This window comes from Rhodovulum sp. DZ06 (assembly GCF_050586345.1).
GTDB lineage: Bacteria > Pseudomonadota > Alphaproteobacteria > Rhodobacterales > Rhodobacteraceae > JBOCEF01.
Genome location: NZ_JBOCEF010000001.1, coordinates 1 through 114,460 on the forward strand (window position 1 = coordinate 1; position 114,460 = coordinate 114,460).

Genomic DNA, 114,460 nt, shown 5'->3' on the forward strand with positions numbered 1-114,460 from the left:
CCGCGGCGCCCGGGAACCCGCCGCGCCCGGCGGCGGCCACCGCCACCGCGCCCCCCCCCCCGGGGGCGGGCGGTCTCGGGGGGCGCAAGGCCCCCGCTCGCCCGCCCGCGCCGCGCCGGGGCGCGGCGGGCGCCAGGCTCCGACCCGCGGCGCGTGGGGGCGCGCCCTCAGCCCGCCTTGCCCCTGCGCGCCCGGAAGGCCGCCGCCTTGGCGCGGTTGCCGCAGACCGCCATCGTGCACCAGCGCCGCTTGTGATTGCGGGTGGTGTCGAGGAACCACAGCGTGCAGCTCGGCCCCTCGCAGTTCTTCACCAGCTTGAAATCCGCGTCGCAGATCAACTCGCCCATCGCCTCGGCGATCGGCAGAAGCAGGTCGTCCGGCCCGCGCCAGCGCCGCATCCGCAGCCAGCTCGGCGCGCCGGGGCGGGCGGCGTCCTCCTCGGCGGGCACGATGGACTGGAACGCGGCGTCGCGGGCCAGGATCTCGTTCAACGGGCCGAGCGCCGCGGCCGCCTCCGCGTCCAGCCCGCGCCCGGCATGGGCGGCGACGAAGCCGCGGAACCAGTCGCGCAGCCCCCGCGCCGCCGCCGCCACGGCGTCGAGCGCGGGACCCGCGGGCAGGCCCTCCGCCTCCTCGCGCGAAAGCAGCCCGGCCGCGACCATCCAGGCCGTCAGATCGGCGCCGGTCTCGATCCACTCGATCTCCTCGCCCCAGGGCGCGGCCACGCTGTTGAGGAAGTCGAGCGCCGGGTGATCCGCGACCAGGAACGGATCGGGGCGGGGCGCGCCGGCGCTGCGGGTGTCGTCGGTCATGGGCGCGTCTCCCGCTCCGGTCGGCGCCGGGGCGCGCCGCCCTGCGGGCATAACCGGAGAAAGGGCTTCGGGCAAGTTACCCCTCACGCCAGCGGCATCTCCTTTCCCAAGTGCGTGATAACCTTTGTAACGATAATTGACTGGTTATTTTCGGCGCCGTAACTCCTGAAACACCGAAACGGCGGTTTTCCCGTCGGCCGCCCGGCCCGACGCCGCCGTTCGCGCACAGGAGAGAGACCCGATGACCGCCCGCCTGAAAATGACCGCCCGCCTGAAATCCGCCGGCGCCGCCGCCGCCCTGGGGCTCGTCGGGGCCCTGTCCGGCCTCGGCGCAGCCCCGGCCCTGGCCGACGATTTCACCGCCTTCGACGACATCGAGTTCGCCGAGGGCGCGCCCGGCATCTCGTTCGGGCTGCTCTGGGGCGACTGGGCGACCGGGCCCTTCGCGATGATCGTGAAGATCGAGGCGGGGGCCGCCGCGCCGCTGCACCACCACACGGCGAACTACAACGCCGTCGCGATCCAGGGGACCTGGGTGCATACCGAGACCGACGGGACCGAGCGCATCGTCACCCCCGGCTCCTACGCCTTCCAGCCGAAGCTGGAGAACCACGGCGACCGCTGCCGCGGCCCGGGCGACTGCCTGATCCTGGTGCAGATGGACGGCCCGAACGCCTTCATCGTGGCCGACTGACGCCAGCGGGGCCGCCTCCGACCCTCCCCCCCAAGGAGAGGGGCGGGCGGCCCCCTTACAGCACCCGGCGCAGCCCCGCCTGCACCCGCGTCAGCTCGGGCAGGTAGGCCTCCAGCAACGTCTCGGCCCGCTCCGCCGTCGCCGCCATCCCGGTATTCAGCGCCGCCACGACCCGCCCGCGCCCGTCCAGCACCGGCACGGCGAGCGAGCGCAGCCCCAGCTCGATCTCCTGGTCGATCAGCGCGTGCCCGTCGCGGCGGGCGGCCGCGATCCGGGCCATCACCTCCTCGGGGTCCGTCACGCTGAACGGGGTGCGCGGCGAGAGGTCCGAGCCCTCCACCGCCGCCCGCGCCTCGGCCTCGGGCAGGGCCGCCAGCAGCACCCGGCCCATCGAGGTGCAATGCGCCGGAAGGCGCGAGCCGGGCATCAGCCCGATCGACATCACCCGCTTCTGCGCTGCGCGGGCCAGGTAGACGATCTCCCCCTCGTCCAGGATCGCCACCGAACAGCTCTGCCCGATCCGTTCGGCCAGCTGGTCGAGCCAGGGCTGCACCACCGCCGGAAGCGGCAGCGCCGCCAGCGCGCCCATGCCGAGGCGCAGCGCCCGCGGGGTCAGGGTGAAGAACTTGCCGTCGAACTCGGCGTAGCCCTCGGCCACGAGGGTCAGCAGGGATCGGCGCGCCGACGCCCGGTCCAGCCCCGCGCGCGCGGCGGCGGCGGAGGCCGACAGCCTCGGATGCTCGGCCCCGAAGGCCGCCAGCACCCGCAATCCCTTGGCCAGCGAGGCCACGTAGTCGCGCGTTTCGGTCGCCATGCGACCATCGCTATCCGCATCGCGAACAAATGTCGACATGCGACCGAAACCGCTTTCCCGCGCCCGCGCCGCCCCCATATTCCTGACCGAAACATCAGGAGGGAGAAACGCATGGACAAGCGCATCGCCACGGCGGCCGAGGCCGTGAGCGCGATCCCCGACGGCGCGACGGTGATGATCGGCGGCTTCGGCGGCTCCGGCTCGCCCATCGAGCTGATCCACGCGCTGATCGACCAGGGCGCGAAGGACCTGACGGTCATCAACAACAATGCCGGGAACGGGCATGTCGGCCTCGCCGCGCTGATCGAACAGGGGCGGGTGCGCAAGCTGATCTGCTCCTTCCCCCGGTCCAAGGACCCGGTGGCGTTCAACGAGGCCTATGCCGCGGGCAAGCTGGAGCTGGAGGTGATCCCCCAGGGCACGCTGTCGGAGCGGATGCGCGCCGCGGGCGCCGGGATCCCGGCCTTCTACACGCCTGCGAGCTACGGCACCGAGCTGGCCGTCGGCAAGCCGGTCGCCGAGTTCGACGGCAAGCACTACGTGCAGGAACGCTGGCTGAAGGCGGATTTCGCGCTGATCAAGGCCGAGGCCGGGGACCCGCACGGCAACCTGACCTACCGGATGGCGGCGCGGAACTTCAACCCGCTGATGGCGGCGGCGGCGGCGTACAGCATCGCGCAGGTCTCGACCGCGGCGCCCCTCGGCGGCATCGACCCCGAGCATGTCGTCACCCCCGGCATCTTCGTCGACGCGCTGGTCCATGTGCCCGATGCGCAGCAGGAAGAGGCCCTGAACCAGGCGGAGGCCGTGTACCCGTGACCCAGCTCGACACGATCCAGCTTTCCAACGCCCGCATCGCCTGGCGCGCGGCGCAGGACATCGCCGACGGCGCCTATGTGAACCTCGGGATCGGCTTTCCCGAGATGATCGCCCGCTACCAGCCCCCGGGCCGCAAGGCGGTGTTCCACACCGAGAACGGCATCCTCGATTTCGGTCCGGCCCCGGCGCCGGGCGAGGAGGACTGGGACCTGATCAACGCCGGCAAGAAGGCGATCACGCTGAACCCGGGCGCGAGCTTCTTCCACCATGCCGACAGCTTCGGGATGGTGCGCGGCGGGCACCTGGACCTGGCGGTCCTCGGGGCCTTCCAGGTGGCGCAGAACGGGGACCTTGCGAACTGGTCCACCGGCAAGGGCGGCATCCCGGCCGTCGGCGGCGCGATGGACCTGGTGCACGGCGCCAGGCGCGTCGCGGTGGTGACCGATCACGTCACGAGGAAGGGCGACCCGAAGCTGGTGGCCGAATGCTCCATGCCGCTGACCGGCGTGGGCTGCGTGACCCGGGTCTACACCTCGCTCGCGGTGGTGGACGTCGAGGGCGGGCGCTTCGTGCTGCGCGAGAAGCTGCCGCAGCTGTCCTTCGACGAGCTGCAGGCCGTCACCGGCGCGACGCTCCATGTCGAGGGCGACGTGGCCGACCTCTCGGTCCCCGAAGAGGTCTGATCCGCCGCCCCGCGACGGGGCGCCGGGGGATGCGCGGGCCGGGCCGTTCCCGGGCCTTGCGCGGCGCCGCCGTCCCGGGCCGAGGGGCGGCGGCGCACATTTTCAGGCCCCCGCGGGCGGCCCCTCCGGGCGGCCCCGCGCGGGGCCCGCGCCGGTCCCCGCGCCGCCCGCGGGGCCGAGCCGCGGCGCCTGCCGCAAGCGGCCAAGGCGATTTCGCCCGCGGCCCTCGCGCCGCCGCCGCGGTTGCGCGCCGGGGCGTTCGGTGGTCTTGCTGCGGGGGGCGCCCCCTTCCGCCCGCCCCCGCCGCCCAGAGGACGTCGCCCCTTGCTCAGCCAGCTTGACCTGATCTTCCTGCTCGCCGCCTTCGTGGTGGGGCTGTCCAAGGGCGGACTCGCCTCGGCCGGGTCGCTGGCGGCGCCGTTCCTCGCGCTCTGGGTCGATCCGCTGCGGGCGGCGGCGCTGCTGCTGCCGATCTTCATCGTCTCGGACATGGCCGCGCTGTGGATGTTCCGGCGCGATTTCTCGCGGCCCAACGTGGCGGTGCTGCTGCCCGCGGCGCTGCTCGGGGTGGTCGTCGCCACGCTGGCGGCGCCCCATGTCTCGGTCGCCTTCACCACGCTGCTGTGCGGCGGGATCGGCATCGCCTCGGTCGCGCAGGCGGCGGTGCGGGCGCTGCGCCGCGGGGGGACGCAGGCGCGGCCCTTCGATGCGCCGCGCGGCGCCTTCTGGGGGGTGCTGGTGGGGATCACCAGCTACATCTCCCATTCCGGCGCCCCGCCGTTCCAGAGCTTCGTGCTCCCCCAGCGGCTGCCGAACCTGCAATTCGCGGGCACGGCGGTGCTGGTCTTCGCCGGGGTGAACCTGTCGAAGCTGCCCGCCTACTGGGCCGCGGGGGTGATGGAGATCCCGTCGCTGCGGCTGCTGGCGATGATGGGCGCGGTGGCCATCGCGGGGACCATGGTCGGCCGCCAGGTCACGAAACGGCTGAGCCCAGAGAGCTACATGCGCATCGTGCAGGCGCTGCTGCTGGTCGTCTCGGTGCAGCTGGTGTGGAAGGGGCTGGCGGAGCTGTAGGGCCCGCCTGCCTTTCGCGGCCCCCCCTCACCTCAGTCCCCGAAGGTCTTGCGGATCCAGTCGGCGATCAGCGCCGGGTAGCGTTCGGGCGCCAGGCGGATCATGCGGTCGAGGGAGCGGGCCTTGCGCGTCACCACGATGCGGGATCGGCCGCGGGCGACGCCGGAGAGGATCTCGGCCGCAGCGACGTCCGGGGGCATGGTCAGCAGTTTCTCGACATAGACCTTGCGGCGGGCCTCGGCGAGGGCCTCCTCCTCTGGGGTGAAGTTGCGGGCGCGGCGGGCTTCCGCGGCCGCGCGGTCGGCGATGCCGGTGCGCACGCCGCCGGGATGGACGACGACGACCTGCACCGGCTTCTTTTCCAGCAGCATCTCCACCCGCACCGCCTCGGTGAAGCCGCGCACGCCGAACTTGGAGGTGCAATAGGCGGACATGTTGGACTGCGCCATCAGCCCGTTGAGGCTGGAGATATTGACCAGCGCGCCGTCGCCGCTGTCGATCAGCAGCGGCAGGAAGGCGCGGGCGCCATGGATCACGCCCCAGAGGTTCACCTGCAGCACCCGGTCGAAATCCGCGGTGGGGCAGTCCAGCACCGGGTAGGCGCCCGAGGCGATTCCGGCGTTGTTGTAGAGCTGGTGGACGGTCCCGAACCGTGCGGCCACGTCCTCGGCCCAGGCGCCCATGGCGGCTTCGTCCGAGACGTCGAGCGTGGCGGCGTGGGCCTCGGCCCCAGCCGCGCGCAGCATCGCGGCGGTGGCCTCGGCGGCGGCGCCGTCGATGTCGCTGACCGCCACCGCCTTGGCCCCGCGCGCGGCCAGCCCCAGCGCCAGGGCCCGGCCGATGCCGTCCCCCGCGCCGGTGACCGCGGCGGTCTTGCCCGCGAAGCGCCCGGCGGCCTTGCCCGCGCGTCCCGTCACCGCGCGTCCCGTCACTGCGCGGCGTGGGCGGGGTCCCGCGCCCCGGCGCGGGCGCGGGCGGCGTTGCGCGCGACCAGCTCGGCCAGCCGCGGCGACAACCCGATGGCGAGGTCGTGCCCCATGCCCTCGATGATCTCCAGCTCCGCCCCCGGGATCGCCGCCGCCGTCGCATGTCCGCCCGAGGGCTGCACCAGCGGGTCCTTGTCGCCGTGGATCACCACCGTGGGGGCGGTGATGGCGCGCAATTCCTCGGTCCGGTCGCCGGATTTCAGGATCGCCATGATCTGCCGCGCGACGCCCTCATGCGGGTTCTCGCCGCCCCGGTCCCAGGCCCCGGCGGCGTATTCCGCGGCGCGGCCTTCATCCACCGCCCAGGTCTTGCCGCCGATGAAGCGCACCATCCCGAGATACCGCTCCACCGCCTCCTCCCGCGTCTTCGCGGGCGGGCGCATCAGCTTGAGCTTGGCGCGGAAGGTCGGCTGCCCCGCCTTCTTCGCCCCGGTGGTCGAGAACACCGAGGCCAGCGACAGCGTGCGCGCCGGATGCCGGGCGGCGAAGGTCTGGGCGATCATCCCGCCCATCGACATGCCCATCACGTGGGCCGCGTCGATCCCGAGATGGTCGAGCAGCGCCGCCGCGTCGGCGGCCATGTCCGAGAGGTCGTAGTGGTGCGGCTTCACCCGCCCCAGCAGCATCTCGAGGTTCCCCGGGGGCGGCGTGTCGATGCGCGAGGACCGGCCCACGTCGCGGTTGTCGAACATGATCACCCGGAAGCCGCGGCCCTTGAGTTCATCCACCAGTTCGGGCGGCCAGCCGGTCAGGTGCATCCCCAGCCCCATGATGGCGAGGAGCGGCGCCCCCTCGCCCTCGGCGCGCCAGCAGATGCGGCGGCCGTCGGGAAGCTCTGCGATCTGTTCGGTCATGCGGCGGTCTCCTGTGCGGCGGGGGCCCGGGCGGCGGCGGCCGTGCGGGCGGGAATGAAACGCAGCGCCGGATCGTCGATCGGGCCGCTGCGGAAGACTTTCTCGTCGGCGAAATAGTTGTGGTTCATCTCCCACGGCGCGGCGGCGCCGCGGCGGGGCAGGGTGTGGAGGGACCGCTGGATATAGCCGGCGCCGAAATCCATCAGCGGGCGGGTCTCGCCGCCTTCGGGCGCGACGGGCATGGCGGCGGCGGCGCCGACCTCCTCCATCCGGGCCAGCAGGCGGGTGAAATGCTCGCACAAGAGGCCGATCTTCAGCGTCCAGCTTGAGTTGGTGTAGCCGATGGCGAAGGCGAAGTTCGGCACGCCGGACAGCATCGAGCCGCGGAACACCAGCCGCGTCGCCGGGTCGACCGCCGCGCCGTCCACCGAGAGCGTCGCGCCGCCGAAGAGCTGCAGCCGCAGCCCGGTGGCGGCGATCACGAGGTCGGCGGGAACCTGCGCCCCGTCCTGCATCTCGATGCCGGTTTCGGTCAGCCGCGCGATGGGGCCGGTGACGATGGACGCCTTCCCCGACCCGATCGCCTTGTAGAAATCCGCGTCCGGCACGGCGCAGAGGCGCTGGTCCCAGGGCCCGTAGGGCGGGTTGAAATGGGCGTCCACGTCGAAGCCCTCGGGGAGCATCTTGGCGTTGATCTTGCGGATCAGCTTGCGCGCCGTTTCCGGGTAGCGCTGGCACAGGGCGTAGACGACGCGCTGGCGCAGGATGTTCTTGCGCCGCGCGAGGCGATGCGCGAGGCCCGCGGGCAGGAGGCGCTTCAGCCGCTCGGCATTCGCGTCGCGCGACGGGATCGGCAGGATGTAGCTCGGCGTCCGCTGCACCTGGGTGACATGCGCCGCGTCGCGGGCCAGCGCCGGGACCAGCGTCACCGCCGTGGCGCCGGAGCCGATGACGGCGATGCGCTTGCCGGTCACGTCCAGCCCCTCGGGCCAGAGCTGCGGGTGGATGATCGGGCCGGGGAAATCCGCCTCGCCCGGGAAATCGGGGCGGTGGGGAGTGTCATAGTCGTAGTAGCCCGTCGCGCCGAACAGCCAGCGGGCGCGGCGGGTTTCCTCGGCGCCCGTCTCCTCGTCGCGGATCGTCGCGGTCCAGAGGGCGGCGTCGCCGTCCCAGTCGGCGCGCAGCAGGCGGCGGCGATAGCGGATGCGGGGGGCGACGCCCTCTTCCTCGGCCGCCTCGCGCAGATAGGCCATGATCTCCGCCGCCCCGGCGATGGCCTTGTCGGACCGCCAAGGCTTGAAGTCGAAGCCGAAGGTGTAGAGGTCGCTGTCCGAGCGGATGCCGGGATAGCGGTGCAGGTCCCAGGTGCCCCCGAGGTCGCCGCGCGCCTCGATGATCTCCCACGACTTGCCCGGCAGCCTGCGGTTCAGCCAGGCGCCGCAGCCGATGCCCGACAGCCCGGCCCCGACGATCAGCACGTCCAGCGGCGCGTCTTCGCCCATGCCTGTTCCTCCCGCCGCGAAGCATGCACCGGGCGGCGGCGGAATGGGAGGCCCCGGGCCGCCCCTTCCCGTTGAATTATTGGTGATTTCGCGTGTCGGTTGCGCCGCCCTTGCGGCAGCGCCCGCCAGGGGCGTCGCCTTGCCGCGGGGGCAGGGCGGCGCCCCGGCCTCAGCCGCGCCAGCGCAGCAGCCGCCGCTCCAGCGCGCCGATTCCCGCGCTGGTCAGAACGCCGAGCAGCGAGAGGATCACCACGCCGGCGAACAGCCGCTCGAGGTCGTAGAGCGACCCGGCCTCGAGGATATAGGCGCCGATGCCGTGCTCGGCGCCCAGCATCTCGGCCGCCACCAGCAGGATGATCGCGATGGCGAGCGAGATGCGCAGCCCCGAGAGGATCCCCGGCATGGCGCCGGGCAGCACGATCTTGCGCACGATCGACAGCCAGGAAAGGCCGAAGCTCTGCGCCATGCGGATCAGCCCGCGGTCCACGTTGTCCACCGCGCCATAGGTGGCGACGACGGTGGGGGTGAAGGTGCCGAAGGCGATGAGCGCGTATTTGGAGCCCTCGTCGATGCCGAACCAGATCACGAACAGCGGCAGCAGCGCGATCTTCGGCACCGGGAACAGCGCCGCCACCACCGGCACGAGGCCGGAGCGGATATAGGAGAAGAGGCCGATCAGCACCCCCACGGACACGCCCAGCGACACCCCCAGCGCCGCGCCGACCGCGAGGCGGGTGAGGGACGGCGCGAGATGGGTCCAGAGCATCCCCGTCTCCCACAGCTCGACGAAGGTGCCCAGCACGTCCGAGGGCTTGGGCAGGGTGAGGGCGGAGATCCAGCCCGCCTGCGTCCCCGCCTCGACCAGCGCGATGAGCAGGACGAAGACCAGCGGCCCGATCCAGCGGCGGCGCACCGGGGCGAAACCGCCGCCGCGGAAGCGGACTTCCGTTTCCGGGGCGGTTCCGGGGGCGGCTTGGGGCGCGGGGGCGGCGCCGGTGCTGATGGGGGCGGCGTCAGACATCCAGAAGCTCCTCGTCCGCGGCGCGGGCCTCGTCGCGCATGATGCCCCAGAGGCGCGCCTGCACGGCGGCCAGCTCCGGGTCGTCGTGGCGGCGCTCGGCCAGGGGGCGGTCGATCTCCACCACCTCGCGCACCTGCCCGGGACGGCGCGACAGGACCACGATGCGATGCCCGAGGCGCACCGCCTCGGCCAGGTTGTGCGTGACGTACACGGCGGTGAAGGGGCGGCGGGTCCAGAGGGCGACGAGGTCGTCCATCAGAAGCTCCCGCGTCTGGGAATCGAGCGCCGAGAGCGGCTCGTCCATCAGCATCACGGCGGGGTTCACGGCGAGCGCGCGGGCGATGGCCACCCGCTGCTTCATCCCGCCCGAGAGCTGCCGGGGCAGGGCGTTCGCGAAATCCGACAGGCGGGTGCGGGCGAGCACGTCGGCGATGATCGCCTCGGCCCGCGCTTTCGGCAGGCGGTGGTCTTCAAGGGCCAGCGACACGTTCCCGTGCACCGTCCGCCAGGGCAGCAGCGCGAAGTCCTGGAAGATGTAGGTGAGCGGGTTGAGGCAGCCCTCGGGCGGCGATCCGGCGGTCAGCACGCGGCCCGCCTCCGGGCGCTCCAGCCCGCCGATCATCCGCAGGAGGGTGGATTTCCCGCAGCCCGACGGGCCGACGAGGCAGAGGATCTGGCCCGCGGGGATCGACAGGCGGATGTCCCGCAGGACCTCCTGGTCGCCATAGCGGTGGCTGACGCCGTCGAGACGGATGTCCATCGGCGGGTCCTTCGTGGTGCGCCTGCGCGCGGCCGCCGAAGCGAAAGCGGGGGCGGCGGCGCGCGGCGATGTGCGCAAGGGGGCGCCTTCGCGCGGATCGGCGCGAAAGCGCGGGAAGGGGGCGGCGGGACGGGCGCGGCGGCCCGCCCCGCCGGGGCCGGGTCAGGCCTCGAAGGTCTCGACGTAAGAGGCGTTCACCAGGTCCTCCATCGTGACCGAGGCGTCCACCAGCTTCTCGGACTGGTACCACTCCAGCTGGTCGCGGATCGAGGCCATGTTCAGCTTCGCGCCCTCGTTGATCCGCATCGAGCCGTTGATGATCGACGGGGCCGCCTTCTCGCGCGGGCGGTCCGTGTAGACGTATTTGTGGACCAGGTCGACCATGGCGTTCATGCCGTCATCGCCCTCGGTCCGGTCCACCATGGCGGCGTTGTAATCCGCCGCGCCCTTCGAGAAGGCGGCGATGAAGTCGCCGGTCATCCCGGCCTCGTTCGCGGCGTTGGCGTCCGAGGTGAAGGTGGTGGTGACCTGGTAATGCGGCAGGTAGTCGGAGACGTTGCCGATGATCTTCACCGCGCCGGCCCCGGCCAGCGGCTTGGCGATGTGCGGCACGATCGACCAGGCGTCGATCTGGTTCGACTTCAGCGCGCCGATGATCGCGCCGACCTTCTGCAGCGGCTTGAATTTCGGCATCGCGCCTTCCGCGGCGCCGATCTTCGAGCCCATGTAGTGGAAGGACGAGCCCGCCTGCGTCACGCCGAAGCTGCGGTCCGCCAGCGCGGCGGCCGAGGTCAGGCCCGCGTCATAGGCCCCGTTGGAGGCGAGGATCTTCTGCCCGTCGATCCCCGGCTCCTCGGACAGGGCGCCGCCGATCACCTTGATCGCGCCCTTCTGCGCGAGCGAGATCAGCCCGCCCGACACCGCGGTCACCGCGTAATCCACGTCGCGCGAGGCGATGGCCACGGCCATCGGCTGGGCGGCCTGGAAGAATTTCAGCTCCACGTCGAGGCCCGCTTCGGCGAAATACCCGCGCTCGAGCGCCACGAAGCTGGCGGAGTGCGAGGTGAAGCGCAGCGCGCCCACGACGACCTTGCGGTTCTTCGCGATGGCCGGGGCGGCGAGGCCGCCGGCGGCGGCGGCGGCCACGCCCGCGCCCATCAGGCCGAGCGCGCGGCGTCTGTCGAATGCAACCATGTGATCCTCCCTGGGATGCAGCGCCCGGCGTCGTTGGCGCGTCGGGCTGTCCGTCGGCGCGCGGGGATCCGGCGGCGCGCGGCGTCCCCCCGCGGGGCGCCACAGCCCCCGGGCGCGCGCGGGGCAGTTGGGGCGCGGGACGGGCCGGGTGTCAAGGGCGCGCGGGCCTGCCGGGCGCCCCGGTTCCGCCGGGCGAAACGAAAGGACGCCGCCCCGGGGCGGCGTCCGAATGCGCCCGGGGGGGGGCGGGGGTGCGGGGCCGGGCGGCGGCGCGGGCGGGGCGGGCCGCCTCAGCCCAGCAGCGCGTCGTCCCAGAGGGAGAGGAGCGACGGGTTCAGCGCCGGATCCGCCGCGGCCGCCAGCGTCGCGGCGTCGAGGGGCGCGTCCCGGGCCGCCTCGCCCGCGTCGCGCAGCGCCTGCAGCGCGGCCGCGTCGCTCTCCTCCGCCCAGGCGTCGGCCCAGGCGTCCGCGGCCAGGCTCCGCTCGAGGGCGGTGCGGTCCGCGTCCTTGACCGGGTCGTCGATCCCGGTCGAGGCGATGGGATCCGCGCTCAGCGCCCCCGACCCGGCGATGGCGAAATAGCTCACCGCCTCGGCGGTATGGGCGATCTCGGCGTCGAAGCTGCGGTCCTCGGCCACGCGCAGCGACACGCCGTCCGCGTCGATGGCGCCGCGGCGCAGCCCCGCCGGGTCCGGCCCCTGCACGCCGTCGATGGCCGCCAGCACCTGCGGCGCCCCGGTGAAGCCGCTCGCGAAGGCGAGGTCCGAGGCGACGTCGGTGAAGTCGAGCCCGGTCACGAACGCCTCGTAGGCCGCGCCGCCCCACAGGCCCGATCCCTGCTCGATGGCCATGTAGCCGATGGTCTCCACCGCGTGGATGCCGTCGTTGAGGGCCTCTTCCTCCTGCATCGCCACCTGGAAGCCGTTCGCGTCGACGGCGCGGGTGCGGGTCTGCACGAAATCGGCCCCGTTGTCGGTCTGCACCTGGCTGATCACCGCGGGCCGCCCCGAGAAACCGGCGTCGAAGCCCACGCTCTCGTAGCCCGCCGAGGTCAGGCGGGCGGTGTCGATCTCGCCGATCTCGAGGCGGGTTCCGTCCTCCAGCTGCCAGCTGCCGGCCTCGAACACCATGTAGCTGACCTGCTCGACCGCGTGCCGGCCGTCGAGATAGTTCGCCTCCTGCACCCGCACGGTGAAGCTTCCGGCGGTGGTGTCGAGGATGCGCACGATGGCCGGGTCGGCGCCGTTCTCGGTCATCGGGGTGACGAACACGACCGGGTTCACGTAGCGGTTCGACAGGGTCACCGTCAGCTCGCCCGTGCCGACGGCGTCGATCAGCCCGTACTCGGCCATCACGTTGCTGTCCGAATAGGTGCCGAAATCGATGCCGTTGACCGCGCCCTCGTCGTCCAGCGTCACCTCCTGGCCCAGCGGGCCGCCGACGGCGTTGGCGATGCGCCAGGCGGTCCCGTCCGCGACGGGGGTGTTGTAGGCGATCTGCACGCCCCCGGTCCCCGAGGCGTTCTCGATCCCCACGGTGGCCGAGGTCGTGCCGTTCATGTCCTCGTACTGGAACACGATGTCGCCGTCGGCCTCGAGGATCGCCTGGAAGGTGACCGTGCCGGTGCCGTTGTAGAGGGCGACGTTCTCGTACTGCACGATGAACCGCTCGTTCGCGGCGTCGTGCCAGTGATAGACCGTGCCGCCCTGCAGCGGGTTGAGGTCGTCCCAGAACGGCGCGATCAGCTCGTTCGGGCCGCCCGCGTCCGGCAGCGCGGTGTTGGAGAAGGTCGAGCCGAGGGTGCCGAAGGTCAGGTAGCCGTTGGAGCTGACCACGACCGAGGTCTGCGCCGCGCCGTAGAAGTCGAAGGCGAAGGGCAGGGACACGGTCACGCCGCTGTCGTCCGAATGGGACAGCGCCGTGCCGACGCCCGCGATGTCGACCCAGTTGTAGACCGCCTCGGAGAAGCCCGCGCCGCCCTCCGACAGCACGGTGTAGCCGCCCGAGGAGGAGGGCGAGGTCTGCACCCAGCCCAGCGGCGTCTCGGCCCGGATCGTCCAGGTCCCGGCCCCGAGGCCCGAGAGCTGGTAGATCCCGTCCTCGTCCGTCACCGTCCAGGGCTCGTCCCCGTCATGCACCCCGTCGCCGTCGAGATCGGCGTAGATCAGCCAGCCGTCGAGGCCCCGCTCGGCCGTGTCGCCGGACCCGTCGCGGTCGAGGTCGTTCCACACCCGCCCGGCGATCACCGGCGGCTGCATCGGCGCGGCCGAGACCACGCCCGACCCGGAGACGGCCAGCAGCGAGGCGAGCTCGGCGATGTGCCCGGTCTCGGCGTCGGCGCTGGTGTCTTCCTCGATCACCACCGAGGCGGAGTTGCGCCCGACGAAGGCGGCGCGCAGCCCGGCCGGGTCGGCGCCCGCGAAGCTGCCCAGCCCGCCGATCAGCAGCGGCGCCGCGGCGAAGGCGTCGTCGAAGAACACCGAGCCGCCGCCCTCCGGCGCGGTGGCCGAGAACGCCTCGAACTGCAGCCCGTCCCAGTCGCCGGCGCCCGGTTCGATGGCGAACCAGCCGACCTGCTCCTCGGCGTGGATGCCGAGATTGTTCGCCTCCTCCTCCTGCATCGACAGCTGGAAGCCGGCGGCGGTGGTCCCGGCGACGCGGGTCTGCACGAAATCGGCGCCGTTGAAGGTCTGGACCTGGCCGACCACGACCGGCGGCGCGTCGAACGGGGTGGCGAGGGCGACGTCCTCGAAGCCCTGCGGGGTCAGCAGGTCGGTCCGGGTCGTCCCGACCTCCAGCAGGCGCCCGTCGGGCAGCCGCCAGGACCCGGCCTCCATCACCGCCCAGGACACCGATTCCCCGGCATGCACGCCGTCGAGGTGGTTCGGCTCCTGCAGGAACACCTCGAAGGCGTCGGCGCCGACGGACAGCAGCCGCGGCGTGACCGGGGAGTCGCCCTTGCGGCTGTTGACCATCAGGAACACCACCGGGTTCTCGAAGCTGTGCGACAGCGCGATGGTCTGCGGGGTGGAGGAGAGCGCGTCGATGCGCCCGAACTCGGCCATCGGGCGCGAGGTGGCGAGGTTGCCGAAATCCACCCCCTCGACCGCCTGGCCGCTGGAGACCTGCACCTCGTGCCAGGTCGGCTGCCCGTCGCCGGGCGTGAAGCGCACGGCCAGCCCGTCGCGGGCGTAGGTCGTGTCATAGGCCAGTTCGATCGCGGTCGCGCCGTCGGGGGATTCGATGCCGATGGTGGGCGAGATGTTCCCGTCGACCATCTTGTACTGGAACACGATGTCGCCATCGCCTTCCAGGATCGCCTGGAAGGTGGCCGAGCCGTCGTTGTAATAGCGCTGGATGTCGTCCCACTGGATGATGACGCGGTCGTTCGCGACGTCGTGCCAGGTGTAGATCCGCGGGTCGCTGCTGTAGGAGACGAAATCGTCCCAGAGCGGCGAGATCAGCGCGCGCAGCGTGTCGGGGGACCCGAGCGGCGCATTCATGTAGTCGGCGAGCGCGAAGGTGTCGGCCGCGGTGTCGAAGCTCATCAACCCGTTGTCGGTGATCCGCACATGGGTCTGCGCCTGGCCGAAGAACTCGAACCCGAAGTCCGCGGGCAGGGCCAGGGTGAACTCGGTGTCGTCGCTCAGCGCGTGGCTGGTCCCGAACCAGGAGACCTCGACCCAGTCATAGACCGGGCCGCCCGCGTCGTCGCTGTCCGACACGGAATAGGCCTCGGTCAGCAGCGGCGCGGTCTGCACGTAGCCCGGGGGGACGTCCTGCGCGACGCGGTACAGGCCGGGTGTGACCTCCTCGAACCGGTAGACGCCGTCGGCGTCGGTCCAGGTCTCGGTCTCCAGCACGTCGTGCACGCCGTTCATGTTGGAATCGAAGAACACCCGCACGCCGTCCAGCGCCGTCTCGCCCGCGTCGCGGATCCCGTCGCCGTCCGCGTCCTCCCACACCACGCCCGAAATGGTCCCGTTCGCGGGCGGCTGCAGCGCCGCGGCGGCGTTGACCCGCCCGCCCGAGACGGACACCCCCGCCAGCGCCGCCACCGGGTCCGAGGTGGCGATCAGCCGCTCGCGGATCTGCGCGGGCGTCAGGGTCGGGTCTTCCTCCAGCATCAGCGCCACGATGCCCGACACGTGCGGCGTCGCCATCGAGGTGCCCGAGAAGGACGAATACCCGCCCCCCGGCACCGAGGAGAGGATGTCCGAGCCGGGCGCGGCCACGTCCACCGTGGTCGCGCCGTAGTTCGAGAAGCTGGACCGCTGGTCGTCATGGTCGGTCGAGGCGACCGAGATCACGTTCGAGGCGGTGTAGTTCGACGGGTAATGCGGCGAGCTGTCGTTGTTGGTCCCGTCATTGCCCGCCGCGGCGACGAACACCAGGCCGGACTGCCCGGCCAGCTCGATCGCGTCGGCCAGCGACTGGTCGTAGCCGCCCCCGCCCCAGGAGTTGTTGGCGACCTGCGCGCCCATCAGGGCGGCGTATTCCACCGCCCGGATCGCGTCCGAGGTGGAGCCCGAGCCGCTGTCGTTGAGGAACTTCAGCGCCATGATCCGCGCGTTGTAGGCGACGCCGACCACGCCCGACCCGTCCGCCTCGGCCGCGATGGTGCCGGCGACATGGGTGCCGTGGGACTGCACGTCCATCGGGTCGCCGTCGTCATAGGCGAAGTCGTATCCGTAGACGTCGTCGACGAAGCCGTTGCCGTCGTCGTCGCGCCCGTTGCCCGCGATCTCGCCGGTGTTCACCCACATGTTCCCGTCGAGATCGGAATGGGTGTAGTCGACCCCGGTGTCGATCACCGCCACCAGCACGCCTGCGCCGGTGCGGCTGTCCCAGGCCTCGGGGGCGTCGATGTCCGCATCCGCCGTGCCGCCGGTCTGGCCGGTGTTGTCGAGGCCCCAGAGCTCGTCGAACCGCGCGTCCGAGGGCACGAGGTCGGCGGCGTGGATGGCGGCGTCCTCGCGGATGTATTCCACCGACTGGACCACCTCGCCATACCACCATTCGTGCTGGAAGGCGGCGAGCGCGTCGGCGGACAGGCCCTCTTCCGCGCGCCAGAACTGGAAGCCGAACTTCTGCGTCCGGCCGGTCAGCTCGATCCCCAGCGCGGCGCGCAGCTCCGAGAGCGCGGCGTCCACCACGTCGGTGCCCATGGCGCCCTCGGCCAGGCGCACGATGAACTCGGTCGGCGCGGAGGTGGCCGCTGAAACGGCGGTCGCGTCGTCGGCGGCGCGGGAATCAAAGGTGAGCATCGGCACTCTCCGGCGCGAAAGGGCGGTCTGAAATCCGGGCCGGTCGGGTCACGGCGACCGGCGGGCGCCCGGCGCGCCATGCGGCGGCGCGGTGAAATTCGGGCGCTATTTCTTAACCAAAATCGGCCTCAAAGGCAATCTCGCGCCCGCGGGATAGCGCGAATTACCGAGGCGCGTTAACCATTTATTAGGAATTGGGGCGCGCGGGCGAAGACGCGCCGGCGCGCTGCCGCAAGCCATGGATGACGTTGCGGCAGGCGCCGGGCGCGGGGCGCCCCGTGCGTCAACGCAGCGTCAGCGGGGGGCGGCCCCCGCGCCTCGGCGCAGGAAGACCCGCGCCTCAGCGCAGGAAAAACTGGCTGAAGATGGGGGCCGAGGCGGCCCCGAGCGCCCGCGCGTCATGGCCGATCCGGGCTTCCTCGATCCGCGGGCGGGCCAGGCCGCGCAGGTCGAGCGCGTCGAGCCGCGCCCGCGTCCGCTCCACCAGCGCCGCGCGCACCGAGGCGGGGAAGGCGCCGTCGATCAGCACCGCCTCGAAATCGATCACCGCGCACATGTTGCGGGCCGCGCGGGCCAGCTCTTCCGCCGTGCGGTCGATCCAGGGGGCGAGCAGCGGGGTGAAGTCCGACCAGTCCTGCGGCTGGGCCCAGAGCGCGCCGGGATCGCGACCCGCCGCCGCCACCGCGGCCTCCAGCAGGTGCAGGGAGGCGGTGTCGATCAGCGGCGCCTCGGGCCCCGCGCCGCCGGTGCGCAGGCTGCCGAAGGCCCCGGCATTGCGCCGCCCGCCCTCGACCACCGCGCCGTTCATCACCACGCCGCCGCCGATGAAGCTGCCGATGAAGACATAGGCGTAATCGTTGAACTCCCGTCCCCGCCCGAAGGCATGTTCCGCGCGGCAGGCGGCGGTGGCGTCGTTCTCGGCGAAGACGGGAAGGTCGCTGAACCGCGCCACCCGCTCGGCCAGCCGCGTCTCGCGCCACACGTCGAATTCGGGCGGGGCGCCGAGCTGCTCGGTCCAGTTCCAGATCTCGGAGGGGGCGCCGATGCCGATGCCGCAGATCCGCTCGCGCTGGCGGGGGGTGAGGTCCGCCGACATCCCGGCCACGCCTTCCTCGAGGAAGCCGAAGATCGCGTCGGGCATCGGGTAGGGATAGGTCAGCTGGCGGCGGGCCAGCAGCCGCCCGTGCAGGTCGATGGCCGCGAGATCCGAGGACCGCCGCCCGATCTTCAGCCCGAAGGCCAGCGCCCCGTCCGGGTCCAGCGCCATCGGGGCCGAGGGCTTGCCCACGCGCCCGCGCTGCGGCGCGCCGCGGGTCAGGAACCCCTCGGCCTCGAGCCGCCGCAGGATGTTGGACACGGTCTGCGGCGACAGGCCCGAGCGCTTCGCCAGCTCGGCCCCCGGCATGGCGCCGCCGCGCTGCAGCAGCGACATCACCAGCCGCTCATTGTGCGCGCGCACGCCGGTCAGGTTCATCCCCGCCGACAACTCCCCAAGCGCCATCACGTCCACCCTCGTTCCTCGGATCGGGGGCATCCTGCCCCGGCTTATTTAATATATCAAATGGATTTATATATTGACCGCGGGGCGGGAATCTGGTTCCCCATAAGGGGCGAGCGGGGCGGAGGACACCCCGCGGCGCCGCGCCGTTTCGTAAACGCCGCGCCACCGATCCGGGAGGACGACACCATGAAGAAACTTCTCGCGCTCAGCGCCGCCGCGCTGGCCTTTTCCGCCGTCTCCGCGTCCGCCGCGGACATCTCGGCCTGCATCATCACCAAGACGGACACCAACCCGTTCTTCGTGAAGATGCGCGAAGGCGCGAACGCCAAGGCGGAAGAGCTGGGGATCACCCTCAACGCCTATGCGGGCAAGGTCGACGGCGATAACGAGACCCAGGTCGCGGCCATCGAGACCTGCATCGCCAACGGCGCCAAGGGCATCCTGCTGACGCCCTCCAACACCTCGGCCATCGTGCCGGTGGTGCAGCAGGCGCGCGAGGCGGGCATCCTGGTCATCGCCCTCGACACCCCGCTCGACCCCATCGACGCCGCCGACATGACCTTCGCCACCGACAACTACCGGGCGGGCGAGCTGATCGGGCAGTGGGCCGCCGCCACCCTCGGCGACGCCGCCAAGGACGCGAAGGTCGCGTTCCTCGACCTCGACGTCTCCCAGCCCACCGTCGGCGTGCTGCGCGACCAGGGCTTCATGTCCGGCTTCGGCATCGACGTGAAGGACCCGAACAAATGGGGCGACGAGGATGACCCGCGCATCGTCGGCCACGACGTGACCCAGGGCAACGAGGAGGGCGGCCGCAAGGCGATGGAGAACCTGCTGGCGCAGGACCCCTTCATCAACGTCGTCTACACGATCAACGAGCCCGCCGCCGCCGGCGCCTACGAGGCGCTCAAATCCATCGGGCGCGAGGGCGACGTGCTGATCGTCTCGGTCGATGGCGGCTGCCCGGGCGTGAAGAACGTCTCCGAGGGCGTGATCGGCGCGACCTCGCAGCAGTACCCGCTGCTGATGGCCTCGAAGGGGATCGAGGCGATCCACGCCTGGGCCACGAAGGGCGAGAAGCCGAGCGCGACCGAGGGCAAGGACTTCTTCGACACCGGCGTGACGCTGGTGACGGACAAGCCCGCCGAGGGCGTTCCCTCGATCGACTCGGCCGAGGGCGCGAAGCTCTGCTGGGGCTGAGCTGAGGCGCGGCGCGCCCGCGCCTGGACGACCGCCGGACGGGGGGCGCCCCCTGTCCTGCCCGCCTCCCCCGCGGGGGAGGCAAGGATCCCCCGGCGCGGCCCCACGGCGCCGGGGCGGTCCGACCCCTCGGGCGGGCGAGGCCCCCGCACGCCCTCCGCGCGCCGCCGCGGGCCTGAAGGCCCGAGCCGCGGCGCGCCCGGCCCGGGACGCGCAGCGACGCGCCGGGTCTGCCCCGGCCGCCGCGGCGCATCCGCGGGGGCCGACCGGCGATCATGCAATCCAGAGGGAGCGCGGCCGTGAGCAACGCAAACGCCGACAGTTACGAAGACGTCGTCAAGACGCGGCGCGAGGAAGGCTTCGCGCAGTTCGAGGACGACCGGAAGGGCCTCTTCGCCCGGTTCCACCACGCCCTGCACGCGACCCCGTCGCTGGTGCCGCTGATCGTGCTGATCGCGGCGCTGGCGGTGTTCGGGATCCTGCTGGGGTCCAAGTTCTTCTCGCCCTTCGCGCTGACGCTGATCCTGCAGCAGGTGCAGATCGTCGGCGTGCTGGCCGCGGCGCAGTCGCTGATCATCCTGACCGCGGGGATCGACCTGTCGGTGGGGGCGGTGGCGGTGCTGACCTCGGTCATCATGGGGCAGTTCACCTTCCGATACGGCATCCCGGCGCCCATCGCGGTGGCCTGCGGCATGGCGGCGGGCGCGGCCATCGGCGCGATGAACGGCTGGCTGGTCAGCCGCGTGAAGCTGCCGCCCTTCATCGTCACCCTCGGGATGTGGCAGATCGTGCTGGCGGCCAACTACCTCTATTCCGCCAACGAGACCCTGCGCGCGCAGGAGATCGAGGCCGAGGCGCCGTTCCTCCAGCTGCTGGGGACCACGATCAAGATGGGCGGGGCGACCTTCACCCTGGGCGTGATCCTGATGCTGGTCCTCGTGCTGGTGCTGGCCTACGCGCTGCGCTCGACCCCCTGGGGGCGGCATGTCTACGCGGTCGGCGACGACCCGGAGGCGGCGCAGCTGGCGGGGGTGAACGTCCACCGGACGCTGATGTCGGTCTATATCCTCGTCGGTCTCATCTGCGCGCTGGCGGGCTGGGTGATGATCGGGCGCTTCGGCTCCGTCTCCCCTTCCGCCACCACGGGCGTGATCGGCAACATCCAGGCGATCACCGCGGTGGTGATCGGGGGGATCTCGCTCTTCGGCGGGCGCGGCTCGATCCTCGGGGCGTTCTTCGGCGCGCTGATCGTGGGGGTGTTCGAGCTTGGGCTGCGGATGTCCGGGGCCGACCCGCAATGGACGTACCTGTTGATCGGCGCGCTGATCATCGGCGCGGTGACCGTGGACCAGTGGATCAGAAAGGCGACGGCATGAAACCCGTTCTTCAAGGCAAGGGCCTCGTGAAGCGCTACGGCAAGGTCACGGCCATCGACAATTCCGATTTCGACCTGATGCCGGGGGAAATCCTGGCGGTGATCGGCGACAACGGCGCGGGCAAGTCCACCCTGATCAAGGCGCTTTCGGGCGCGGTGGTCCCGGATGGCGGCGAGGTGCTGCTCGACGGCGCCCCGGTGCGCTTCGCCAGCCCCAACGACGCGCGCGAGGCGGGGATCGAGACGGTCTACCAGACCCTCGCCATGTCCCCGGCCATGTCCATCGTCGACAACATGTTCATGGGGCGCGAGCTGGTGCGCCAGGACGGGCTGGGCAAGCTGCTGCGCCGCCTCGACCGCCCGCGGATGGAGGCCTTCGCGAAGGAGAAGCTGGCCGAGCTGGGGCTGATGACCATCCAGAACATCAACCAGCCGGTCGAGACCCTCTCGGGCGGCCAGCGCCAGGGCGTCGCCGTGGCCCGCGCCGCCGCCTTCGGGTCGCGCGTGGTGATCCTGGACGAGCCGACCGCCGCGCTGGGCGTGAAGGAAAGCCGCCGGGTGCTGGAGCTGATCCAGGAGGTCCGCGCCCGCGGCATCCCGATCATCCTGATCAGCCACAACATGCCCCACGTGTTCGAGGTGGCGGACCGGATCCATGTCCACCGGCTCGGGCGGCGGCTGTGCGTGCTCGACCCCAGGGCGTGCTCGATGTCCGACGCGGTGGCCTACATGACCGGCGCGGCCGAGCCGCCCGAGGACCAGATCGCCGCCTGAGCGCGGGACATGCAAAAGGCCGGGGCGCAGCCGCCCCGGCCTTTTTCCTGCGCGGCCCGCGGGGGTTATTCCGCCGCCGCGCCCGCGTTCTCCAGCGCCGCGAGGGCGAGGGACACCTGCACGGTCGCATAGCCCGACGCCTCGGACACCGCCATCGCGGCGCCGCGCGCGGCGGCCTCGTCGAACACCGCCGCGCCGAGCGCCTGGCGCACCCCCTCGACCGCCGAGAGGTATTCCGGCGCCATCCCGCCCTCGTCGATCACGCCCGAGAGCGAGCCGTGCAGCGTCGCCGCCGCCTGGTTCAGGCCCACCCGCGCGAACAGCGCCGCCAGCGTCATCCGCCAGGCCGAGACCGACGCGATGTCGGTCGCCTCGCCGAAGCTTTCGATCATCCGCGCGACGCCGCGCAGCGCCTCGGCCGGATCGCCGATCCGCCCCTGAAGCGCCGCCGCGCGCGGGGCGACCAGCGTTTCCATGAACTTGGCGCCCGAGCGGCGCGCCGCCTCCACCGCGTGCTCGTAAGCCGCCAGCGCGGCGGGCGGGTCGACGGGTTCCAGCGCCGCGCCCTTGCCGCCATGGGCGATGGCGATGGCCATCGGCACCCCGGCGGCGTCGACCTTCGCCACCACGTCGTCGGCGATGGCCCGCGCCTCCTCGACCTTGCCGGTGGCGGCGAGGATATAGAGGTGGAAGGCCATGATGAAGCGGTCCACCCGGTCCGCCGGATGCGCCGCGCCGCGGGCCAGCAGCTCCACCGCCCCGTCCACGTCGCCCGCATACATCGACACGAAGGCGAGGTCGCCGTAAGCCCAGACGAAATCGTCGTAGTGCGGGTCGTCCAGCAGCTCCAGCGCCGCCTCGCCGAAGCGCTTGGCGTCGTCGAAGCGCTGGAAGGCCCAGGCCGAGCTCGCCGACCAGGTCAGCAGGATCGCGGTGCGCGGATGGCGCGCGGCCTGCGCGGCCTCCACCACGTCCTCGGCCCAGTTGGCGGCTTCCTCCACCAGCCGGAACCGCGCCATGTCCCCGACCGAGGAGGCGATGCGCGCGGCGATGTCCACCTCGCCCGTCTCCTGCGCCCAGCGGAAGGCGTTGCGCAGGTTGTTGATCTCGGCGTCGAGCCAGGCATGGGCGACATGCTGGTCGGGGCTGCGCCAGAGGGCGAAATTCTCGTCCGCCTGGTCCGAGAAGAAGGCGCCGTGGGCCTTGCGCAGGCGGGTTTCGTCCGAGCCGCGCGACAGCCGCGCGCCCGAGAAGGCGCGGATCGTCTCGAGCATCCCGTAGCGCACCGCCTCGCCGCCGTGCTGCGCCGTCAGCAGCGACTTGCGCACGAGGCTGTCGAGGATGTCGCAGACGTCGAATTCATCCACGTCGCCGCCCGCGCAGACCGCCTCCGCGGCCTCGAGCGTGAAGCCGCCGGCGAAGACCGAGGCGCGGTCGAGCACCTGGCGCTCGGGCTCGGTCAGCAGGTCATAGGACCACTGCACCGCCTCGAGCAGCGTCTGGTGCCGGGCGCGCACGGCGCGCGAGCCGCCGGTCAGCAGCCGGAAGCGTTCGCCGAGCCGGGCGAGGATCTGTTTCGGCGTCATCGAGCGGCAGCGCGCGGCGGCCAGCTCGATGGCCAGCGGCACGCCGTCGAGGGTGCGGCAGATCTCGGTGATCTCGGGGGCGAAGGCCTCGGCGCGGAAGCCGGGGGCGACGGCCCGGGCGCGCTCGACGAACAGCTCCGCCGCCGGGGCGGACTTGCCCGCCGTCTCCAGCGGGGGCAGGGGCCAGATCCGCTCGCCGCCGATGGACAGCGCCTCGCGGCTGGTGGCGATGATCCGCAGCCGCGGGCAGGCGGCCAGCAGCGCGTCGGCCAGCTTCGCCGCCGCCTCGGTCACGTGTTCGCAATTGTCGAGGATCAGCAGCAGCCGCTGGCCGCGCAGCGCCTCCTCGAGGCTTTCGAGGATGCCCTTGCCCGCCGCCTGCGCCACCTGGAACACGCCGGCGACCGCGTGGGCGACCGCGCCGGGGTCGTCGACGGCGGCGAGGTCGGCGAACCACACCCCGTCCGGGTAATCGGGGGCGACGCGGCGGCCGGTCTCGATGGACATGGAGGTCTTGCCCATGCCGCCCATGCCGAACAGGGTCACCATCCGCTCGGCCCGCAGCAGGCTGCTCACCTCGCGCAGGGCCTGGGCGCGGCCCACCAGGTCGGTCGGGCGCACCGGCAGGTTGCCCTTCACCAGCCGCCGCTCGGCCTTGCGCGAGCTTTCGAGGCCCTGGCGCACGCCGGTGCGGCTGACCAGGTGGACATGGATCGGGCGGTCGAAATTCTTGACGTCGAACTCGCCCTGGTCGTCGAAGACCAGCCCGGCGCGGCCCTGGGCGCGGGTCTGCACCTCGGCCGAGACCGCGATCCCGCCCTCGGGGGCGAGGCTTTCGAGCCGGGCGGCGATGTTCACCGCGTCGCCGAACACGGCCCCGTCGGGAGTTTCGAGAACCTCGCCCGCGTGGATCCCCATCCGCATCAGCATCCGCCGGTGCGCGGGCCGGTGCGCGGCGATCTCGGAAAGCTCGGATTGCGCGGCCTGCGCGGCCAGCACGGCGCCGACCGAGGTGTCGAACACCGCGATGGCGGCGTCGCCGGTGACGTCCGCGATGCGCCCGCCATGGGCCACCGCGGCGGAGGTCAGGATGTTGCGCGCCGTTTCCAGGTCGGCAACGGTCTGATCCTTGTCATCGGCCATCAGCCGCGTGTAACCCACCACGTCCGCCGCAAGAATCACGACGTCCATGGCTTTGCGCGACGACGCGCGCACGGGACTGGACTGGACGTCGGGCATGCGGCGTCCCCCTTGATCGACGACTTGTTTTTCTGGGCGCGGACCCGCGGCACGGGAATGCGGGACGGCGCCTCGCCACCGTTATGCCCCATTTTCCCGCCGGACAGAAACGACTTTCACGCTTTTTTCGCCAGATTTCTGACGTGCGCGTCATCGGAGGGTCGCCCCGGGGCGGGGCGCCGCCCCGCGCCGCGGCGGAAAATCGGTTGTTTCCACACTTTTCAGAAAGAATTGGACAACCGGCGCGGGTTTCGCGGAAGCTTGGCCCCAGGCGCGTCGGCCATGGGGGGCGGCGTGCGCCGAACCAGCGGCGGGTGAAACCCGGTCCGCAGAGAACCAGCAGGTGCTCCGTGAAAGAATTTCCCGCAGCAGGCCGTCGCCGCGCCGCTTCGCCGTCGCTGGCCTCGGTCGCCTCCACCTTTCAGCTCGAGTCGCTGGCCGCGCACGAACCCCTCGAGAACGTGCAGAAGGGCCCGCCGCCCTTCCTCTCCGGGATGCCGCCCTGGGACTCGGTTTATGAGCCGACCCAGCCGATCACCCGGCGCCTCGCGAAGATCATCGCGAAATACGGGTACGCCGAGGCGTTCGACAAGGCCATCGCCCGGGTCGGGGGACAGGGGATCCCCGAGCTGAGCCTGGTCCACAGCCTCGACCAGTTCTTCTTCTATCTCGACGCGCTGGTGCAGTGGATCCCCGAGATCCGCCGCTGGGAGCAGGACGGCCAGACCATGCACGAGCGCACGGTCTACCTGCGGATCATCCAGCTCTATTACTACTTCAACCAGCCCGAGCTGGAGGCGCTGCAGAGCCCCATCGCCCCCGGCGGCGACGCGCTGACGCCGATCTCGGAATGGCTGCGCGACTTCGCGGTGGACTGGGGCGCGTTCCTCGACACCCCCGCCTCGGCCGCGAAGCTCGCCAGCTTCCGCTATGCGCCGGAATACACCTGGCAGGACTACGAGAAGCCGCCCGAGGACTACGCGACCTTCAACGCGTTCTTCGCGCGGGAGTTCGACAACATCGACACCCTGCGCCCGGTGGCGGCGCCCGAGGATGACAGGACCATCGTGTTCCCGGCGGAATCCACCTTCGTCGGGCAGTGGGCGGTCTCCACCCCCGTGGGCGATCCGATGCCCGCGGACCCGTCGATCACCGTCAAGCACATCCAGTGGTCGATCAAGGAGCTGCTGGCCGACAGCGAGCACGCCGACTGCTTCCAGGGCGGGCTGTTCTGCCACTCCTTCCTCAACACCTTCGACTATCACCGCCTGCACGCGCCGGTGGCGGGCAAGGTGCTGGAGGCGAAGTTCATCCCCGGGCAGGTCTACCTCCAGGTCGACCTGCAGCAGCAGGACCCGGACGCGCCCGAGAACGGGGGCCTCGCCAACGCCATCATCCCGCAGCGGTACCTCAACGCCGAGGATCCGACCGGCTACCAGTTCGTGCAGTGCCGCGGGCTGCTGGTGCTCGAGACGGAGGCCTTCGGCAAGGTCGCCGTGCTGCCGATGGGCATGGCGCAGGTCTCCTCGGTCGTGTTCACCGGGCCGGGGGGCGTGCCGATCACGCTGACCGAGGACGAGAAGGCCGGCTGCGGTTATCTCGAGCAGGTCGAGAAGCTGAACGCCAAGATCGCCGCGGTCAACGAGGGGCGCTGGATGGAGAAGGGCGAGATGTTCTCGTTCTTCCAGTTCGGCGGTTCGGACTGCGTGATGGTGTTCGAACGCCGCGCCAACGTCTCGGTCACCGCGCAGGTCGGGGTGCATTACCCGATCCGCAGCCGCTACGCCGTCGCCGCCATCTGATCGCGCCGCGGCCCGCCGCTCCCCGGGGGAGGGGGGCGGCGGCGCCCGCGCCGCAGGCCGCCGAGGGGGGCGCCGCCATGACCAAGACCTACGCCATCCATCCCGCGCTCGGGATCGCCCGCATCGGCAATTTCCCGGTCGATCCGACCAACCCGGCCACCTTCTATCTCGGGGCCGAGGCGCCCTACGAGACGCCCAATGAAGGCAAGCCCTACAAGGTCGGCGGCCAGGTGAAGAAGCAGGGCCAGCGCTTCCGCATCTATGAGTACGAGGACGGCGTCGCGGTGCGCGAGGTGGTGCTCGGGGCCGACGTGCAGGGCATCGAGTGGACCGTGCACCTCGCCAATCGCAAATCGGCGCTGAGCACCGATCCGCACGCCCCCGGGGTCAGCCGCCCCGGCGTGCCGCCCATCGACTGGAAGACGGCCGAGACCCGCAACGCCTCGGTGACGGGCGAGGACCGCAACGCGCTGGCCATCGACCCGGGGCCGATCACCGTCTCGGCCGCCCATAACGCCCCGCCGGGCGCCCCGGTGCAGGCGCGGGCGGGGATCGCGTTCCCCGACGCCGGGAACGCCGCCGCCGAGGCCAATATCGGGACCGCCTGGGCCGAGCCGGACACCGGCCGCCTGCTGGTCTTCGGCGGCGACGGCGTCTCGGGCGGCTGGACCGGGGACGCCTTCACCGCCGCGGCCCCGGTCAAGCAATACGCCAATAACGACCTGTGGTACGACGACAGCGCCGACGGCAAGATCACCGCGAAGATCACCTTCGCCGACGGCTCCTGCGTCACGCTCGACCAGCCGGGGCAGTTCGCCTGGGTGCTGTGCCCGCCGCCGAAATACACGCCCGGGATGGGCTACTACACGACGCTCGGCGACGTGTCCGAGGACGTGGCGGGCGCCTGCGCCGGGGACGTGTCCTTCATGGCCCATATCTACCCGGTGCTGCGCTCGGTCTCGGTGCTGCAATGGGTGAACCTCTACGGCGCCAAGGGGCACGGGCCGGGCAAGGCGGACTTCCTGCAGGGCCAGGCCATGCAGCAGATGTCGGATGCGAACCCGGACCCGAACTCCGACGCGTACAAGGCGCGGGACAAGCTGTTCCGGCGGCTGCGCAAGCCCGGCAGCGACGACCGCTCGGCCGCGCTGATGCCGCAGGTGTCGCCCGAGGTGACGGACCACCCGAAATCCTCCACCGGCGTCCCGTTCGACATCGCCCAGGTGACCGCCCTGCAATACGCGCGGTTCGAGAAATGGCGCGACGGCGATTTCGCCGCCGACTATGACCCGCTGCACCCCGATCCGTACAAGCCGCTCTCGGACTACGCCGTGGCGGACCAGCCCCGGGCGCTGGACCTCGGGGCGCTGGACGGGTCCTCCGGCTCGCCCTTCTTCCCGGGGATCGAGAGCTGGGAGATCGCCCGCACCCCGGGCGTCTGGGCCGCGCCGCTGCGCGTCTCGGGCGCGATGAAGCCGGGCGACATGACCATGGGCAACGCGCTGCCCTGGCAGGCGGATTTCTTCGATTGCAACGGGGCCTGGTGGCCGGTGCAGCGCCCGACGCTGGTGATCCGGGACGGGGTGGGGTCCGAGTGGACGCCCCCCGCCTGGGATGACATGGGCGACGCGTGCTACAACGAGATGGCCGAGAACTGGTTCCGCCTCGGCTTCGTGACCAGCGGTGACGGCGGCGCCAGCTATGCCGAGACCGAGCGCGACCCGGGGCTGGGGGCGTGAGCGTCCCGGCGCCGGACAGGGGCGCCGCGCTGGTGATCGGCGCCGGGCCCGCGGGCCTCGCCGCCGCCATCCGGCTGGCGCGGGACGGGCATCGGGTGGTGCTGGCCGACGCCGCGCCGCGCGCCCGCCGCCGCCGCCCGGGCGAGCATCTGCCCCCCGGCGGGCTGCAGGTGGTGGAGGGCGCGGGCCTCGGCGCCGCCCTCGCTGATCCGCGGCACGGGGACAGCCCCGGCGTGCGCTCCGCCTGGGGCGCGGCCGGGGCGCTGGACCGCGATTATGTCTTCGGACTGCCGGGCAAGGGGCTGAACCTTGACCGCGCCGCCTTCGACGCGGCGCTGGAAGACCAGGCGCGCGCGGCGGGGGTGGAGCTCCGCTGGGGCGCGCGGCTCTGCGCGTTGGTGCGCGAAGGCGGCGCCTGGCGCGCGGAACTGGGCGGAGAGAGCCTGCGCGCCGCGCTGGTGGTCGACGCCAGCGGCCGCCGCGCCGCCGCCGCGCGGCTGCTGGGCGCCCGGGTGCTGCGGCGGGACCGGCTGACGGGCCTCGTGGGCCGCATCGCGGGGGCCGAGGGCGCCGGACGCTCCGGGCGCCTGCGGATCGAGGCCGCGCCCGACGGCTGGTGGTACGGCGTGCGCCTTGGCTGCGGCGACGTGCTGGCGGCCTGGATGTGCGACCCGGCCGCGATCCGCGCCCATCCGGGCGGCGCGCTTGGGCTGTGGGGCGCGCGCCTCGCCGCCTCGCCGCTGCTGGCGCCGATGGCGGCGGGCGGGGCCCTGCCGGGGCGCCTCGAGGCCTTCGACGCCTCGGTGCAATGGACGCTCGCGCCCGGTGCGCCCGGCTTCGTCGCCGTGGGCGACGCGGCGGCGGGGTATGACCCGCTGTCCTCCTGGGGGATGGCGAAGGGGATCGCCGACGGCGCCGCGGGGGCCGGGGCGCTGTCCCGCGCCGCCGCCGGGGCGCCGGATGCGCTGCAGGCGCATCACCGGGCGCGGGCGACGGATTTCGCGCAGCACGTGAACACGCGGGGCCAGGTCTATGCCGCCGAGCGGCGCTGGGCCGGGGCCCCGTTCTGGGCGGCGCGCGCCGCCGCCGGGATGCAGACCGAGGGGATGGGATGATGACGATGACGAGCATGCGCGCGCTGGGGGCGGCGCTGATCGCGGCGGGCGCGCTGGCGGCGGGCGCCGCGGCGGGCGCGGAGCCGGGGCAGGCGGCGTCCTGCCCGCCGCCGAAGGTCCCGTCCTCGGGCGCCCCGTCGGACCCGACGAAGGCGCAGCTGGACGCCGCCTGGGCCGCCTATACCGAGAACACCGCCGCGGCGATGGGCGTGTTCCGCAACATCCCCCTCTATGAACGGGTCGGCGACGAATGGCGCCACCGCTCGGGCAAGTACCTGCCGCTGACCGTCGACGGCACGGTCCCCGACAGCTACCACGCGGACATGGACTCGGACCGCCCGATGTTCCTGCCCACCGACTTCACCGGCGTGCACCAGTTCGAAGGCCAGTCGATCCCCTACAGCATCGTCGGCCGGATGCCCGGGTCCAACCCCGAGGTGCAGTGGGTGTTCCTCGCCCGCCATTACAAGGTGAAGTCGCCGAAGGACCCGGTGGACATGGAGGACGGCTTCACCGACCTGCGCGACGTGGCGGTGATCGGCCACCACCCGCGCACCGGGGCGACCTCGTTCTTCCAGTGGTACGGGCCGGACAACCCCGACCCGGGGCCGCGCGTGCATGACGTGCAGACCATCATCGCGCCCTGGTCCGAGGGCGGTCAGAGGTTCTGGCGCGACATGTACTGGATGTCCGGGATCGACTGCGCCCAGTGCCACGCCGCCGACCCGTTCATCCACACGCCCTGGATCACCCAGGGCAAGCTCAACGCGCGCGAGGGGTTCGCGACGCCCGAGGCGCTGGTCCCCTCCAACCCGCTCGGCCCGTTCTTCTACACCCATGCCGAGGTCGACGGGGTCGACCTGTTCGCGACCTGGGACCGGCACCTGGCGCAGATGGACGCGCCGGACAATGTCTGCACCTCCTGCCACCGGGTGACGCAGACGGACCCGCTGGGGCTCTATTCCCACTCCACCCGCGGGGCGGGACTGGCGCATTACCAGCCGCAGCCGAACCAGACCGAGGCCTATGCCGACCTGCCCTGGATGCCGCCTGTGAACCTGTCCTACGGCGATTACTACGCCCAGCAGAGCGCAGACATGGATGCGTACCTGCACAGCTATGGCGACGCGGCGACCGAGGTGATCGCCTTCGCCGGCGCGGGGCTGGAGGATTACGTCCCCGGCGGCCCCGAGGTCTGCGCCGAGGCGCGCGCGGCGGTGGGCGGCGAGGTCCCGCCCGCCACCTCGATCGCCGCCCCGCCCGAGGAGATGCGCCGGGTGATGATCCAGCGCGACGGCGCCGACCAGCCCCCGGCGGCGGGCGCGGTGATCGCGGTGGACGCGCGGATGCGCGCCAACACCGACGCCGCGCTGGCGCAGTGGCGCTTCGTGGCCAATGACGCGGCGGGTCCGTACATGACCGCCGCCCCGGTGATCCTGCGCCCGGTTCCCGACGCGACCGGAGAGATGCAGGTCCGCGTGATCCATGTCGGCGACAAGCGCGGGGCCGCCGACGGCGGCGCGTGGCTGTCGCTCAAGGCCGGGACCGACGCGGTCCATGCCGCGGCGGGCGATTACCTCGGGCTCCTGCTGTTCAACGACGGGGTCGCTGCGGGCGAGGCGCTGGTGCCCTATTCCGACGATTCCGCCTGGGCCGCGCCGAAGGTCACCACGCCCCAGGCCGGGCAGGTCGACGCGATCCTGACCTTCACCCGCGCGCTGACGGCCATGCCGAAGGTGGGCGACGTGCTGATCCTGCCCGACGGCGCGCACCGCACCTATTCCTACGAGTTCCAGGCCGACCTCTACAACCCGATCTGACGGGCCGATCAGACAGCCTCCGCCCCCCCTGAAACCGGCCTCCGCCCCCTCCCTCCTGCAACCGGCCCCCGGGCGCGCGCCCCGCGCCCGGGGGCCATGGCCCGGGACTCGCCCATGACCGCCCCGTCGCGCATCCGCATGCGCCACCTGCGCTGCTTCCTCGCCATCGCCCGCGTCGGCTCCGTCACCGGCGCGGCCGAGGCGCTGGGCACGGTGCAGCCCGCCGTCTCGCGCACCCTGCGCGAGCTGGAGCAGGAGCTGGGCGCCCCCCTCTTCGACCGGGCGGGCGGGCGGATGACGCTGACCGATGCGGGCCGGATGCTGCACGCCCATGCCGGCGCCGGGCTCGGCCTCGTCGACCGGGGGATCGAGGCGCTGCGGGGCCGCAACACGGCCGAGCGGGTCTCGGTCTTCGCGCTGCCGAACGTGGTGCGCGTGGTGATGCCCGGCGCGGTGGCGCGGTTCCGCGCCCTCGCCCCCGACGCGGACCTGCTGATCGAAACCGTGTCCTCGGGGCTGATGGTCGACCGGCTGGCGCAGGGGAAGGTGGATTTCGGCTTCGGGCGGCTCAACCGGGTCGAGCGGATGCAGGGCATGGCCTTCGAGCATCTTTATGACGAGCCGCTGGTCTTCTTCGCCCGCGTCGGCCACCCGCTGGCCGGGCGGCAGGGGGTGACGGCGGCCGAGATCGACGATTACGACACGGTGCTGCCCACGCAGGGGACCATCATCCGCGAAGAGCTCGACCGCTGGCTCGCCGCCCAGGGCCTCGACCGCTTCACCCGCCGGATCGAGACGCTGAGCTTCGAATTCGCCCGCTCCTACCTTCGGACCGGCGACGCGGTGGTCTGCCTGCCGCTGGGCGCATTGCGCGAGGAGCTGGAGCGCGGCGCGCTCGTGCGCCTCTCCACCGATGCGGCCGAGGGGCTGATGGGCGCGGTCGGCCTGACCACCCAGCCGGGCCGTCCCGCGGGCCCGGGGGTCGAGATCCTCAAGCAGGCGATCCGCGACGAGGTCCGCTCCATGGGGCTGGACAAGGGGCGGGCTTCATAGCCGTTTCGTTATGTTTCCGCCGAAATCGGCATTTCCCGACGGGCTTTCCCCGATGTAACCCTTGCACTGGAAAACAGCGGGAGGAGCGCCGCGCACCCCGGATCGCCTTGGGAGAGGCCCGGTTTTGCGGCGATGCAGCATGGCCAAACCGAAGAACGTCCTTTTCATCATGTTCGACCAGCTTCGGTGGGATTACCTGAGCTGCTATGGGCACAAGGCCCTGCACACGCCGCATATCGACCGGCTGGCCGCGATGGGCGTGCGCTTCGACCGCGCCTATATCCAGTCGCCCATCTGCGGCTCCTCCCGCATGTCCACCTATACCGGCCGCTACGTCCATTCCCACGGCGCAAGCTGGAACGGCATTCCCCTGAAGGTCGGCGAGAAGACCATGGGCGACCACCTGCGCGAGGCGGGGATGGAGTGCTGGCTGGTGGGCAAGACCCACATGCGCGCGGATGAAGAGGGGATGGCGCGGCTCGGCCTCGAACCCGACAGCCTGATCGGCGCCCGCGTCTCGGAATGCGGCTTCGACGTGTTCGAGCGCGACGACGGCATGCTGCCCGAGGGGCCGGACGGCTCCTACGACCCGGACGGGGCGAAGGAATACAACAAGTACCTCAAGGCCCGCGGCTACGAGTCGGACAATCCCTGGCACGACTTCGCCAATTCGGGCGTCGACGCCGCGGGCAACGTGCTCTCGGGCTGGTTCCTCAAGAACTCCTCCGAGGCGGCCAACATCCTCGAGAAGGACAGCGAGACGCCGTACCTCACGACCCGCGGGATGGAGTTCATCGAAAGCCGCGGCGACACGCCCTGGCTCTGCCACCTCTCCTATATCAAGCCGCACTGGCCCTATATCGTCCCCGAACCCTATGCGAGCATGTACGGCCCCGGGGACGTCCAGGCCCCCATCGCGTCGCAGGCCGAATACGAGGCCGCGCACCCGGTCCTGAAGGCCTTCATGGACAGCATCGTCGGCAAGGCCTTCAGCCGGCAGGAGGTCCGCGACGCGGTGATCCCGGCCTATATGGGCCTGATCAAGCAGGCCGACGACCAGATGGGCCGGCTGTTCAAATGGCTCGAGGAGACCGGGCGGATGGAGGACACGATGATCGTCGTCACCTCCGACCACGGCGATTTCCTCGGGGATCACTGGATGGGCGAGAAGACCTTCTTCCACGACACCTCCACGAAGATCCCGCTGATCATCTACGACCCCTCGCCCGAGGCCGACGCCACCCGCGGCACGGTCTGCGACGCGCTGGTGGAATGCATCGACCTTGCGCCCACCTTCCTCGACGTGGCGGGCGGGGATGCCGCGGGCCAGCGCCATGTGCTCGAAGGCCATTCGCTGCTGCCGATCCTGCGCGGAGAGGCGACCGAGACCCCGCGCCACTGCGTGATCTGCGAGTATGACTATTCGGCCAGCCCCATCGCCGACCGGCTCGGCATGTCGCCGCGCGACGGGGTGATGTTCATGGTCGCCGACAAGAAGTGGAAGCTGGTCCATTGCGAGGGCGGCTTCCGGCCGATCCTGTTCGACCTTGAGAACGACCCGCAGGAGCTGACGGATCTCGGCGCCTCCGAGGCGCCCGAGCATGTGGCCGCCGTCGAGGCGATGTACGAGAAGCTCTTCGCCTGGGCCCGCCGCCCGTCCCAGCGCACCACGCGGACCGAGGCGCAGCTGGTGGAGATGCGCCAGAAGACCCGCCGCCGCGGCGTCATGATCGGCGTCTATGATGAAAACGACGTGCCGCTGGAGCTGAGCGTGCATTACCGCGGGCGCAAGGCCGCCAACCACAAGGGCCGCGAAGCGGCCGAATGACCCCCCCGCGTCCCGACCGGGAAGGGGCCGCGGACGCGTCATGCGACCAGGGAGGACAGCATGAACCCGATCAAGACCGCCGTCGCCGGCATCCTCGCCGCCGCCTTCGGCCTTTCCGCCGCGAACGCGCAGCAGAACCTGACCGCCGAAACCTCGAGCCCCGGCAACTCGCCCCATGTCGCGGTGCTGCACCTGGCCGAGGTCGCCAGCGAGGCGGGCGTCGCCAACCTGCAGGTGCAGGAAGGCCAGACCCTGACCAAGTCGGTGCTGAACGTGGCCGAGGGGCGCACCGACATCTCGGCCATGCCGCTGATCCTCGGGTTCCTGCTCGACAAGGGCCGCGGGCCCTATGCCAAGCAGGGCGAGAACGGCGCCGCGCTGGCCGCCAACCTGCGCGCCCTCTATCCCTACAACGCCGGGGCCTACGGGCTCTTCGCGCTGGAGAGCGAGGGCATCGACGCCTGGGAGGAGCTGCGCGGCAAGACCGTGTTCAACGGCCCGCCCCGCGGCGCCGCGCTGGTCAACGCCCGCCAGGCGATCCAGCTCGCCGCCGGTCTGAAGGACGGCGAGGATTACAAGGGCCACCAGGTCAACTGGGGCCAGGTCTCGACCCTGCTGGTCGACGGGTCCGTCGACGCCTTCGTCATGCCGATCACCTTCCCGTCCGAGCGGGTGACGATCATGCAGTCGGCGGGCGACGTGGTGATCGTCTCCACCCCCAAGGACATCTTCGAGAGCGAGGGCTACCAGCGCATCTTCAAGGCGCCCGGCAACGTGCCGATCATCGTGAAGTGGGAGGACATGGGCTATGCCGAGGGCGCCGGCGTGCGGCTGGTCTCCGAGGACGCCACCTTCCGCGGCATGGGCACCGCCTTCGCCGACGTGGTGAACAAGGACATGAGCTTCGATCTCGCCAAGGCGCTGACCGCGGCCCATATCGCCACGCTCGACCGCATCAAGGTGAAGGTGCCCTATGGCGGCACGGTGAACTTCGGCGTGCTCGACGCCGACGCCTCGGGCTTCTGCGGGCCGAACCCGGTGAAGTACCACCCCGGCGCCGTCGCCGCCTGGGAAGAGGCCGGCTACGAGGTGCCCGCCTGCGCCAGGCCCGAGTGACGGGCTGAGCCGCGCGCGATCCGGGGCCCCGGCCCCGGGACCCGCGCGGGCGGAAAGGGGCGGCGCGCGTCGCGCCGCCCGGCCCCCCGGGGTCGGGGCCTGCATCGCCGCGCCCCCGGCGGCCGATGCCGCCCCGCCCTCGACCGCCCCGCCTTCGATTGCGTCGCCTTCGCTTCCGCGTGCCCCCGCGTGTCGGCCGCGCCCGCCCCGCCCGCTTCTGCCGGGCGCGGATGACGGGCCCGGCCGCGGCGTCCGCCCCCGGTTCCCCTCGCCGCGGGGCGGACGCCGACCTCCCCTCGCCGTCCCCGCCGTCCCCGCCGTTCCCGCGGGCGCCGTCGTCCCCGCCGCGCCCGCCTCCGCCCTGCGCCCCACCCGTCCCCAACCCGGAGCCGCCGGACCCATGACCGACAGCAGCCCCACCGCCGACGCGCCCCGCCCCGTCCCCGCCGGCCCGGACCGCGCGCGGCGCCTGTCCCTCTGGCTCGGCTTCGCGCTGGTGATCCTGGGGATGCTCAACACCCTCCCGGCGCTGCCCGGCCTCGACGCCGCCGCCGAGGCGCTGCTGGGCGAGGGCGTGGTGATCCGCCGGTTCTCCTACGAATACCTGTTCCCCATCGCCTTCGTGCTGATGATGGGCATCGTCGCGCTCGACCAGTCCTTCGCCCGCACGGCGCGCGAGGCGGGGCGCGCGGCCTGGCCGGGGCGGCTGATGGACGGCGCGCTGATCCTCTCCGCCATCGCCATCTCGCTCGGCTACCTGGTCGAGATCGACAGCGTCTGCCTGGTCGACCAGTTCACCGGCGAGCGCGCGGCGCTGATCGAGAAGGCGATGGCCGAGGAGATCGAGTTCGCCGAGCTTTACGGCCTGCCCGCCCCGACCTCGGTCGACGATCCTTCGTGCATCAACACGCTGGGCCTGTGGATCTTCCCGCTGGTGGCGGTGGCCATCGCCATCTTCCTGCGGGTCAACGTGCGGGTCTGGGGCCTGCCGCTGGTGGCCGTCGCCATCGCCATGGCCGCCTACACGCTGCTGACCGTGCTGGTCTGGTACTTCAATGGCGCCGAGGACATGAACAAGTACCTCGTCACCAAGCTGGGCGGAGAGCCGCGCACGCTGCTCGACGGGCGGCCCAACATGCAGGACATCCTGACCAACAACGCCCAGGGCCTGCTGGGGCGGTTCATGGGCATCCTGCTGAACACCGTGTTCCCCTATATCGTGCTCGGGGCGCTGTTCGGGGTCTCGGCCGGGGGGCGGTCGCTGATCAAGATCGCCTTCCTGTGGACCCGCAACCTGCGCGGCGGGCCGGCCCATGCGGCCGTCGTCTCCTCGGCCATGTTCGGGACCATCTCGGGCGGGCCGGTGGTCAACGTGCTCTCCACCGGGGCGCTGACCATCCCGATGATGCTGCGCCGGGGCTTTTCGAAGAACTTCGCGGGCGGGATCGAGGCGGCGGCGTCGTCCGGCGGGCAGATCATGCCGCCGGTGATGGGCGTCGCGGCCTTCATCCTCGCGGCCATGACGGCGGTCCCGTATCACGAGGTGATCGTGGCCGCCGCGCTGCCCGCCGCCGCCTATTTCGGCTGCCTCTTCATGACCGTCGCCTTCCAGGCCCGCAAGTCGGGGATCGCGGCGGTGGGCGAGGTGACCGAGGACATGCGCCTGACCCGGGCCGACAAGCTCAACCTCGTGATGATCTTCGCGCCGATCGCGCTGATCCTGTTCCTGCTGCTGACCCCGAAAGAGGCGGTCGGCTGCGGGCCCTTCGGCGCGCTGCTGGGGGTGGAGCAGGTGCTCGAGGACGGGCGCTGCCGGGCGGCCGAGCTTCCGTGGCTGCTGCAGGCGGTGCAGAACTCGGCCGGGGACGCGGGCTCGGCGGGCTGGTGGGCGACGGCGCTGCTGACGGTGCTGTTCTTCCTGGACCGGGAGATCCGCCAGGCCCCGAGCCGCATCCTGCGCGCGCTCGCCGATGCGGGCACGCTGGTGAGCCGCCTGTACCTGATGTTCCTCGCCGTCTCGGTGATCGATTTCTGCCTCAACCTCACGGGCCTGTCGAACTATGTCGCCGTCGACATCCTCGGCTGGCTGCGCGATGCGGGGGCCGGGGGCGAAGGCGGGACCGGGCCGCTCTTCATCCTGCTGGCGCTGACGGCGACCATGGTGATGGCGATCCTGCTCGGGATGGGGATGCCGACGGCGCCCGCCTATATAAACGTCGCGCTGCTGATGGGGCCGATGCTGGCGGGGCTGGGGATCGCGACCTTCACGGCCAACATGTTCGTCTTCTACTTCGCGGTGGCGAGCGCGATCACCCCCCCGGTGGCGGTGGCGGCCTTCGCGGCGGCCTCGATCACCCGCGGGGACCCGATGGCGACCGGCTTCGCGGCAGTGCGCGCGGGGGTGGTGATCTTCGTGATCCCCTTCGTCTTCGCCTTCCACCCCGAGCTTCTGCTGATCGAGGCGGCGCAGCTCGCCCCCGGGAACGGGACCGAGCGGTACCTGCCGGGCATGGACGGCACGGTCCATTCCGCGGCGCTGGCCTGGCTGGTCGTGCGGGTGGCCGCCGCGCTCTACCTGCTCGCCAGCGTGCTGGCGCGGTACGAGGCGCGGCCCATCGGCGGGGCGGAATGCGCGCTGCGCATCGCGCTGGCGGTGCTGCTGCTGGTCAAGATCCCCTATGCGCCCGAGGCGGCGCTGGCGGGGGCGGTCGCGCTGGTGCTGCTGCACCGGCGCGGGGCGGCGCGGATGGCGACGGCCTGACGCGCCGGGCCGAACCGCGCCGGAGCGGGCCGACGGGACAGGGGCGGGGCCGCGCGGCTCCGCCCTTTTTGCATTGCGCGCGCGGCCCGCATGGCCTTGGCTGGCCGCCATCGCCGCCTGACCGGAGCCGCCCATGACCCGCGCCCTGATCCTCGACACCCATGCCGACTGGTACGCCGCCCGCCTCGGGGCCGCCTGCCCGGGCGTCTCCGTCGCCGCCGCGACCACGCCCGGCGCGGCGATGGAGGCCGCGCCGGGGGCCGAGATCCTGATCGGCATGGCCGGGCGCCTGTCCCCGGAGCTGATCGCCGCCGCGCCCGGTCTGAAATGGGTGCAGGCGCTGACCACGGGGGTCGATCCGCTCCTGAAACCCGGGGTGCTGCCCGCGGGGGTCGCGCTGACCAACTGCCGCGGCATCCACGGCCCGCAGATGTCCGAGCTGGCGATCCTGATGATGCTGGCCGGGCCGCGCCGCTTCGCGCGGATGCTCGACAACCAGCGCGCCGCGCGGTGGGAGAGCTGGCCGATGCCGCTGCTGGAGGGCAAGACCGTCTGCCTGCTCGGCCTCGGCGCCATCGCCGAACGCCTCGCCGCGGTCTGCGCCGCCTTCGGGATGGAGGTGACCGGCGTCTCGGACGGGCGGCGCGCGGCGCCGGGCGTCGCGCGGATCTTCCCCCGCGCCCGGCTGGCGGAGGCCGCGGCGGGGGCCGATTTCCTCGTGGTCCTGACGCCGTATGAGCCCGCCACCCACCACATCGTCGACGCGGGCGTGCTGGCGGCGATGAAGCCCGGGGCGATGCTCATCAACCTCGCGCGCGGGCTGTGCGTGGACGAGGACGCGCTGCTCGCCGCCTTGCACGAGGGGCGGATCATCGCCGGGCTGGACGTGTTCGGGCAGGAGCCGCTGCCCGAAGACAGCCCGCTCTGGTCCGCGCCGGGCGCGATCCTGACGCCGCATGTCGGCGGGCTGTCGGACATCTACCGCGACCAGGCCGCCCCGTTGGTCGAGGCGAACCTCGCCGCGTACCTGTCGGGCGGGGTCGCGGCGCTGTCGAACCGGATCGCGCGGGACTGAGCGGGGGCGGGGGCCGGGATCCGGGGGCCGGGGGCGCGGCCCCTCAGCCCCAGCCCGCGTCTTCCAGCGCCTGCGCCAGCGTCTCGGCCGGAAGCGGAACCGGGTTCGGCTTCATCGAGGAGGACGCGGCCGAGCGGTCCGCGATGCCCAGCCGCTGCTCCGCCGTCAGCCGCGCCGCGGGGGGCGCCAGCCCGGCGTCCCGCGCCCAGCCCGCCAGCCCGTCGAAACCGACCCCGAGCGCGTCCTGCATCCAGGCCTCGACCTCGGCGAACCGCGTCGCGACGGGGGCGTCCGCGGGCAGGGCGGCGCGGTTGGCCAGCAGGATATGCGGCAGCAGCAGCCCGCAGATGGCGCCATGCGCCTCGCCCGTCTCGCCGCCCATCACCCCCGCCAGCCCGTGCACGGCCCCGAGGCCGGCATTCGCCAGCGCGATCCCCGAGACATGCGCGACCCAGAGGATCTCGTCCCGGGCGCCCGGGTCCTCGCCGCGGGCGAGGGCGGCCATGGCGCGCAGGCCCCGCGGGATCGCCTCGCGGCAGAGCGCGTCTGTGAAGGGATTGGCGTTGCGCGACAGGTAGGGCTCGATCACCTGGGTGACCGCGTCCAGCCCGCTCGCCATCGTCACGCCCCGCGGCGCGCCGTCGGTCAGCGCCGGGTCCAGCACCGCCAGCTCCGCCACCAGCCGCGTGTCGCGAAGCGAGACCTTGCGGCGATGTTCGGGCGAGGCGATGACCGCGTTGCGGGTGGCCTCGGAGCCGGTTCCGGCGGTGGTCGGCAGCGCGATGAAGGGCAGCGGATCGGCGTCGAGGGGCAGGCCCTGTCCGATCACCTCGAGATGCCGCATCGGGTCGGCATGGGGCGCGGGCAGCAGCGCCGCCAGCGCTTTCCCTAGGTCCAGCGCCGCGCCGCCGCCGATCGCCACGACGCGTTCCGCCCCGTGACCGCGCAGGGCGTCCAGCGCCCCGGCCAGCATGTCGGTCGTCGGCTCCCCGGGGCAGGCTGCGGTCGCGACTGTTGCCCCGGCCCCTTCAAGCCCCGCCTTCAGCGCGGCGGCGCGGGACGGGTCCCGGCCATGGACCAGCGCGATGCGGGAGGCGCCGCCGATGATCTCGGGGATCGCGGCGAGCGCCTCTCCGCGCCCGAAACGGACGCGGCGGGGCAGGGTCAGGGCATGGGGCGGCAGGGTCATGAAAGGCTCCTCAGGCCGAGATCGCGGCGGCGACGGCGCGTTTCCAGTCGGCATAGCGGCGGGTGCGCTCGGCCTCGTCCATGCGCGGCTCGAACCGGCGCTCCAGCGCCCAGCCCTTCGCGAACCCGTCCTGGTCCGGGTACACGCCCGCCTGCATCCCCGCAAGCCAGGCGGCCCCCAGCGCCGTCGTCTCGACCACCTCGGGCCGGTCCACCTGGGCGCCGAGCGCGTCCGAGAGGAACTGCATGGTCCAGTCCGACACCGCCATGCCGCCATCGACCCGCAGCACCGGCGCCGCGCCGCGCGCCTGCCAGTCGGCGCGCATCGCCTCCATCAGGTCCCGCGTCTGCCAGCCGACGCTTTCGAGGGCCGCGCGGGCGAACTCCGCCGGGCCGGAATTGCGCGTCAGCCCGAACACCGCGCCCCGGCACTCGGCGTTCCAGTAGGGCGCCCCGAGGCCGGTGAAGGCGGGCACCAGGATCAGCTCCTGCGCGGTGTCCGCCGCCTCGGCCAGCGGCTGGGTTTCCGAGGCTTCGCGGATGATCTTCAGCCCGTCGCGCAGCCACTGCACCACCGCCCCGGCGATGAAGATCGACCCCTCCAGCGCATAGGTCGGCTTGCCGTCCAGCTGATAGGCGATGGTGGTCAGCAGCCGGTTCTTCGACTCCACCGGCTCATCCCCCGTGTTCAGCAGCGCGAAGCACCCGGTGCCATAGGTCGATTTCATCATCCCCGGCTGGAAGCAGGCCTGGCCGACCGTGGCCGCCTGCTGGTCCCCGGCGACGCCGAGAATGGGGATCTCTCCGCCGAACAGCTCGGCCCGCGCATGGCCGAATTCGGCGGCGCAGTCCTTCACCTCGGGCAGCATCTCCATCGGCACGTTGAGCAGCTGGCAGATGGTCCGCGACCAGCGCCCCTTGCGGATGTCATAGAGCATGGTGCGCGCGGCATTGGTCGCGTCGGTCACATGCGCCGCCCCGCCGGTGAGGTTCCAGATCAGCCACGTGTCGACGGTGCCGAACAGCAGCTCGCCCGCCTTCGCGCGGCTCCGGTCCGGGTCCACCTTGTCGAGGATCCACCCGAGCTTGGTGGCCGAGAAATAGGGGTCGAGCAGCAGCCCCGTGCGCTCGGTCACCATCGGCTCGTGCCCCGCCTCGCGCAGCGCGGCGCAGGTCTTCGCCGTGCGCCGGTCCTGCCAGACGATGGCGTTGTGGACGGGTTTGCCGGTCGCCTTCTCCCAGACCAGCGTCGTCTCGCGCTGGTTGGTGATGCCGATGGCGGCGATCTCTCCGGGCCTGGCCCCGGCGCGCTCCAGCGCCTGCCGCCCGGCCCCCGCGACGGTGGCCCAGAGGTCGGCGGGGTCATGCTCGACCCAGCCCGAGGCGGGGTAATGCTGTGCGAACTCCTCCTGCGCGCTGGCGACGGCGCGCATCTGCGCGTCGAAGAGGATCGCGCGGCTCGAGGTGGTGCCCTGGTCGATGGCGAGGACGTAGCTCGTTTCTGGGGTCATGCGCGGCGTCTCCCTGTCTGCCTGCCGGGGCGGGTCTTCGGCCGCTTCCGGTTGCATCGCGTCGCCGGTTTTCGGGCGACGTCATGATAACTTAACACTGCTGCGCGCCTGCGCGCGCTAAGGCGGGCCCCGAACGCATTTCGGACCAGGGGATCCCCGCCATGAACATCAAGACCGTTCTTCTCTCCGGCGCCGCGCTGGGCGCCGTCTTCGCCGCCGCCCCGGCCTCGGCCGCCTGCGTCGCGTCGGGCGCCGACATCGCCTGCACCGGCGGGACCGAGACCAATTCCGTGGTCCCGACCGCGGGCGGCACGGTGACCGTGACCAACAGCGCCGTCATCACCGGCGCGGGCGACGCGATCCTGGGCGACGGGGTCGAGGATGTGGACGTCACCGTCTCCTCCGGCTCGATCGTGCGCGGCGCGACCCGCGGCATCGACGGGGCGAGCGACTGGACCGTCACCAACAGCGGGACCATCGAGGGGCTCGGCTCGGACGCCATCCGCGGCGAGGCGCGGATGACGGTGACCAACGGCGTCGGCGCCACGATCTGGGCCGATGACGACGCGATCCAGTTCGACGGCGGCGTGGTCGACAACGCGGGCGACATCATCGCGCTCGACAAGGGGATCACCACCGACGGGACCGTCGAGGTCTACGTGCGCGACGGCGCCCGCATCCTCTCGGGCAACGAGGCCATCGAGGCGGGCGACAACTCCGTCGTGCGCGTCGAGGGCTCGGGCTATGTCGAGGCCGTCGAGGACGCGATCCAGCTCGGCCGCTTCGCCGACGTGGTGGTGGATGCGGGCGCGCAGGTCGTCTCGACCGATATCGGCGACGGCATGGACCTCGACAGCGGCTCGGTCGTGAACCGCGGGCTGGTCTCGGCGGTGATCGAGGACGGCATCGATTTCGACGCCGATGGCGGCGAGGGCGCGACGATCCGCAACGAGGGCGTCATCCAGGGCTTCACCGGCGTGAACGTGGAGCGCGGGCTGGCGGGCGATCCGGCCAACACCTCGGCGCAGGTCATCGCCAACCTGGGGCTCATCTCCGGGACCTCGGGCATCGCCATCGATCTCGGGGAAGGTGATGACGGGCTGATCCTCGAAGGCGCCGCGGCGCGGATGGAAGGGGACAGCTTCTTCCGCGAGGGCGACGACCGGCTGGTGCTGATGGACGACCTCGCGGCCCCCTTCGCGGACGGCACGCTGTTCGACGGCGGCGCGGGGACGGCGGACACGGTGGCGTTCGACGGCGCCTGGACGCTGGCGGACCTGACCGAGTTCACCACCACGGCGCGCGGCCTGACCACGCTGACGGTGCTGACCGGCACGGCCGATTTCACCATCGCCCTGGCGGGCTGGGAGATCGTCGAGGTCGGCGGCGCGGCCTATGCCTTCGACGAGATCTTCCCCGCCGACGTGCCGCTGCCCGCGGGCGCGCTGCTGCTGCCCATGGGCCTGCTGGCGCTGGCCGGGCTGCGCCGCAAACGCGGCTGAGGCGCCTCTGTCGTCGGGTCTGGGCATCGCGCTGCGGACCTGGGGGCGGAACATGGGGAAATGAAAAAGCCGGGGCCCCGCGCGCGGGGCCCCGGCCGTATCTCAAGCCGGGCGGATCACTGCCAGGACTTGATCAGCTCGTCATAGGAGACGGTCATCGGCGCTTCGTCCGCGTCGATCTTCGCCTTGGGCGAGCCGGGCTGGGACAGCCAGTGCTCGGGGTCCATCTCCTCGTTCAGCTTCGGGCCGATGTCGCCCTGGACGCCGGCGCGCTCAAGCCGCTGCATCACGCGCTCCTGCGCTTCGCAGAGGGCGTCGAGGGCCTCCTGCGCCGACTTGGCGCCCGACATCGCGTCGCCGATGTTCTGCCACCACAGCTGCGCCAGCTTGGGGTAGTCCGGGACGTTGGTGCCGGTCGGCGACCAGGCCACGCGGGCGGGGGAGCGGTAGAACTCCACCAGGCCGCCGAGGTTCTTGGCCCGCTCGGAGAAGTGGTCCGAGTTGATGGTCGACTCGCGGATGAAGGTCAGGCCCACGTCGGCCTTCTTCAGGTCCACGGTCTTCGAGGTGACGAACTGCGCATACAGCCAGGCGGCCTGCGCGCGGTCGACCGGGGTCGACTTCATCAGCGTCCAGGAGCCCACGTCCTGGTAGCCGATCTTGGTGCCTTCTTCCCAGTACTTGCCGTGCGGGGACGGGGCCATGCGCCACTTCGGGGTGCCGTCCTCGTTCATCACCGGCAGGTCCGGCTTCACGGTGTCGGCGGTGAAGGCGGTGTACCAGAACATCTGCTGGGCGACATTGCCCTGGGCCGGGATCGGGCCGGCCTCGGAGAAGGTCATGCCGGCGGCGGCGGGCGGCGAGTATTTCTGCAGCCACTCGATGGCCTTCTCGACCGCGTAGACGGCGGCCGGGCCGTTGGTCGCGCCGCCGCGGGCGACGCAGGAACCGACGGGGCGGGAGTTTTCATCCACGCGGATGCCCCACTCGTCGACCGGCAGGCCGTTCGGCTCGCCCTTCGACCCGACGCCGGCCATCGACAGCCACGCATCGGTGTAGCGCCAGCCGAGCGACGGGTCCTTCTTGCCGTAGTCCATGTTGCCATAGACCTCGCCCTCGACGCCCATGTGGCTCAGGTCGCGGCCGGTGAAGAACTCGGCGATGTCCTCATAGGCGGACCAGTTCACCGGCACGCCCAGGTCATAGCCGTACTTGGCCTTGAAGTCGGCCTTGTTCTTGTCGTCGTTGAACCAGTCGTACCGGAACCAGTAAAGGTTCGCGAACTGCTGGTCGGGCAGCTGGTAGAGCTTGCCGTCCGGCGCGGTGGTGAACTGCGCGCCGATGAAGTCCGGCAGGTCGAGGGTGGGCGAGGTGACGGCGGCGCCTTCGCCGGCCATCCAGTCGGTCAGGTTGCGCACCTGCTGGTAGCGCCAGTGGGTGCCGATCAGGTCCGAGTCGTTGACGAAGGCGTCGTAGATGTTCTCCCCGGACTGCATCTGGGTCTGCAGCTTCTCGACCACGTCGCCCTCGCCGATCAGGTCATGGGTGACCTTGATGCCGGTGATGGCGGAGAAGGCGGGCGCGAGGACCTTGGATTCGTATTCGTGGGTGGTGATCGTCTCGGACACCACCTTGATCTCCATGCCCGCATAGGGCTTGGCGGCGTCGATGTACCACTGCATCTCCGCTTCCTGGTCCGCGCGGGACAGGACGGAGACGTCGCCGATCTCGGCGTCGAGGAACGCCTTGGCGGCGTCCATGTCGGCGAAGGCCGGCGCGGCGACGAGCGCGAGCGCCATCGCGGTGGTGGATCTCAGGGCGAAGCTCATGGTGTACCTCCCGTTATGAGCCTTGGTCTTGGGGCGGCCCGCCGGTCTTGTCTGCGCCGGGGGCCGTCGGCCGGGGCCGCGCGGGGCGGTCCGGGCCGGGTCGAAGGGTGGGCGCCGCGGCCCCGGTGGGGGCGGGGCGGCGGCGCCGGGGGGCGATGCGATCAGCGCGCCCGCCGGGCGTTCAGACCCAGCGGAACACGGCCGCGGCCCAGGCCGCGCAGACGATCAGCGCGCCCCATTGCGGGCCTGCCTCGAAGCCGAGCCAGGCGATGTTGATGAAGGCCGAGCCGAGCAGGGTGATGAACAGCCGGTCCCCCCGCGTCGTCTCGATCTGAAGGATGCCCATGCGGGGCGTCTCGGGGAACTTGATCGCCAGCAGGGTGAAGATCACCAAGAGCGTCGCGATGACCCCGAAGAAGGCCGCCGTCGGCCAGGTCCATGCCATCCATTCCATTGGAATTCCTCCCTCTTTCCCGGATCAGACGCGGCCCAGGGCGAAGCCCTTGGCGATGTAGTTGCGCACGAACCAGATCACGAGCGCGCCCGGCACGATGGTCAGCACCCCCGCCGCGGCCAGCACGCCCCAGTCCATGCCGGAGGCGGAGACGGTGCGGGTCATGGTGGCGGCGATGGGCTTGGCGTCCACGGACGTCAGCGTGCGCGACAGCAGGAGTTCCACCCACGAGAACATGAAGCAGAAGAACGCCGCCACGCCGATGCCGGAGGAGATCAGCGGCATGAAGATCCGCACGAAGAAGCGCCCGAAGCTGTAGCCGTCGATATAGGCGGTCTCGTCGATTTCCTTCGGGACGCCGCGCATGAAGCCCTCGAGGATCCAGACCGCCAGCGGCACGTTGAACAGGCAGTGCGCCAGCGCCACGGCGATATGGGTGTCGAACAGCCCGACCGAGGAATAGAGCTGGAAGAAGGGCAGCGCGAACACCGCCGGCGGCGCCATCCGGTTGGTCAGCAGCCAGAAGAACAGGTGCTTGTCCCCGAGGAAGGTGTAGCGCGAGAAGGCGTAGGCCGCGGGCAGCGCCACGGCGATCGAGATCACCGTGTTCATCGCCACGTAGATCATCGAGTTGACGTAACCCATGTACCAGCTCGGATCCGTCAGGATCGTCGCGTAATTGGCCAGCGTCGGCTCCATGGGCACCAGGCTGAACCCGCCCAGGATCTCGGCGTTGGTCTTCAGGCTCATGTTCAGCAGCCAGTAGATCGGCAGCAGCAGGAACACGAGGTAGAGGGTCATCACGACCGCGGAGGTCTTGATGCGCGGGCCGGCTTTCGCCTTCGCCATGGGCGCGTCTGCGACGGCGGTCATTTGCCCTGCTCCTTTTTCTCGAGGTTCGTCATCACGGTGTAGAACACCCAGCTCACCAGCAGGATCACGAGGAAATACATCAGCGAGAACGCCGCCGCGGGGCCGAGGTCGAACTGTCCCAGCGCCATCTTCACCAGGTCGATGGACAGGAAGGTGGTGGCGTTGCCGGGCCCGCCGCCGGTGACGACGAACGGCTCGGTGTAGATCATGAAGCTGTCCATGAAGCGCAGCAGGATGGCGATCATCAGCACGCCCTGCATCTTCGGAAGCTCGATGTAACGGAACACCTTCCAGCGCGAGGCCTGGTCGATCTTGGCGGCCTGGTAATAGGCGTCGGGGATGGATTTCAGCCCCGCGAAAGCCAGCAGCGCCACCAGCGACGTCCAGTGCCAGACATCCATCACGATGACGGTGATCCAGGCGGCGTAGAAGTCCTGGGTGTAGTTGTACTCCACCCCGATGGCGTCGAGCGCATAGCCCAGGAGGCCGATATCGACCCGCCCGAAGATCTGCCAGATCGTGCCGACCACGTTCCACGGGATCAGCAGCGGCAGCGCCATCAGCACGAGGCAGACCGAGGACCAGACGCCCTTCTTCGGCATCGACAGCGCCACGATGATCCCTAGCGGAATCTCGATGGCGAGGATGATGGCCGAGAACGCCGCCTGGCGCCCCAGCGCGTTCCACATCCGCTCGCTGTCCAGCAGCTCCGAGAACCACTCCAGCCCCGCCCAGAAGAACTTGTTGTTCCCGAACGTGTCCTGGACCGAGTAGTTCACCACCGTCATCAGCGGGATGACGGCGGAGAACGCGACCAGCACCAGCACCGGGGCGACGAGCCACCAGGCCTTTTGATTGACCGTCTTTTCCATCACGCGGCCTCCCCTTCGACGAGCCAGTCGTCGCGATAGACGTTGACGCGCGCGGGATCGAAGGCGACGCGGGTCATGTCCGGCCCGATGCTCTCGCCCTCGGGCGCGATGATGTTGATGTCGGTCCCGAAGAACTTCGCGCGCACGATGCGGTGGCGGCCCACATCCTCGACGCGGGTGATCTTCACCGGCAGGCCCTCGCCCGCCGTCAGGCGCGCAAACTCCGGCCGCACGCCGATCTCCAGCTTGCCGTCCATCGGGGCGTAGCCGCGCCCGAGCGGCACGCTCGCGCCGTCGACATAGGCCGCGTTCCCCTCGACCTTCGCCGAGATGACGTTCATGCCCGGCGAGCCGATGAAATAGCCGACGAAGGTGTGGGCGGGGGTCTCGAACAGCTCCTGCGGGGTGCCGATCTGGACCACGCGGCCGTCATACATGACCACGACCTTGTCGGCGAAGGTCAGCGCCTCGGTCTGGTCATGGGTCACGTAGATCATCGTGTGCCCGAACTGGTGGTGCAGGGACTTGAGCTGGGTCCGAAGCTCCCACTTCATGTGCGGGTCGATGACGGTCAGCGGCTCGTCGAACAGCAGCGCGTTGACGTCCTCGCGCACCATGCCGCGGCCGAGGCTGATCTTCTGCTTGGCGTCGGCGGTGAGCCCGCGCGCCTTGCGGCCGAGTTCCGCCTCCATGCCGATCATCCGGCCGATTTCCTGCACCCGGGACGCGATATAGGCCGCGTCATGGCCGCGGTTCTTCAGCGGGAAGGCCAGGTTCTCGCGCACCGTCATGGTGTCGTAGACCACGGGGAACTGGAACACCTGGGCGATGTTCCGCTCGGCCGTCGGGGCGTGGGTCACGTCCCGGTCGCCGAACAGGATCCGCCCCTGCGACGGGTGCAGCAGCCCCGAGATGATGTTCAGCAGCGTGGATTTCCCGCAGCCCGAGGAGCCGAGCAGCGCATAGGCCTCGCCATCCCCCCAGACGTGGTTGAGTTCCTTCAGCGCGTAGTCGTCCTCGCCCCCCGGGTTCGGCAGGTAGGAATGCGCGAGATTGTCGAGCGTGATCTTCGCCATCTGATCCCCCCTCAGGCCGCGAGAGCGTAGGCGGCGGGGGCGACCAGGCGGCCGTCCTCGCCGAAGACGTAGACATGGGACGGGTCGAGGAACACCTCGAGCGGAGCGCCGATCGAGAGGTCCCGCACGCCGTGGATCAGCCCCACCCAGCGCTCGCCGTGATGGGAGAGGTGGATGAAGGTCTCGGAGCCGGTGATCTCGAACACCGAAAGGTCCGCGGTGAAGCTCATCGCCTCGGCCGAATGGCGCTCGATCTCGAGGTGGTTGGGCCGGAAGCCGGCGGTGTAGCGCCCGTCGGGCAGGGAGGAGAGGGCCCCCGTCGCCTCGACCGACTGGCCGTCGCCGAACATCAGCCGACCCCCGGTCTTGGAGACCGAGAGGAAGTTCATCGGCGGGTCCGAGAACACCCGCGCCGTGGTGGCGTCGACCGGGCGGCGATAGACCGAGGGCGTGGCCCCGAACTGGGTGATCCGCCCTTCCCAGAGGGTCGCGACATTGCCGCCGAGCAGCAGCGCTTCCTCGGGTTCGGTGGTGGCGTAGACGAAGATGGACCCCGAGGCTTCGAAGATCTTCGGGATCTCGATCCGCAGCTCTTCGCGCAGCTTGTAGTCGAGATTGGCGAGCGGTTCGTCCAGCAGCACCAGCCCGGCGTTCTTCACCAGCGCGCGCGCCAGGGCGCAGCGCTGCTGCTGGCCGCCCGAAAGCTCCAGCGGTTTGCGGCCCAGCATCGGCGTCAGCTTCATCATCTCGGCGCTCTCGCGCACCGCGCGGTCGATCTCGGCCTTGTCCTTGCCCAGCAGGCGCATGGGCGAGGCGATGTTGTCGTAGACGGTCATCGACGGGTAGTTGATGAACTGCTGATAGACCATGGCGACGCCGCGGTCCTGGACGCGCATGCCGGTCACGTCCTCGCCGTTCCAATGGATGCGGCCCGCGGTCGGGACGTCCAGCCCCGCCATCAGGCGCATCAGCGAGGTCTTGCCCGACAGGGTCGGCCCGAGCAGCACGTTCATGGTGCCTTTCTCGAGCGTCAGGTCGGTGGGGTGGATGTGGGGCTTGCCGGCCACCACCTTCTCCACCCGCTCCAGCGTCAGGGTCATCGCGTCCTTCCTCCCATGCGTCCGGCCCTCCCGGGGCCGGGGCGCGTCATTCCGCGGCGGTCGCGGCGCGGCGGCGCCGGTCGGCCATCCAGTCGTCAAGGCGGGCGGCCTGCTCGGCCGTCAGCCGCAGCCCGAGTTTCGAGCGCCGCCAGAGCACGTCCTCGGCGGTGCGCGCCCATTCGCGGTCCATCAGCCATTCGACCTCGGATTGCGTCAAGGTCGCGCCGAAATCCTCGCCCAGGTCGGCGGGGGCGGCGGCGCCGCGCAGGATGTCGGCGGCCTCGGTCCCGTAAGCGCGCACGAGGCGGGTCGCCCACTTGGCATCCAGGAACGGGTGATCGCGGCGCAGCCCCTCGGCCAGCGCGGGCGCGCCGTCCACGGGGAAATCGCCGCCGGGCAGCGAGACGCCGGCGGTCCAGTCCCCGGGCAGGGGGCGGCCCATGGCGGCGAACTCGGCGCCGATCTTCTCCAGCGCGCTTTCGGCGAGGCGCCGGTAGGTGGTGATCTTGCCGCCGAAGACGTTGAGCGCGGGGGCGCCGCCGGACTTGTCCACGGTCAGCACGTAGTCGCGGGTCGCCGCGGTGGCCGACTTGGCGCCGTCGTCATAGAGCGGGCGGACGCCGGAATAGGTCCAGACCACGTCCTCGCGCGTCACGGGGGCCTTGAAGTACTCCGAGGCGAAGCGCAGCAGGTAGTCGAGTTCCTCGTCCGTGCAGACGGGTTTCTCGTCCGGGTCCGCGTGCTCGGCGTCGGTGGTGCCGAGCAGGGTGAAATCGTCCTGGTAGGGGATGGCGAAGATGATCCGCCCGTCGGTCCCCTGGAAGAAATAGCAGCGGTCATGGTCGAAGAGCTTCTTCGTGACCACGTGGGAGCCGCGCACGAGGCGCACGTTGTCGGGCGTGTTGGCGCGCATCACGCCGTGGATCAGCTCGGCCACCCAGGGGCCCGCGGCGTTGACCAGCATCCGGGCGCGGCGGGTGGTGCGGGCGCCGGTCTCGGCATCCTCGAGCTCGACCCGCCACAGGTCCCCCTCGCGCTCCGCCGCGATGACCTTGGAACGGGTGAGGATCTCGGCCCCGCGCGCCTCGGCGTCGCGGGCGTTGAGGACCACGAGGCGGCTGTCCTCGACCCAGCAGTCGGAATACTCGTAGGCGCGCTCGAACTTGTCCTTGATCGGGGCGCCCGCGGGATCGGTCTTCAGGTCCAGCGTGCGGGTGGAGGGCAGGATCTTCCGCCCCCCCAGCCCGTCATACATGAAGAGGCCGAGCCGGATCAGCCAGGCCGGGCGGCGCCCCTTCATCCACGGCATGATCCCGGAGAGGAGGCGCGAGGTCGGCGTGTCGCTCTCGAACCGCATGTCGCGGTGATAGGGCAGCACGAAGCGCATCGGCCAGGAGATGTGGGGCATGGCGCGCAGCAGCGTCTCGCGCTCCACCAGCGCCTCGCGGACCAGGCGGAATTCGAAATACTCAAGGTAGCGCAGCCCGCCATGGAACAGCTTGGTCGAGGCCGAGGAGGTCGCCCAGGCGAGGTCCTTCATCTCGGCCAGCGTCACCGACAGGCCGCGGCCCACGGCATCGCGCGCGATGCCGCAACCGTTCACGCCGCCGCCGATCACGAGCAGATCGACGATGTCCGTGGCGTCCGTGTCGCGCGTCATGCTGTCCTCCCGTTTGGTGGGTATACGAAGCATGTCGCGGCGCATTCAGTCAATGTTTATGTTCGTATTTTTTCGTTTGGCATGATTATGAGCAGTTTCAGCGGGTTATGGTGATTGCTGCAGTGCCGCATGAACATGTTGCGGCGCCCTCGCGCTTGCGCGGGGCGGGAATCGCGGCCTAAACGAAAGGAAACGAAAACGGACCGGCTGCGTTCGCCGGCAGGGAGGGCGACATGTCTTTTCGCCACCAGGAGATCCTGGACATCGCGCGCCGCGAGGGGAAGGTGACGGTCGAGGACCTGGCCGAGCGCTTCGACGTGACCGCGCAGACCATCCGCCGCGACCTCGGGGAGCTGGCCGAGGCCGGGCGGCTGGAGCGGGTGCATGGCGGCGCCATCCTGCGCTCGACCATCGCCAATATCGGCTACGAGGACCGGCGCGACCTCAACGGTCTCGCCAAGGGCGCCATCGCCGCGGCCTGCGCGCGGGCGATCCCGGAGAACGCGTCGCTGTTCCTCAATATCGGGACGAGCACCGAGGCGGTGGCGCGGGCGCTGCTGACCCATCCGGGGCTGCTGGTGGTGACCAACAACATGAACGTCGCCAACATCCTGGTGGAGAACCCCAAATGCGAGATCATCCTCACGGGCGGCTCGCTGCGCCGCTCGGACGGGGGGCTGGTGGGGGCGCTGACCATGCGCACGATCGAGCAGTTCAAGGTCGATTTCGCCGTCATCGGCTGCTCGGCGCTGGACGAGGACGGGGATCTGCTGGATTTCGACACGCAGGAGGTGGGGGTCAGCCAGACCATCATCGCGCAGGCGCGGCGGACCTTCCTGGTGGCGGATCACACCAAGTTCGAACGTTCGGCCCCCGTGCGCATCGCGTCGCTGCGCGAGGTGGAGCGGTTCTACACCGACCGCCCCGTGTCGCCGCGGCTGGCCGAACTGTGCCGCGGCTGGTCCACGGCGGTGGAGGTGGCGGGGGACTGAGGCGCCCCCCGCCCGGGTTTCAGCGCAGGCTCATGCGTTTCAGCAGGCCGGTCTTCCACACGAACTGGTGCACCAGCACCGCGCCGACATGGGCGGCGAGCACGGCGAGGAGCAGGTTGGCGCCGATCTCGTGGATCTCTCCGGCGAAGCCGACGCCGCCGAACCAGGCCAGCAGCCCGCCCAGCGGCAGGCCGATCATCAGCGCGTAGAGCGCGATGTGGCCCCAATGGGCGGCCTTCCTGAACAGCTCGGGTTCTTCCGCCGGGGGCAGGGGCGCCCCATGGGTGCGGCGCAGGACCAGCCGCCAGAGGGCGAACAGCAGCACCAGCGACCCGGCGGCGATATGGCCGATCACCACGGGGGAGTATTCGGCCATGCCGGTCTGCATCAGCGTGCGGAAGCCGCGGCCGATTTCTTCGAGCAGGGTGAATTGCAGCAGGATCAGGACTGCGGCGGCCCAGTGCAGGAGCTTCTGGGGCTTGGAATACGTCGCGGCGGTCATCGGGGTACGCCTTTCAAGCGCGTCTGACATGCGCGCGCCGACCCATGCGGCGCGGGGGCGCCGGGGGCGTTTCCACCCCTCGGGGCCTCTTTCCAGATAAGCCTTCCGCGGGGGCGCGCCAAGACGGGCGGGCGAAGGGTCGCGGGGGGTCAGAAGCGGTCGACGCGGAAGGGGCTCATGTCCACGTCCGGCGTCTCTCCGCGGATCAGCTGGCCCATGAGGATGGCCGAGGTCGCCGCCTCGGTCAGGCCGAGATGCCCGTGGCCGGTGGCGTAGAAAAGGCCCTTCGTCTTCGCCGAGGCGGACAGCACCGGGATCGTGTCCGGGGTGCAGGGGCGGCGGCCCATCCATTCCGAGGCGTCGCCGGTCTCGCCTTCCTCCAGCCCGCGGACGATCTTGCGCGCCTGCGCGAGGGTCGCCTTGGGGCGGCGCCAGTCCGGGGGGGCGTCGAAATCTCCGAGCTCGACCGTGCCGCCGACCCGGATGCCGCCCGCGGTGGGGGTGACCATGAAGCCCCGCGCGGGCCAGATCAGCGCGTGCGAGAGGGGGCTGGCATGGGTCCGGAGCTGGGTGTGGTAGCCGCGTTCCGAGGCGAGGGGGAAGCCCTCGTCCACGCCCTTGGCCAGCGCGGCGCTGCGGGCGCCCGCGGCGATGACCACGGCCTCGGCGGGAAGCGTGCGGCCGTCCGAGAGGCGCACGCCGGCCGCGGCCTCGCCGCGCTCCACCGCGGCGGCCTCGGCCTGCTCGATCCGGCCGCCAAGCGCCTGGAATCGCTCGGCCATCAGGGTCACGTAGCGTTCGGGGTCGGCGAAGGATTTCGTCTGTTCCATCAGCAGCGCATGGGGGATCGCCTCGGTCAGCGCCGGTTCCCGGTCGCGCAGGGCGGCGCCGGAGAGCATCTCGAACGGCAGGTCGTGCTGTTCCATCAGCGCGAGGCGGCCGCGGTCGGCCTTCCGCTCGGCGTCCGAGCCGTAGATCGACAGGGTGCCGTTCGCGGACAGCATGTCCGGCGCCCCGAGGAAATCGAGCAGGGCCACCGTGTCGGCATAGGCGCGGGTGCAGAGCGCGGCGCCGCCTTCCGTCGACCGGCGCAGCGCCGCGGGCCGCCCGGCGAGGGCGAAGCGGATCAGCCAGGGGGCCAGCGCCGGAAGGTCGGCGGGCCGGATGCGGAACGGGCCCAGCGGGTCCAGCAGCCAGCCGGGGACCTTCGCCCAGGTGCCGGGGGTCGAGGCGGGCTCGAACCCCGCCGTGGCCAGCGAGGCGCAATTGCCGAAGGAGCAGCCCGAGCCGGGCGCGTTCGGGTCCAGCAGCACCGCCTGCCGCCCGCTGCGCTGAAGCTCGAGCGCGAGGGCCGTGCCGATCACGCCCGCGCCGATGATGATGACGGTCATTGCGGTCTCTTCCTGCCTGGCCCTCGCGTGTTCCCTTGGTGATGCGCCCGCATGGCGCGGCGGTCAAGCCGGGCGCATGCGGCGGCGGGCGGGCGCTCGGCCCGAGGGGGCTCGACGCCCCCGAGGCCGACCCGCCCCCCGCAGGGCGCCCCCGAAAACCAGATCGGCCCGCCCCCCGGAATGGGAGGGCGGGCCGCGCCGGGTCATCCCCACAATGCCCGACTTCAGGCGGCAAGGGCGCGCGTGACCGCGCGCGACAGCTTGCCGACCAACTCGTCCACCTGGTCCTCGGTGATGATGAACGGAGGCGCCAGCAGGACGTGATCGCCATGCTTGCCGTCCACCGTCCCGCCCGCGGGGTAGCAGATCAAGCCTTCATCCATCGCCGCCGCCTTCACTTTTGCGTTCAGCTTGCGGTTCGGATCGAAGGGCCGCTTCGCCGCCCGGTCCTCGACAAGCTCGATGGCGCGGAACAACCCGCGGCCGCGGATGTCGCCGATATGCGGGTGCTGGCCGAACTCGGCCCGCAGGCGCGCGTCCAGCACCTCGCCCATCGCGCGCACGCGGGGCATCAGGTCCCGCTCCACCATCGCCGTCACCACGGCATGGGCGGCGGCGGCGGCGAGCGGGTGGCCGTGATAGGTGTGCCCGTGCTGGAAGGACCCCGACCCTGCGCGGATCGTCTCGAAGATCTCGTCCCGGCAGAGCATCGCGCCGATCGAGGCGTAGCCCGCCCCGAGGCCCTTGGCGACGGTGACGATGTCGGGGATCACCCCGTCCTGCTCGCAGGCGAAGAGGGTGCCGGTCCGGCCCATGCCGCACATCACCTCGTCGAGGATCAGCATCACGCCGTGGCGGTCGCAGATCTCCCGCACCCGCTTGAAGTACCCCGGAACCGAGGGCACGGCGCCCGCGGTCGCGCCCACCACCGGCTCGGCCAGGAAGGCCAGCACGGTGCCCTCGCCGAGGCGCAGGATCTCCGCCTCCAGCTCATCGGCCACGCGCAGGCCATAGGCTTCGGGCGTCTCGCCCTCCTCGCGGAAGTGGTATTCGAAGCATGGCGCGATGTGGTGGGTTTCGACCAGCAGCGGGGCGTATTTCTCCCGCCGCCAGGCGTTGCCGCCCGCGGCCAGCGCGCCGAGCGTGTTGCCGTGATAGCTCTGGCGCCGCGCGATCAGCTTGGCGCGGCCCGGCTCGCCCTTCTCGATGGCGTATTGGCGGGCGAGCTTGATCGCCGCCTCCACCGCCTCGGAGCCGCCGGAGACCTGGTAGACGCGCCCGATCCCCTCGGGGGCCAGCGAGGCCAGCAGGTCCGCCAGCGCCTCGGCCGGTTCCGAAGTGAAGAACCCGGTATGGGCGAATTCGAGCTTGTCGAGCTGCGCGTGCAGCGCCGCCCGGACGCCTTCGTCCGAGTGCCCGAGGCAGGACACCGCGGCCCCGCCGGAGCCGTCGAGATAGGCCTTCCCGGCGGCGTCGAAGATATAGCACCCCTCGCCGCGCACGGCGGTGGGAAGGGGGGATGCGCCGCGCCCGAAGACGTGCCGTGAAGCAGTGGGGGCGGAGGCGGCTTGATTGGTCATTGCGTCACCCTCTGACGACGAAGACGGATTGCCGGGCGTGACGGACCACCCGCGCGGCGTTGGGGCCGAGCAGGTAATCCGACAGTTCGGGCGTGTGGCTGGCGAGGACGATGCAGTCGACGTCCAGCCGGTCGGCCGCGGTGATGATCTCGTCATAAATGCGGCCATGGAGCACGTGGGGATGCGCGCTGACCCCCTCGGGGATGTTGGCGTTCACCCACTCGGTCAGTTTCTCACCCAGCTCGTGAAGAACCTCTTTCTCATAGCCCGGGGCGAAGAAGCCGCCGACGGCCGACAGGCCGAAATCGGGGGCCACGGCCACGATGTGCAGCTCGGCCTCCTCGGGGGCGGCGAGCTCCAGCGCGGCGGGCAGGGCCCGCCGCCAGCTGGAGTCCGAGGACAGGTCGACGGGAAGCAGGATCTTGCGGAACATGTCTGGTCCCTCCCTCAGAACGCGGGCTTGGTCTGGCGGCGACGCTGCAGCATCACCACGCCCCCGAGGAGCAGCGCCGCGGGGATGTAGAACACCTCCGCCGGCATCCGCTTCTGCGGGCTCAGGATCTCGGCGATCTGCACCGGCTCGTCGGCGTAGAAGTCGAAATCGGCCAGGGTCTCGGCGGTCTTGGTGCCGAACATCGGCTCGTCGAGCTTCACGACGTCCCCCTCGGGGACCAGCATCAGCCCCGAGGCCTGCATCCGCTCCTCGATCGTGGCGCCGGAGACGTCGAGCACCAGCGTGGTCTCGGCCGTGCCGCCGGTGTTGAAGTCCGGCCCCTGGATCTTCAGGCGCAGCCGGTCCCCTTCATCCGCCGCTTCCAGCGCCTGTTCGAGCTGGGCGGGCGGGATCGCGGCGAAGCGCGGCTGCACGAGGTCGAGCCACACGTTCGGCACGAACAGGGTGAAGGCCACCAGCAGCAGCGCCGCGCTTTCGTGGATGCGGGATTTCGCCAGGAAATAGCCCTGCGTCGCCGCGGCGAAGAGGAGCATGGCGATGGTCGCCGTCACGAAGACGAAGGCCGCCTGCAGGATCCCCGCCGTGGTCCCGAGATCGACGCCATAGAGGATCAGCGTCGGGTTGAAGATGAAGAGGAACGGCAGGGCCACGGTGCGCAGCGAGTAGAAGAACGCCGTGAAGCCGGTCTTGATCGGGTCGCCCCCGGACACGGCGGCGGCGGCGAAGCTCGCCAGCCCCACCGGCGGGGTCACGTCCGCCATGATGCCGAAGTAGAACACGAACAGGTGCGCGGCGATCAGGGGCACGATCAGCCCCTCCTGCGCGCCGAGCGACACCACCACCGAGGCCATCAGGGACGAGACCACGATGTAGTTCGCCGTGGTCGGCAGCCCCATCCCGAGGATCAGCGAGAACACGCCGACGAGCACCAGCATCAGGATCAGGATGCCGCCCGAAAGCTGCTCCACCAGGCCCGCGAGCTCGGTGCCGATGGGGGTCTTGGTGACGGTGGCGACGATGATGCCCGCCGCCGCGGTGGCGACGCCGATGCCGATCATGTTGCGCGCGCCGGCGATCAGCCCGTCGACGAGGTCGCGGAAGCCGCCCGCGAACTCCTCGGCAAGCTTGCCGCCCTGGCCGCGGAACATCGCCTTGAGCGGGCGCTGGGTGATGATGATGAACAGCATCAGGGAGGTCGCGTAGAAGGCCGACTTCGCCGGGCTCTGGCGTTCGACCATCAGGAACCAGACGAGGACCACGATGGGCAGCACGTAATGCAGGCCGGTGGCGTAGACCTCGCCCACGGTGGGCAGCTTGATCTCCTCGGCGTTCGGGTCGTCCTGCTCGAGGTCCGGGCGCTTCGCGGCGACCGAGACGAGGAAGACGTAGATCGCCAGCAGGGCGGCCATCATGATCGGGCCGGTCATCCCGGGGGCGGCGGATTTCAGCGCGCCGACGCCGTAGATCAGCGCCGTGAAGGCGGCGCCCGCGATGGCGAAGCCGATGAAGAACTTCAGGATCATGCCGCCGAAGCTCTTGGCCTGGCCAAGCGCGGGCATGTCCTTCTTCAGCGCCTCGAGATGCACGATGTAGACGAGCGCGATGTAGGAGATCACCGCCGGGATGAAGGCGTGCTTGATCACCTCGACGTAAGAGATGCCGATGAACTCGACCATCAGGAACGCCGCGGCGCCCATGACGGGGGGCATGATCTGGCCGTTGACCGAGGACGCGACCTCGACCGAGCCGGCCTGTTCCGAGGTGAAGCCCACCCGCTTCATCAGCGGGATGGTGAAGGTGCCGGTGGTGACCACGTTGGCGATGGAGGAGCCGGAGATGAGGCCGGTCATGGCCGAGCCGACCACCGCCGCCTTGGCCGGGCCGCCGCGCAGGTGGCCGAGGCCCGCGAAGGCGAGCTTGATGAAGTAGTTGCCCGCGCCCGCCTTATCGAGCAGCGAGCCGAACAGCACGAAGAGGAACACGAAGGCGGTCGAGACGCCCAGCGGGATGCCGAACACCCCCGCGGTGTCGAGCCACTGCGCGTTGATCAGCCCGGTGAAGGACAGGCCCTCGTGCTCGATCAGTTCCGGGATCAGCCAGCCCTGGCCGAGATAGGCGTAGAGCAGGAACAAGGAGCCGACGATGGTCAGCGCCGGGCCGAGCGCGCGGCGCGAGGCTTCGAGCAGCGCGACGATGCCGATGGCGCCGATGATCACCTGCGCCTCGGTCGGCAGGCCCGAGCGGGCGGTCAGCGCCAGCTGCTCGGAAAAGGCGAAGACGTAGAACGCCGCGCCCCCGCCGATCGCCGCCAGCGCCCAGTCGGCGTAGGGCACGCGGTCGCGCGGGGATTTCTTGAAGGCCGGGTAGGCGAGGAAGGCCAGCAGGATGGCGAAGGTCAGGTGCAGCGGCCGCGTCTGGGAGGAGTTCAGCACCGGCAGGTATTCCGCGAACCACAGCTGCGGCTGCGCGATCCAGAGCTGGAACAGCGACCAGACGAGCGCGAGGCCGGTGATCAGCAGCGCGACGGGGCGGCTTGATGGCTCTCGCGCGCCGCTGTCGGTGCTGGCTACGAGGTCCTGGAGTTCTTCATCGGTGAACTGGCGCCCCTGGGGCGCGCCCTGGTCGGTCATCCGGCAATTCCTTGTGAAAGACGCCCCCCGCACGTCCTTCCGCAAGGCATGGCGGAAGGCGCCGCGCCCCGCGGCCGGGTGCGGCCGCCGCGGGATGCGGAATGCGCCGGGCGGGGCAGGGGGCCGCGCCCGGCGCTTGGCACGCGCCCGCCCCGCGCGATGGCGCGGGGCGGGGACAAGGGCCGGATCACTCGATCAGGCCGGCTTCCTTGAAGTATTTCGCCGCGCCCTCGTGCAGGGGCGCCGACAGGCCGTCATTCGCCATCTGCTTGGGGTCGAGATTGGCGAAGGCCGGGTGCAGCGAGCGGAACTGGTCGATGTTCTCGAACACCGCCTTCACGACCTCGTAGACCACGTTGGAGGGCACGTCCGCCGAGGTGACGAAGGTGGCGCCGACGCCGAAGGTCATCGTGTCCTCGTCATTGCCGCGATACATGCCCGCCGGGATGGTCGCGGTGCGGTAGTAGGGGTTGTCGGCGACCAGCTTGTCGACGGCCGGGCCGGTCACGTTCACCAGCACGGAATCGCAGGCGGTGGTCGCCTCCTGGATCGAGCCGGACGGGTGGCCGACGGTGTAGACCATGGCGTCGATGTTGTTGTCGCACAGCGCCTGGGACTGCTCGGCGGCCTGGAGTTCCGAGGCGACCGCGAAGTCGGCCATCGACCAGCCCATCGCGCCCATCAGCACTTCCATCGTGCCGCGCTGGCCCGAGCCGGGGTTGCCGACATTGACGCGCTTGCCCTTCAGGTCGTCGAAATTCTTGATCCCGGCATCGGCGCGGGCGACCACGGTGAACGGCTCGGGGTGGACCGAGAACACCGCGCGCAGGTTCTCCATCGGGCCCTGCTCCTCGAAGCGCGAGGTGCCGTTATAGGCGTGGTACTGCCAGTCGGACTGGGCGACGCCGAATTCCAGCTCGCCGCCGCGGATGGCGTTGATGTTGAAGACCGAACCGCCGGTGGATTCGACGCCGCAGCGGATCCCGTGATCCTTGCGGCCGCGGTTCACGAGGCGGCAGATGGCGCCGCCGGTGGGGTAGTAGACGCCGGTGACGCCGCCGGTGCCGATCGAGATGAACGTCTGCTGGGCGGAAGCGGCGACCGCGCCGAAGGCGGTGGCGGCGGCGACGCAGGTCCCGAGGACGAAGCGTTTCATGTGACTTTCCCTGTCAATTCCCTGTGGGGCCGCGGCGTTGCGCGGCGAAACAAACCATGAAACGAACGCTTGAAAATGGTCAAGGGGTGAGGCCATATGTTTCACAATTCCGCCGCAATCCAGGGAAGATTCATGCCCTCACCGCCGCCTGAGACCATCGAGGAGCTTCGCCGGGCCCTCGCCGAGATCGCGCGCGGGGGCTCTCCGCGACTCGCTTCGCTGGCCCTGTGGGCCTTGGATTCGCCCGAAGAAATCGCCTTCCAGTCGGTGCGCGGCCTGGCCGAGCTGTCGGGGGCCAATCCCAACACGGTGTTCCGGCTGGCGCGGGCGATGGGCTTTGCAGGCTATGACGAATGCCGCCAGGCGTTCCAGCGCGCGATCCGGCCCGATGCGGGAATCTACCGCGAGCGGGTTGAACGGCTCCAGAACGAGGATCACGGCGCGCTGCTGTCGGCCGCCCACGCCGCGGCGCTGCGCAATGTCGACGACCTCTACGCCCCCGAGAACCTCGAGCGGATCGCCCGCGCGGCCGAGATCCTGCGCGGGGCGCGCAAGGTGTATTGCGTCGGCGTGCGCTCCTGCCACGCGCTGGCGCATTACCTGGCCTACACGGGGCGCATGGCGTTTCCGGGGTTCGAGCCCGCCTCCTCGCATCCCGGCGGCATCGCCGATTTGCTGGTGGGCTGCGGGCCGGACGACGTGGTGATCCCGATGACCTTCCGCCTCTATTCCACCGAGACCGTGCGCGCCCATGCGCTGGCGCGGCGGCGCGGGGCGAAGGTGATCGCGATCACCGACAGCTACGCCTCGCCGGTGGCCGAGGGGGCCGAGATCGTGTTCACCCCGATGATGGAGGGGCCGCAGATGCTCCCGTCCCTCGCCCCCGCCTTCGCGCTGGCCGAGATCCTGGTGGCGGAGATGGCCGCGGGCTCGGCCGAGGCGGGGGAGCGGATCTCGACCCACGAGCGGCGGCTGCTGGAGCACGGGGCGTACCTGCCGTGATCTGGGCCCTGATCGGGGCCAGGATCAGGGCTTGAGGGGCGGCGCGGCGGGGGCCTACAACCAATGCCCCGCCCGCGTCCCGGAGAGCTTCATGCGCATCCTGCACACCGCCGACCTGCATCTCGGCCGCCAGTTCAACGGCCTGTCGCTGGAGGCGGACCAGCAGGACGCGCTGGACCAGGTGCTGGCGGCGATCCACGCGCACGGCCCCGAGCTGCTGATCGTCGCGGGGGACGTGTTCGACCGCGCCCAGCCCCCGGCCTCGGCCCAGCGGCAGTTCAACGATTTCCTGCGAAGGGTGGCGGCGACGAAGACCGCCGTCGCCATCATCTCGGGCAATCATGACGGGCCGGACCGGATCGAGGCGATGGCCGCCTTCACCGACCCCGCCCGCGCCCTGATCCGCGGGGCGGCGACGGCGGAGGAGCCGCCGATGCTGCTGCACGACGCGCACGGGCCGGTGGCGGTCTCGGCGCTGCCCTTCGTCTATGAGCACGCGGCGCGGGAGGCGCTGGGGGACCCGTCCATCGCCACGCCCCATGACGTGATCGCGGCGCAGATGGCGGCCGCCCGCCGCGCGGTCCCCGAGGGCGCGCGCCATGTCGTCGTCGCCCATGCCTTCGTCGCCGGCGGCGCGGCGGGGGAGACGGAACGCCCCCTCGCCGTCGGCGGGATCGAGACGGTGGACGCGGCGGCCTTCGACGGCGCGCATTACGTCGCGCTCGGCCACCTGCACCGGCCCCAGCACGTGACCGCGCCCCATATCCGCTATTCCGGCGCCCCGCTGGCCTTCGGCTTCGACGAGGCGGGGGCGGCGAAATCCATGTCGCTGGTGGAGCTCGGCCCCGAGGGCGTCGCGCGCATCGAGGAACTGCCCTTTACCCCCCTCCGGGCCGTGCGACTGCTGCGCGGCACGATGGCGGAGCTGCTGGCCCTGCCGCAATCGGACGACATCGTGGCGGCGGAGCTGACCGACGACGCGCCCCCGGTCGATCCGATGCGGCGGCTGCGAGAGGTGTTCCCCAACGCCTGCCGCCTGACCCACCTGCGCAGCCTGCGCGCGCCCGAGGCGAAATCGGCCCTCGCCGCCCCCGAACGCCCCGCCGACCCGATGGAGGTGCTGGGCGGCTTCCTCGAGACCGTGCGCGGGATAGGCCCGGACGCGCGGGAAACCGAATTGCTGGCCCGCGCGCTCGGCGCCCTCAAGCGCAAGGAGGACGAGGCATGAGGCCCCTTCGCCTGACCATGCAGGCCTTCGGCCCCTTCGCGGGGCGGGAGGTCGTGGATTTCCGCGCCGCCGCCGCCTCGGGGCTGTTCGGGGTCTACGGGCCGACGGGCTCGGGCAAGTCCACCATCTTCTCCGCCCTCACCTTCGCCCTGTTCGGCGAGCCGGCGCGGGAGGAGCAGGAGCCGCGCTCGCTGCGCTCGGACCTGTCCCCCGCCGACCTGCCGACCGAGGTGGAGCTGGTGTTCGACATCGGCCCCAAGCGCTATGTCATGCGGCGCGCGCCGGAACAGATGCGCCCGGCGAAACGCGGCGGCGGCGAGACGAAGGAGGCGCACAAGGCGTTCCTGTTCGACGCCACCGGCATGGCGCTGGAGGAGATCGACGAGGCCAATCCCGGCAAGGTCATCGCCGAGAAGAAGGTCAAGACGGTGAACGACGCCGCGAAGGACCTGCTCGGCTACGGCCCCGAGCAGTTCCGGCGCATCGTGCTGCTGCCCCAGGGCCGGTTCGAGGCGTTCCTGGCGGCGGATTCCAAGGACCGGCTGAAGATCCTCAAGGACCTGTTCGACGTCTCGCTCTACAGCCGCCTGGCGCGGCAGTTGAAGGAAGACGCGGCGGGCGCCGAGCGGGAGGTGCGCGAGGCGCGGGCCGTCTGCGCCGGGCGCCTGCAGGCGGAAGGGTTCGAGAGCGTCGAGGCGCTGGCCGGGGGGATCGAGGCGGCGGGCGAGGAAGTGGCCGCGCTGAAGAAGGCCGAGGCCGGGGCGGGGGACGCTGCGAAACGCGCCCGCGGCGCCGCCGCCGAGGCGCGGCGGATCGAGGGGCTGTTCGCCGCCTCGGAAACCGCCGCCGCGGCGCTGGCCGGGATCGCCGCGAAGGATGACGAGGTCGCGGCGCTGGAGGCCGGGGTGCAGCGCGCCGCCAAGGCCGCGGAGCTGCTGGACGTGGAGACCGCGCGGGACGACGCCGCGCAGGAGGCGCAGGAGGCGCAGGCGGCGCTGGAGGCCGCCGAGGCGGCGGCGGAAAAGGCGGCGGGGGCCGCCGCGAAGGCCGCCGGGGCCTTGGACGCAGAACGGGCGAAGGCGCCGGAGCGGGAGGCGCTGCGGGCCGAGGCGGAGACGCTCGCCCGCCATGCCGAGGTGCTGGAGGCCGCCGCCGGGCTGGCGCAGGAGGCCGCCGCCGCCGAGGGGCGGGCCAAGGCGGCGCGGGACAAGGCCGGGGACGCGGAGAAACACGCGCAGGAGGCCGCCGACGCGCGCCGGGCGCAGGACGCGGCGCTGGCCGGGATGCGGAAGGCCGAGGCCGAGCGCGCCCGCCTCTCGGCCCTGTGCGACCGGCTCGCCGCGCAGGGGCGCGAGGCGGCGGCGCAGGAGAAGGCGACGGCGGAGCTGGCCGCCGCGCAGAAGGACCTGGAGGCGGCCGAGGCGCGCCACGCGAAGGCCGAGGCGGCGGCGAAGGCCGCGGATGCCGCCCATGACGCCGCCGAACGGGCGCTGTCCGCGGCGCAGGCGCAGCACCTTGCGGCGTCGCTGGAACCTGGCGCGCCGTGCCCGGTCTGCGGGGGCTGCGAGCACCCGGCCCCGGCGCGGGGGGCCGAGGGGCATGCCGGGCTCGACGCCGGGTTCCGCAAGGCGCGCGCGGCCCGCGACGCCGCGCAGCACGCGCTGGCACAGGCCGCCGGGGCGCTGGATGCCGCCCGCAGGCTGCTGCAGGACCGGCAGGAGCGGCTGGCGGGGCTGGAGGCGCCGGGGCGACCCGCCGAGGCGCTGCGGGCGGAGTGGCGCGCGGCGGATGCGGCGCTGAAGGCGCTGGGCCCGGCGCAGGACGTGGGGGCGGCGGAGGCGCGTCTCTCGGACCTCGCCGCGGCGCAGGAGGCGGCGGAGGGCGCGCGCGACGCCGCCCGCGCAGCGGCGTCCGAGGCGCAGGCCGAGGCCGCCGCCGCCGCCGCGACGCTGAAACAGGCGCTGTCGGCGGCGCCCGAGGCGCTGCGGGATCCCGCGGCGCTGGAAGCCGCGCGCGCGAAAGCCGACCGCGCCGTCGCCGAGGCCGCCAAGGCGCTGGAAACCGCCGAGACCGCCGAGCGCACGGCCCGCGAGGCCGCGCTGACCGCCGCGGGCGCGCAGGCCGCCGCCCGCACGGCGCTGGCAGGCGCGCAAGGGCGGGCGCAGAAGGCCGCGGAGCTCTTCGCCGCGCGCCTCTCGGAACGGGGGCTGGACGCCGAGGCCTATGCCGCGCTGAAGCCGAAGATCGCGACGCTGGACGCCGACCGCGCGGCGGTGGAGGCGCACAGGACCGCCCGCGCCGCCGCCGCCGCCAAGGCCGAGGCCGCGGCGCAGGCGGTGGCGGGGCAGGAGCGCCCCGACCTCCCCGCGCTGGAGACCGCCGAGGCGGAGGCGGAGGCCGCGCTGAAAGCCGCCGCCGACGCCCGCGCCGCGGCGGAGACCGCCCGCGCGGCCCTGATCCGCCTGCGCGAGGCGCTGGCCGAGGAGCTGGCGCGGCTCGACAGGCTGGAGGAGGAGACCGGGCCCCTGCGCGGCCTCGCCGCCCTCTGCGACGCGGGGAACGATTTGCGGATGGACCTCGAGACCTACGCCATCGGCGCGATGTTCGACCGGGTGCTGGCGGCCGCCGACCGCCGCCTGCAGCCCATGTCCGCGTGCCGCTACCGCCTGCGGCGCGAGGAGGAGGCGACGGGCGGGCGCGCGCGCCGCGGCCTCGGGATCGAGGTGTTCGACCTGCACACCGGCCGCGCCCGGCCCACGGCGACGCTTTCTGGCGGCGAGACCTTCATCGCCGCGCTGGCGCTGGCGCTGGGGCTGGCGGATGTCGTGGAAAGCGCCGGGGGGAAGGTGCGGCTCGACACCATCTTCATCGACGAGGGGTTCGGCAGCCTCGACGCCGAGGACGGCTCGGGGACGTTGGAACAGGTGCTGCAGGCGCTGGAAGACCTGGCGGGCGGGGCGCGGGCGGTGGGGCTGATCTCGCACGTCCCCCTGGTGCAGGAGGCGGCGCCGAACGGGTTCTACGTGCGCAAGACGCCCGCGGGCAGCAAGGTGGAGCGGCGGGGGGCCTGAGCGCCCCCCGCGCGCCGGTCGTCAGAACGACAGGTGGACCTTCACCGCGCGGGTGCGGTCGCCGGCGGTCTCGAACGCTTCCTTCGCCTGCGAGAGCGGGAAGGTCCCGGTGACCATCGGCGTCACGTCGATGGCGCCGGAGGAGATGAGCCCGGCGGCGGCGGCGAACTCGCGGTCGAAGCGGAAGGCGCCGCGCAGCTTGATCTCCTTCGCCACCAGCATCCCGAGGGGGACGGTCGCCTCGCCCGCCATGCCGACCTGCATCAGCGTGCCGCCGGGGCGCAGCGTCTCGAGGCAGGTCTTGATCGCGGGACCGGCGCCCGAGCATTCGAAGGCCACGTCGAAGGCGCCCTTTTCCTCGGCGTAGGGCGCAAGCGCATCGGCCTGGGAGAGGACGTTGACCGTCTTGTCCGCGCCCATCTTCGCCGCCACGTCCAGCACCGCGTCCTGCAGGTCGGTCACGACGACCTCCTCCGCGCCGCCGCTTTTCGCCAGCGCGACGCAGAGGGCGCCGATGGGGCCGGCGCCGGTCACCAGCACCCGCTTGCCCGACAGGTCCCCGGCGAGGTTGCGGGCGTGCAGGCACACGGCCAGCGGCTCGGTGCAGGCGGCGGCGGAGGCGGAGACGCCCGGGGCCATCGGCACGCACTGGGCGGCGTCGACCACGATCCGCTCGCGGAACAGGCCCTGCGTGTGCGGCAGGAACATCGCCGAGCCGTTGAAGCGCATCGACAGGCACTGGCGCGGGGTTCCCTCGGCGCAGAACCGGCATTCCCCGCAGGGGCGCGAGGGGTTGATGGCGACGAGCTGGCCGGGCTTGAGCCCCTCGACCCCTTCGCCGAGCGCCTCGACCTCGCCCGCCGCCTCGTGCCCGAGGATGATGGGTTCGCGCACGCGGATGGCGCCGATGCCCCCCTCGTGGAAATAATGAAGGTCGGACCCGCAGATCCCCCCGGCGCGCAGGCGCAGCAGGACCTGGCCCGCGGCGGGCGGGGCGACGGGCTCGCTCTCGACCCGCAGGTCGTGGACGGCGTGAAGACGGCAGACGCGCGTTTCCATGGGCTCGCTCATTTCATCAGGGTCGCGGGCAGCCAGGTGGAGAACACGGGGAAGTAGCTCACCAGCAGCAGGACCGCGATATTGGTCAGAAGATAGGGCATGATCGCCTTGATCACCGGCGCCAGCGGCAGGCGGGCGATGTTGGCGCAGACGAAGAGGCAGACGCCGACGGGGGGCGTGGTCAGGCCGATCATCAGGTTCAGGACCGCGAAGGTCGCGAAGTGCAGCGGGTCGATCCCCACCGCCGTGGCCAGCGCCAGCAGCGGCGTGAACAGGATGATCAGCGCCGCGATCGTCTCCATGAACATGCCGACGAACAGCAGCAGCAGGTTGATCAGCAGGATCACCAGCAGCTTGTCGTCGGTGATCGACAGCACCCCGTCGGCGATCATCTGCGGGATGCGCTCGGACACCAGGATCCAGCCGAAGACGTTGGCGAAGCCCACCAGCGCCAGGATGGCGGCGGCCGAGGTCGCGCTGTCCATCACGATCTTCGGTACCTTGCGGATCGGCAGGCCGCGATAGATGAAGGCGCCGACGAAGAAGGCGTAGACGGTGGCGATCACCGCCGTCTCGGTCGGCGTGGCGATGCCCGAGAGCAGCCCGACCACGATCAGCGCCGTCATGGCGAGGGCCCAGAAGGCGCCGAGGAAGCTCGCGCCCAGCTCTCCCATCCCCTGCCAGGGCTGGCGCGGATAGTTGTTGCGCCGGGCGATGAACCACGTGGTGAACAGCATCGCGACGCCCATCAGCAGGCCCGGGATGGCGCCCGCCAGGAACATCTTGCCCACCGAGATCCCCGACAGCGCGCCGACGATGATCATCGGCACCGAGGGCGGGATGATCGGCCCGACGGTCGAGGACGCGGCGGTCACCGCGGCGGAGAAATCGGCCGGGTAGCCCGCCTTTTTCATGCCGGGGATCATCATGCCGCCGATGGAGGCCGCGTCGGCCACCGCGGTGCCCGACACGCCGCCGAACAGCATCGAGGCGGCGACGTTGGTCAGGCCCAGCCCGCCCCGCAGCCAGCCCACGAGGGCGGTGGCGAAGCGCACGATGCGTTCCGTGATCCCGCCCGCGTTCATCAGGTTGCCCGCCAGGATGAAGCCCGGGATGCAGAGCAGCACGAACACGTCCATGCCCGCGTACATCTTCTGCGGGATCACCACCAGCGGCAGCCCGGCGAGCAGGATATAGGCCATCGAGGCCAGCCCCAGCGTCACCGCCACCGGCAGGCCGATGATCAGCCCGCCCACGAAGGTTCCGATCAGCGCGAAAAGCTCCATCACGCGTCCTCCTGCGGGCGGGTGTCGACGCCCGCGATTTCGGCCGCCGCGCGCAGCAGCGAGAAGAGCCCGAGCGAGACCAGCATCACCAGCACCGAGGCGTGGATGAAGTCCATCCGCACGCCGAGCGCGGGGGAGGTCTGGAAGGCGCCGATCGAGGTGTACTGCCAGGCGGGCATGACCAGCAGCCCGCACATCCCGGCGGTCAGCAGGGCGCAGATCACCCGCAGGACCTTCGGGGCGATCCCGGGAAGCGCCTCGCACACGATGTCGACGTTCACGAGATCGCCGGACAGCAGCGCGGGGCCGAGCCCGAAGGCGGCGAGGAAGAGGAGCGCGTAGCGGGTCAGCTCCTCGGTCCAGACGGGGCTGTCCTGGATGATGACGCGGCCGACCACCTGGGTCAGCACGGCGCCCATCAGGACCGCGAAGGCGAGGCCGGCGGCGATGCGGCAGGCCCCGGTCGCGACGGCGAGCAGGCGTTGCATGGGATGGGATTCCGGTTGGCTGGCGCGGCCGTGCGGCGGCCGGATCATGGGCGGATCGCCCGGGGCCCCGCGGCGGCGCCCCTGCGGAGGGGCGCGGCGCGCGGACGGGCCCGGGCGGGGCGGGCGGGCGCCCCGGCCGGATCCGGCCCCGGGCGCCGCGGAGGCGGGGCCCGCGCCATGGCCCGGGGTCCGGGCCCGCGCGGGCGGGAAGCGGGCGGGCCGCCCGGCCCGGCCCGCGCCTTGCCGGGTCGGCGCGGCGGGCGGGGCGGGTCGGGCGGCCCGGGGGGGACGCTTGGGCGCGGGACCCCGGGGCAGAAGGACCGGGACCGCTGAGGCGGACGCGTGCGGCGGGCGGGACGGCCCGGCGCGGCCTGGGCCCGGCGGAAGACGGGCCGGGTGAGGCGAAGGTTCGGGCCCCGGACGGCGCGCCCGCGGCCCTCGTGGGGGGAGGGGCGCCGCGCGCGGGGGGAAGGTCCGGGGCCCTCGGCCCGCCCCGCCTGCGCCGAGGGGGGGCGCGGGGCGGCGGGCGTTCGGGTCTGGGAGCGATCCGGCCCGGGGCGTTGGGGCCCCGGACCGGGTCGCGACCGCGCGGCGGGCCTCGGCCCAAGGCCCGCCGCGCGGAGGGGGTGCGCCTTATTCGGCGAACAGGCCTTCGACGATCGGCTTGATCTCGTCGTTGACGTTGGCGAGCACGGCGTCCTTGGCCTTGGCGGCATAGGCGGCGCCGTCGACCTCGGTGAAGGTCATGCCCTTGCCCTCAAGGTACGCGCGGTCCTCGGCCAGCGAGGCGAGGAACAGCTCGCGCTCATAGGCCTGGGCGGCGGCGGCGGCGTCCATCACGTGGGCCTTGTCCTCATCCGACAGCTTGTTCCAGGCGAGCTCGGAGATCGTCAGGTAGATCCAGGAGCGCACGTGCTGGGTGAGGTTCACGTGGGACTGGACCTCGTTGAAGTTGGCCGAGCGGATGAGCGCGAGGGGGTTCTCCTGCGCGCCGATGGCGCCGTTCTGCAGCGAGGTGAACACCTCGGAGAAGGCCATCGGGGTCGGCTGGGCGCCGAGCGCCTTCCACACGTCGACGAAGAGCGGCACGTTCGGCACGCGCATCTTCAGCCCGTCCAGGTCGTCCGGGTGGGCGATCGGGCGGTTCGAGGTCAGGTTGCGCGGGCCGCGGGCGAAATAGGCGATCGGGCGGATGCGCGCGCGCTCCACGATCTGGGCCTTGATCTGCTCGCCGATCTCGCCGCCGGCGACCTCGTCCATGTGCTCGAGCGACTTGTAGGCGTAGGGGACGGCCAGCAGGGCGGCCATCGGGGCCCAGTTCTGGAGCGATTCGCCGGTGATGGTCATGTCGGCGGTGCCCAGCTGCATGCCGTTGATGAGGTCCATCTCCTTGCCGAGCGACTCGTTCGGGTAGATCTCGACGGCGATGCGGCCGTCGGTGCGCGCGGCCAGCTCCTCGCCGAATTTCACGGCGGCCTTGTGCCAGGCGTTCTGCTCGTTGGCGAGGTGGCCGAGCTTGAGGGTCAGGTCCGCGGCCCAGGCGGGGGCGGCGGCGACGGCGGCCAGCGCGGCGAGGGCGACGGCGCCCGTGCGGATCGATTTGAACATGGGTTCCTCCGGTTTTTCTCGTTTCTCTCCCCCCGACGGGCGGCTGATCGGCAGGGCGCCGTCAGCCGAAGGTCCCGTCGAAGAATTCGGGACGCGCGGCGGCGACCTGGGGCAGGTCGCGCAGCACTTCGCGCAGGTGGCCGCGCATCGCCTTCTCGGCGGCGTCGGCGTCGCGTTCGGAAATCGCCTTGGCGATGGCGGCGTGCTGGATCACCAGCTTGCCGATGTGGAACTGGCGCGCGCTGATGTGGCGGACGCGGTCCATCTGGGTCTTGAGGCCCTGCACCAGCGACCAGGCGTATTCCTTGTCGGCGATGGCGGCGATGGCGCGGTGGAACTGTTCGTCCAGCACGATGAACGCGTCCGAGTCGTCCTGGACGCGGTGCTGGGCCTCGATCAGCTCCTTGAGGCGGGCGATGTCCTCGGGGCGGGCCAGTTCGGCGGCCTGGCGCACGATGTCGGCCTCCACCGCCTCGCGCACGAAGCGGCCCTGCACGACGGCCTGGACCTCTATCTTTTTAACGAAAGTTCCGCGCTGGGGACGGACTTCAACAAGCTTTTCTTCACTCAGCTTGATGAAAGTCTCCCGGACCGGCTGCCGGCTGAGTCCGAAGCGCTGGGCGATCTCGGCCTCCGAGATCCGCACCCCCGGCGCCAGATCTCCGCGGACGATCTGCTCACGCAGAATCCGGTGAAGCTGCGGCCCCGCGGCCTCGCCCTGCGAGATGCTCCAGTCGTGGTTGGACAGTTCGGTCATGTCGGTCTCCCGTCCCCTGTATCCGCCATACTTCCATACTAGTCAACTCCTTTCCGTTCTGCTAACTCTGGGGGCGACATCACGGAAAACGATCCCGCCCCGCGAGAGAGGGCGGGACAGCGGAGGACGCGGCATGCGGCAGACCTGGCGATGGTTCGGACCCCGGGATCTGGTCTCGATCGACGACATGCTCCAGGCGGGCGTGCAGGGGGTGGTTTCCGCCCTTCACCACGTGCCCACGGGCGACGTGTGGACGCCCGGGGAGATCGCGAAGCGGCAGGCCGAGATCGGCCGGATGAAGGACGGCGCGCCCTCCGGCATCGCCTGGGAGGTGGTCGAGAGCCTGCCGGTCTCCGAATCGATCAAGAAGCAGGCGGGCGACTGGCGCGCCCATGTCGCCAACTGGATCACGTCGATGCGCAACCTGCGCGCGGCGGGGATCGAGGTGATCTGCTACAACTTCATGCCGGTGCTGGACTGGACCCGCACGGACCTCGCGCATCGGCGGCCCACGGGCGCGACCTGCATGCGCTTCGACCTGGTCGACTTCGCCGCCTTCGACATCCACGTGCTGGCCCGTCCGGGCGCGGCCGAGGATTTCCCCGAAGGTGTGCGCGAGGCCGCCGCCGCCCGGTTCGCGACGATGGATGACGCGACCCAGGCGCAGCTTGCGAACAACGTCGCCTTCGGCCTGCCCGGCGCGGCCGACAACATGACGCTGGCCGACGTGCGCGCGCACCTGGCCGAGTACGCCCACATGTCCGAGGACGCGCTGCGCGCGAACCTGGTGGCGTTCCTCGAGGAAGTGACCCCCGAGGCCGAGAAGATCGGGATGCGCCTGTGCTGCCACCCGGACGACCCGCCCTTCCCGCTGCTGGGCCTGCCGCGGATCATGTCGACCGAGGCGCAGTACCGACAGGTGCTCGACGCCGTGGACAGCCCCGCCAACGGCGTGACGCTGTGCTCCGGCAGCCTCGGGGCGCGGCCCGACAACGACCTGCCGGGGATGATGCGCCGCCTCGGGGACCGGGTGCATTTCCTGCACCTGCGCAACGTGACCCGCGAAAGCGACGACATCCGCGGGTCGTTCCACGAGGCCGAGCATCTCGGCGGCGACACCGACATGGTGGCGCTGATCCACGCGGTGCTGGAAGAGGAAGCCCGCCGCCGCGCCGAGGGCCGCGCCGACTGGAACATCCCGATGCGGCCCGATCACGGGCAGGACATCCTCGACGACCTGACGCGCAAGGCGCAGCCGGGCTACCCGGCCATCGGCCGCCTGCGCGGGCTGGCCGAGCTGCGCGGGGTCGAGGCGGGGCTCTCGCGCCTTATGGGCGGGGCGGAGGCGGCGCAATGACCGCGCGGCTTTCGGACCTGTCGCAGGTCGCGCCCGGCGTGCGCCTGCCCGCCTATGTCCCGGCCGCGCATGGCGTCGGGATCGTGCATCTCGGCCTCGGGGCCTTCCACCGCGCCCACCAGGCGGCGGCGACCTGCGACGCGCTCTCGGCCTCGGGCGGGGACTGGCGGATCTGGGCCGCGTCCCTGCGCAGCGCCGCGGCGGCCGAGGCGCTGGGCCCGCAGAACGGCCTCTACACCCTGCTCGAGCGGGGCGAGGCGCTGTCGGCGCGGGTGATCGGCGCGCTGGCCGGGGCCGCGGGCGGCGACGGCGCGGCGGCCGAGGCGCTGGCCCGGATGGCCGCGCCCGGGACCCGCATCGTCACGCTGACGATCACCGAGAAGGGCTACGGCCTCTCCCGCGCCGCGGGGGGCTGCGACCCGGCGCATCCCGCCGTGGCCGCCGACCTCGCCGATCCGCGCAGCCCGACGGGCGCGCTGGGCCTGGTGGTCGAGGCGCAGCGGCTGCGCCGCGCCGCCGGGCTGCCCTTCCTGACCGTGCTGTGCTGCGACAACCTTCCCGACAACGGCAAGCTGCTGAAGGGCGCGCTGGTCGATTTCGCGATGCGCGCCGGCGACGGCGCGCTGGCCGAGGCGATGCGCGCCGAGATGGCCTGCCCCTCCTGCATGGTCGACCGCATCACGCCGCCCGCCACCGGGGCGACGCTGGCCGACGCCGAGCGGCTGACCGGCTGCGCGGATCTCGGCGCCATCGAGACCGAGCCCTTCTTCCAGTGGGTGATCGAGGATGACTTCCCCACCGGCCGTCCCGACTGGGAGGCCGGCGGCGCGCAGTTCGTCGAGGACGTTGCCCCGTACGAGGCGATGAAGCTGCGGATGCTCAACGGCGCGCATTCGATGATGGCCTATGTCGGCGCGCTGTCGCATGTCGAATACGTGCGCGACGTGATGGCCGACCCGGCGCTGGCGCTGCTGGTGCGCCGCCACATGGCCGCCGCCGCGGCGACGCTGCCGCCGATGCCGGGCGCGGACCTTCCGGCCTATGCCGAGGCGCTGGCCGCCCGCTTCGCCAACCCCGCCATCGCCCATGCCACGCGCCACATCGCCATGGACGGGACCGAGAAGCTGCCCCAGCGGATCCTCGCCCCCGCCGTGGACGCGCTGGAGGCGGGCCAGCCCCTGCGCCCCTTCGCCTTCGCCGCCGCCGCCTGGATGCGCTGGGCGATGGGGGTGTGCGACGACGGGCGCGACCACCCGCTGAACGACCCGCGCGAGGCCGAGATAAAGGCCGCGCTGCGCGGCGTGCAGGGGGCCGCGGGCATCCGCGACGCCCTGGCGGGCCTGCCGGGCCTGTTCCCCGACGCGCTGCGCGGGTCGCCCGAGTGGGCGGCCGAGGTGGAATGCGCGCTGGCCCTGATGCTGTCGCGCGGGATGAAGGCCGCGGCGGAAGCGGAAGCGGACGCGGCGGCGCGGGAGGCGGCGTGATGGCCGCCGGACCGGGCAAGCTGTTCCTCGCCGTCGGCGAGGTGATGGTCGAGCTTTCGGGCGACGGCCCCGGCCTGTGGCGCGAGGGCGTGGCGGGCGACACCTACAACACCGCCTGCCACGCGCGCCGGGCGCTGCCCGCGGACTGGCGCGTGGGCTATTTCACCCGCCTCGGGACCGACCCGTTCTCGGACCGAATCGCCGCCGCCGCCGAGGCGCGGGGGCTGGAGACCGGGTTCATCGCCCGCGACCCCTCGCGCCGCCCCGGCCTCTACGCCATCGCGCTGAAGGACGGGGAGCGCAGCTTCACCTATTGGCGCGACCGCTCGGCCGCGCGGCTGCTGGCCGATGACGAGGGCGCGCTGAGCGCTGCCTTCGGGCAGGCCGCCTGCATCCATGTCTCGGGCATCACCCTGGCGATCCTCGCGCCCGACCGGCGCGCGGCGCTGATCGCGGCGATGGCGCGGGCGCGGGACGCGGGCGCGGCCGTGGTGTTCGACGGCAATATCCGCCCGGCGCTGTGGGAGGATGCGGCGGCCATGCGCGCCGCGCTGACCGCCGCCGCGGGCGCGGCCTCGATCGCCTTGCCGAGCTTCGACGACGAGGCGGCGGCCTTCGGCGACGCCGACATCCACGCCACCGCGGCGCGTCTGCACGCCGCCGGGGCGCGGGAGGTGGTGGTGAAGAATGGCGGCGGGACGGTGCTCGTCTCCGGCCCCGATGGCGCGGCGGAGTTGTCGGACCTGCCGAAGGTGACCCCCGTCGACACCACCGGCGCGGGCGACAGCTTCAACGGCGCCTTCCTCGCCGCCCGCCTGACCGGCGCGGGGGCGGAAGAGGCCGTGCGCGCGGGCCATGCCTGCGCCAGCGCCGTGGTGCTGCACAAGGGCGCGCTGCCGCCGCTGTGACGCCTTTGGGCCGCTGCGCGCCGAGCCCCGGGCCGCCCCTGTGACGCAGGGGCGGCCCGTTGCGGTCATGGCCCCGGGCGCGCAGACTGCGCCCCGGAAGCACGCCGCAGCGACCGACCGCCTCCGACCGCTGATCCCCGGATAGCGACATGGCCGCACGCCCCTGTATACGGCTGTAGACCGTGGCGCCCCCGTCGGCTAGCTTCCGCGCGCCCAAGGACAAAGGTGGTGAATCATGGCCGACTCGAACACGCCCGACATCATTTACACCAAGGTGGACGAAGCGCCGGAGCTGGCCTCCGCGTCGCTCCTGCCGATCATCCGCAAGTTCGCGTCCGCCGCCGGGATCTCGGTGGGGACCATGGACATCTCGCTGGCCGGCCGCATCATCGCGACCTTCCCCGAGAGCCTGACGGAAGAGCAGCGCCAGAACGACGACCTCGCCGCGCTGGGCGAGCTGGTGAAGACCCCGGAAGCCAACGTCATCAAGCTGCCGAACATCTCCGCCTCGGTCCCGCAGCTCGTCGCCGCGATCAAGGAGCTCCAGTCCCAGGGCTACGCCCTGCCGGATTACCCCGAGGAGCCCGCCACGGACGAAGAGAAAGAGATCCGCGCCCGCTATGACGGCATCAAGGGCTCGGCCGTGAACCCGGTGCTGCGCGAGGGCAACTCGGACCGCCGCGCCGCCATCGCGGTGAAGAAATTCGCCCAGGCCAACCCGCACCGCATGGGCGAGTGGACGGCCGACAGCAAGACCCGCGTCGCCACCATGGGCGCGAACGACTTCTATTCGAACGAGAAGTCCGCGACCCTCGGGGACGCCGCCGAGGCGACCATCGTGTTCGAGGGCGCCGACGGGTCGAAGACCGAGCTGAAGAAAGTCTCCTACCCCGCCGGGACCGTGGTGGACGCGACCTTCATGTCCGCGACCGCCCTGCACAAGTTCCTGCTGGACGAGATCGCCAACACCGCCAAGGACGACGGCGTGCTGTTCTCGCTGCACATGAAGGCCACCATGATGAAGGTCTCGGACCCCATCATCTTCGGCCATGCCGTGCGCGCCTGGCTGCAGCCGGTGTTCCAGAAATTCGGCGAGCGGCTCGAGGCGCTGGGCGTGAACCCCAATTCCGGCATGGGCGACCTGCTGGAGCGGGTGAAGGACGACGCCGAGATCATGGCCGAGATCGAGGCCTGCAACGCCGCGCGCCCGCCGATGTACATGGTGAACTCCGCCAAGGGGATCACCAACCTGCACGTGCCGTCCGACGTCATCATCGACGCCTCCATGCCCGCGTTGATCCGCGACGGCGGCAAGGGCTGGGGCCCGGACGACAAGCAGCACGACACCGTCTGCGTGATCCCCGACAGCTCCTACGCCACCGTCTATGACGAGGCGATCGAGTTCTTCAAACAGAACGGCAAGCTGAACCCCGCCACCGCCGGCGCGGTGCAGAACATCGGGCTGATGGCGCAGAAGGCCGAGGAATACGGCTCGCACCCCACCACGTTCGAGATGCCCTCCGAAGGCGTCGTGCGCATGGTGCTGGCCGACGGCACGGTGCTGCATGAGCACGCGGTGCAGCAGGGCGACATCTGGCGCTCGGCCTCGGCCCGCAAGGCGCCGATCGAGGACTGGGTGAACCTCGCCATCGACCGCCAGAAGGCGGAAGGCTGCGAGGCGGTGTTCTGGCTGGACGCCAACCGCGCCCATGACGCCGAGCTGATCAAGTACGTCAAGCCGATCCTCGAGGCCCGCGGCGTGGCGGACAAGTTCGAGATCATGGCCCCGCGCGAAGCGACCCGCCGCGCGCTGGAGACGATCACCGCCGGCAAGAACCACATCGCCATCACCGGCAACGTGCTGCGCGACTACCTGACCGACCTGTTCCCGATCCTCGAGCTGAACACCTCGGCCAAGATGCTGTCGATCGTGAAGCTGATGAACGGCGGCGGCCTGTTCGAAACGGGCGCCGGCGGTTCGGCCCCCAAGCATGTCCAGCAGCTGCAGGAGCAGAACCACCTGCGCTGGGACTCGCTGGGCGAGTTCTGCGCGCTGGGCGAGAGCTTCAAGTTCCTCGCCGACCAGAAGGGCTCCGAGAAGGCCCGCGTGCTGGGCGAGGCGGTCGACGCCGCCACCCAGGGCGTGCTGGACGAGAACCGCTCGCCGTCGCGCAAGGTCGGTGAACCGGACAACCGCGACAGCCACTTCTGGTTCGCCCTCTACTGGGCCGAGGCGCTGGCCGCACAGGACAAGGACGCCGAGCTGAAGGCGGAGTTCGCCCCGGTGGCCGAGGCGCTGCGCGCCAATGCCGACAAGATCGTGGCCGAGCTGGCCGCGGCGCAGGGCCCGGCGGTGGACCTCGGGGGCTACTACCATGGCGACGCGGAGAAGACCGCCGCCGTGATGCGCCCCTCGGCCACGCTGAACGGCATCATCGGCTGATTTCGGCCTGATGGACGCGGAAAACCCCCGCCGGAGCGATCCGGCGGGGGTTTTTCTTTGCCGCGCGGGGCAGGGGGCTTGGGGCAGGGGGATCAGCCCACCGAATGCGCCTTGCCGAAAGCGGTCAGCGCCGCGACCGCCGGGCCGCCGGGGTCCAGCGCAGCGGGGTCCGAGCCGATCAGGGTCACCGCCAGCTGCGCCTCGCCCTGCCAGTCGAGCACCGGGGCGGCCAGCGCCACCAGCCCGGGGATGAAATCGCCGTCCACCGTCGCGTAGCCGCGCCCGCGCAGGCGCTCCCGCAGCGCCTTCACCCCGGCCTGCGTCGGCTCGAGATCCGGGACCAGCCGCGGGTTCTTCTTCGCCCGGCTCAGCTCCGCCGCCAGCGTGCCGCGCAGGGGCGCCTCGGCCCCCCAGGCGAGGAACACCCGCCCCGACGCGGAGTTCAGCAGCGGCAGCGCCGAGCCGAGACCCATCGAGGTCACCGCCGGGCTCTCGGCCCGCTCCCACCGCACCACGACGGCGCCCTGGGGGCTCCAGACCGACACGAGGCCGGTCATCCCGGTGGCGGCGCAGAGCTCGGGCAGCGCGTCGGCCACGTCGTTCACGAAGTCATGCCGCGCCAGCGCCGCCAGCCCAAGGGCCATCGCCCCGGGGCCGAGCGTGTATTTGCCGGACTTCTCCACCTGCGCCGCCAGCCCGGCGCGCACGAAGGCGCCGAGGTATCGGTGCACCTTGCTCGGGGCCATGTCGCAGGCGCGCGCGAGGTCCGAGAGCGCGGCGGGCCCCCCGGCGTCGCGCAGCGCCCCCAGCACCACCAGCGCAAGGTCCAGCGACTGGGCGCCGGAGCGCGCCTTGCCTGCCTCCTCCCCGCTCATGCCGGGTCGAGGATCGCCCGCAGCGGCGCCATCTCGCCGCCGCGCAGGCCGGTTTCGGTGCGGATGAACATGCCGCGGACCTCGGTCCCGGTCATCGCCACGGTGTCGCCGAGGCGGCCCTCGTAGCGCAGGGTCAGGCTCTTCTCACTCCATTCGAAGCCGGTGATGACGACGGTCAGCACGTCGCCGGGCTTCACCGGGCGGCGGAAGCGCGCGCTTGCATCCATCAGCCCCAGGCCGATGGAGCCCACGGACTCGCAGACCTTTTCATGCCCGCCATGGCCCGCGAGATACTCGTGAAAACACGCGTCCAGCCAGCGGAAGAAGTTGGGATAGAACACGATTCCCGCCGGATCGCAGTCGCCGAAGCTGACCCGGAATTGGCTGTGATGGCGCATCGAGATTTCCACATTGAAGAAGGCATTGCACATTTCGGAACGAAGCTTATGGTTTCAGCCGACATCTGTCGAGCGAATCCGGGAGGGGATTGCATGACGCTGAGTTCCGTCGAAATTCTCGGCGGGGGGCCCGCGGGCCTCTACGCCGCCATCCTGCTGCGCAAGGCCATGCCGCATCTGCGCCTGCGCGTGACCGAGCGGAACCCCGCCGGGGCCACCTTCGGCTTCGGGGTGGTGTTCTCGGACCAGGCGCTGGATTTCCTCAAGCAGGACGATCCGTGGATCCATGACCAGATCGCCCCGGCGATGGAGCGGTGGCGGAACATGACGTTGAACCTGCCCGCGGGGCAGGAGGTGCTGGACGGGATCGGCTTCTCCGCCATCGGGCGGCTGGAGCTGATCGAGATCCTGCGCGAGCGGGCCGAGAGCCTCGGCATCGACATCCGTTTCGACACCGAGGTGACGGACCTGGCGGAACTGGACGCGGACCTGGTGATCGGCGCCGACGGGCTGAACTCGCTGGTCCGCGCCAGCGACCCCGAGGCGTTCGGCACGAAGATGGAGGAATTCACCAACCACTTCGCGTGGTTCGGCACGGACCGGCCCTTCGACACGCTGACCCAGACCTTCGTCGACACCGACAAGGGGCCGCTCAACGCCCACCACTACCGCTTCGCGCCGGATCGCAGCACCTTCATCGTGGAATGCGAGGCGGACACCTTCGACGCTTACGGCTTCGGCGGGATGTCCGAGGAGGAGAGCGCGGCGCTGTGCGGCGAGATCTTCGCGGACGCGCTGCAGGGCGCGAAGCTGGTCTGCAACAAGTCCCACTGGCGCAACTTCCCGCGGCTGTGGTGCGAGAACTGGGTGGCCGGGCGCCGGGTGATCCTCGGCGACGCCGCGCACACGGCGCATTTCTCCATCGGCTCGGGCACGCGCCTGGCGATGGAGGACGTCAACTCGCTGGTCGCCCACCTGGCCGCGGAGCCGGACGTGGACGCGGCGCTGGCCAACTGGCAGGCCGAGCGCCTGCCCATCGCGAAGAAGATCGTCGACGCCGCCAACACCTCGGCCCGCTGGTACGAGCATTTCGGTGAGAAGATCGCCCTGCCGCCGCTCGACTTCGCCTTCGACTACCTGTCGCGCTCCGGCCGCGTGGACCTCGAGCGGATGCGCAAGCTGGCGCCCGATTTCACCGCCCGCTACGAGGCCGCCCATGCCGAGGATCCGATCGTGGACCCGGTGGCCGACGATCTGCCCGGCGCGGTGGAGATCGGCTACCGGCGCGCGGATCACCCCAATTGCTCCGAGATCCTGTGGCAGAACCTGGCGCGCAACCCGGACAAGACCGCCGTCACCGGCCCGGGCGGCACGCTGAGCTATGCCGAGTTGATCGCCGAGGCGTCGCGCTGGGGCCATGCCTTCGCCCGCTTCGGGCTGCGGCGGGGCGAGCGGATCGCCTTCTTCCTCGATGACGGCCCGGCCTTCGCCGCCGCCTTCTACGGCGCGGTGCGGGCGGGTTTCGTGCCGGTGCTGCTCAACACCCAGACCCGGGCGGAACTGCTGAACTATTTCCTCAAGGACAGCGGCGCGCGGATCGCGGTTTGCGAGGGCGCTTTCCAGGAGGTGATGGCCGAGGCCCGCCCCGGCTCGCGCGTCTCCAAGGTCGTGCTGGTCGGCGGGACGCCCGCCGGCGCGTCCGAGCAGTGCGAGGTGGATTTCACCGCGGGGATGCCCGAGTCGCTGGAGGCCGCCGACACCGGCCCCGACGACATGGCGCTGTGGATGTATTCCTCGGGCTCGACCGGGCGGCCCAAGGGGATCGTCCACATGCACCACGACCTCGCCTATGCCGACATGGCCTTCGGGCGGCGGGTGCTGCAGCTGGAGCCGTCGGACATTTGCTATTCCGTGCCGAAGGCGTTCTTCGCCTACGGGTTCGGCAATTCGCTGCTGTTCCCGTTCTCGGTCGGCGCGACCTCGGTGCTGACCCCGGGCCAGCCGCGCCCCGACATGGTGTGGGCGGCGCTGGAGACCTGGCGGCCGACCGTCTTCTTCGGGCTGCCGACCCTCTACACCGCGCTGGCCCATGCGCCGGGGGCGGCGGAGAAGGACCTGTCCTTCCTGCGCCGCTCGATGTCCGCGGCCGAGACGCTGAGCGCCGAGATCTATGGCGCGTGGAAGGCGCTGGCCGGGCACGGGCCGACCGAGGGGCTGGGCAGCACCGAGATGCTGCACGTGTACCTGTCGAACACCCATGACGATCATCGCCTCGGGTCGGCGGGCGCCCGCGTGCCGGGCTACGAGATCCGGCTGGTGGACCCGGACGGGCGCGAGGTGGCCGCGGGCGAGGAAGGGGTGATGGAGGTGCGCGGGCATTCTTCCGCGCCCTGCTACTGGAACCGCCCCGACAAGACGCGCGAGACGATGCGCGGCGACTGGATCCACACCGGCGACCGCTTCATCGCGCGGGACGGGCATTACTATTTCCAGGGCCGGGCGGATGACCTGGTGAAGGTCTCGGGGCAATGGGTCTGGCCGCTGGAGGTGGAGCGGTGCCTGAACGAGCATCCCGAGGTTCGGGAATGCGCGGTGCTGGCGCACAAGCTGGCGGATGAGCGGATCGCGTTGCGCGCCGTGGTGGCGCTGCGCGACGGCGGCGGCGATGCGGCGGCGACCGAGCGGCTGCGGGCCTTCGTGAAGGAGCGGCTGACCCCCTACAAGCGGCCGGGCATCGTCGATTACGTTGCCGAGCTGCCCAAGACGGGGACCGGCAAGATCGACCGCCAGGCGCTGGTGGCGATGGCGGTGGAGGCCTGACGGGCGGGGCGCGGTCCGGCCTCGGTCCGCGCCCGGTCCCCGGAGATGGCGCGGCGGCGCGTCCCCGGCGCCCGGACCGTTCCGGCGGGCCGGGTTGATGCGCCCCCGCGCCGCCGTTCGGCGCCGCGCGCCGGGCCCTCCCCCCCCTCGCCGGCGGGTCGGGACTGCGCGGAAGGCGTCGCCGTCCCTCGGGCGGCGCCGCGCCGAAACGGCGGACGGGCCGGGGCGTGTCGCGCCCCGGCCCGTCTCGTGCTGTAGGACCCGTGCCGCCCCGTCCCGTGGTCCGGGTTGGGGTGGGGGCGAGGGCCAGGGCCAGGGCCGGGGCCGGGGCGTCCTGGCCGCCCCCGGCCCGGCCGCCTGCCGACCCGCGCTGGAGGGCGGGCGGCGAGGGCCTGCACAGGTCAGGCCGCCCGGGCGTCCCTGTCCGCGGAGCGGTCGGCGTCGTTCACCTGGAACTCCGCCACCACCCGCTCGAGGCGGTCGAGCTCCTGCACCATCTCGGTCGCCGCGCCGGTGGAGCGGTCGGCGAAGGCGGCGTTGGCCTGGGTGGCCTGGTCGAGATCGGCGACCGACTGGTTCACCTCGTCCACGCCCTGGGTCTGCTCGCGCCCCGCGGCGGCGATGTCGGCCAGCGACTCGATCAGCGGCTGGACCGATTCCTCGATCTCCCGCAGCGCCGCGCCGGTCGCCTCGACGCTCGAGACGCCCGCCGCCACGCTCGCCGCGCTTTCCTCGATCAGCTCGGTGATGTTGCGGGTCGCTTCGCCCGAGCGCTGGGCGAGGGTGCGGACCTCGGCGGCGACGACCGCGAAGCCCTTGCCCGCCTCGCCCGCCCGCGCGGCCTCGACCGCGGCGTTGAGGGCCAGCAGGTTGGTCTGGAACGAGATCCCCTCGATCACCGAGATGATGTCGGTGATGCGCGAGGAGCTCTGCTCGATCCGCTGCACGTTCTCCACCGCCGCGCGCGCGGCGGAGCCGCCGGAAGTGGTCTTCTCCGACACGGCGCGGGACAGCGCCTCGGCGCGGTTGAGCGAGTCGACGTTGGACTTGATCGCCGCGGCCATCTCCTCCATCGCCGCCGCCGTTTCCTCGAGCGTCGCGGCCTGGCCCTCGGTGCGCTGCGAGAGCTCCCGCGCGCCGCCGCTGAGCCCGTCGGCCCGGCGGGCGGCGGCGTCGACGCCGCTGCGGATGGTGCCGACCAGCTCGCACAGCCGGTCGAAGGAGGCGTTCACGTCGCGCTGCAGGGCGGCGAAATCGCCGTGGAACGTGCCCTCCATCCGCTGGGTCAGGTCGGCGCTGGCCAGCGCCGACACCGCCTTGCGCGCGGCCGAGAGGCCGGAATTGGAGGCGTCGAGCAGCTGGTTGACGTCGGCGGCCAGCGCCGAGATCTCGGGGTCGTCGAACTTCGCCTCGACCCGGCGCGAGAAGTCCCCGCGCGAGCCGGCGGCGACGACCTTGCCGATCTCCTCGGACAGCTGGTGGAACATCGCGGCGCGGCGCTCCTCCTCCTCCTTCTCGCGCGTGGCCGATTCCTCGCGCATCCGCTCCATGTCGAGAAGGCTCTGGCGGAACACCTCGAGCGCCTCGGCCATCTGGCCGATCTCGTCCTTGCGGTTGTCGAAGCCGGTCAGGCGGCGCATCTCGCCGCGCGCGATGCGGGCGGTGGCGCCGGTCAGCTGCGACAGCGGCCGGGCGACGCCGCGGATGGCGAACAGGATGGATCCCGCCGTCACGACGGCGGCGGAGAGGGCCACGCCCGAGAGGATGAGCAGCGCGCCTGCGGTGCGGTCCGAGACCTGCACGGCGTCGGCGTCGAGCCGTTCCATCACATTGTCGCCCTGGGCGCCGGCGCCGGCGACCACCTCGGCCAGCAGCTCCGACATCCGCTCCAGCTCGTTGCGCGCGCGGATCTCGCTTTCGAGCGCGGCGCGGCGATGGGCGATCAGCCCGTCGGTCGGCGAGGCGGCGGCCTTCAGCCGTTCGAGGATCGCGGCGAAGGCCTCGCCGCCCGCCTTGCTGGCGGCGGTCAGGCGGATCGAGCCGCGGCGCGCCTGCTTGGCGGCGGCGTCGAGGGTTTCGATGTCGGAGGCGGTGGCGGCGGTGACGGCCAGGGTCAGGAAACCGCCGAGCTCGGAGCGCAGCCGGGAGACGGCGCGGGACTGGGCGACCTCGTCCTCCAGCAGGCGGCGCACCGCCTCGCGGTTGGACTCGCCCGCCTCGCTCGCGCCGATCTCCAGCGTGAACAGCGCGTCGTCGAGGGTGGTGGCGAGGCCCGCATCGGCCGCGGCGCGGGCGCGCAGGAACTGCTCGCGCCAGGCGGGGCCGCGGATCGTGGTTTCGTTGAGCTGCATCAGCTCGCGGATCTTCTCGACCGCGTCCGCGTCCATGTGGGACATGATCGGGCTTTCGAGGATCGCGCCGATGCGCCGCGCGGCGGCGGTCTCGAGGTCGGAGAGGATCGAGGTCAGCCCCGCTTCGCGCGACAGCGAGCGGGCGGCGGCGGCGCCGGACAGCAGGTTCACCTCGGCCCGCAGCTCCAGCGCCGCGCCGGCCAGGGCCATGTCGCGCGACACCAGCGTGTCGAGCGCGCCGGTGATGTCGCCCGAGGCGCGGGCGGCGGCGGCGTCGAGGGCGACGACCGAGTCCTTCTCGATGGCCAGCAGCAGCTCGCCCGCGTCGTTGGCGGCGGCGAACAGCGCGGCGATCGCCTGCTTCACGCGGGCCCCGGCCTCGAGGCTCGAGGCCTGCGCGGCGGCGAAATCTTCAAGCGAGGCGCTCGCCGCCTCGAGCGACGGGCCGGCGGCGTCCTGGGCCTCGCGCGACATGTCCGACAGCGCGGCCTGCGCCTCGGCGACGCCCTCGCGCGCGGCGTCGGCGTGCATGCGGATGTTCTGCTGATCGGAGGAGGTGCCGATCTGGCCGAGATGGAGCACCATGCGCGCGCCGCTGGACAGCAGCCGCAGGCTCGCGTCGACCTGCGGCAGGCTGTTCTGGCGCATCTCGCCGAAAGTCTCGTCCACCGTCGAGAACTCGACGAAGCTGACGCCGATGGCGCCGAGCGTGAATGCGCCGAGCGCCAGGTTCATGGCGACGAGACGGGCGCGGATGGTGTGGAGCTTGATCATGGAGCCCTGCCAGCGGTCTGCGGAACGGGGGACGCGCCCGGCCCCGTCGGGGGTCGGGCGCGGGGGATGGGTCAGGAGCCGGAGCCGACCTGTTCGAAGCCGCCGGCGCCGTCCATGCGGGTCAGGAAGACGTCGTCGAGGCCCTGGTTGTCGCCCGGCCCGAAGCTGGCGGTCACGCCGCCGAAATCGAGCGCGCCGAGCCCTTCGAAGGCGGCGAGATAGGCCGCGCGGGTCGGCTCGGGGCCCGCGGCCTCGAGCGCGGCGAGGGCCATGCGGCCGACGAGATAGCCCTCGAGGGTCACGAAGTTGGGCTGCGCGCCCGCGTCCACGGCCTTCATCGCGGCCTGGTAGGCGGCCACAACCGGCAGGGCGTCGTTCCACGGGAACGGCACCACCTGGCTGATGATCACGCCGGCGCCGTCGGGGCCGAGCTCATCCGACAGGGCGCGGCTGCCGACGAAGGAGATGTTGACGAAGGTCGGGTCCATCTTCAGCTGGCGGGCCAGCTTCACGAAGGCCGCGATCGGCTTGTAGGCGCCGACCATCACCACCGCCTCGGGCTTGGCCTTGCGGATGTCGAGCAGGGCCGACTTCACCGCCGTGGTGTTGCGGGTGTAGGTGCCCTCGGCCGCCAGGGTCATGCCGCGCTTTTCAAGCGCCGCGGTGACGCCGGCGAGGCCGACGCGCCCGAACCCGTCGTCCTGGTAGAGGATGGCGATGGTCTTCATCCCCTTCTCATCCACCAGGTGCTTGATCCAGGCCTCGGTCTCGGCCGCGTAGGTGGCGCGCAGGTTCCAGACGTTCTTCAGGCCCGGGTCGCGCAGGAAGCCGGCGCCGGTGAACGGCCCGATGAAGGGCACGCCCGCGGCGGTCGCGGCGGGCTGGGCGGCCTTGGAGGTCGGGGTGCCGACCGCGCCGATCAGGCCGAAATGCGCGCCGCCGTCGATCAGCGACTTCACCTCGGACACGGCGCGGTCGGGCTCATACCCGTCGTCGAAGCTGTCGAGCGTCACCTTGCGCCCGTGCACGCCGCCGGCGCGGTTCGCTTCCTCGAACGCGGCGAGGATGCCGGCGCGCATGCCGGTCCCGAGCGCGCCCGCCGGGCCTTCCAGCGCCGCCACCTGGGCGAAGGCCACCGCGTCCGGGGTCACGCCCGGTTCGGCCTTCGCGCCCGTGGGTCCCATTCCGAAGGCCAGCGCCGCCGCGGCGGCCGCCATCGCGATTCCTCGAATCATGCCTCTCCCCTTCCTCTCAAGGTGCAGTCGGGGTCTTTTTGAGGCCGAGGGATTTCGATTGGGTTGACGCCCCGCTCACGCTGTTGCGGCGCAGGCGCGCGGATGAGAAACGCCCGTCCCCCGGACGGGAACGGGCGTCTGAAGCGCGACGGGGGCGGGGCGGGAGCGAGGCGCCCCGCCCCCGCGGCGGCGTCCCCGGGGGGATCAGAAGGTCGGCAGCGGCGGCAGCTTCTGGCCCAGCCATTTCTGGGAGATGGCGTCGAGCTCGCCACCCAGCTTCTTGTGCAGGATGAAGACGTTCACCCACTGCAGCAGGTCGAAATCGCCCTTCTTCACGCCGATGAAGGCGGGGGATTCCTTGATCACGAACTTGGTCTCGAGGCCGATATCCGGCATCTTCGCCGCGATCTCGGCCGCCGCGGTGTTGCCCGAGACGAGCACGTCGACCTGGCCCGAGGTGAAGGCCGAGAGGGTGGCGGCGTTGTCGCCGAAGCGCACGATCTCGACGCCCTCGGGGGCCATCTTGGTCAGCTCCAGGTCTTCCAGGGTGCCGCCGGTCAGGCCGACCTTCTTGCCCACGAGGTCCTCGGGGGCGCCGATCTCCATGTCCGCGGCGGCGAAGGCGCCCGAGAAGAACGGCGCGTAGGCGGCCGAGAACCAGATCGACTTGGCGCGTTCCGGGTTGGCGCCCATGACCGAGATCACCAGGTCCACGCGGTCGGTCTCGAGGAACGGGATGCGCTGTTTCGACACCACCGGGACCAGCTCCAGCTCGACCCCGAGATTCTCGGCCACAAGCTTGGCGACGTCGACGTCGTAGCCGACATGCTCGCCCTCGTCGCCGAGGCTGCCGAAGGGCGCGAAGCTCTCGGGCACGCCGATCTTGACCACGCCGGCCTCGAGGATGTCGGACAGGTCCGCCATGGCGGGAACCGGCAGCGCCATCAGCGCGGCGGCGGCGAGCATCTTGATGGATTTCATGGGGTTCTCTCCTCTGTCGGGGTCATGCGGCCGCCTGCGCGGCTCCTGTTTTCGACGGGGCGCCCAGCTTGCGCTCCAGGTGCGCCGCGAGACGCGAGAGCGGGAAGCACAGGCAGAAATAGATGAGGGCCATGACGGGGAAGACGACGAAGGGCTCGGTCCCGTCCACCGGCGCGTTGGCCCAGCGCTTGCCGATGGCCATCAGGTCGTGGAAGCCGATGATATAGGCCAGCGAAGTGCCCTTGATGATCTGCACCATGAAGCCGACGGTGGGGGCGAGCGAGACGCGCGCCGCCTGGGGCAGGATCACCTTGCCCAGGGTCTTGCCGAAGCCGAGGCCGAGGGCGCGGGCGCCTTCCCACTGGCCCTGGCCGACGGACTCGATGGCGCCGCGCCAGACATCGGCGAGGTAGGCCGAGGTGTAGATGGTCAGCGACACGGAGGCGGCGGTCCAGGGGTCGACCTCCACCCCCAGCAGCCGCGGGGCGCCGAGGCCCGACAGGAACAGCAGCATCAGCAGCGGCGTCGACTGGAACAGCCAGATCCAGGCGAGGGCGAAGCGGCGGGGCAGGCGGCCGGGCAGGATCCGCAGGAAGGCGATCAGCGCGCCGATGGCGCCGCCGCCCGCGAAGGCGATCAGCGACAGGTAGATGGTGAACTGGGTCGCATCCAGCAGCTGGAACAGCACGATCCCCTCGGGCTTGCCGAGGGCGGCGACGAGCATGTCCTTCATCGCGCCTCCTTCCACCGGAACAGGCGGGATTCGGCCCAGGCCATCAGCCCTTTGAAGGCCAGCGAGATGGCGATGTAGAGGATGGTGAGGGTGATGAAGACCTCGAAGGACCGGAAGGTGCGGCTGTCGATGAACAGCCCCGCATTGGTCAGGTCCCGCACCCCGATCTCCGAGATCACGGCCGTGGTCAGGAACAGGAAGATGAACTGCGAGCCCAGCGACGGGAACATCCGCGCCACCGCCTGCGGCAGCACGATGCGCGTGAAGATCACGCCCCGGCGCACGCCCAGCGCCTCGGCGGCCTCAAGCTGGCCCTTGTCCACGCCCTGGTATCCGGCGCGCAGGATCTCGGCGAAATAGGCCGAGAAGTTGAGGGTCAGCGCCAGCACCGCGTGGGCCCAGAACGGCCACTGGTAGCCGAGGAGCATGGGCAGGCCGAAGGCGACGAAGAACAGCTGCACGATCAGCGGCGTGTTGCGCACCACCTCCACGTAGACCGCCGCGACATGGCGCAGGACGGGGATGCGGGCATGGCGCGACAGCGACAGGCCGAGCGCGCAGACGAAGCCGAGGAGGCCGGAGAGGGCGGTCAGCCCCGCGCTCATCGCCGCGCCCTCGGCCAGCAGGCCGAGATATTCCGGGCTTCGGTAGATTTCGAAGAAGCGCAGCTCCACGCGTCGGGCTCCCCCCCTTGGGTCTGGTGCGGTGCAGCAGACCGGGAGGAGCAGGGGCGAGTCAATGCGCAGGGGGTGAATTTGGGCAATTTCTTGAGAATGCCTGAACTGAGGGCGCCAAATCCGCAGTGAAGTCGAAAAATTGGTCATCCATCCCGGGCAGAGCCCGGCCGCGCCCCGCTTTGCATCGGCCCCTTCTTTGGGCCGGCGGCGGGCCGCGCGGGCGGCGCCGCGGGGCTTGACCTGATGCGGGCGGGGCGGACAATGACGCGTCACACGCCGCGGCCCCTCGCGGCGGCGCCACGGGGCGCGGACGGCGCCCGGGCATGCCCGCCCGGCCCGCGCTCCGACAGGAGAGCTTCGTGAAATTCCGCTTCCCCATCGTCATCATCGATGAAGACTTCCGGTCCGAGAATTCCTCCGGCCTCGGCATCCGCGCGATGGCCGGGGCCATCGAGAAGGAAGGGTTCGAGGTGCTCGGGGTCACCAGTTACGGGGACCTGTCGCAGTTCGCCCAGCAGCAGAGCCGCGCCAGCGCCTTCGTGCTGTCGATCGACGACGAGGAGTTCTCGCCCGGGCCCGACCTCGACCCCGCGGTGCTGAACCTGCGCCACTTCATCGAGGAGGTGCGCTGGAAGAACGCCGACGTGCCGATCTATGTCTATGGCGAGACGAAGACCTCGCGGCACCTGCCCAACGACATCCTGCGCGAGCTGCACGGCTTCATCCACGCCTTCGAGGACACGCCCGAATTCGTCGCCCGCCACATCATCCGCGAGGCGAAGATCTACCTGGAAGGCATCCAGCCGCCCTTCTTCAAGGAGCTTCTGGATTACGCCGAGGACGGGTCCTATTCGTGGCACTGCCCGGGGCATTCGGGGGGCGTGGCGTTCCTCAAGTCCCCCATCGGGCAGATGTACCACCAGTTCTACGGCGAGAACATGCTGCGCGCCGACGTGTGCAACGCGGTCGAGGAGCTGGGCCAGCTGCTGGACCACAACGGCGCCATCGGCGCGTCGGAACGGAACGCCGCGCGGATCTTCAACTCCGACCACTGCTTCTTCGTCACCAACGGCACCAGCACCTCCAACAAGATGGTCTGGCACCACGCGGTGGCCCCCGGCGACGTGGTGGTGGTCGACCGCAACTGCCACAAGTCGATCCTGCACTCGATCATCATGATCGGCGCCATCCCGGTGTTCCTGAAGCCGACCCGCAACCATTTCGGCATCATCGGCCCGATCCCGCGGTCCGAGTTCGACATCGAGAGCATCCGCGCCAAGATCCGCGCCAACCCGCTCTGCGCCGATATCGACGCCGACGCGGTGACTCCGCGGATCATGACCCTCACCCAGTCGACCTATGACGGGGTGCTCTACAACACCGAGGTCATCAAGCAGTCGCTGGACGGCGAGATCGAGAACCTGCATTTCGACGAGGCCTGGCTGCCCCACGCCGCCTTCCACCCGTTCTACGGCGCCTATCACGCCATGGGCCGCAAGCGCGAGCGGACGGCGAAATCCATCACCTACGCCACCCAGTCGGTGCACAAGCTGCTGGCCGGGATCAGCCAGGCCAGCCACGTGCTGGTGCAGGACGCGACCGAGCGCAAGCTGGACCGCCACCTGTTCAACGAGGCGTACCTGATGCACACCTCGACCAGCCCGCAATATTCCATCATCGCCAGCTGCGACGTGGCCGCGGCGATGATGGAGCCGCCGGGCGGCACCGCGCTGGTCGAGGAGAGCCTGGCCGAGGCGATGGATTTCCGCCGCGCCATGCAGAAGGTCGACGAGGAGTTCGGCGAGGACGAGTGGTGGTTCCAGGTCTGGGGCCCCGACGCGCCCGAGGAAGAGGGGATCGGCGAGGCGAAGGACTGGATCCTGAAGCGCACCGACGCCGAGGGGGTGGAGCGGTCCGGCGAGGACAGCTGGCACGGCTTCGGCGACATGGCGCCGGGGTTCAACATGCTCGACCCCATCAAGACCACGATCATCACCCCGGGGCTGAACATCGACGGGCGGTTCGAGGAGTCGGGCATCCCCGCCTCGATCGTGTCCAAGTACCTGGCCGAGCACGGCGTGGTGGTCGAGAAGACCGGCCTCTATTCCTTCTTCATCATGTTCACCATCGGCATCACCAAGGGCCGCTGGAACACGCTGCTGGCCGCGCTGCAGCAGTTCAAGGACGACTACGCCAAGAACCAGCCGCTGTGGCGCACGATGCCGGAGTTCTGCCAGAAGCAGCCGCGCTACGAGAAGTTCGGCCTGCGGGACCTGTGCCAGCACGTCCACTCGCTCTATGCCCGGCACGACGTGGCGCGGCTGTCGACCGAGATCTACCTGAGCGACCTGCGCCCGGCGATGAAGCCCTCGGACGCCTATGCCTGCATCGCCCGGCGCAAGACCGAGCGGGTGCCGATCGACGAGCTGGAGGGGCGGATCACCACCTCGCTGGTGACGCCCTATCCGCCGGGCATCCCGCTGCTGATCCCGGGCGAGGCGTTCAACGCCAAGATCGTCGACTACCTGAAGTTCAACCGCGAATTCGCCCGCGCCTGCCCGGGATTCGAGACCGACATCCACGGCCTGGTGCAGGAGGAGGGCGAGGACGGCAAGATCGCCTATTTCGCCGACTGCGTGGCGGAGTGAGGCCGCGCGGGGCATGAGGCGGTCGCCGGGGGCTTCGGTCCCCGGCGGCCGCCGCGGCGCGGCGCGGCGGCGGGGGAACGCGCGAAACCGCCCTGCAGGTCGCGATGAACCTGGGGCGGATCAGATCTGTTCTTCTGGGGGGAAGTGGTGCCCGGGGGCGGATTCGAACCACCGACACGCGGATTTTCAATCCGCTGCTCTACCAACTGAGCTACCCGGGCGACCGGTCGCCGTCTCTGCGACTGGAGGGGTGTTTAAGAGATGCGCGGGGGGCTGTCCAGAGGGTCCGCGCGCTTTTTTTCACCCGGCCCCGAAACCCCTCTGCGCCCTGCCGCCGCAGGGGGCGGCGGCGGCCCCGCAAGGCCCCCCGAAACCACCGGAAAACCGCCGCAAATCGCCCGTTCGGGGCCGATCCGCGCGCGTCCCCGGCGGCGGCGCGTCAGTCCTCGGTCCCGCCCTCGCGCCGGGTCCAGTCGGCGTCCTCGGCGGGCTCCTCCGTCTCGATCCGGTAGCTGCCGCGCAGCCAGCGCGACAGGTCGAGATCGGCGCAGCGGCGCGAGCAGAACGGGCGGTATTTCGCGTCCGTCGGGGCCTTGCACATCGGACAGGGCATGGTCGGTCCTCCTGGGGCGCTTCGGGGCGGGCGCTCAGCCGGGCAGGGGGCCGCGCAGCAGCGCGCGCAGGGGGCGGCGTTCGCGCTTGCGCAGCAGCTCGGCATTGCCCAGCGGGGTCCAGCCCACGAAGGTCGTCTCGATCGGGTCGGCCCGCAGCGCCTTCTTCAGCGCGCTCTCGAATTTCGGCCGGTCGCGTTTGCCCATCGGGGCGACGTCCAGCACGATCTGCCCGCCGAGGCCGCGCAGGCGCAGCTGCGTCGGCAGGGCGGCGGCGGCGGCGAGGTTGGCGCGCAGGCCCGCGGCGGGGCTGGTGGCGCCGCCGGTGTTGACGTCGACGGCGACGAGGGCGCTGGTCGGCTCGACGCTCATCCACGCGCCGCCTTCGCCGAGGTCGACGCGCGGGGAGCGCAGCGCCTCGATGGCGTCCCAGACGCCGAAATGCTCGAACAGGTCCGGGCCGCCCGATTCGACATGCTCCGGGTACGGGTCGGTCCAGTCGCGCCAGGCCTGCACCTCGGCCGAGGCGGCGGCGACCACCTCGCCGATCTCGTCCTTCGGGGCGGCGAGGGCGGCGGCGTGAAGCTCCGCCAGCTGGCGCACGTCGTCCTCGATGGCCTCGAGCGGGGCGCCCTCGGCGCCGGTGCGGATGATGACGCCGGGGGCGTCGGCGCTCTCGGCCTGCTCGGCCGCCAGCAGGCCGAGTTCTTCCAGCGCCGCCTCGGTGGCGGCCTTCAGGCGCGCGCGCTCGTCCTCGTCCCGGATCTTGCGGGCGACGTTGATGCCCGGCGCATGGGGGGTGAGGATGGCGTAGCGGCCCTTGAACAGCGGCTCGTCGTTGCAGGGGACGGCCTTGCCCGGCTCGGCCACGCGGGAGACCTGCGCCAGCAGCGTGTCGCCGGCCTTCCAGCCCTTGGCGGCGGCGCCCTTCATGAAGCCCTCGGTCCCGTCCCCGAGGTCGAGGAACGCGGCCCCCATCCCGGGCATCAGCCGCGTGATGCGGGCGCGGTGGACGGCGCCGGGGCGGGGCGTGGGGTCGTCCTCGGGCCAGTCCACGAGGATGTCGGTCAGCTTCCCGTCGTCGAGCAGCGCGGCCATGGTCGGCAGGCCGTGGCCTTCTTCGAGCAGAAGAACGATGCGTCCCTTCATGGCGCGTCTCTCACCTGGATTGCGGCGGGGGCCCGGGGGCGTCCCGCGATGCGCCGCGCCCGGGATCAGGCGGCGGCGGAGGCCATGTCGCGGCGCCAGCCGGCGCCGTCGAGCAGCGCGGCGGTCTCGGCCAGCGGCAGGCCGACGACATTGGTGTAGCTGCCGTTGATGGCGGGCACGAAGGCGGCGCCGAGGCCCTGGATGGCGTAGCCGCCCGCCTTGCCGCGCCATTCGCCCGAGGCGATGTAGCCCGCGATCTCGGCGTCCGAGAGGCGCTTGAAGCGCACCTGGGTTTCGACCCGCCGCGCCCAGGTCTTGCCCCCCAGGCGCAGGCCCACGGCGGTGATGACCCGGTGGCGGCGGCCCGACAGAAGCGCGAGGCAGGCGCGCGCTTCGTCTTCATCGGCGGGCTTGTCGAGGATCCGGCGCCCGGCGGCGACCACCGTGTCGGCGGTCAGGATCAGGGCGTCGGGGTCGTGCGCGGCCAGCGCCGCGCCCTTCTCCGCCGCCAGCCTCTCGGCATAGCGGCGGGGGAGTTCGTCCTTGCCCGGCGTCTCGTCGATATCGGCCGGGCGCACCTCGTCCGGGATCACCCCGATCTGCGCGAGCAGGTCGCGCCGCCGGGGCGAGGCGGAGCCGAGGATCAGCCGCATGGACAGCCGCTGGGACATGGGGGGCGCGCCGGGCGGGCCCGCTTACTTGAAGCGGTAGGTGATGCGGCCCTTGGTCAGGTCGTAGGGGGTCATTTCCACCTGGACCTTGTCGCCCGCCAGCACGCGGATGCGGTTCTTGCGCATCTTGCCGGCGGTGTGGGCGATGATCTCATGGCCGTTCTCGAGCTTCACCCGGAAGGTCGCGTTGGGCAGAAGCTCGACAACGACGCCGGGGAATTCGAGGGTTTCTTCCTTGGCCATGTGGTCCTCGGTCTCGCGTCGTGACTGGGATGACCCGCGGGGCGCATCGACGGGATGACGCGCAAAAACGGGCCTGCCGCGGGAAGGCGGCGGATTCTCGCGATGCGGTATGGACCGCTGCGCATCGGAAGGCAAGGGGAACGCGCATCGCGCGGCGCCGCGCGGGGCCCGAATGCGGCCCGCCCGCCGCATCGGGGGATGCGGCGGGCGGGGAACGGGCGTCGCGGCGGGGCGCCGCGGCGGGGCGGGGTGGGGCGGGGCGGGGGATCAGGCGGAGCGCAGGCGCGCCTCGACCGCGCCGCGCAGGGTCAGCCCCTCGGTCGGCGCGAAGGACAGCCCGGGGGCGGCGAGGTATTCGGCCGAGCGCGCGGCCACCCATTCGCCCATCGCCAGCCGGTAGGTCGCCGCCGGGTCGGGCGCGATGACGGGGGCGTGGACGAAATCGCCCGTGCGCCCCTCGAGGCCCTGCGCCTCGTGCTGGTTGGCGCGCGCCAGGATCCGTCCCAGCGCCTCGCCCGACACCTCGGCGGTGACCACGGGCGCGTCGCGGCGCATGAACTTGTCGAGGTCGTAGCGGCGCAGCGTGCCGCCGGGCAGGGCCGAGCCGAGGCCCACGTGGTCGATCAGCGCGAGGTCGGCCCCCGAGGCGCTGCGCAGCGCGTCGGCGGCCAGCAGCGCGCCCTCGGCGCGGGTGCGGGCCTCGGGGAGCTCGGCGATCGCCTCCTGCGCCGGGCCGCTCAGGTAGGCGAGGCGCGCCGAATCCACCAGCGCGCTCACCGCCATGTCCTCGTCCCCGCCGGGGCGGATCTCCACCCGCTCGGCCGAGGCCGAGGGCGCGGCGCCGAATTTCAGCGAGATGACCGAGAGCGATTCGCCGTAGCAGCCCGGGTGGACCATCAGCCGGTCGCCGTCATGGTGCTGGAAGTCGAGATGGTCATGCCCGCCGACCAGCACCGCGCCCGGGGGCAGGGCCGGGAAGATCTTCTTGTCGGCGGCGAGGCCTGCGTGGGACAGCACCAGCGGCATGTCCACGCCCGCGAAGGCCGCGTAGCCCGCGCTGCCCGCGAAGCCGACCGGGTCCAGCGTGGCGATGGCGTCGCGCGCCCCGGCCCGCCACAGGTCCGGGTCCTGCGGCGACAGCCCGAGGATGCCGACTGTGTTCCCGCCCAGCTCGAGCCGGGTGGAGATCGGGGCGAAGAAATCCCCGGTCCGCTTGTCCACCACGTTGCCGACCACCGTCACCCCGATCCGGTGCGCCCCGGCGACCACGGTCGCGAGGTCGTCGCGCAGCGCCACCTCCTGGTCGCCGATGTTCAGCACCACGGGGGCGATCGAGGCGAGCACGCCCATCGCCGCCCAGTCCACCATCCCGGCCGAGCGCAGCGCCACGGCGTCGGAGCGGTCGAACACGTCGCCGTTCACCAGGATCGCCATGGGCCGCCCGCGCAGCGAGGCGCGCACGTCCTTGACCGCCCTCACCAGCGCCGGAAGCGCGCCGTAGCACGAATGCAGGTCCGAGATCGCCACCAGCGCGGCGTCCGCATCGGGGCGCACGGCGGCGGCGGCGGGCAGCCCGCGCAGGGCGGCGGCGAGGGGCAGCGAGGCCAGGCCGCCGAGCATCAGGCGGCGCGAGACGGAAGCGGAGAAGCGGGACATCGGGGGCTGTCCTTCGGATGTGTACGCGACGGGAAACATGGCGACACTATGGCCGTCGGCGTCCCGGGGCAATGCCGACGACCGCGATGCAGCAAAGGTCCCGCGCGGAGTTTCGACCGGATTCGCGGCCGGAAGCGACCGCGAACGGGTTTTTCGGGGCAGGCGACTCGCCCATAAGGTTGACCGATGATGCGGCGCCGCAAAAGCATCCGCCTCCCCCGAACGGGGGAGGGGCGCGTTCAGAACCTGTGGAAACGGTTGCGGATGCGCTCGAGGATCTGGTCCCGCGTCTGGCGATAGGCGTCGAGCTTGCGCTCCCGCGTCTCGCCGATGCCGGTGGGGTCGAGCGTGGGCCAGTACTCGATCTCGATCGAATACCAGCGGGTCAGCTCCAGCGCCCGGCGGTGGCTGGCCGGGGACATCGACACGATCAGGTCATAGCCGTCGATCTGGTCGCCCCAGGCCTCCATCTCCTCGAACGAACGGGCCTGGTGGCGTTCCAGGTCCACGCCGATCTCGGCGCAGACGGCGACCGCGAACCCGTCGATCTCGAGGTCATGGCGCAGCCCGGCGGACTGCACCCAGACCCGGCCGCCATGCATCTTCTTCAGGATCCCCTCGGCCATCGGGCTGCGCACCGCGTTGTGGTCGCAGCAGAACAGCACCGACTGGGGGATCTCCGGCATGGGCCGCTCAGCCGGTGAAATGCAGGACGCAGATCAGGGTGAACAGCCGCCGCGCGGTGGCGAGGTCGGTCTGCACCTTGCCCTCCAGCCGCTCCATCAGCAGCCGCGAGCCCTCGTCATGGATGCCGCGGCGCCCCATGTCGATGGCCTCGATCTGGCTCGGCGGCAGCTTCTTCACCGCGTCGTAGTAGCTCTCGCAGATCGAGAAGTAGTCCTTGATGATCTGCCGGAACGGGGACAGCGACAGGTGGAATTCGCCCGCCGGGGCGCCGTCCATCGTCTCGGAGGAGAACACCAGCCGCCGGTCCTTGATCGCGAGGGTCAGCGAATAGGGCCCGTCGGGCGAGTCCGGGTGGGGCAGGGCGAAGCGGTTCTGCTCCAGCAGGTCGTAGATGGCGACCTGGCGTTCCTGCGCGATCTCGGGCGTCGGCGGGGCCATGCCGGTTTCGTCGAGATGGATCGCCCCGATGCGGTCGCTCGCGGGCGGGTCGTTGTCGTACTGGGCCGGTCCGGTCATTCGTCCATCCCCTCGTTCAGGGTTTCCAGGCGGGCCGAGACCGAGAGGCCGTGCGCCTCGAGGCTCTCGCTCGTGGCCAGGGTCACCGCCGCGGGGCCGATGGCCGCCAGCGCGCCGGGGGTCATCCTGGCCAGGGTGGTGCGTTTCATGAAGTCCAGGACCGACAGCCCGGAGGAGAATCGCGCCGAGCGGGCGGTGGGCAGCACGTGGTTCGGCCCGCCGATATAGTCGCCGATGGCCTCGGGCGTGTAGGCGCCGAGGAAGATCGCGCCGGCGTGGCGGATCAGGCTGCACAGGCCCTCGGGGTCCTCGACGCAGAGCTCCAGGTGCTCGGGCGCGAAGCGGTCAGAGATGGCGGCCGCTTCCTTGAGGTCGCGGGTGATGATGATGGCGCCGTTGTCGCGCCAGGACGGCCCGGCGATGGCGCGCCGCCCGAGGGTCTCGAGCCGCCGCTCCACCGCCTCGGCCACCGCCTGCGCGAGGCCCATGTCGGGGGTGACCAGGATCGACTGCGCGCTCTCGTCATGCTCGGCCTGCGAGAGCAGGTCGACGGCGATCCAGTCGGGGTTCTGGCCGGCGTCGGCGATCACCAGGATCTCCGACGGGCCGGCGATCATGTCGATGCCCACGGTCCCGAAGACGCGGCGCTTGGCGGCGGCGACGAAGGCGTTGCCCGGCCCGGCGATCTTGTCGACCGGGGCGATCGAGGCGGTGCCGTAGGCCATGGCGGCGATCGCCTGGGCGCCGCCGATGCGGTAGATCTCGTCCACCCCGGCCACGCGGGCGGCGGCGTAGACCAGCGGGTTGGCCTTGCCGTCCGGGGTCGGCGCGCACATGGCAAGCCGCCGCACCCCCGCCACCTTGGCCGGGATCGCGTTCATCAGCACCGAGGACGGGTAGGAGGCGAGCCCGCCGGGCACGTAGAGCCCCGCGGCGTCGATGGCGGTCCAGCGCCAGCCGAGCTCGGCCCCGGCGTCATCGGTCCAGCGTTCGTCATGGGGAACCTGGCGGCGGTGATAGGCGTCGATGCGCGCGGCGGCGAGCTCGAGCGCCTGCATTTCCTCGAGCGGGACCTCGGCCACGGCGGCGTCGATCTCATCGTCCGGGACGCGCAGCTCGGCCGGGCCGATGGGCAGGCGGTCGAATTTCGCGGTCAGCTCGGCCACCGCGACGTCGCCGCGGGCCTGGACGTCGGCGATGATGGCGGCGACGGCCTCGTCCACGTCGGGCGCGCTTTCGCGCTTGGCCCCGAGCAGCTCCGCCAGGCGGGCTTCGAAATCGGCGGCGTCGGTGCGCAGGGTGACGGGCATCGCTTGGCTTTCCCTTTGGGGATTGGTCTCGGGGCGGAGACGGTCCTGGGGACCGTGATAGGCGCGGGGGCGCGGGTTCTCAAGGCGCAGGGCGCGCGCGGGCGGCGCGACAGGGCGGCGCGGCGCGGGGGGCAGGGGCGCGGCGTTCCCCGGATGCGCGCGGTGCGCGGCGGGGCCTGCGGCGGCCTGAAGGCCGGGGCGCGTCCGCTCCGCAGGGGGGGCGCCGCGGCCCCAGGCGTCGCGCCGAAGGCGCGCCACAAGCGTCGCGCCGAGGGCGCGCGTCAGGCGTCGTGGGTCGGCGCCTTGCCCGAGGGGGCGGCGTAGGGGCGGGTGACGTCCTCGAGCCGCAGGTCCAGGTATTCGGCCTCCACCGCGATCTCGCCATCGCCGGCGAGGGTGATGCGCAGCGTGCCGGACGGGTCCTCGGGATCCTCCGCGCCGTCCCAGGACAGCGACAGGATCGACAGCACCGCGTCCTTCTCGGCCGGGTCCACGCCCGCGGCGCGCACGGCGGTGGCCTGGTCGACGCTCAGCACCGCGCGCACCCGCTCGAACGGGCGGCCGGCGGCGGCGGCGCGGTCCTTGTCCTCCCACCGGAAGCGGCCGAGCAGCAGCGCGAAGCGGCGTCGCCCCTTCAGCCAGGCGACGTCCCCGGCGGTGGCGACGGCGTCCTGCAGCAGCGAGGAGACGACCTCCAGGTCCTCGGCCGACTGGGCGAGGAGGCGGACGGGTTTCTCGTCGGCATCGTGGAAGCTGGCGTCCTGCGGCATGGGGCGGCGTCCCTCCGGGGGCTGTTGGCGGCGTCGGGTGACATCTAGGCGCGCGGGGGGCGCCGCGGCAAGGTCCGGGAGGGTCGCGGGGGCGTCACCACGCGATCCAGCGGGTGCGGCAGGTCTGCCCGGCGTATTCGGGCGCCTCGCGCATGGTCATGAAGACGATGGCCTCGTCGAAGCCGCCCCCGATGCGCCCGTCGATGCGTGGCCCGGCCTCGGCGACAAGGCGGGCGTAGAGGGCGGGATCGTCCCGCCGCAGCACGAGGCCCGCATCCGCGCGCCACGCGAAGGCGACGGGCGGGCCGGGTTCGGAGCGTCCATGAACGGTCGTTTCAGTGACCAGGAGCGGCCATGCGCCGCCGGTCAGCAGAAGCCGCCCGTCGTCGAACTTCACCGCGTGGTTGGTCACGAGCCCGCCGCGCAGGTCCAGCAGCGCCGCCTTGCCGAGGTTCAGCCCGTTCGGCATCCGCACGCAGGCGGAGGGGAACCCGTAGTCCCACAGGGCGCCGAGCGCGGCGACGGCGATGATCGCGGCGCCCGCGACGATCCGCGCCTCCGGCGTCACGCCCCGTCCACCGGCCGTCAGCCCCCGGCGTTCACCCGCTCGATATCCGCGCCGCAGGCGCCGAGCTTCTCTTCGACGGATTCATAACCGCGGTCGAGGTGATAGACGCGGGAGACCAGCGTCTCGCCCTCCGCCGCCAGGCCGGCGAGGATCAGCGAGACGGAGGCGCGCAGGTCGGTGGCCATCACCGGCGCGCCGCGCAGGCGCTCCACGCCCTGGATCTTGGCGGTGCCGCCATGCACGTCGATCCGCGCGCCCATGCGCATCAGCTCGGGCGCGTGCATGAAGCGGTTCTCGAAGATCCGCTCCTCCAGCACCGACTGGCCCTGCGCGGTGCAGAGCATCGCCATCAGCTGCGCCTGCAGGTCGGTGGGGAAGCCCGGATAGGGCTCGGTCACCACGTTCAGCGCGCCGACGCGGCCGTTGCGGCGACGCACCTTGATGCCGTCCTCGGTGTCGTCGACGTCGACATCCGCCTTCTCCAGCTGCTCGACCAGCGAGGCGACCGAGGCGCGGTCGCCGCCCACCAGCTCCACCTCGCCGCCGGCGATGGCGGGGGCGAGCATGTAGGTGCCGAGCTCGATCCGGTCGGCGATCACCCGGTGGGTGGCGCCGTGCAGGGTCTCGACGCCCTGGATCTCGATGCGAGACGTGCCCTCGCCCTCGATCTGCGCGCCCATGGCCCGCAGGCAGCGGGCGAGGTCGACGATCTCGGGCTCGCGCGCCGCGTTGTTCAGGACCGTGGCGCCGCGGGCGAGGGTGGCGGCGGTGAGGATGTTCTCGGTGGCGCCGACCGAGGGGACGGGCAGGTCGATCTTGGCGCCGCGCAGGCGGCCCTGGGACTTGGCGTGGACATAGCCGTCGCGCAGCTCCAGCTCGGCGCCCAGCGCCTCGAGCCCCTGCAGGTGCAGGTCGACGGGGCGGGCGCCGATGGCGCAGCCGCCGGGGAGCGAGACATTGGCCAGCCCGTCGCGGGCCAGCAGCGGGCCGAGCACGAGGATCGAGGCGCGCATCTTGCGCACGATGTCGTAATGGGCTGTGTGGTTGGACACCCGCGCGGCGCCGATGGCGAGCACGCGGCCCTGCGAGAGGGGGGCGACCTCGGCCCCGAGGCTGCCCAGCAGCTCGGTCATGGTGCGGATGTCGGCGAGGCGCGGCGCGTTGGTCAGCGTCAGCGGCTCTTCCGTCAGCAGGGCGGCGGGCATGAGCGCGAGGCAGGCGTTCTTTGCGCCGGAGACGGCGATGCGTCCGTTGAGCTCTTTGCCGCCGCGGATCGCGATGCTGTCCATGGGCCTTGTCCTTCGTGCTGTCCTGCCGCCCGGGGCGTCGTTGCGCCGCGGGATCCTCTGCGGATCGGAGGTATCCGGGTTCTCGGGGCGGTTCAATGGCGCAGGCGCGGCGGTTTCGCAGCGTGGTGGCGCGAAAGGGGCGCGGATCGGGGCGGATGGGCGCGGCGGTGTGCGAGGCGCGGGCGCGCGCGGGGAGGGGGCGCACGCGCGGACAGGGCGGGGCGGGGCGCTCAGCCGGCCTCGTCCGCGGGGCCGTCGGCGGCCCCGTCCCGCGGCGCGGAGTCGTCCCCGGCCTTGCGGGCCTTCTTCTGCGCCTTGCGGCGGCGCAGATTCGCCCGCAGCGCCTCGGCCAGTCTCGCCTCGCGCTCGGCGGCGCGCTTCTGTTTCTCGGTCTGCTCGCTCATGCCCCCTGCATCGCGCCCGCGGGCGCGCCCGTCAAGCACGCCCCCCAGGCGCGCCCGTCAAGCGCGCGCGTCCAGCGCGCGCGGGGCCGCCGCGCGCGGGGCTTTTCGACCGATCTGCGCCCGGGGGAAAATTCTCTCTTGCATCCCCCGGCGGGTCCGCTAAAAGGCCCCCCACGACGCCGAGGCCGACAGGCCGACGCGCTTCGCAAAAGGTCGCTGCCGTGGCTCAGGGGTAGAGCACTCCCTTGGTAAGGGAGAGGTCGTGAGTTCGAATCTCACCGGCAGCACCACTTTCCCCCCCTCTCGACAATTCGCTGATGCAGACCCGGGCCCGCCCGGCGTTTCCGCATGTCCGCCCGCCGCATGGCCGTGGGCGGCAGGGCGTCTCCGCCCCGCCGCCGAAGATGCGTCAGGCCGCGACGGGGGCGGAGATTCGCCCGATCCGCGCCCGCAGGTCGGCGAATTTCGGCGCCCCGCGCAGCGGGCCGGACAGCAGCAGCGTCGGCGGCGTCGCCAGCATCTTGCGCGCCGCGTCCTCCACCGCCCCGGGGGTCAGGTCCCGATACCCTTTGAACCGCGCCGCGAGGTCCGAGACCCGGCCCACGTCGCTCATGTCCGTCGCCATGTCCTCGACCCGCGCCTCGAGCGAATCGAGCCGCATCCGCTGCGCCGCGAGGTCGGTGCGGATGGTGCGGGCGAGGACGTCCGGGTCCACCCGCGCCGCCATCTCGCCCAGCAGGTCGAGCGCCACGGCGCTGATCTCCCCGATCTTCTGCGATGCGCCCGAGAGGTGGATCCGGGCGCTTTCCCGCCGCACCACGGTGTCGAGCGCCGCCCCGGCGCTGTAGACGAGGCCGCGCTTCTCGCGCAGCTCCTGCATCAGCGCCGACTGGCCGCCGCCGCCGAGCATGTCCATGAACATGTCGAGCGCCCAGAGTTCCGGCAGCGACAGGTGCGTCGCGTCGAAGCCGATCCACAGCGCGCTGTTGTCCGAGCGGTCGGCGAGATGCGTCTCGCCCCCGGCATAGGTGAAGTCGGGCGCCGCGCTGGCCGCGCCTTCCTCCATGTCGCCGAAGCGGGCGGCGACCATCTCCACCGCCGCGTCGTGCTCCAGGTCGCCGCAGATCGCCACCACCATGTTGGCGCCGACATAACGTTCCTCGTGGAAGGCGGCGAGGTCCGCGGCGGTCAGGGCCTCCACCGTCTCCTCGTAGCCCATGGTGGGCAGGGACAGGCGCTGGTCGGGATAGGCGGTGGCGTAATACGCCTCCTGCATCGTGCAGCCCCAGCAGCCGCGGCAATCCTCGTCGCCGACGATGGATTTCTCCAGCTCGAGGTCGTCCGCCGACAGGGCCGGATCGCGCAGGATCCCGGCGAAGAGGTCGAGCGCGCGGCCCGCATCCTCGCGCAGCACGGTGGCGGTGTAGCTGGTGCGGTCCATGTGGGTGCGGCCGTTGACGGCGCCGCCGAGCTCCTGGATCTCCTCCTGCACCTTGCGGGTGGGCAGGGTGGGGCCGCCGCGGAAGATCACGTGTTCGAGGACATGGGCGAGGCCGGCTTTCTCGGGCGGCTCGTGCACGCTGCCGGCCAGCACGGTCGCCGCCAGGGCGATGCGCTGGAACTGGGGGGCGTGTTCGGAAAGGACCATGGCGCCGTTGGGCAGGCGGGTGAAATGACGCGTGGGAATTGACACTTTATTCGTCCCGTTTCTGTGGGCTTGTGGGGAAATTCTGCACGGCTTCGCGCGGGCTCGCCATGTTGCGTCGGGCGCCGCCGCGGTAATTGCGCTTTGACGCCGCCGCTTGCGGGGGCTTCCCGGCGGCGGCCCGCCGCGGCATCCTCTGCGCTTCGCCGGGGCGGCGCAGATCGCCCGGCCGCAGCCGGAGGAGAGACGCCCATGACCGCCCCCGAACCCACGCCCAAGACCACGCCCGAAAACACGCCCGGCTCCGCGCCCCGCCGCGTCGCGCTCGTCGGCGCCGGCCTGATCGGCCGCGCCTGGGCCATCGCCTTCGCCCGCGGCGGCTGGAACGTGGCGCTGTGGGACCCGGCCGAGGGCGCGGCGCAAGGGGCGATCGACCTGCTGCCGCCGCTGCTCTCGGGCCTCGCCGAGGAAGGCCTGTTGCGCGGCCAGGACCCCGCCGCCGTCGCCGCCCGGGTGCGCCCCGCCGCCACGCTGGAGGAGGCGCTGGCCGAGGCCTGCCACGTGCAGGAGAACGCGCCCGAGCGGCTCGAGGTGAAGCTCGACCTCTGGGCCAGGATGGACGCGGCGGCGCCCGCCGGGGCGACGCTGGCTTCCTCGACCTCGGCCATCCCCGCCTCGCGCTTCACCGAGGGGCTGGCGGGCCGCGCCCGCTGCATGGTCGCGCACCCGATCAACCCGCCCTACCTGGTCCCGGCGGTGGAGATCGTGCCCGCCCCCTGGACCGACCCCGAGGCCGCCGCCCGCGTCGCCGCGGTCATGGAGGGGATCGGCCAGTCGCCGATCCTGATGCAGCGCGAGATCGAGGGCTTCGTGATGAACCGCCTGCAGGGCGCGCTGCTGGAGGAGGCGTTCCGCCTCGTGGCCGACGGGGTGGCCTCGCCCGAGGACGTGGACCGCGGCATCCGCGACGGGCTCGGCCTGCGCTGGGCCTTCATGGGCCCGTTCGAGACCATCGACCTGAACGCGCCCGGCGGGGTCGAGGATTACGCCGCGCGATTCGACGGGATGTATCGCGACATCCACGCCTCGGCCGCGCATCGCGCCGACTGGGCCGAGACGGTGCGGGCGCGGGTGGCGCCGGACCGTGCGGCGGCGCTGCCGCGCGCGGAACTCGGCGCAAGGCAGGCCTGGCGCGACCGGCGGCTGATGGCGCTGCTGCGCCACAAGCAGGGCCAGCCGGAGGCGTGATCGCGCGCCGCGCCGCGGAGTTCCGGGACCGGGCCGGGCCGGGCCCGCGCGGCCCGGTCCCGGGGCGGCCCGGGCCCATGCTGCGGCGCCGTTCATGTTCGGTTAACCAAAATTATTGACTCGGATTCTTATTTCGGTAACCTTGTGCGCAAGGGGGGAGCCTTCCGTTCAGGGAGGACCGAGCATTGCATACCGAAACGCCGCCGCAGCCGTCGCTGGTCATGCGGCTCCAGGCGGATCTTCCATTGGAAGACCTGCAGCTGGTGGCCATCGCGCTGATCGTGATCGTCGCCGTGCTGGGGATCGTCTTCATCCGCTCGCGGTTCCAGTTGGTCCAGGTGGACCGCGAGAAACTGCGCCGCGGCCCGCGCCGCAGCCGCCAGGCCCTGCACGTCGCGTCCGGCCCCTGCCGGTGGCGGGCGAAGCCGGACCTCGACGACCAGTCGTTCCGCGCGTGGCGCTGCACCCGCTGCGGGGCGACTCGCTGGACCACGGGGCGCGCCGATCCGCCCGGTCCCTGCCGCTGAGCCGCCCGGTCCGGGCGACCGGCGGCCCGCCTTGTCCCGGCCGGGACCCCGTGTTTCCCTCCCGGCCGCGTTCTTGCGTTCAGATCCCTTGATTTCCCCGCGGCCCGGTTCGGGCCGCCCGCGCCGTCCGCTCCCCCCGAGCGACCTGCGCCGCACGCGGCCCCGCGCCGCCCCCGATGATCGCGCGCCGACGCCCGGCAGGGCTTTCCAACGGGCCTTCCAGCCGCCCTTGCAGCCGGGCCTTCCGGCCGCGCCCGGGCCTCAGCCCCGCGGCCGCGGCGGGGTCTCGTCGTGGATCGGCGGGGGCGGCGGGGGCGTGGCGCCGCCGCGCCCGTCCGCCGCCGTGGCCGCGGCGCCGCCCAGCTCCGCCGCCGCCACGTGCCCGGCCCGCGCCAGCGCCCGCTCGCGCCGGAAAGTGTAGACCCCCGCCGCCACCACCACCGCCGCGCCGAACAGCGAGGGCGCGTCCGGCAGCTCTCCGAACACCAGCGCGCCGAACAGCATGGCCCAGAGCAGGATCGTGTAGCGGAACGGGGCCGCGGCGGCGACGTCGCCGGCCCGCATGCTCAGCACCCCGAAATAATACCCCCCCAGCACCAGCACGGCCGCGAGGACGAGGAACAGGGGCGCGCCGGCGGGCGGCGGGGTCCAGCCCTGCGCCGCGGTCCCGACGGCCCCGAGCGCCAGCATCCCGAGCGCGGTGCACAGCGTGACGAAGGCCGAGGGCAGCTCGGGCGGCAGCGCGCGGGTCGACAGGTCCCGGACCACCAGGAACACGACCGCGCCGACGGCCCAGAGCGCGTTCATGTCGAAGCCCTCGGTCCCCGGGCGCACGATGATCAGCATCCCCGCGAAACCCGCCGCGATGGCCCCGAGGCGGCGCGCGCCCAGCCGCTCGCCGAACACCGCCGCGGCCCCGAGGGTCACGGCCAGCGGCATCACCTGCAGGATCGCGGTGGCGTTGGCGATGGGCATGGCGAAGAGGGCGCGCAGGAACAGGTAGGCGCCCGCCGTCTCGCCGATGATGCGCAAGGCCAGGATCAGCGCCGTGCGCCGGGTGATGCGCGGGCGCAGCGCCCGCTGCCAGGCGGCGAGGGCGAAGATCAGCAGCACGGCGGCGATGCCGCGCAGGAACACCATCTGGAACAGCTCCATCCCCCCCGAGACGGTCTTCATCACCACGTCGTTGGACGCGAAGCCGAGCATCGAGAGGGACATGAACAGCGCGCCGAGCGCGTTGGGAGAGAGACGGTGCATGGAGGGGCTTTCCGGCGAAGGGCTGCGCGGATGGCGCGCGGGGCGGATCTTGGCCCCGTCCGGGGCGGCGGCGCAAGGCCGGACGCCCGTGGGGGCGCGCCCGTCCCGCCAAGCGGCGCCCGCCGCGCTCCCGCGCGGCGCGGGCGGGCGAGCGGGGGCTTCACGCCCCCCGAGACCGGCCGCTCCTCCCCCCCCCGGGCCGCCCGGGGGCGCGTGCGTCCGTTCAGGGGGGCGGGCCCCCCGTTCACGGCCGCAGGCGGCGTGCCGCCGCCGGGCGCGCCGATCAGGCCGGGGGGATCAGGCCCCCGGAACCGGGGCCAGCACCGGCGGCAGCGCGCGGGCGGCCTCGGGCATCCCCCGCTCCCACGCCGCGGCGATGCGCAGGAGATCCTCGTCGCCCTGGAACCGGCCGATCAGCTGCAGGCCGCCCGGCAACCCGTCCTCCGACAGGCCCGCGGGCATCGACACCGCGGGCCGCCCGGACAGCGAGCAGGGGATCACGCACTCCATCCACCTGTGATAGGTGTCCATCCCGCGCCCGGCGATTTCGGGCGGGAAGCGCCACTCGGCCGGGAAGGGGAACAGCTGCGCCGCGGGCAGGGCGAGGGCGTCGAACGTCGCCTCGGCCGCGCACAGCGCCCGGTGCAGGTCGGAGCGCGCATTGGCCGCCCGGTCGATGTCGAGGGCCGAGAGGGCGGCGCCCCGCTCCGCCTCCCACACCGCCTCGGGCTTCAGCAGCTTGCGCCGCGCCGGGTCCGCCATCACCGGCGCCAGCTTGGCCGCCACCGCCCAGGCGCGCAGGTCGAGCCAGGATTGCCACACCGCCTCGGGGTCCACGTCCAGCGCGACGTCTTCAACCACCGCGCCGAGCGCGGCCAGGTGCGCCCGCGCGCCGTCCAGCAGCGCCGCCATGTCCGGCGCCACCGGCAGCCGCCCGCCCCAGTCGCCGAGCCAGCCGATGCGCACGCCCTCGAGCGAGCCGTCCGCCACCCGCGCCGCCAGCCCCGGCGCCATCGCCGGAAGCGACAGCGGCGCGCAGGGCGCCGGGCCGGACTGCACCTCGAGGATCGTGGCCAGGTCCGCCACCGTGCGCGCCATCGGCCCGTTGGTCGCCAGCTGGTGCAGGAACAGCTCGGGCGCGCCGTCGTCGGGCACCCGGCCCAGCGACGGGCGCATCCCCCAGATGCCGTTCCAGCCCGCCGGGTTGCGCAAGGATCCCATCATGTCCGAGCCGTCGGCGATGGAGACCATCCGCAGCGCCAGCGCCACCGCCGCCCCACCCGAGGATCCGCCCGCCGAGCGGGACGGGTCGAAGGCGTTGCGGGTGCAGCCATGCACCGGGTTGAAGCTGTGACTGCCGAGGCCGAATTCGGGGGTGTTGGTCTTGCCGATCACGATGGCGCCCGCGGCGCGCAGGCGGCTCACCATCAGCCCGTCCGCCGCCGCCGGGCCGGTCCCGTCCATCAGCGGCGAGCCCATGGAGGTCGGCAGCCCCTGCGCGTTGGTCAGGTCCTTGATCGCGATGGGCAGGCCATGCAGCGGCCCGGGGCGGCGGCCCGCCGCGCGCGCGGCATCGGCGGCGCGGGCCTCGGCCAGCAGCTCTTCGCGCGGGCGCAGGGCGATGATGGCGTTGAAGGTGGGGTTGAGGGCGGCGACCTGCGCCAGCGTCGCCTCCATCAGCGCCTCGGCGGTCAGCGCGCCGCGGGCCATGGCGGCCTGCTGCTCGGCGGCGGACAGCGCCAGGCAGGCGGGCGTCGCGACCGGGGCGGGCAGGGCGGGGGCCGGCTCGGCCGCGGCGGGATGGTCGTGGCGGGGGGCGGCGGCGTCGGTCACGGGCGGGGCTCCTGCGCAGGCATGATTCGGACCCGCCCCGAGGCGCCGCGCCGCAGGGCGGGCGGGCCGCTCCGGGCGGGGGCCGAGTGTTCCTTCGCGGCCCCCGCGGGGTCAATCGGAATCGCGCGCAGGCCCCGGCGGCGGCGGATTTTTCGCGGAATGTCAGAAGGTTGCGCCAGAACCGCGGCCCGGGTTCGGGCGGCATGTCGGAGAATTGGGCGTAGTTTAGACGAAAAACGCGCCCTTGTCTTTTGACAGATTGGTTAAACGCCCTCTTAACACTTGGGGGCTAAAACAGGAGATGCGAGGCGCCTCTTGGGTCTTCTGGCGCTTCGCACTCCTCCCTGTCGACTGGCCGCGCCATCCCTGGCGCGGCCTTTTTTCGTCGCGCGTCCCGAACCGGGCTGCGCGGGGGCCGCGGCGGGTCCCGCGATCAGGTCCCGCGATAGGGTTCGACGTATTGCAGCGCCATGTCCCAGGGGAAGAAGATCCAGGTGTCCTGGCTCACCTCGGTGATGTAGGTGTCGACCATCGGCCGGCCCTTGGGCTTGGCGTAGACGGTGGCGAAATGCGCGCGCGGATAGAGCGAGCGGACCAGCTCCAGCGTCTTGCCGCTGTCCACCAGGTCGTCGACGATCAGGATCCCCTCGCCATCGCCCATCAGGTCCGCATCCGGGGCCTTGAGGACCTGCGCCTCGGCCTGGGACTGGTGGTTGTAGGACTTCACGCTGATCGTATCGACCACGCGCACGTCCAGCTCTCGGGCCACGATGGCGGCGGGGACGAGGCCGCCGCGGGTGATGCCGACGATGGCCTTCCAGTCGCCGCCCTCGCCCGGGCCCTGCTTGTCGAGCCGCCAGGCCAGCGCGCGGCTGTCGCGGTGCATCTGGTCCCAGGAGACGTGGAAGCCCTTTTCGTGGGGCAGGCGATCGGCGGCGGGGCTCATGGGCGCGACTCCTTCGGGATGGGCGGATAGCGCCGGGATATGCCACGAAGCGGCCGCCTTGGGAACCGGGGCGCGGCGCCGGGCGCCGTTCGCGGGCGCGGCGCGGGGCGGCGTGCGGCCCTCGGGGGCGTCGAGCCCCCTCGGCCCGGCGCCCGCCTGCGCGGCCCCGGCCCCGTCCCCCGCGTCGGCGCGGGTCAGAGGCGCAGCGCCAGGCCCCAGCGGGTGTCGGCGGCGAAGCCGAGCGCCTCGTAGAAGCCCCGCGCGCCGCCGTCGCGCATGGTCAGCAGCTGCACCTTGTAGGCGCCGCCGGCGCGGGCCTCTTCCACGCAGGCTTCCACCACCGCGCGCCCGAGGCCCTCATTGCGGCGATGGGGCAGGGTGGCGACGTTCTCGACGAAGGCGTAGCCCGCGCCCTTGCGCCCGAGGTTCGGATGCAGGTGCAGCGTCGCCATCGACAGCGGGGCCCCCGCATCTCCGGCCACGTAGACGAAGGTCCCCGGCGTGTGCAGCACCTGGCCCCAGAGGGCGGGATCGTCCGAGACGTTCTCCAGCCCCCAGGACAGCTCCGCGTAAAGCGCGCGGATCGCGGGGAAATCCTCGGGCCTCGCGCGGCGGATCAGCACCTGGGGCACGGGGCTCAGGACCCTGCCAGCCGCACCGCCATCGCCGCCATCGCCGCGCCGCAGATCCGGTCGATCCAGCGGCGCGAGGCGCGGAACCAGTCGCGCACCGTGGACGCGCCGAAGGCCAGCGCCAGCAGGCAGAACCAGCCGCCATCGGTCAGCCCCACCAGCGCCACGATGGCCGCCGACAGGGCGGGCGAGGCGTCGGCGGGGATGATCGCGACGAAGACCGACCCGAAGAACACCGCCGGCTTGGGGTTCGACAGCTGCAGCGCCAGCGCGCCGCGGAAGGTGACGGGGCGCGCGGCGCCCCCGGCCTCGGACCCGGCGTTGCGCAGCACCTTCACCGCCAGCCACAGAAGGTAGCCCGCGCCGGCGATCTTCAGCACCGTCGCCAGCCAGGGCGCGGCGGCGAACAGGGCGGCGAGGCCGAACATCGCCGCGGTCGCCCAGATCATCGACCCGGCGGCGAGGCCCGCGGCGCAGGCGATCCCCGCGCGGCGCCCCGAGGCGGCGGCGGTCCGGGTCAGCGCCACGAAGGCGGGACCGGGCACCGCGGCGGCGGCGAGCACGACGACGGCGATCGAGGCGAGAACCAGCAGGGTCTCCGGCATGGGAAGCTCCATCGGCAACGGGGCGGAACGGATCGGCGCGCCCGGTGGGACTCGCCTTCGGCCCGTCCTTCGCCCGACCCACGATGAAAATCAAGTCCAGTGACGCCTGATGGCAATTCATCACGGATCGTGATGGGCGCCATCGCCGCGCCTGCCCCGCGCCCGCCACCTTGCAGGACGGCCCGAGGGCGCGGCGCGGGCGGGCGAGCGGGGGCTTCACGCCCCCCCGAGCCCGGCCGCTCCCCCCCCCGGCGCGCCGATCCGCCCGCCCGCGCGCGCAAACGAAAACGCCCGGGCGCGCGGCCCGGGCGTTTCACTTGCGTCCCGTGGCGGCGCTTACTTGCGGCCGACCGTGACGTCGATATCCGGCGCGTCCTCGGCCTTCATGCCGACCACGTGGTAGCCGCTGTCGACATGGTGCGTCTCGCCGGTCACGCCCGAGGACAGGTCCGACAGCAGGTACAGGCCCGAGCCGCCGACATCCGCCTGGCTCACGTTCCGGCGCAGGGGCGAGTTCAGCTCGTTCCACTTCAGGATATAGCGGAAATCGCCGATCCCCGAGGCCGCCAGCGTCTTCATCGGGCCGGCGGACATCGCGTTGACGCGGATGTTCTTCGGCCCGAGATCCATCGCCATGTAGCGCACGGAGGCCTCGAGCGCCGCCTTGGCCACGCCCATGACGTTGTAGTGCGGCATCACCCGCTCGGCGCCGTAATAGGTCAGCGTCAGCATCGAGCCGCCATCGGTCATCAGCTTCTCGGCCCGCTGCGCCACCGCGGTGAACGAGAACACCGAGATGTTCATCGTCATCTCGAAATTCTTCGCCGTGGTGTCGACATAGCGCCCGCGCAGCTCGTTCTTGTCCGAGAAGCCGATGGCGTGGACCAGGAAGTCCAGCTTGCCCCATTTCGCTTCCAGCTCGGCGAACACCGCGTCCATGCTGGCCGCGTCCGTCACGTCGCAGGGCAGCACGATGTCCGAGCCGATCGTCTCGGCCAGCGGCTTCACGCGCTTGGCCAGCGCCTCGCCCTGGTAGGTGAAGGCCATCTCGGCGCCCTGGTCGGCGCAGGCCTTCGCGATCGCCCAGGCGATGGACTTGTCGTTGGCGACCCCCATGATGAGGCCGCGCTTGCCCGCCATCAGTCCCGTCATCGCCCTGCTCCTTGCACACCCGCTATTGGTCCGTGGCGTTTAGACCAGTGCAACCTTTCCATCAACCCCGCGGCGCCGAAGCTGTTGCCCCGCGCCCGCCGCCGGGCGACAAGGATCGCCGATGCGCGGCGCCCGGCGGGGACGCCCCGAGGCGGAGGGAGGACGGCCCATGGGCGAGCGGCCATACATCTCGGCGACCGAGCCCGACTGGCGGCGCGAGGCCCCGGCGCGGTTCTGGGACCCCGGGCGGCGCCTGCTGGCCTGCATCCGCGCCTACGCGAAGGCCGGGACGCTCGGGCGCAAGCGCTGGGCGCTGAGCCACCGGTTCTGGTCCGCCGTCACCTCCTGCGACATTCCGCTGAACGCGCGCATCGGCGGCGGGCTGATCCTGCCGCACGCCACCGGCATCGTGATTCACCCCGAGGCCGAGATCGGCCCCAACTGCCTGGTGTTCCAGAACGTCACCATCGGCCGGCGCGAGGGCGCGGCGGGGGCGCCGAAGATCGGCGGGCGCGTGGATATCGGCGCGGGGGCGGTGATCCTGGGGGATGTGAGCATCGGCGACCAGGCGATCATCGGCGCCAACGCCGTGGTCACCCGCGACGTGCCGCCCGGCGGGGTCGCCATGGGCGTGCCCGCCCGCGTGGTGCGGGTGATGGACGCCGCGCCGCCCGCCGCCCCCGACGCCTGAGACCCCGCGCCGCCGCGCGCCCTCTTGAGGGGCCGCGCCCGCGCCATACATGACTGCGCGCCGCCCCGTCGCGGGCGGCGGACCGAACCCAGGAGGGCCGCGCCATGATCCAGGAAACCGAAACCCGCAAGGGCAAGTTCGCGGGCGACGATCCGTTCGCCCTCGCCGCCGCCTGGCTTAAGGACGCCGCCGCGTCGGAGATCAACGATCCCAACGCCATGGCCCTCTCGACCGTCGACGAAGGCGGGCTGCCGGACGTGCGCATGGTGCTGCTGAAGGACATCGAGCCCGCCGCCGCGGACGGGACCGGCGGGGCCTTCGTGTTCTACACCAATTACGGCTCCGCCAAGGCCATGCAGATCGACGCCGCGGGCAAGGCCGCCGGGGTCATGCACTGGAAATCCCTGCGCCGCCAGGTCCGCTTCCGCGGGGTGGTGGAGAAGGAGGACGGCCCGCAGGCGGATGACTACTACGCCTCGCGCTCGCTGCCCTCGCGGCTCGGGGCCTGGGCGTCGAGGCAGTCGCAGCCGCTGTCCTCGCGCCAGGCGCTGATGGCCGAGGTGGCGAAGGTCTCGGCCCGCCACCTTCTGAACCCGCCGCGCCCGCCCTATTGGGGCGGCTTCCGCATCCGCCCGCTGGAGATCGAGTTCTGGGCGGATGGCGAGCACCGGCTGCATGACCGGTTCAAGTGGCGGCGGGAGGACCCGGCCGGGGCCGACTGGACGGTGCAGCGCCTCAACCCCTGACGCGCCCCCGCGCCGCCGCCGCATGGATGAGCGGCGGCGCAACCTTGCGTTCATGCCTGTTCGGTTACGCAGGTTGATCCGCGCCTTTTCTGTCGGAGGCCCGGGCGCGCGCAGCTGCGCGCAGGCGTGTTCGTGTTCGGGGAGCCAGGCGTATGGGCGAAGAGAGCGTATCGCGGATCATCGGGATCCCGCCGGGGGAAGCGCCCCGTCCAGCCGTCCCTCCCACGCCCGCGCGCCGCGCCCGGCGCGCGCTGGCGGATCGCCGCGGGGCGGTGACCATCGACTGGGTGGTGCTGACCGCCGCGCTGGTGGTGCTGGTCTTCGGCATCGTCGGCTCGCTCAGCGACGAATTCGACCAGATCTGGGACGACATGTGGATCTTCGTCGACGACAACACCGGGTTCTGACGCGCCGGGCTCAGGCCCGGGGCGCGCGGCCCCGGCCCGCCGGGCGCGGGCCCGGGCGGGCGGGGGCGCCGTGCGCACGCGCCGCGGGATGGCGTCAGATCATGTCGAAGCTGGCGGCCACGCCGAGCGCGAGCAGCGCGACGGCGCAGAGCGCGGCGCTGTTGCGCAGGATGCGCCAGGCGCCGGTCGCCTCGCCATGTTTCGCGCCAACCTGCTCGGGCGCCTCGGGGTCGACGTCGTAAAGGCCCTTGGGAACCTTGCGGGTCATGTCTGCGTCCTTTCGGTTCAATGCATGTCGTTCGGGCGCGGCCGCCGCGCCGGGAGGCGGGGCGCCGTCACCGCTTGGTTCGCGGCGCGGCGCCGCGCGGATCGCCTTGGGGCGCGCACGATCGCTCACCGCTGCGTGAGGTCGCGCGTCCCCGCGCCCGCCTCCGCCGCGCCCCCGCGCCTGCCCCCGCCGCGCCCCCGCCCCCGCCGCACCTGCGGCCCCGCCGCGCCTGCGGGCGCTTGCAACCCGCCGCCGCCTCGCGCCCAATGCGCGCACGCCGCGACTCGCCGCCCCCCGGCGGCCCGGCCCGCGCGCCCTTCCCCCGACCGGGGGCGGCGCCCCGGCCCCTCCCGCCGCCCGAAGGACTTCGACCATGCCCGACCGCAAGACCCTCCTGCTGACCGGCGCCAGCCGGGGCATCGGCCACGCCACCGTCAAGCGCTTCTCCTCGGCCGGGTGGCGGGTCATCACCTGCTCGCGCCATCCCTTCCCCGAGGATTGCCCGTGGGAGATGGGCCCCGAGGACCACATCCAGGTCGACCTCTCGGACCCGCAATCGACCATGGCGGCGGTGGCCGAGGTGAAGTCGCGCCTCGCCTCGGGCAAGCTCGAGGCGCTGGTGAACAATGCCGGGATCTCGCCCAAGGGCGAGGGGGGCAGGCGGCTGAACACCATCGACACCGACCTGCGCGACTGGGGAAAGGTGTTCCATGTCAACTTCTTCGCCCCCGTGGTGCTGGCCCGCGGGCTGGCGGCGGAGCTGAAGGCGGCGCAGGGGGCGGTGGTCAACGTCACCTCCATCGCCGGGGCCCGCGTCCACCCCTTCGCCGGGGCGGCCTACGCGACGTCCAAGGCCGCGCTGGCGGCGCTGACGCGCGAGATGGCGCATGATTTCGGGCCGATGGGGGTGCGGGTGAACGCCATTGCGCCGGGCGAGATCGAGACCGCGATCCTGTCGCCGGGCACCGAGGACCTGGTGGCGGACATCCCCATGCGCCGCCTCGGCCGCCCCGAGGAGGTCGCGCGCACGATCTACTTCCTCTGCTCCTCCGAAAGCTCCTACGTCTCGGGGGTGGAGATCGAGATCAACGGCGGCCAGCACGTCTGAGGCCGTGCGGGGCGTCCGGGCCCTGAGAACGCGAAACGCCCCGCCTCCGCGCAGGAGGACGGGGCGTTTTCATGCCCGCCGCGCCGGTCAGGCGCGGCGGGCGGACTCGAGGCTCGCGACCGCGCCGTCGCCCCGGAAGGCCTCGGCCAGGTGGTCGATGAAGGCGCGCAGCTTGGGCTGCGGGAAGCGCCCCGGCGGGTAGACCGCGTGGATCCCCAGCGGCGGCGGGCAGGCCTCGGGCAGGACCGCCACCAGCGCGCCGGTTTCCAGCGCGTCGCCGAGGATGAAATCGGGGAACATGCCGATCCCGAGCCCGCCCTTGGCCGCCTGCAGCAGCGCGTCGCCGTTGTTCACCGTCAGCCGGCCCGTGGCGCGGATCTGCCGCTCGTTCCCGTTCGGGCCGAGCAGGCGCCAGAAATTGCCGGAGGAGAGGTTGGAGTAGTGCAGCAGCTCGTGGCTCGCCAGGTCCTGCAGGCTCGTCGGCATCCCGCGCCGGGCGATGTAGTCGGGCGAGGCCGCGAGATGCGTGCGCACGTCCCCCAGCCGCCGGGCGCGCAGGCTGCTGTCGGGCAGGTCGCCGACCCGGATCGCCATGTCGAATCCCTCGGCCACCAGCTCCACGAAACGGTCGTCGAGCACCATGTGCAGCGAGATGTCGGGATATTCGAGCAGGAAGTCCGGCACCGCCGGGGCGATGCGGCTGAGCCCGAGGCTGACCGGGGCCGAGACCCGCAGCTCGCCGCGCGGGGCCTCCTGCATCGCGGTGACCATCGCCTCGGCGTCCTCGGCCTCGGACAGCACCCGGATGGCGCGGTCATAGAAGGCCAGGCCGATCTCGGTCGGGCTGACACGCCGGGTGGTGCGGTTCAGCAGCCGCGCCCCCAGCCGGTCCTCGAGGGCCGCGACGTGCTTGGATATGGCGGATTTCGAAACGCCGAGCTTGCGCGCCGCGTCCGTGAACCCCCCTTGGTCCACCACGTTCACGAAAGCCTGCATTTCGTTCAGCCTGTCCATCGTTCAGATCGCTCCCCCACGGCCTCGCGGAAATTTCTCTTGCATGCCCGCGCGCCCCGGTTCAATCACCGCGTCCGCGCCCCGGCGCCGTCCGACTCAGCCCGAAGCAGGTGAGTCGCACGTCGTTCATTTTCCATACATGTAAATTGCGCCCGTTTCACGGTCGGCTTTTGACATTCCCATGACGGAGGCCGCGCACGGCCCTTTGCGCTCCGCTGAAAACGACCATGAGAGGATCGTTTCAGACCTCGGGACTCCTTGAAACACGGGGGTTGTGCCGCGCAGCATCACTGTGCTTAGCTTCGCGCTGTGAAGAGGCCAGAGAGCCCGCCGTGACAGGGAAAGCCGCATGACCAACCCCGAAGACGCCTTCGTGGCGTTTGAAAACGTGCAGAAGAGCTACGATGGCGAAACCCTCGTGGTGAAGGACCTCAACCTGTTCATCGGGAAGGGCGAGTTCCTGACGATGCTCGGCCCGTCGGGCTCCGGGAAGACCACCTGCCTCATGATGCTCGCCGGGTTCGAAACCGCGACCCATGGCGACATCAAGCTGGGCGGCAAGCCGATCAACAACATCCCGCCCCACAAGCGCGGTATCGGGATGGTGTTCCAGAACTACGCCCTGTTCCCGCACATGACCGTGGCCGAGAACCTCGCCTTCCCGCTGGAAGTCCGCAAGATGGGCAAGGCGGAGATCGAGGAGAAGGTCAAGCGCGCCCTCGACATGGTGCAGATGGGCGATTTCGGCGGCCGCCGTCCCGCCCAGCTTTCGGGCGGTCAGCAGCAGCGCATCGCGGTGGCCCGCGCGCTGGTGTTCGACCCCGAGCTGGTGCTGATGGACGAGCCGCTCGGCGCCCTCGACAAGCAGCTGCGCGAGCAGATGCAGTTCGAGATCAAGCATATCCACGACCGCCTCGGCGTCACCGTGGTCTACGTGACCCATGACCAGTCCGAGGCGCTGACGATGTCGGACCGCGTCGCCGTGTTCAACGACGGCCGGATCCAGCAGCTCGCCCCCCCGAACGTGCTCTACGAACAGCCGGAAAACAGCTTCGTGGCGCAGTTCATCGGCGAGAACAACACGCTCGAC

At 71.8% G+C, this 114,460-nt stretch carries 93 protein-coding genes and 2 tRNA genes (1 of these 95 cut by a window edge); 35 read left to right on the plus strand and 60 right to left on the minus strand.

Going from position 1 to position 114,460, the window contains the following annotated elements:
- Positions 1-167: 167 nt before the first annotated feature.
- A complete protein-coding gene (locus ACQ5SO_RS00005; protein WP_430939505.1) occupies positions 168-812 on the minus strand; it encodes a CGNR zinc finger domain-containing protein in 645 nt (214 codons plus the stop codon).
- A 241-nt stretch (positions 813-1,053) separates the two neighbouring features.
- Here ACQ5SO_RS00005 and ACQ5SO_RS00010 point away from each other — a divergent pair, with 241 nt between their 5' ends.
- Positions 1,054-1,506 carry a cupin domain-containing protein gene (locus ACQ5SO_RS00010; RefSeq protein ID WP_430939506.1) on the plus strand — a complete coding sequence of 151 codons (453 nt, stop codon included), beginning with the start codon at positions 1,054-1,056 and terminating at the stop codon, positions 1,504-1,506.
- A 55-nt stretch (positions 1,507-1,561) separates the two neighbouring features.
- Here the strand turns inward: ACQ5SO_RS00010 and ACQ5SO_RS00015 are convergent, their stop codons facing one another.
- Positions 1,562-2,320, minus strand: a complete 759-nt coding sequence (locus ACQ5SO_RS00015; RefSeq protein ID WP_430939507.1) for an IclR family transcriptional regulator domain-containing protein — start codon at positions 2,318-2,320, stop codon at positions 1,562-1,564.
- Between the two features lie 111 nt (positions 2,321-2,431).
- On the opposite strand from ACQ5SO_RS00015, the gene ACQ5SO_RS00020 reads away from it, so the two are divergent.
- From ACQ5SO_RS00020 to ACQ5SO_RS00030, 3 genes are all read left to right on the plus strand, one after another.
- The gene (locus tag ACQ5SO_RS00020; RefSeq protein ID WP_430939508.1) at positions 2,432-3,139 is read left to right on the plus strand and encodes a 3-oxoacid CoA-transferase subunit A; all 708 of its coding nucleotides are present in this window, start codon (positions 2,432-2,434) and stop codon (positions 3,137-3,139) included.
- Entirely contained in the window at positions 3,136-3,822 is a 687-nt protein-coding gene (locus ACQ5SO_RS00025) for a 3-oxoacid CoA-transferase subunit B (RefSeq protein ID WP_430939509.1), read from the plus strand. The genes ACQ5SO_RS00020 and ACQ5SO_RS00025 overlap by 4 nt, the downstream gene beginning before the upstream one ends.
- Positions 3,823-4,146: 324 nt before the next feature.
- A complete protein-coding gene (locus ACQ5SO_RS00030) occupies positions 4,147-4,896 on the plus strand; it encodes a sulfite exporter TauE/SafE family protein (protein WP_430939510.1) in 750 nt (249 codons plus the stop codon).
- Positions 4,897-4,928: 32 nt separating this feature from the next.
- Here the strand turns inward: ACQ5SO_RS00030 and ACQ5SO_RS00035 are convergent, their stop codons facing one another.
- From ACQ5SO_RS00035 to ACQ5SO_RS00070, 8 genes are all read right to left on the minus strand, one after another.
- Positions 4,929-5,813 (minus strand): SDR family NAD(P)-dependent oxidoreductase, encoded by an 885-nt coding sequence (locus ACQ5SO_RS00035; protein WP_430939511.1) that lies wholly within the window; start codon positions 5,811-5,813, stop codon positions 4,929-4,931.
- A gap of 11 nt (positions 5,814-5,824) precedes the next feature.
- Positions 5,825-6,736 (minus strand): alpha/beta fold hydrolase, encoded by a 912-nt coding sequence (locus ACQ5SO_RS00040; RefSeq protein WP_430939512.1) that lies wholly within the window; start codon positions 6,734-6,736, stop codon positions 5,825-5,827.
- Positions 6,733-8,238, minus strand: coding sequence for a flavin-containing monooxygenase (locus ACQ5SO_RS00045; protein ID WP_430939513.1), 1,506 nt, complete (start codon positions 8,236-8,238; stop codon positions 6,733-6,735). The genes ACQ5SO_RS00040 and ACQ5SO_RS00045 overlap by 4 nt, the downstream gene beginning before the upstream one ends.
- 169 nt (positions 8,239-8,407) lie before the next feature.
- Positions 8,408-9,259: an ABC transporter permease gene (locus ACQ5SO_RS00050; RefSeq protein ID WP_430939514.1), complete on the minus strand. Its 852-nt coding sequence runs from the start codon at positions 9,257-9,259 to the stop codon at positions 8,408-8,410.
- Entirely contained in the window at positions 9,252-10,019 is a 768-nt protein-coding gene (locus tag ACQ5SO_RS00055; protein WP_430939515.1) for an ABC transporter ATP-binding protein, read from the minus strand. The genes ACQ5SO_RS00050 and ACQ5SO_RS00055 overlap by 8 nt, the downstream gene beginning before the upstream one ends.
- Before the next feature lie 162 nt (positions 10,020-10,181).
- A complete protein-coding gene (locus tag ACQ5SO_RS00060; protein ID WP_430939516.1) occupies positions 10,182-11,213 on the minus strand; it encodes an ABC transporter substrate-binding protein in 1,032 nt (343 codons plus the stop codon).
- 290 nt (positions 11,214-11,503) lie between these two features.
- Positions 11,504-16,480, minus strand: coding sequence for a S8 family serine peptidase (locus ACQ5SO_RS00065; RefSeq protein WP_430939517.1), 4,977 nt, complete (start codon positions 16,478-16,480; stop codon positions 11,504-11,506).
- Between the two features lie 340 nt (positions 16,481-16,820).
- Positions 16,821-17,981 (minus strand): ROK family transcriptional regulator, encoded by a 1,161-nt coding sequence (locus ACQ5SO_RS00070; protein ID WP_430939720.1) that lies wholly within the window; start codon positions 17,979-17,981, stop codon positions 16,821-16,823.
- 186 nt (positions 17,982-18,167) lie between these two features.
- On the opposite strand from ACQ5SO_RS00070, the gene ACQ5SO_RS00075 reads away from it, so the two are divergent.
- The 3 genes from ACQ5SO_RS00075 (at position 18,168) to ACQ5SO_RS00085 (ending at position 21,330) form a co-directional block, all read left to right on the plus strand.
- Positions 18,168-19,181 carry a sugar ABC transporter substrate-binding protein gene (locus ACQ5SO_RS00075; protein ID WP_430939518.1) on the plus strand — a complete coding sequence of 338 codons (1,014 nt, stop codon included), beginning with the start codon at positions 18,168-18,170 and terminating at the stop codon, positions 19,179-19,181.
- A gap of 299 nt (positions 19,182-19,480) precedes the next feature.
- Complete coding sequence (locus ACQ5SO_RS00080) at positions 19,481-20,557, plus strand: ABC transporter permease (protein WP_430939519.1); 1,077 nt, start codon at positions 19,481-19,483, stop codon at positions 20,555-20,557.
- Positions 20,554-21,330 (plus strand): ATP-binding cassette domain-containing protein, encoded by a 777-nt coding sequence (locus tag ACQ5SO_RS00085; RefSeq protein WP_430939520.1) that lies wholly within the window; start codon positions 20,554-20,556, stop codon positions 21,328-21,330. The genes ACQ5SO_RS00080 and ACQ5SO_RS00085 overlap by 4 nt, the downstream gene beginning before the upstream one ends.
- A 65-nt stretch (positions 21,331-21,395) precedes the next feature.
- Here ACQ5SO_RS00085 and ACQ5SO_RS00090 read toward each other — a convergent pair whose 3' ends face one another.
- A complete protein-coding gene (locus tag ACQ5SO_RS00090) occupies positions 21,396-24,155 on the minus strand; it encodes an ATP-binding protein (protein ID WP_430939521.1) in 2,760 nt (919 codons plus the stop codon).
- Positions 24,156-24,505: 350 nt separating this feature from the next.
- Here ACQ5SO_RS00090 and ACQ5SO_RS00095 point away from each other — a divergent pair, with 350 nt between their 5' ends.
- The 9 genes from ACQ5SO_RS00095 (at position 24,506) to ACQ5SO_RS00135 (ending at position 38,464) form a co-directional block, all read left to right on the plus strand.
- Positions 24,506-25,957, plus strand: coding sequence for a phosphatidylserine decarboxylase (locus ACQ5SO_RS00095; protein ID WP_430939522.1), 1,452 nt, complete (start codon positions 24,506-24,508; stop codon positions 25,955-25,957).
- 77 nt (positions 25,958-26,034) lie between these two features.
- Entirely contained in the window at positions 26,035-27,696 is a 1,662-nt protein-coding gene (locus ACQ5SO_RS00100; protein WP_430939523.1) for a LodA/GoxA family CTQ-dependent oxidase, read from the plus strand.
- Complete coding sequence (locus ACQ5SO_RS00105) at positions 27,693-28,811, plus strand: NAD(P)/FAD-dependent oxidoreductase (protein ID WP_430939524.1); 1,119 nt, start codon at positions 27,693-27,695, stop codon at positions 28,809-28,811. The genes ACQ5SO_RS00100 and ACQ5SO_RS00105 overlap by 4 nt, the downstream gene beginning before the upstream one ends.
- On the plus strand, positions 28,811-30,631 hold the full coding sequence (locus ACQ5SO_RS00110) for a hypothetical protein (RefSeq protein WP_430939525.1): 1,821 nt from the start codon (positions 28,811-28,813) through the stop codon (positions 30,629-30,631). The genes ACQ5SO_RS00105 and ACQ5SO_RS00110 overlap by 1 nt, the downstream gene beginning before the upstream one ends.
- 114 nt (positions 30,632-30,745) lie before the next feature.
- Complete coding sequence (locus tag ACQ5SO_RS00115) at positions 30,746-31,684, plus strand: LysR substrate-binding domain-containing protein (RefSeq protein WP_430939526.1); 939 nt, start codon at positions 30,746-30,748, stop codon at positions 31,682-31,684.
- A 139-nt stretch (positions 31,685-31,823) separates the two neighbouring features.
- Positions 31,824-33,512 (plus strand): sulfatase-like hydrolase/transferase, encoded by a 1,689-nt coding sequence (locus tag ACQ5SO_RS00120; RefSeq protein WP_430939527.1) that lies wholly within the window; start codon positions 31,824-31,826, stop codon positions 33,510-33,512.
- A 60-nt stretch (positions 33,513-33,572) separates the two neighbouring features.
- Positions 33,573-34,628: a TAXI family TRAP transporter solute-binding subunit gene (locus tag ACQ5SO_RS00125; protein ID WP_430939528.1), complete on the plus strand. Its 1,056-nt coding sequence runs from the start codon at positions 33,573-33,575 to the stop codon at positions 34,626-34,628.
- A gap of 400 nt (positions 34,629-35,028) precedes the next feature.
- Entirely contained in the window at positions 35,029-37,389 is a 2,361-nt protein-coding gene (locus ACQ5SO_RS00130) for a TRAP transporter fused permease subunit (protein WP_430939529.1), read from the plus strand.
- A 133-nt stretch (positions 37,390-37,522) separates the two neighbouring features.
- The gene (locus tag ACQ5SO_RS00135) at positions 37,523-38,464 is read left to right on the plus strand and encodes a D-2-hydroxyacid dehydrogenase (RefSeq protein WP_430939530.1); all 942 of its coding nucleotides are present in this window, start codon (positions 37,523-37,525) and stop codon (positions 38,462-38,464) included.
- A gap of 43 nt (positions 38,465-38,507) precedes the next feature.
- Here the strand turns inward: ACQ5SO_RS00135 and ACQ5SO_RS00140 are convergent, their stop codons facing one another.
- Positions 38,508-39,647: an iron-containing alcohol dehydrogenase gene (locus tag ACQ5SO_RS00140; RefSeq protein ID WP_430939721.1), complete on the minus strand. Its 1,140-nt coding sequence runs from the start codon at positions 39,645-39,647 to the stop codon at positions 38,508-38,510.
- A 16-nt stretch (positions 39,648-39,663) separates the two neighbouring features.
- On the minus strand, positions 39,664-41,163 hold the full coding sequence (gene glpK, locus ACQ5SO_RS00145) for a glycerol kinase GlpK (protein ID WP_430939531.1): 1,500 nt from the start codon (positions 41,161-41,163) through the stop codon (positions 39,664-39,666).
- A gap of 161 nt (positions 41,164-41,324) precedes the next feature.
- Between glpK and ACQ5SO_RS00150 the strand changes: the two genes are divergently transcribed.
- Complete coding sequence (locus tag ACQ5SO_RS00150) at positions 41,325-42,665, plus strand: hypothetical protein (protein ID WP_430939532.1); 1,341 nt, start codon at positions 41,325-41,327, stop codon at positions 42,663-42,665.
- 116 nt (positions 42,666-42,781) lie between these two features.
- Here ACQ5SO_RS00150 and ACQ5SO_RS00155 read toward each other — a convergent pair whose 3' ends face one another.
- From ACQ5SO_RS00155 to glpD, 7 genes are all read right to left on the minus strand, one after another.
- The gene (locus ACQ5SO_RS00155) at positions 42,782-44,494 is read right to left on the minus strand and encodes an ABC transporter substrate-binding protein (protein WP_430939533.1); all 1,713 of its coding nucleotides are present in this window, start codon (positions 44,492-44,494) and stop codon (positions 42,782-42,784) included.
- A 181-nt stretch (positions 44,495-44,675) separates the two neighbouring features.
- Entirely contained in the window at positions 44,676-44,948 is a 273-nt protein-coding gene (locus tag ACQ5SO_RS00160; RefSeq protein WP_430939534.1) for a DUF2160 domain-containing protein, read from the minus strand.
- Positions 44,949-44,972: 24 nt separating this feature from the next.
- Entirely contained in the window at positions 44,973-45,821 is an 849-nt protein-coding gene (locus ACQ5SO_RS00165; protein WP_430939535.1) for a carbohydrate ABC transporter permease, read from the minus strand.
- Positions 45,818-46,693: a carbohydrate ABC transporter permease gene (locus ACQ5SO_RS00170; RefSeq protein WP_430939536.1), complete on the minus strand. Its 876-nt coding sequence runs from the start codon at positions 46,691-46,693 to the stop codon at positions 45,818-45,820. Before ACQ5SO_RS00170 ends, ACQ5SO_RS00165 begins: the two co-directional genes overlap by 4 nt.
- On the minus strand, positions 46,693-47,769 hold the full coding sequence (locus ACQ5SO_RS00175; RefSeq protein WP_430939537.1) for an ABC transporter ATP-binding protein: 1,077 nt from the start codon (positions 47,767-47,769) through the stop codon (positions 46,693-46,695). Before ACQ5SO_RS00175 ends, ACQ5SO_RS00170 begins: the two co-directional genes overlap by 1 nt.
- 11 nt (positions 47,770-47,780) lie before the next feature.
- On the minus strand, positions 47,781-48,869 hold the full coding sequence (locus ACQ5SO_RS00180; protein WP_430939538.1) for an ABC transporter ATP-binding protein: 1,089 nt from the start codon (positions 48,867-48,869) through the stop codon (positions 47,781-47,783).
- A 46-nt stretch (positions 48,870-48,915) separates the two neighbouring features.
- On the minus strand, positions 48,916-50,529 hold the full coding sequence (glpD, locus tag ACQ5SO_RS00185; protein WP_430939539.1) for a glycerol-3-phosphate dehydrogenase: 1,614 nt from the start codon (positions 50,527-50,529) through the stop codon (positions 48,916-48,918).
- A 233-nt stretch (positions 50,530-50,762) separates the two neighbouring features.
- Between glpD and ACQ5SO_RS00190 the strand changes: the two genes are divergently transcribed.
- Positions 50,763-51,521 carry a DeoR/GlpR family DNA-binding transcription regulator gene (locus ACQ5SO_RS00190; RefSeq protein ID WP_430939540.1) on the plus strand — a complete coding sequence of 253 codons (759 nt, stop codon included), beginning with the start codon at positions 50,763-50,765 and terminating at the stop codon, positions 51,519-51,521.
- Positions 51,522-51,540: 19 nt separating this feature from the next.
- On the opposite strand, the gene ACQ5SO_RS00195 is transcribed toward ACQ5SO_RS00190, so the two are convergent.
- The 6 genes from ACQ5SO_RS00195 to ACQ5SO_RS00220 form a co-directional block, all read right to left on the minus strand.
- The gene (locus tag ACQ5SO_RS00195; protein ID WP_430939541.1) at positions 51,541-52,023 is read right to left on the minus strand and encodes a cytochrome b; all 483 of its coding nucleotides are present in this window, start codon (positions 52,021-52,023) and stop codon (positions 51,541-51,543) included.
- 149 nt (positions 52,024-52,172) lie between these two features.
- On the minus strand, positions 52,173-53,414 hold the full coding sequence (locus ACQ5SO_RS00200) for an NAD(P)/FAD-dependent oxidoreductase (protein WP_430939542.1): 1,242 nt from the start codon (positions 53,412-53,414) through the stop codon (positions 52,173-52,175).
- 224 nt (positions 53,415-53,638) lie between these two features.
- On the minus strand, positions 53,639-54,994 hold the full coding sequence (locus ACQ5SO_RS00205) for an aspartate aminotransferase family protein (RefSeq protein WP_430939543.1): 1,356 nt from the start codon (positions 54,992-54,994) through the stop codon (positions 53,639-53,641).
- 4 nt (positions 54,995-54,998) lie between these two features.
- Complete coding sequence (locus tag ACQ5SO_RS00210; RefSeq protein ID WP_430939544.1) at positions 54,999-55,427, minus strand: universal stress protein; 429 nt, start codon at positions 55,425-55,427, stop codon at positions 54,999-55,001.
- 14 nt (positions 55,428-55,441) lie between these two features.
- Positions 55,442-58,078, minus strand: a complete 2,637-nt coding sequence (locus ACQ5SO_RS00215) for a TRAP transporter permease (RefSeq protein WP_430939545.1) — start codon at positions 58,076-58,078, stop codon at positions 55,442-55,444.
- A gap of 187 nt (positions 58,079-58,265) precedes the next feature.
- On the minus strand, positions 58,266-59,234 hold the full coding sequence (locus tag ACQ5SO_RS00220) for a TAXI family TRAP transporter solute-binding subunit (RefSeq protein ID WP_430939546.1): 969 nt from the start codon (positions 59,232-59,234) through the stop codon (positions 58,266-58,268).
- Positions 59,235-59,366: 132 nt separating this feature from the next.
- Here ACQ5SO_RS00220 and ACQ5SO_RS00225 point away from each other — a divergent pair, with 132 nt between their 5' ends.
- The 3 genes from ACQ5SO_RS00225 to ACQ5SO_RS00235 all read left to right on the plus strand — a co-directional run bounded on the left by ACQ5SO_RS00225 (position 59,367) and on the right by ACQ5SO_RS00235 (position 64,535).
- On the plus strand, positions 59,367-60,236 hold the full coding sequence (locus ACQ5SO_RS00225) for a MurR/RpiR family transcriptional regulator (RefSeq protein ID WP_430939547.1): 870 nt from the start codon (positions 59,367-59,369) through the stop codon (positions 60,234-60,236).
- Between the two features lie 91 nt (positions 60,237-60,327).
- On the plus strand, positions 60,328-61,464 hold the full coding sequence (locus tag ACQ5SO_RS00230; protein WP_430939548.1) for an exonuclease SbcCD subunit D: 1,137 nt from the start codon (positions 60,328-60,330) through the stop codon (positions 61,462-61,464).
- Positions 61,461-64,535 carry an AAA family ATPase gene (locus tag ACQ5SO_RS00235; RefSeq protein ID WP_430939549.1) on the plus strand — a complete coding sequence of 1,025 codons (3,075 nt, stop codon included), beginning with the start codon at positions 61,461-61,463 and terminating at the stop codon, positions 64,533-64,535. The genes ACQ5SO_RS00230 and ACQ5SO_RS00235 overlap by 4 nt, the downstream gene beginning before the upstream one ends.
- Before the next feature lie 21 nt (positions 64,536-64,556).
- On the opposite strand, the gene ACQ5SO_RS00240 is transcribed toward ACQ5SO_RS00235, so the two are convergent.
- The 5 genes from ACQ5SO_RS00240 to ACQ5SO_RS00260 all read right to left on the minus strand — a co-directional run bounded on the left by ACQ5SO_RS00240 (position 64,557) and on the right by ACQ5SO_RS00260 (position 69,733).
- Positions 64,557-65,594, minus strand: coding sequence for an L-idonate 5-dehydrogenase (locus ACQ5SO_RS00240; RefSeq protein ID WP_430939550.1), 1,038 nt, complete (start codon positions 65,592-65,594; stop codon positions 64,557-64,559).
- An 8-nt stretch (positions 65,595-65,602) separates the two neighbouring features.
- On the minus strand, positions 65,603-66,880 hold the full coding sequence (locus ACQ5SO_RS00245) for a TRAP transporter large permease (RefSeq protein ID WP_430939551.1): 1,278 nt from the start codon (positions 66,878-66,880) through the stop codon (positions 65,603-65,605).
- Entirely contained in the window at positions 66,880-67,368 is a 489-nt protein-coding gene (locus ACQ5SO_RS00250) for a TRAP transporter small permease (RefSeq protein WP_430939552.1), read from the minus strand. The genes ACQ5SO_RS00245 and ACQ5SO_RS00250 overlap by 1 nt, the downstream gene beginning before the upstream one ends.
- Before the next feature lie 633 nt (positions 67,369-68,001).
- Entirely contained in the window at positions 68,002-68,976 is a 975-nt protein-coding gene (locus ACQ5SO_RS00255; protein WP_430939553.1) for a TRAP transporter substrate-binding protein, read from the minus strand.
- 61 nt (positions 68,977-69,037) lie between these two features.
- The gene (locus tag ACQ5SO_RS00260; protein ID WP_430939554.1) at positions 69,038-69,733 is read right to left on the minus strand and encodes a GntR family transcriptional regulator; all 696 of its coding nucleotides are present in this window, start codon (positions 69,731-69,733) and stop codon (positions 69,038-69,040) included.
- A gap of 133 nt (positions 69,734-69,866) precedes the next feature.
- On the opposite strand from ACQ5SO_RS00260, the gene uxuA reads away from it, so the two are divergent.
- From uxuA to ACQ5SO_RS00280, 4 genes are all read left to right on the plus strand, one after another.
- On the plus strand, positions 69,867-71,090 hold the full coding sequence (uxuA, locus tag ACQ5SO_RS00265) for a mannonate dehydratase (protein WP_430939555.1): 1,224 nt from the start codon (positions 69,867-69,869) through the stop codon (positions 71,088-71,090).
- Positions 71,087-72,574 carry a mannitol dehydrogenase family protein gene (locus ACQ5SO_RS00270; protein ID WP_430939556.1) on the plus strand — a complete coding sequence of 496 codons (1,488 nt, stop codon included), beginning with the start codon at positions 71,087-71,089 and terminating at the stop codon, positions 72,572-72,574. Before uxuA ends, ACQ5SO_RS00270 begins: the two co-directional genes overlap by 4 nt.
- Positions 72,574-73,482 (plus strand): sugar kinase, encoded by a 909-nt coding sequence (locus tag ACQ5SO_RS00275; protein ID WP_430939557.1) that lies wholly within the window; start codon positions 72,574-72,576, stop codon positions 73,480-73,482. The genes ACQ5SO_RS00270 and ACQ5SO_RS00275 overlap by 1 nt, the downstream gene beginning before the upstream one ends.
- Positions 73,483-73,717: 235 nt before the next feature.
- Positions 73,718-75,925 carry an NADP-dependent isocitrate dehydrogenase gene (locus ACQ5SO_RS00280; protein ID WP_430939558.1) on the plus strand — a complete coding sequence of 736 codons (2,208 nt, stop codon included), beginning with the start codon at positions 73,718-73,720 and terminating at the stop codon, positions 75,923-75,925.
- A 92-nt stretch (positions 75,926-76,017) separates the two neighbouring features.
- Here ACQ5SO_RS00280 and ACQ5SO_RS00285 read toward each other — a convergent pair whose 3' ends face one another.
- Both ACQ5SO_RS00285 and ACQ5SO_RS00290 read right to left on the minus strand, forming a co-directional pair.
- Entirely contained in the window at positions 76,018-76,800 is a 783-nt protein-coding gene (locus ACQ5SO_RS00285) for an IclR family transcriptional regulator (protein ID WP_430939559.1), read from the minus strand.
- Entirely contained in the window at positions 76,797-77,198 is a 402-nt protein-coding gene (locus ACQ5SO_RS00290; RefSeq protein WP_430939560.1) for an acyl-CoA thioesterase, read from the minus strand. Before ACQ5SO_RS00290 ends, ACQ5SO_RS00285 begins: the two co-directional genes overlap by 4 nt.
- Before the next feature lie 93 nt (positions 77,199-77,291).
- Between ACQ5SO_RS00290 and ACQ5SO_RS00295 the strand changes: the two genes are divergently transcribed.
- Entirely contained in the window at positions 77,292-80,018 is a 2,727-nt protein-coding gene (locus tag ACQ5SO_RS00295) for a benzoate-CoA ligase family protein (protein WP_430939561.1), read from the plus strand.
- A gap of 401 nt (positions 80,019-80,419) precedes the next feature.
- On the opposite strand, the gene ACQ5SO_RS00300 is transcribed toward ACQ5SO_RS00295, so the two are convergent.
- From ACQ5SO_RS00300 to ACQ5SO_RS00320, 5 genes are all read right to left on the minus strand, one after another.
- Positions 80,420-83,143 (minus strand): methyl-accepting chemotaxis protein, encoded by a 2,724-nt coding sequence (locus ACQ5SO_RS00300; protein ID WP_430939562.1) that lies wholly within the window; start codon positions 83,141-83,143, stop codon positions 80,420-80,422.
- A 71-nt stretch (positions 83,144-83,214) separates the two neighbouring features.
- Positions 83,215-84,378 (minus strand): ABC transporter substrate-binding protein, encoded by a 1,164-nt coding sequence (locus ACQ5SO_RS00305; protein ID WP_430939563.1) that lies wholly within the window; start codon positions 84,376-84,378, stop codon positions 83,215-83,217.
- Positions 84,379-84,582: 204 nt separating this feature from the next.
- Positions 84,583-85,359 carry a transporter substrate-binding domain-containing protein gene (locus tag ACQ5SO_RS00310; protein WP_430939564.1) on the minus strand — a complete coding sequence of 259 codons (777 nt, stop codon included), beginning with the start codon at positions 85,357-85,359 and terminating at the stop codon, positions 84,583-84,585.
- Between the two features lie 22 nt (positions 85,360-85,381).
- Complete coding sequence (locus ACQ5SO_RS00315; RefSeq protein WP_430939565.1) at positions 85,382-86,092, minus strand: amino acid ABC transporter permease; 711 nt, start codon at positions 86,090-86,092, stop codon at positions 85,382-85,384.
- The gene (locus ACQ5SO_RS00320; RefSeq protein WP_430939566.1) at positions 86,089-86,766 is read right to left on the minus strand and encodes an amino acid ABC transporter permease; all 678 of its coding nucleotides are present in this window, start codon (positions 86,764-86,766) and stop codon (positions 86,089-86,091) included. Before ACQ5SO_RS00320 ends, ACQ5SO_RS00315 begins: the two co-directional genes overlap by 4 nt.
- Before the next feature lie 362 nt (positions 86,767-87,128).
- Here ACQ5SO_RS00320 and ACQ5SO_RS00325 point away from each other — a divergent pair, with 362 nt between their 5' ends.
- Positions 87,129-89,417: an Orn/Lys/Arg decarboxylase N-terminal domain-containing protein gene (locus ACQ5SO_RS00325; RefSeq protein WP_430939567.1), complete on the plus strand. Its 2,289-nt coding sequence runs from the start codon at positions 87,129-87,131 to the stop codon at positions 89,415-89,417.
- A gap of 145 nt (positions 89,418-89,562) precedes the next feature.
- On the opposite strand, the gene ACQ5SO_RS00330 is transcribed toward ACQ5SO_RS00325, so the two are convergent.
- The 13 genes from ACQ5SO_RS00330 to ACQ5SO_RS00390 all read right to left on the minus strand — a co-directional run bounded on the left by ACQ5SO_RS00330 (position 89,563) and on the right by ACQ5SO_RS00390 (position 99,291).
- Positions 89,563-89,638, minus strand: a tRNA-Phe gene (locus ACQ5SO_RS00330).
- A 218-nt stretch (positions 89,639-89,856) separates the two neighbouring features.
- The gene (locus tag ACQ5SO_RS00335) at positions 89,857-90,030 is read right to left on the minus strand and encodes a DNA gyrase inhibitor YacG (protein WP_430939568.1); all 174 of its coding nucleotides are present in this window, start codon (positions 90,028-90,030) and stop codon (positions 89,857-89,859) included.
- A gap of 34 nt (positions 90,031-90,064) precedes the next feature.
- Positions 90,065-91,177: a ribonuclease E/G gene (locus tag ACQ5SO_RS00340; protein WP_430939569.1), complete on the minus strand. Its 1,113-nt coding sequence runs from the start codon at positions 91,175-91,177 to the stop codon at positions 90,065-90,067.
- A 65-nt stretch (positions 91,178-91,242) separates the two neighbouring features.
- Positions 91,243-91,830, minus strand: a complete 588-nt coding sequence (locus ACQ5SO_RS00345) for a Maf family protein (RefSeq protein WP_430939722.1) — start codon at positions 91,828-91,830, stop codon at positions 91,243-91,245.
- Between the two features lie 42 nt (positions 91,831-91,872).
- Positions 91,873-92,091 (minus strand): translation initiation factor IF-1, encoded by a 219-nt coding sequence (gene infA / locus ACQ5SO_RS00350; protein ID WP_092679644.1) that lies wholly within the window; start codon positions 92,089-92,091, stop codon positions 91,873-91,875.
- Positions 92,092-92,358: 267 nt separating this feature from the next.
- Positions 92,359-93,747 (minus strand): metallophosphoesterase, encoded by a 1,389-nt coding sequence (locus ACQ5SO_RS00355; protein WP_430939570.1) that lies wholly within the window; start codon positions 93,745-93,747, stop codon positions 92,359-92,361.
- A 239-nt stretch (positions 93,748-93,986) separates the two neighbouring features.
- Positions 93,987-94,433 (minus strand): low molecular weight phosphatase family protein, encoded by a 447-nt coding sequence (locus ACQ5SO_RS00360; RefSeq protein ID WP_430939571.1) that lies wholly within the window; start codon positions 94,431-94,433, stop codon positions 93,987-93,989.
- 7 nt (positions 94,434-94,440) lie between these two features.
- Positions 94,441-94,950, minus strand: coding sequence for a UPF0262 family protein (locus tag ACQ5SO_RS00365; RefSeq protein WP_430939572.1), 510 nt, complete (start codon positions 94,948-94,950; stop codon positions 94,441-94,443).
- The gene (gene hisD, locus ACQ5SO_RS00370; RefSeq protein WP_430939573.1) at positions 94,947-96,260 is read right to left on the minus strand and encodes a histidinol dehydrogenase; all 1,314 of its coding nucleotides are present in this window, start codon (positions 96,258-96,260) and stop codon (positions 94,947-94,949) included. The genes ACQ5SO_RS00365 and hisD overlap by 4 nt, the downstream gene beginning before the upstream one ends.
- 281 nt (positions 96,261-96,541) lie before the next feature.
- A complete protein-coding gene (locus tag ACQ5SO_RS00375; protein WP_430939574.1) occupies positions 96,542-97,030 on the minus strand; it encodes a DUF2948 family protein in 489 nt (162 codons plus the stop codon).
- 94 nt (positions 97,031-97,124) lie between these two features.
- Positions 97,125-97,598: a hypothetical protein gene (locus tag ACQ5SO_RS00380; RefSeq protein ID WP_430939575.1), complete on the minus strand. Its 474-nt coding sequence runs from the start codon at positions 97,596-97,598 to the stop codon at positions 97,125-97,127.
- 17 nt (positions 97,599-97,615) lie between these two features.
- Positions 97,616-98,887 (minus strand): UDP-N-acetylglucosamine 1-carboxyvinyltransferase, encoded by a 1,272-nt coding sequence (gene murA, locus ACQ5SO_RS00385; RefSeq protein WP_430939576.1) that lies wholly within the window; start codon positions 98,885-98,887, stop codon positions 97,616-97,618.
- Positions 98,888-99,117: 230 nt separating this feature from the next.
- Positions 99,118-99,291, minus strand: coding sequence for a hypothetical protein (locus ACQ5SO_RS00390; RefSeq protein ID WP_430939577.1), 174 nt, complete (start codon positions 99,289-99,291; stop codon positions 99,118-99,120).
- Positions 99,292-99,506: 215 nt separating this feature from the next.
- Between ACQ5SO_RS00390 and ACQ5SO_RS00395 the strand changes: the two genes are divergently transcribed.
- Positions 99,507-99,581 (plus strand) — tRNA-Thr (locus ACQ5SO_RS00395).
- A 119-nt stretch (positions 99,582-99,700) separates the two neighbouring features.
- Here the strand turns inward: ACQ5SO_RS00395 and ACQ5SO_RS00400 are convergent.
- Positions 99,701-100,984, minus strand: coding sequence for a M16 family metallopeptidase (locus tag ACQ5SO_RS00400; RefSeq protein ID WP_430939578.1), 1,284 nt, complete (start codon positions 100,982-100,984; stop codon positions 99,701-99,703).
- 204 nt (positions 100,985-101,188) lie between these two features.
- Here ACQ5SO_RS00400 and ACQ5SO_RS00405 point away from each other — a divergent pair, with 204 nt between their 5' ends.
- Both ACQ5SO_RS00405 and ACQ5SO_RS00410 read left to right on the plus strand, forming a co-directional pair.
- Entirely contained in the window at positions 101,189-102,184 is a 996-nt protein-coding gene (locus tag ACQ5SO_RS00405; RefSeq protein ID WP_430939579.1) for a 3-hydroxyacyl-CoA dehydrogenase, read from the plus strand.
- 185 nt (positions 102,185-102,369) lie between these two features.
- Positions 102,370-102,711 (plus strand): hypothetical protein, encoded by a 342-nt coding sequence (locus ACQ5SO_RS00410; RefSeq protein ID WP_430939580.1) that lies wholly within the window; start codon positions 102,370-102,372, stop codon positions 102,709-102,711.
- Positions 102,712-102,972: 261 nt separating this feature from the next.
- Here ACQ5SO_RS00410 and ACQ5SO_RS00415 read toward each other — a convergent pair whose 3' ends face one another.
- The 6 genes from ACQ5SO_RS00415 to fabI form a co-directional block, all read right to left on the minus strand.
- On the minus strand, positions 102,973-103,968 hold the full coding sequence (locus ACQ5SO_RS00415) for a DMT family transporter (protein ID WP_430939581.1): 996 nt from the start codon (positions 103,966-103,968) through the stop codon (positions 102,973-102,975).
- Positions 103,969-104,265: 297 nt separating this feature from the next.
- Positions 104,266-105,801 carry an amidase gene (locus tag ACQ5SO_RS00420; protein WP_430939582.1) on the minus strand — a complete coding sequence of 512 codons (1,536 nt, stop codon included), beginning with the start codon at positions 105,799-105,801 and terminating at the stop codon, positions 104,266-104,268.
- Positions 105,802-106,234: 433 nt separating this feature from the next.
- Positions 106,235-106,747 (minus strand): xanthine phosphoribosyltransferase, encoded by a 513-nt coding sequence (gene gpt, locus ACQ5SO_RS00425; protein ID WP_430939583.1) that lies wholly within the window; start codon positions 106,745-106,747, stop codon positions 106,235-106,237.
- A gap of 194 nt (positions 106,748-106,941) precedes the next feature.
- Positions 106,942-107,379, minus strand: coding sequence for a GNAT family N-acetyltransferase (locus ACQ5SO_RS00430; protein ID WP_430939584.1), 438 nt, complete (start codon positions 107,377-107,379; stop codon positions 106,942-106,944).
- 5 nt (positions 107,380-107,384) lie between these two features.
- Positions 107,385-107,984 (minus strand): LysE family translocator, encoded by a 600-nt coding sequence (locus tag ACQ5SO_RS00435; RefSeq protein WP_430939585.1) that lies wholly within the window; start codon positions 107,982-107,984, stop codon positions 107,385-107,387.
- Positions 107,985-108,320: 336 nt separating this feature from the next.
- Positions 108,321-109,136, minus strand: coding sequence for an enoyl-ACP reductase FabI (gene fabI, locus ACQ5SO_RS00440; RefSeq protein ID WP_430939586.1), 816 nt, complete (start codon positions 109,134-109,136; stop codon positions 108,321-108,323).
- 169 nt (positions 109,137-109,305) lie between these two features.
- Here fabI and ACQ5SO_RS00445 point away from each other — a divergent pair, with 169 nt between their 5' ends.
- The 3 genes from ACQ5SO_RS00445 to ACQ5SO_RS00455 all read left to right on the plus strand — a co-directional run bounded on the left by ACQ5SO_RS00445 (position 109,306) and on the right by ACQ5SO_RS00455 (position 110,980).
- On the plus strand, positions 109,306-109,827 hold the full coding sequence (locus ACQ5SO_RS00445) for a serine O-acetyltransferase (protein WP_430939587.1): 522 nt from the start codon (positions 109,306-109,308) through the stop codon (positions 109,825-109,827).
- Positions 109,828-109,931: 104 nt separating this feature from the next.
- On the plus strand, positions 109,932-110,573 hold the full coding sequence (gene pdxH / locus ACQ5SO_RS00450) for a pyridoxamine 5'-phosphate oxidase (protein ID WP_430939588.1): 642 nt from the start codon (positions 109,932-109,934) through the stop codon (positions 110,571-110,573).
- A 272-nt stretch (positions 110,574-110,845) separates the two neighbouring features.
- Positions 110,846-110,980 carry a hypothetical protein gene (locus ACQ5SO_RS00455; RefSeq protein WP_430939589.1) on the plus strand — a complete coding sequence of 45 codons (135 nt, stop codon included), beginning with the start codon at positions 110,846-110,848 and terminating at the stop codon, positions 110,978-110,980.
- 94 nt (positions 110,981-111,074) lie between these two features.
- Here the strand turns inward: ACQ5SO_RS00455 and ACQ5SO_RS00460 are convergent, their stop codons facing one another.
- Entirely contained in the window at positions 111,075-111,248 is a 174-nt protein-coding gene (locus ACQ5SO_RS00460; RefSeq protein WP_430939590.1) for a hypothetical protein, read from the minus strand.
- 373 nt (positions 111,249-111,621) lie between these two features.
- On the opposite strand from ACQ5SO_RS00460, the gene ACQ5SO_RS00465 reads away from it, so the two are divergent.
- Positions 111,622-112,356, plus strand: coding sequence for an SDR family NAD(P)-dependent oxidoreductase (locus ACQ5SO_RS00465; RefSeq protein WP_430939591.1), 735 nt, complete (start codon positions 111,622-111,624; stop codon positions 112,354-112,356).
- Positions 112,357-112,443: 87 nt separating this feature from the next.
- Here the strand turns inward: ACQ5SO_RS00465 and ACQ5SO_RS00470 are convergent, their stop codons facing one another.
- The gene (locus ACQ5SO_RS00470; protein WP_430939592.1) at positions 112,444-113,370 is read right to left on the minus strand and encodes a LysR substrate-binding domain-containing protein; all 927 of its coding nucleotides are present in this window, start codon (positions 113,368-113,370) and stop codon (positions 112,444-112,446) included.
- Between the two features lie 349 nt (positions 113,371-113,719).
- On the opposite strand from ACQ5SO_RS00470, the gene ACQ5SO_RS00475 reads away from it, so the two are divergent.
- A protein-coding gene (locus ACQ5SO_RS00475; RefSeq protein ID WP_430939593.1) for an ABC transporter ATP-binding protein crosses the window boundary here: on the plus strand, positions 113,720-114,460 show its 5' portion. Its footprint extends 348 nt past the window's final position; only the first 741 of its 1,089 coding nucleotides appear in the window; it begins with the start codon at positions 113,720-113,722; its stop codon lies beyond the right edge, outside the window.

Coding starts and splice junctions, on each gene's coding strand:
- ACQ5SO_RS00340 (WP_430939569.1), bottom strand. CDS start 91,177: ATGAAGGGACGCATCGTTCTTCTGCTCGAAGAAGGCCACGGCCTGCCG.
- ACQ5SO_RS00215 (WP_430939545.1), bottom strand. CDS start 58,078: ATGACCGACCAGGGCGCGCCCCAGGGGCGCCAGTTCACCGATGAAGAA.
- ACQ5SO_RS00315 (WP_430939565.1), bottom strand. CDS start 86,092: ATGAAGGACATGCTCGTCGCCGCCCTCGGCAAGCCCGAGGGGATCGTG.
- ACQ5SO_RS00130 (WP_430939529.1), top strand. CDS start 35,029: ATGACCGACAGCAGCCCCACCGCCGACGCGCCCCGCCCCGTCCCCGCC.
- ACQ5SO_RS00150 (WP_430939532.1), top strand. CDS start 41,325: ATGAACATCAAGACCGTTCTTCTCTCCGGCGCCGCGCTGGGCGCCGTC.
- ACQ5SO_RS00360 (WP_430939571.1), bottom strand. CDS start 94,433: ATGCCGGAGATCCCCCAGTCGGTGCTGTTCTGCTGCGACCACAACGCG.
- ACQ5SO_RS00055 (WP_430939515.1), bottom strand. CDS start 10,019: ATGGACATCCGTCTCGACGGCGTCAGCCACCGCTATGGCGACCAGGAG.
- ACQ5SO_RS00135 (WP_430939530.1), top strand. CDS start 37,523: ATGACCCGCGCCCTGATCCTCGACACCCATGCCGACTGGTACGCCGCC.
- ACQ5SO_RS00065 (WP_430939517.1), bottom strand. CDS start 16,480: ATGCTCACCTTTGATTCCCGCGCCGCCGACGACGCGACCGCCGTTTCA.
- ACQ5SO_RS00335 (WP_430939568.1), bottom strand. CDS start 90,030: ATGCCCTGTCCGATGTGCAAGGCCCCGACGGACGCGAAATACCGCCCG.
- ACQ5SO_RS00205 (WP_430939543.1), bottom strand. CDS start 54,994: ATGACCAATCAAGCCGCCTCCGCCCCCACTGCTTCACGGCACGTCTTC.
- ACQ5SO_RS00345 (WP_430939722.1), bottom strand. CDS start 91,830: ATGCGGCTGATCCTCGGCTCCGCCTCGCCCCGGCGGCGCGACCTGCTC.
- ACQ5SO_RS00250 (WP_430939552.1), bottom strand. CDS start 67,368: ATGCAACGCCTGCTCGCCGTCGCGACCGGGGCCTGCCGCATCGCCGCC.
- ACQ5SO_RS00100 (WP_430939523.1), top strand. CDS start 26,035: ATGACCAAGACCTACGCCATCCATCCCGCGCTCGGGATCGCCCGCATC.
- ACQ5SO_RS00230 (WP_430939548.1), top strand. CDS start 60,328: ATGCGCATCCTGCACACCGCCGACCTGCATCTCGGCCGCCAGTTCAAC.
- pdxH (WP_430939588.1), top strand. CDS start 109,932: ATGATCCAGGAAACCGAAACCCGCAAGGGCAAGTTCGCGGGCGACGAT.
- ACQ5SO_RS00010 (WP_430939506.1), top strand. CDS start 1,054: ATGACCGCCCGCCTGAAAATGACCGCCCGCCTGAAATCCGCCGGCGCC.
- ACQ5SO_RS00290 (WP_430939560.1), bottom strand. CDS start 77,198: ATGCGCCATCACAGCCAATTCCGGGTCAGCTTCGGCGACTGCGATCCG.
- ACQ5SO_RS00085 (WP_430939520.1), top strand. CDS start 20,554: ATGAAACCCGTTCTTCAAGGCAAGGGCCTCGTGAAGCGCTACGGCAAG.
- hisD (WP_430939573.1), bottom strand. CDS start 96,260: ATGCCCGTCACCCTGCGCACCGACGCCGCCGATTTCGAAGCCCGCCTG.
- ACQ5SO_RS00060 (WP_430939516.1), bottom strand. CDS start 11,213: ATGGTTGCATTCGACAGACGCCGCGCGCTCGGCCTGATGGGCGCGGGC.
- ACQ5SO_RS00155 (WP_430939533.1), bottom strand. CDS start 44,494: ATGAGCTTCGCCCTGAGATCCACCACCGCGATGGCGCTCGCGCTCGTC.
- ACQ5SO_RS00260 (WP_430939554.1), bottom strand. CDS start 69,733: ATGACCGAACTGTCCAACCACGACTGGAGCATCTCGCAGGGCGAGGCC.
- ACQ5SO_RS00165 (WP_430939535.1), bottom strand. CDS start 45,821: ATGACCGCCGTCGCAGACGCGCCCATGGCGAAGGCGAAAGCCGGCCCG.
- ACQ5SO_RS00390 (WP_430939577.1), bottom strand. CDS start 99,291: ATGAGCGAGCAGACCGAGAAACAGAAGCGCGCCGCCGAGCGCGAGGCG.
- ACQ5SO_RS00435 (WP_430939585.1), bottom strand. CDS start 107,984: ATGCCGGAGACCCTGCTGGTTCTCGCCTCGATCGCCGTCGTCGTGCTC.
- ACQ5SO_RS00365 (WP_430939572.1), bottom strand. CDS start 94,950: ATGACCGGACCGGCCCAGTACGACAACGACCCGCCCGCGAGCGACCGC.
- ACQ5SO_RS00240 (WP_430939550.1), bottom strand. CDS start 65,594: ATGGAAACGCGCGTCTGCCGTCTTCACGCCGTCCACGACCTGCGGGTC.
- fabI (WP_430939586.1), bottom strand. CDS start 109,136: ATGACGGGACTGATGGCGGGCAAGCGCGGCCTCATCATGGGGGTCGCC.
- ACQ5SO_RS00045 (WP_430939513.1), bottom strand. CDS start 8,238: ATGGGCGAAGACGCGCCGCTGGACGTGCTGATCGTCGGGGCCGGGCTG.
- ACQ5SO_RS00090 (WP_430939521.1), bottom strand. CDS start 24,155: ATGCCCGACGTCCAGTCCAGTCCCGTGCGCGCGTCGTCGCGCAAAGCC.
- ACQ5SO_RS00220 (WP_430939546.1), bottom strand. CDS start 59,234: ATGAAACGCTTCGTCCTCGGGACCTGCGTCGCCGCCGCCACCGCCTTC.
- ACQ5SO_RS00015 (WP_430939507.1), bottom strand. CDS start 2,320: ATGGCGACCGAAACGCGCGACTACGTGGCCTCGCTGGCCAAGGGATTG.
- ACQ5SO_RS00210 (WP_430939544.1), bottom strand. CDS start 55,427: ATGTTCCGCAAGATCCTGCTTCCCGTCGACCTGTCCTCGGACTCCAGC.
- ACQ5SO_RS00005 (WP_430939505.1), bottom strand. CDS start 812: ATGACCGACGACACCCGCAGCGCCGGCGCGCCCCGCCCCGATCCGTTC.
- ACQ5SO_RS00190 (WP_430939540.1), top strand. CDS start 50,763: ATGTCTTTTCGCCACCAGGAGATCCTGGACATCGCGCGCCGCGAGGGG.
- ACQ5SO_RS00275 (WP_430939557.1), top strand. CDS start 72,574: ATGGCCGCCGGACCGGGCAAGCTGTTCCTCGCCGTCGGCGAGGTGATG.
- ACQ5SO_RS00405 (WP_430939579.1), top strand. CDS start 101,189: ATGACCGCCCCCGAACCCACGCCCAAGACCACGCCCGAAAACACGCCC.
- ACQ5SO_RS00170 (WP_430939536.1), bottom strand. CDS start 46,693: ATGGAAAAGACGGTCAATCAAAAGGCCTGGTGGCTCGTCGCCCCGGTG.
- ACQ5SO_RS00020 (WP_430939508.1), top strand. CDS start 2,432: ATGGACAAGCGCATCGCCACGGCGGCCGAGGCCGTGAGCGCGATCCCC.
- ACQ5SO_RS00255 (WP_430939553.1), bottom strand. CDS start 68,976: ATGTTCAAATCGATCCGCACGGGCGCCGTCGCCCTCGCCGCGCTGGCC.
- ACQ5SO_RS00200 (WP_430939542.1), bottom strand. CDS start 53,414: ATGACCGTCATCATCATCGGCGCGGGCGTGATCGGCACGGCCCTCGCG.
- ACQ5SO_RS00310 (WP_430939564.1), bottom strand. CDS start 85,359: ATGAAATCCATCAAGATGCTCGCCGCCGCCGCGCTGATGGCGCTGCCG.
- ACQ5SO_RS00115 (WP_430939526.1), top strand. CDS start 30,746: ATGACCGCCCCGTCGCGCATCCGCATGCGCCACCTGCGCTGCTTCCTC.
- glpD (WP_430939539.1), bottom strand. CDS start 50,529: ATGACGCGCGACACGGACGCCACGGACATCGTCGATCTGCTCGTGATC.
- ACQ5SO_RS00280 (WP_430939558.1), top strand. CDS start 73,718: ATGGCCGACTCGAACACGCCCGACATCATTTACACCAAGGTGGACGAA.
- ACQ5SO_RS00285 (WP_430939559.1), bottom strand. CDS start 76,800: ATGAGCGGGGAGGAGGCAGGCAAGGCGCGCTCCGGCGCCCAGTCGCTG.
- ACQ5SO_RS00445 (WP_430939587.1), top strand. CDS start 109,306: ATGGGCGAGCGGCCATACATCTCGGCGACCGAGCCCGACTGGCGGCGC.
- ACQ5SO_RS00470 (WP_430939592.1), bottom strand. CDS start 113,370: ATGGACAGGCTGAACGAAATGCAGGCTTTCGTGAACGTGGTGGACCAA.
- ACQ5SO_RS00040 (WP_430939512.1), bottom strand. CDS start 6,736: ATGACCGAACAGATCGCAGAGCTTCCCGACGGCCGCCGCATCTGCTGG.
- ACQ5SO_RS00415 (WP_430939581.1), bottom strand. CDS start 103,968: ATGCACCGTCTCTCTCCCAACGCGCTCGGCGCGCTGTTCATGTCCCTC.
- ACQ5SO_RS00075 (WP_430939518.1), top strand. CDS start 18,168: ATGAAGAAACTTCTCGCGCTCAGCGCCGCCGCGCTGGCCTTTTCCGCC.
- ACQ5SO_RS00225 (WP_430939547.1), top strand. CDS start 59,367: ATGCCCTCACCGCCGCCTGAGACCATCGAGGAGCTTCGCCGGGCCCTC.
- ACQ5SO_RS00160 (WP_430939534.1), bottom strand. CDS start 44,948: ATGGAATGGATGGCATGGACCTGGCCGACGGCGGCCTTCTTCGGGGTC.
- ACQ5SO_RS00120 (WP_430939527.1), top strand. CDS start 31,824: ATGGCCAAACCGAAGAACGTCCTTTTCATCATGTTCGACCAGCTTCGG.
- uxuA (WP_430939555.1), top strand. CDS start 69,867: ATGCGGCAGACCTGGCGATGGTTCGGACCCCGGGATCTGGTCTCGATC.
- ACQ5SO_RS00195 (WP_430939541.1), bottom strand. CDS start 52,023: ATGACCGCCGCGACGTATTCCAAGCCCCAGAAGCTCCTGCACTGGGCC.
- ACQ5SO_RS00180 (WP_430939538.1), bottom strand. CDS start 48,869: ATGACCCTGACGCTGGAGCGGGTGGAGAAGGTGGTGGCCGGCAAGCCC.
- ACQ5SO_RS00300 (WP_430939562.1), bottom strand. CDS start 83,143: ATGATCAAGCTCCACACCATCCGCGCCCGTCTCGTCGCCATGAACCTG.
- ACQ5SO_RS00375 (WP_430939574.1), bottom strand. CDS start 97,030: ATGCCGCAGGACGCCAGCTTCCACGATGCCGACGAGAAACCCGTCCGC.
- ACQ5SO_RS00355 (WP_430939570.1), bottom strand. CDS start 93,747: ATGTCCCGCTTCTCCGCTTCCGTCTCGCGCCGCCTGATGCTCGGCGGC.
- murA (WP_430939576.1), bottom strand. CDS start 98,887: ATGGACAGCATCGCGATCCGCGGCGGCAAAGAGCTCAACGGACGCATC.
- ACQ5SO_RS00070 (WP_430939720.1), bottom strand. CDS start 17,981: ATGGCGCTTGGGGAGTTGTCGGCGGGGATGAACCTGACCGGCGTGCGC.
- ACQ5SO_RS00235 (WP_430939549.1), top strand. CDS start 61,461: ATGAGGCCCCTTCGCCTGACCATGCAGGCCTTCGGCCCCTTCGCGGGG.
- glpK (WP_430939531.1), bottom strand. CDS start 41,163: ATGACCCCAGAAACGAGCTACGTCCTCGCCATCGACCAGGGCACCACC.
- ACQ5SO_RS00460 (WP_430939590.1), bottom strand. CDS start 111,248: ATGACCCGCAAGGTTCCCAAGGGCCTTTACGACGTCGACCCCGAGGCG.
- ACQ5SO_RS00050 (WP_430939514.1), bottom strand. CDS start 9,259: ATGTCTGACGCCGCCCCCATCAGCACCGGCGCCGCCCCCGCGCCCCAA.
- ACQ5SO_RS00125 (WP_430939528.1), top strand. CDS start 33,573: ATGAACCCGATCAAGACCGCCGTCGCCGGCATCCTCGCCGCCGCCTTC.
- ACQ5SO_RS00295 (WP_430939561.1), top strand. CDS start 77,292: ATGACGCTGAGTTCCGTCGAAATTCTCGGCGGGGGGCCCGCGGGCCTC.
- ACQ5SO_RS00305 (WP_430939563.1), bottom strand. CDS start 84,378: ATGATTCGAGGAATCGCGATGGCGGCCGCCGCGGCGGCGCTGGCCTTC.
- gpt (WP_430939583.1), bottom strand. CDS start 106,747: ATGAGCCCCGCCGCCGATCGCCTGCCCCACGAAAAGGGCTTCCACGTC.
- ACQ5SO_RS00245 (WP_430939551.1), bottom strand. CDS start 66,880: ATGGAGCTTTTCGCGCTGATCGGAACCTTCGTGGGCGGGCTGATCATC.
- ACQ5SO_RS00270 (WP_430939556.1), top strand. CDS start 71,087: ATGACCGCGCGGCTTTCGGACCTGTCGCAGGTCGCGCCCGGCGTGCGC.
- ACQ5SO_RS00465 (WP_430939591.1), top strand. CDS start 111,622: ATGCCCGACCGCAAGACCCTCCTGCTGACCGGCGCCAGCCGGGGCATC.
- ACQ5SO_RS00110 (WP_430939525.1), top strand. CDS start 28,811: ATGACGATGACGAGCATGCGCGCGCTGGGGGCGGCGCTGATCGCGGCG.
- infA (WP_092679644.1), bottom strand. CDS start 92,091: ATGGCCAAGGAAGAAACCCTCGAATTCCCCGGCGTCGTTGTCGAGCTT.
- ACQ5SO_RS00175 (WP_430939537.1), bottom strand. CDS start 47,769: ATGGCGAAGATCACGCTCGACAATCTCGCGCATTCCTACCTGCCGAAC.